This is a genomic window from Duganella levis (assembly GCF_009857605.1).
GTDB classification, from domain to species: Bacteria; Pseudomonadota; Gammaproteobacteria; order Burkholderiales; family Burkholderiaceae_D; genus Rugamonas; species Rugamonas levis.
Genome location: NZ_WWCT01000021.1, coordinates 57,672 through 148,057 on the forward strand (window position 1 = coordinate 57,672; position 90,386 = coordinate 148,057).

A 90,386-nucleotide genomic window follows, 5' to 3' on the forward strand; every position below is an offset into this window, starting at 1 on the left:
GCCTTTGTCGTTGACACTGTTGTCGTAGACATAGACCGCATCGGCGATTTCAGCCGCGCGCGGCAGCAGGGCCAGCGTCCTGTGGTAACGTTCGCGCACTTTTTCGGGTTGCACATAGTGACCGGTCGTACTGCCGGTCTCGTAACGGTATGTGACCCGCTCGACGTTTTTCTCGGGATCATCGGTGGTGATGAACGTCAAAAACAGGTGATAGCCTTGTTCCTTCAGCAAAAGCATTTCGCTGATCCGCGAAGGGTGCGACATCACCGTTTCGAACGCAAACGGCAGCCGACCTGCAATCGCGGTGGCGCGTGCTTGCATGGCCGCGCGCTGGGCAGCTTCGTCCCGCGCATTCTGGTCAGGAAATTCGCCTTCGAGGTCTTTGGCGACCTGGTCAGGGTTAATAAAGTAAGTGGGCAGCGGAACCACGCCGCGCATGGTGGCCAATCCAGTCTGTTTCAGTTCCTCTATCAGAGAAGTCTTGCCGGAGCCGTTCGGGCCGGCAAAGACGACCACCAGGGGACTTGTCGCGGACGTTTCTTGATTGTCGGCCATCGCAAAAAACGCGGCCGAAGCCGCGTTTCAAAAAGGATTGCTTATTTTCGGTTCGCCAGGCGTCGACCGGCGTAGCTCGCCAAATCAAACGTGGTGGCGGTGTTGACGTCGCGTTTCGGGGACAGCGCGGCATGCCGCTTAATCTCGGCCAAGGTTCGCTCCATATTGCCGACGATGGCTTGATCCCATTGCTTCACCGTGGCACCGAGAAACGGCGCGTCGCCCCGCAACATGGTGGGATGCTTGAATCGATTAGCTTCGCCGCGTATTTTGAGTTTCATGGCAATTCTCCTACTGCGATACCTCATTATAGACCAAAGCAGTAGCGGGTCGGTTTGAACGCTTACGCTGCCCTGATTGGCCGCAGACTCCCGACAGCGCTGCAAGCGGATTGCCCCATTGTATTCTCCAAATTCCGGCCATGGCGCCGGCCCGACATTGCCGCCGGCTAGTCACCAGCTTGTGCCCAGGTCCGCGCCCACACGCCGCTTACCTTGGTCCACCCCCATGGCCACGCAACGAACTTCCCGGCAAACCGCGCGCCCCGACGTGCCGTCGTTCGGAATGCGCATGCAGTGCCGCTAAGGTCGCTGCCCGGCATGCGGCGTTTGTCGCCTTCGAATCCTGCGCGCGCCGGTCCGGCCGCGCCGCGACCAGCTGACATGTTCGATGTATGCCCCCCCTGGCGCATGGCAAACACCGCTGTCGGCTATACGCCATGCCGCAGGCGTGTCAACCCGCGATCCAGGGATAGAAAATGAGGTAGCCAAGCCCGAACAGCAGGAAGCCCCCCACCAAGATGCCGACCATCGCCAGCGCCAACCGCATGCAGGCGTCGATGATCCAGGTACCGGACCGGGCCGCCGCCGAGAACGGCCACGCCAACACGCGCAACATCCACATCCCGATCGACGACAGGACCGCGACAGACTCCCGCACCTCGCTTAAAGCACCGGCAAAACCACCCCATACCGGTCGCATGATCACCGTTCCCTGGCTTGCCGTTCGCGCAGCGCGGCGTCCTCCCGCTCAACCGGTAACCCCATCGCCTTCTGGCACAGGTTGACCAGGCCCACTGCCAGCCCCCGGTCCGCCGCGTCGTCGGCGCTGGCCAGTATCTGCGCGACGCTGGCGTAACGTTGCAGCATCACTCCCTCACGCTGGCGGTGGGGATCGTGACGCGCCGTTCGACCCGCGCTCGCCTGCGCGGCGCCACGCGCCCGCAAATGATGCAGGCCCTGAGGAGTGCCGCGTATCGGCTGGAAGCGTTCGAGCCGGCTCGACGCAGCGGCATCGATACCGTGCGCGCGCAGTCTTTCCGCAAACCGTTCGCGCCAGCGCCGCAGATCGACTTTGCGGGGATTGAGACGCCTGCCCTCGTCGTCGGCAATCTTGACGCACAAGTGCACATGGGGATGAGGTGACGGTTCCCTGGCCGGATCGTCGAGAAAAGTGTGCAATGCCATTGCGTACTGGTGTCCCGAAAACTCGTCTTGCGCGAACTCGCGCGCCGCGCGCTGCAGCGCCTGCGCATCAGTGCCCGCCGGCATCGACAGGACAAGGTTCAGGGCCTCACGTCGCCCCGACTCGTCCGGGATCGGCGTGCCGCCGTTCTGCCAGGCGTAGCCCAGCCACCCCAGATCCTCCTTGCCCGCGTAGCGCTCGCCGTCCTGGTCTTCGAGCGGCAGTTGGCCATGGCGGGATATATAGTCGAGATGTGCGCGAATACGTCCCATGCCGCGACCGCCGCCGGAAATCCGCACCATCGCTTGCGGCGTTTTGCGCGCGATGCCGCTCAGCCGCTGGCGCACCCCGCTGGCGTCATTGGGGCGACCGTTCTGCATGAGTGCACGCACCGGACGCGTATGCACACGCCGTGTTTGCCGCTGGTTGAATCCGTCCGCATCCCACCGCAGCAAATAGGCGTCGATCTGCGCACGCTTCATGATCTGCTCCACCGCGCGGCATTGCTCGTCAGCAGCTGCGCCACGCTGTCGATATGACGCGTCAGTTGCCCATGCAGCGTTTCCAGCACGTTGTGCAATGCCGGATCGGGCGGAGGCTGGGATGCCTGCAGCGCACGCCCGATCAGTTGGAGATGGCGCGCAATCGTCAGCAGCGCCAGATTGGATTTTCCCAACTGCGCCATCTCCGCCATGCTCAGCTGCGGCTCGCCCCGCATCGCGCCACGCAGCAACGAGATGATCCAGCGCTGCTCCGACATGCCGATGCTGTGTGCGCGGGCGCGAACGAAATCCGCCTCTTCAGCGCTCAGCCCGATCTCCCGGCGGACCTTCGTTCCGGCAGTCGCCGGCGCCGCACCGGTCCCAAGCGGAGCCGACTCTTCCATCAGCTTGGCAACCACCTGCCGAAACGCGGCGCTGGGGGTGATCTGATGCGCCGCGCAATAGTCGAGCCAGCGCTGCTTGTACGCGCCCAAGTCGATGTTGATACGGTTGGGTCTGATTGTCATGGTGGCCTCGCTCGCGGCATTCCCGCACCATTTCAATCTACGCCGCCCACAGCGGAGCACTTTGATCGGCGTCAGCCTATCCTGCAATCGCGTCTATAAGCCGGTTTTCCTTGAAATTTTCAAGCGCCGACGGCGCCAACCAGTCTCGGCCATGCAACCGCAGCACGCACCAGACCGCTTCAACCGAAGCCGGCACTTATCAACACCAGCGCGTGCCGCCCGTCACCCGTAGTCCTCGCGTCGCCCCCACGCGCCCGCGTCTGCTGACACGTCGTCGCCGTCGGCTTCCGCCGCCAACTGCGCCAGCCACGCCGCCACCTCCACGCGCACCGCTTCCGGCAACGCCGCCAGCGCCACCCGCCGCTCGTGCCGCACGATCGCTTGCCCATACACTGTCGCCAGCGCCTGCAATTCCGCCGTCAGCGGCCGCCCGGGCGGCTGCGCCCGCAACTGGCGGTCGACGAAAGCTTCGAACTGCACGACGCCGATGCTGTCATGACTGCCGTGTTCCATGACCTTCCCCCTGACCTATCGTTCACATGTTGCGCGCAGCCATGCAGCCGCGCCCGGCTATCATCGCCGGACGCGGCCGGTCCACCTTGTCAATCATCAACCTCCACGTCGGTTTCTGCCCCAGCCGCAGTGCCGTCCGCCATCGGCCCGCCCAGCACCGGCGGCAGCCAACCGCTGTCGGCCAGCGCCCGCGCCGCCGCCTCGGCCGCCGCCTGCTTGCTCATGCGTTCCAGCGGCACCGCCTGCGCTGGCGAAGTAGCCTGCGCCACCACCGCCAGCAGGTGCGCCTTGGGTACGTGCGCGAAATAGGTCTGCGCGGTCGGCTGCCACCACTTGCGCATGTCCAGTCCCACCGTGCGCGCCAGCTCCGTTACCGCCGCCGGTGTGCGCTCGCCCTGCTGCACGCCGTCGATGGTGCAGGCGGTGCAGAAGGCGATGCAGTCGTCAATGGTGGTGCGCGGCTGGGCCGCCAGCCATGCCATCAGGCCGGTGCTGCCGCCGTCCTCCGGCAGCAGCGCCGCCAGCGCCGCCCGCTGCGCCTGCCAGCAGGTCCAGGCTGCGCCGTCCTCGGCCTCTGGCGGCAGCTGCGGCGGCTTGACGTCCAGCTGCACCACCCTGCCGCCGCGTTCAGCATAGAATACCTGCCGCAGCAGATGGTGGGCCAGCACCCGTAACGCCACCTCGGGCTGGCGCACCAGCTCGGCCCGCAGCGCCAGTGTGCGCTGGCCCGTCAGGGCGGCGGTCAGGCGCGCGGTGTGCGGCCCGCGTGCCCGTTGCTTGGGCTTGCCATCGGCTGCCGCGCCCGCCGCCATCTGCGGCTTGTTCTGCGGCCGGATCAGGCCGCGCAGCACGCAAGCCTTGCCCTTGTCGTCCACCGTGACCAGCGCCCCGGCCAAGGCGATGTCGGCGCGGTCCGGCCGTTGCAACGCAGCCCGCAACTGCCCCTGTTCGAGTTCGACGGCGGCCAGTTCGCGCAGCGCCGCCCCGTGGTCGTCGCCCCCGTCCGCGCTGGCATCCAGCTGGTCGCGCAGCTGTCCGGCCCGTGCTTGCAACTGCGCCAGCCGCGCGGCCTGTTCGCCGTTCGGCGTCAGCGCCTCGGTGCGCACCCGGCCATAGGCCGCCAGTTCGGCGGCGTCCACCCGGCAGCGCACGTCGATCCAGCGCCAGCCCTCCTTGCGCAACCGGACGGCCAGCCGTTCCAGCCGTTCCTGCGCCAGCCGGTCCAGCAGCGCGACGTCGTCGATATACCCCTGCTCCTGCGTGCTGAACAGGTCGCGGGTAACCAGCCCGCCTGCCTGCTGGTAAGCCTTCAGGCCGACATAGCGCGCCACCCGGTCCTGCCCCAGCGCCACGCAGTGCTGGGTCAGCAGGCGACGCAGACGCTGCGGCTGGCGTTCCCAGTCGCTCAGGCTGTCCCATGCGGCCAGCTGCGCCGCGTGGTCGTCGCTGACCGCCAGCGCCGCCATCTGCTCGTAGCTGGCGCGGTCGCGCCGGTACAGGTCAAACAGGCGCAACGCGACATTGGCCAGCTTCAGGCGCTGACGCACCGTCAGTTCGCTGACGCCGAAGGCCAACGCAATGTCGGCCACGCTGCGCCCCTGCGCCGCCAAGGCGCGCATGGCGTCGAAGATGTCGGCCGCATGCATCGGTGCACGCCCGAGGTTTTCCGCCAGACTGACCAGCACCGCCTCGTCTTCGCCCACCAGCAGATACGGCAGCTGGTAATCCTCGGGGAGGTCGCCTTCGGCGATCAGCTGGCCCACCACCTGCCAGCGGCCGTCGCCCGCCGCCACCGCCAGCAGGCCGGTCGGCACGCCGTCGCGCTGCTCGGCGTAGCACACCAGATTTTGCAGGATGCCATGGGCCCGCACCAGCGCCTTCAGTTCGCACAGGTCGCGTGGCTGCTTGCGCGTGTTGGCCGGGCTGCGCACCAGTTGTGCATGGGTGGCCGTGCCCATGGTGGCGTGGGTCAGGATCGCCTGCGATGCCGCCCGCAGCGCCTGCATCGTTTGCCGTGCTGCATCGCCGTCAGCGACGGCCGGTTGTTCCAGATCAGACATGATGATTCTCCTTGCGTGAAAGTTGACATTGAAAGGAACCCGCACTTCATCCTGCAGACAGGTTTTTGCGCTGTGCGCGGCTGATCCCGCCACGCGTCCCCCTCGCCCGACCAGGGGGGACGCGTGGCGGGATTGGCGCACAGCGCAGCCTGTGGCAGGTGCGGCGGGCTTCCCTCGGCGCCGCAGGCGCCCCAGGGCGGGACGCGGCCGGCTTCATAGCGCGAGCGGCGGCTCAAAGGCCATGCCAGCGGCTGTATCGCTGGCATGGCCTTTGAAAGCGTCCTGTCCTCACTTAAGGTCGTTAGGGTGTAGGGGCTGCGGTGTGTCGTGCGCAGCGCGGCACTCCGCCATGGTGTGCCGCTTCGGGAGGGGCGCAGCCGCTCCCGCATTGCTGCCGCGGCTTTTGCGGTGTGTCGTGCGCAGCGCGGCACTCCGCTATGGTGTGCCGCTTCGGGAGGGGCGCAGCCGCTCCCGCATTGCTGCCGTGGCCGTTGCGGTGGGTCGTGCGTAGCGCGGCACTCCGCCATAGTGTGCCGCTTCGGGAGGGGCGCAGCCGCTCCCGCACTGCTGCCGCGGCCGTTGCGGTGGGTCGTGCGTAGCGCGACGCTCCGCCGTGCTGTTTCTATCCGGGAGGGGTGCAGCCGCGCCCGGCTGGTCAGCCGTGGCCGTTGATTGTTGGGGGTGCGAGCGGAGGACTGCAGGCGGGCCGCAGGCCCGGTCCCGCAGGGACGGAGCGCAGCGACCCGGAAGGAGGCCATGCCCGCAGGGCCTCGCCCAGATCAAGGAATGCAAAACTGGTCGGCGGGTGTACTGCATTGCTAACTGGCGAGCGCAGTTCACGCCAGCGGCTCCTCATGCTTAGCCTAGACGAGATTGCCCATTGGGAGCGCGCCCCATGGCAGTTGGAAGAACGTGGTCTTTCTCAACATGATGGGCCGCGCAAACTGCAAGGAGAAAAATCTGGAAATTATGCAAGTCTCGTCACGTTGAACGGACTCGAGAATTCCCTATTTCTATTTAAGGCGCAGGGCCTTTTTCCAGTAAGGAGTTTGCCACTCCCAAGCATGTACTTCTTCGAAAATCTTCGGGAGCAGCATACGACCAATTTCGACGCTTGCGCTCAGCGGCGTCGCGGGTAGAATGTGCAGTACACCAACCCCAGCCGCATTTAGTGCATTCAAGAACGCGTTGAATTGCCGTCGAAACTCAAGGACGTGCGCCTCGCTTCGGATGATTCCCCTATTAGGCTCTTCAGCACGAAATTCCAATACCGGCATTTCAAGATTCGGCCTAGCGGCCCGACCTGAAAGACTGACCAGAACCGCGACCTCGCTAGTGAGCTTTTCGGGCACATCGAAGTGGTATTTTGGAGCTGGACAATCGGACCGAACATCCCATAGCCATCGTTCACTCGGCAAATCGAGTACCGATGCTTCCATTTTATCCCCCAGAAGCGCCCCTAATTTCATGAGCATCGGTATCGGCGCAAATGCCGCAATCGTCAAGTGCGTCGGGCCATTCTTCTCAGTCAATGCCGGGCGAATCCGCTGCTCAAAAATCGCCTGCAGTGCCGCTTCAGCGCGAGGCCAAAAATCAGCGGCGCTGTCGAGGATGTCGAAGTCTGCCCGGTCGATGTGGATGTGCGGGCTTCTGGGAGCGCGTGTGAAGCGGCTATTCTCCAGCATCGCATAGTTTATCTGACGTACATCGAATACCGGCAAATGAGTCCCGACGGGGAACGACATTAATATCGGCAGGCTGTCCATAACTCCAGTCGCGCTGTAAATCAACTCGATGCGCGCCTCCTGCTCGCGCTTCATGGCGAGCAACTGCTCCGAAGTGTATTCGCTGTTTTTCCCATTGCGGTCCACGCGTGCATGACAGTCATAGCAAGCGAGCATTAGATTGTTTGCATCATCAGCAAGCTTTTCTGATAGTCCTACCACACCGCGAGCTCCTGCCGGGCTGTCGGCGACGATGTGTGCCAGTTCGCCGATTTTAGCGGCTCGCTTCGTCAGGAAATCACGGGAGACAGGTTTATTACAGCCCCGGAATTGACATCTTCCTGCAGCGGCGATCCAGAGCGCATGCCTTGTCGCAGGTGGAATTGCTGCCCGTGCTTGGGTTCTAGCCATTCTTTTCCTCTTCTTTCAGTTCAAAAAACGCCCCATCGGTGGTCATTGCCCAGATGCGAATTCGCTCTATGCCAACGATTGGGAAGAACAGCATATCCCCGTGAAATGTGTCTTTTGCCAGCGCTTGCTTCCAATCCTGACGATCAACTCCGCTCGGCGTCGGATCTCGTTCTGGGTGCGTATGCCAGAGGCCCAGGTACGCGAGCGTACTGGCCTCTTCGGACCATCGACGTTGGGCGATTGTGCTGTGTTTTTTCGAACGGAAAAATCCGAAGCGGCTGCGGCGATCGCTCTTTTGTGGCGTGGTGACCTCGTCCACCACAACGTCGTCCGTGTCAAGAAGATGGCGCCCCAAGAGGACGCCGCCCGCCTCCGATTGACACCAAGAGCGCTGGCGAAACATTAGCATCTGTTCGACTGCCTCCTCCACAAGGATAAGGCGCCGATTGTTTGACACTCGAAAGACCAATTTCATCAGGCTGCCTTGCAGTGCTTGCATGGTCGTCCAAATGCGCGCTTCGATTGCTCGTCGCTCGGCATAGTGGTGCGTGCGGCCTTCCACCACGGTGTGGTGCGCAAATGTTGTCCGGCTGCGGCTTCGCCGTCTCCGGCCCAATACCGGTATGAAGCACCGCCCGCGCCCGACAGCGCAGGGAGAAGGTGCTCAGCGGCCATCAGCGCTGTACGGCGGGACTGGAGTGCCCCGTATGGCACGAATACGCTACCACAGCCAGTAATCGTCTTAGACACTGGCTGGTTTGGCGCAAGGAAGGCAATACGAGACTGAAGACTCGAGACTCCTTCGTCGTTCCGATAGAGGCAGTTCAGACAACCCTCACTCTGCGTCCAGGTCAGGACAGAATGTCCGCCCAGATCAAGCGGTTCTAGCCACGTGAAGAGCACCGGCAACTGCTTGGTTTTCTTACGCAGCGCGCGTGAAAATGCCTGTTCAAGTGTTGGCAGACCAAGAGCAAAAACGACGGCATCGACATCGCCAAGGTCTGCATCATGCAGCCACTCCTCTCCTCGAATAGCAAGCGGAATAACTTTGAGGCCCGGATACTGATGCTCAAGCTTAAATTGGAGTGCGCGTACTTTCGGAAGCTCAATCCAAATCGGGTCGAGGATGTGCCGAAAAACGTTATCTTCGGAGTAGTCGTCGTAATCGACAAGCGTAAGGCGCCCCACACCTGTCGCTGCAAGCGCGTCAGCGATAACAGCGCCAATGGCCCCGCAGCCGACGACAACGACATGCTTTGAGAACATCGCTGAGGAGGCGCCGCCACGCTCGCGCATATAGATAGGCGTGAGGCGCCGCATCGTCAACGGCTTGACCTGGGCGTTGAGGTCGACATCGCCATTTCGTGTTCGAAATTCAACACCGACAACCGAAACGCCGCCGGCCGCGCGCGGAACGGATACCATCAGCACTGCTTGTTTCGGATGGTTCTTGTTAGACGAAGGGCGAACCAGTCGAGTCCAAAGCGCAAGCTGGGCGGCCGACATCTTATCGCGTATTGCAACTACATAAGCAGCGGTAAGCTGTTCCGGATTCACCGGCGGTGGCGCCAGCTCCGCCATATGGATGTATAGAGCGCTCTGAGCAGCAGCGCCTTTTACATCAAAATCCCTGGGCGGCGGCACATCGCGCTCGGTGAAAAACCAATGCGGCTTCTTCCCCCTGAACTTAAGGTAGGAAGTAACTAATCGGTCTTTTCCGTCGGCGTCAAATGCACCCGATGAGCCAATCGAGTCCGGCAACCAACTCCAATAGCCCTCGACTTCATTGAAGAATTCTGCGAGGCCGCCCAGCTTGTCTGAATCCCACTTTTCAAGCAAGTCAAATGCGGCCAAAAAAGTGTGAGCGACAATGTCAGCTTGTCGATCAGGGTCTAATGACAAGCCTTGGTTGTCGCTGACGCAAACAGTGCCGAAGTACCCCACATGAGGATGCAGCCGGCCGGTTGGCATCAGTCTCACGTGAGGGAGGCGGGTAAGCGAACGGTTCAGGCATTCTATAGCCAAGTCCCAGCGCTGTGCGGCTCCTTGAACAACAACACGGAGACGCTGCTGGGGCGTGACCTCCAGGACTTCCACTTGGAGGCCACGGTCGCGACTTGCCTGCCTAACGGCTTCGAGGCAGGCATTGACCAAGACCTCATTAGTCCCATCGCCCCCCATCAGGCAGAGTTACCCGTACTGATCACAGGCGGTACCACTGCTCGAGCGGTAGCTGCCTTTTCAGGGACTACAAATTCCGCGCCGAACTGCTTGTTCAGCACCTTGCAGGCATCTTCCGGCAAGTCTTCGTCGAGGGCCTCTTCGAGAGCGTCCCGAAGAACCTCGAACTTAGCCTTCACCGTGCTCATCTGCCCTTCGCTCATCCAGCCCATGAGGTCACTGTAAGGGACAACCGGCAGCGTCACTGCAAGCCGCTGATATGTACTGCCATTGGCGCTGGCCCAATGAAATTGTGTGAGAATCGCGTTGACCCAGTTCAGCATTGCTTGAAGGTCGCCTGCCTTGCCGGACATCTCGAAGTAGGGTTGGAACCACTGCTGAGCTGCGACGGTCAGAGCGATGCTCAAGGGAGCACCGGACAAAAACTGGACTTGCCGCCAACGCTTGAGGTAACGAATGCAGCGGCGGTATTGTGCCAGCTCATCTTTGTCGGAGAACGCGGTGCAAATGAGTTCGGTGAGTTTCTTCGGGTCCGATGGCTCCCAAACCCGCTTGTCCGACGCCGAATTCTCCTTGCCCTTAGCGAGATCAAGAAAGCCATCATCGCGCTTAGTATAGACCGCCAAATCAACGTGGTACGCAATCTCGTCGCCGCGCATGTAGTTCACGGTGACACACGGACGACGGATATTTACGCTCCGGCCATGGGTGTCCAAGGCGTCCCGAATTTTTTTCTTTAGAACAACAGGATCTGGATATTTATCTCTTTTGCAATCAAAAATCAGCCCGACGTCGATATCGAAGTTGCCATCGAGCGGAATTACCCCTGTGTGCATGGAATAGCTGCCTTGATGGAAGTTCGCGAATTCCGGAACATCATCTGCGAGGTTTTTTTCGAGCGCGCGCAGCAGCGTGTCACGCTTTTCGCGCAATGTCGCCTTTTCGTCATCCTCATCGAGCTTGATTTTGAAGTGGAAATCTTCAAAGTTTTTCTGGACTGCCGGCATTATAAAAATCCTTATTTAAGAGTGAGACTCGCCGTGTGCACGTTGCACACCTGGCATGCGGATAGTTTACTTCTGGTAAGTATTAGCACTCGAGTTTGCCGAGCGCTAATCCCACAATCATACTCTTGTCTTCCGGAAGTGGCGTCATCTGACTTGACCTAGGAATAAATATTTTTCTTTTTCGTATTTTTTCTTGATTTTTTATACTGGATTTAAACACAGCCCAGAGCACAGCACGATAGTTGCCTTTACGCGAAGTAGGACAGTGCCCAACCATCAGTTCCGCTCCTTGAAACTCTGCGCCCAATCGATCACTTCTTTAGCGTTGTAGAGCGGCTGCGCCCTGCCCGTTTTTGTGGGCAGCCGGATCGCCTTGGGAAATCCCGGTAGACATGCCATCCGCTCCCGCACCACTTGGGGATCACGCTTCAGATACTGCGCAATGGTTGCGATATCCCACAGATCAATCGATAGGGGGATCGCCGGCCGAACATATACGGCCAGCGCATGTGCCAAACGGTCGACAAATTCAATATCGTTCATGACATCCTCACCTTCTAGCGCGCACAAAAATGCTTGGCCATGGAGCAGATCATGAGGTCGGCAACCCGTTTGGAACGCGATCCAGATCAACCCGGCGGCGGATAGATGCAAAAATCATCACATAAATATATGAAAAGAAATTTTTCACCTTATTCACTTCGTCGACAGCGGTGACCACATTCAGGAGAATAGGTTGGGATGCCAACCACAGAAGATTCACCGCTCCCCCGCCAGGCGTATGGCCGGAGCTGAACTGAGCGGGCCGACAGCATTACCTGCACCATTGCCTTAGCGAGCACCGTCAGCACGAAGGTGCCGACGGCAGCTAAGTTGGCCTGCTCGTTACGCAACGGCTTTCGGTAGCGCACCACGGCAGCCGTGCCCTTCCCCGCAATCCGAGCGACCCGCAGCGCCTTGAACGGCAACTGCGCCCGCCTGGTCCCAGCCGACCGGTGCACCAGGCCTGAGATGTTCGCTCAGTGCTGGCTGCTGGTTGTGGGGTGCTTTCTGCTTGTCGCCGTCCGCTCGGGGCTGGAACCACCAAACGCGATAGGCGGTACGCGGAGGCCGGGCCAACCCGTGCATGTCGCGTCGGCGATCCGCGCCCGCTTTTCGCACCCCGCCCATTGAGCGCGATAAACGATATAAAACTTGCCAGGTTGATTGCAATATGCATTTAGTTTTATTATCATATCAGCACCACGTTCTCGTGCCGACCATGAAAACCATTCCCGTAACCATCCGCGAAGTGTTGATTGCTGCAGGCGCCATAACGCGCGATGAAGTCGGCGCCCTCATTTTTGCGGGACTTACCGAGTCTGAGTCCCAATTTTTTGTGGCGCACGCACGCACCCCACCACCGCAACGCGGATTTGCCGAGGATTTGGTCTACAACCAGCTTCGGCAACGGCACCTTCGCGCAAGGATGATTGGCCTTCCTCCACGGCAGGAATAAAGCGGCCGCCAACGCCCAGTCAACCGCAGGGGCCAAGCACGCGCTGGATCGGAGTCGACGGCAAACCCTCATGCCAGCGGAGAACCGGCTAAACCGGTGCCGTGATCGCGCACCTCGTCGTTGATCTAATCAGGAATGCGCCAGCGACAGCAGATCCTGAAGGGTGTCGACATAGAAAATGGCCAACGTCTTCGGGCGCGGAACGCGGCCGCTGCATTTCGCAATCAGTCTGACCACCATGCGGCCGACGTCGGTGGGATGGAAGTTCTGAAGCCGCAGCAGCGGCTGGTCAGCGCGAGCGAAGCCGTTGGCGATCAGGCGCTCCTGCAATATCGTGCCGTAACGACTAACCAAGTATTCGTTGCGGAAGCCCCAGCGTGTATTCGCATGATGCGTCGTGGCGGCCGGCTTGTCGCGCAAGACGGCCAGTAGCGTGGCGACGCGGTGGAACATCAGGCAGCGATAGCAATTCTTGGGAGGACCAGCATTTTGGCCGGTGCTGTTCTGGCGCAGGCGCCACCCATGAATTCAAGCATCGGTCCGGCGTTTCATTGGCGATAGCCCGGCGCTGGGAGCTGCGTGCGGGAGAGGTCGTAAATCATGGTATATTTATCTTTTCTACAACGGAGGTAAAGATGTTCACGGACCCCGACCTGCGCAATGTTTCCGATCTCACTACTGGAGATTTCATCGCGTTTGAGCTATTCGACGCGGACGTCTGGCGCGCCTTCCGCATTAGCCGAACTGCGCTGGACGTACTAAGCAATGGCCGTGATCTGCCCCCGTTGCAGTCGTTTGAGCAGAATTTCGATCGCATAAAAGGAGTCGCGTTCAACGCCCATAAAGTGGGTAACGGCTACGTTGTTCTGGATTCCGACAGCTTTAAATAACCGACGCGTTAGGAAGCAAACATGCGATTCAATCTGGAGCTCGGGGCGGGAGAATATCGGCATGCGGATGTACTCTTCATCGGGCACATAGCGAAAGTCTCCCTGTGGATGGGCGATCCCATAAACTCCGTCGAAAGCCAGTACCAAATGCAATTCGGCGACGACTGGGTCGCGAAAGGTGATTTGGAAAAGGCGCATGATGCAATTCGGGTTGCAATTGCTGACGCGCTTGATCGTGGTTTCGACCCTTTTCCTGTCGAATTGCTGCCAGAACGCAGCAGCCCAAGATGGGTCGGTCGTATCCTTGATCTATCCAATCCCCAGCAGTAAATCACGCGGCCATCCCAATCCCACGCTCGTGCACGAACTTCGCCTGAATCAGCGCACCAGCCTTCGTAAGAGAGGCGCTATTACCGCGTGACCAGAATCGTTCAAACCAAGTACCCGCCCAAAAAGCAGCGGATGTCCTTGTGCATGTAGATTTGGATAAATCATCTCGCTGCGGCACAAGCCTTCCCCCAAACCTCACTGCAGCTTTTTGGAAAGCTCCTCCGCCGTCTCGTTGTAGTAGGTCTGCAGCTCATTCAAATTACGATGCCCCACCACTCTTGCCAGCTCCAGCACATTGAGCTTCTTCGCCAGACGCGTGATCGCCTCGTGGCGCGTGTCGTGGAATTTCAGGTCGTCGATCTGGCATCGCGCCTTCGCCTTGCGGAACAAGGCGTCCAGGCTCGTAGCGGTGATGTCGAACACCGCATCTCCAGCCGGCATCAGCGCGATCAAATCCAGCGCCCGAGTGGACAATGGCACATCGCGCTTGGTGCCATTCTTGGTGCGGGGTAGATGGGCCACGCGGCCTTTGAGGTCGTTGCGACGCAAGCCGCAAATCTCGCCGGCGCGCATCGCCGTCTCGATCGCGAACAGGAACGCCACCGCCACGGTACCGCTCCTGGTCGTGACAGGGCCTTCGTCAAACCCCAATGCCACGCATAGGCGGTCGATTTCGTCCTCGCTGATACGGCGGTCGCGCGGCGCGGAGCCTTTGGGCCGACGCACATCGGTGGTCGGACTCTTGACGATCCACTTCCACTCGCGCCGCGCGGTAGTGAACACGTGCGACAGCAGATTGAGTTCGCGGATGACGGAGGCCCCTTTGACCTTGTCGGTGAAGTTGGCGGCGAGCGTGCCGCGCAACCGCAGATCGCGCCACTGGCCAAGCAAGTCGGAACTCACCTCGCTCAAACGCAGGCTGCCAAGCCGCCGGCCGCCGACCACGTGGTCGGCGATCGCCGCCAGTCGGTGCCCTTCCATGCGATGCCCGCGCTTGTGGACCGAGACTTCCTTCAGGTAGCGGTGAAAGGCCTCGTCCAGCGTTTTGAGCGTATCCATCGGCGCGCTCTCGCCCTGACGGATCTGGGTTTCGCGCACGGCCGCCCAGGCGACCGCCTCCGCCTTGGTCGTAAACGTCTTGGTGTCCCGCGTGCCGCGGATAGCAACCGCTGCCCGCCAGCCCTTCGGTGTTCTGGTGAAGCTCGCCATAACTGTCGAGTTGTGTAAAACGTGTGTAAATTTTGTGTAAATCGTAGCAGGGATAATAGGCCCGAAGCGCCGTTCTGCGCTTGATTCCCCACAAACAAAAACGCCATAAACCCCTGATTTACAAGGACTTATGGCGTTCTGTGCTGTAGTACTAATTCGGGGGCTGGTGCTCCGAGCCGGAATCGAACCGGCACGCCTTGCGGCGGCAGATTTTAAGTCTGCAGTGTCTACCAATTTCACCATCGGAGCCCAAACAGCCCAATATTATGACATGAACTCTACATAACTGCCAGACAACTCTTCTAAGATAACGGCGGCTGACGGTCACGCGCCACTGGCGGCAGCCGGTACTTGACCAGGCTGACGCGCTGCGACCGGTAGATGCCGCAATGGCCGGAGAACAGATACGCCACCACGCAAGCCAGCGCCGCGTAAGGCCCGATCTGCGGACCGAATAACTCGATCGCCATAATGGTGGATGCCAGCGGCGTGTTGGCGGCGCCGGCGAACACCGCCACGAAGCCCAGTCCCGCCAGCAGCGCAAACGGCAGCTGCAACAGCGGCGCCATCGCATTGCCCAGCGTCGCGCCGATGTAGAACAGCGGCGTCACCTCGCCGCCTTTGAAACCGCTGCCCAGCGAGGCCACCGTGAACGCAAATTTGCCTAGAAAATCCCACGGCGCCACCGGCTGCTGGAACGCTTCAACAATCACCGGAATACCAAGGCCGATGTAGCGCGTGCCCAGCCACCACGCCGCCAGCGCCACAAGCGCGCCGCCAACCATCGGCCGCAGCGGCGCATAGCCGATACGACGCTTCATGAAGGCCGATGCCGCGTGTGTGGATTTGGCAAAAGCCATGCCCACCAGTCCAAACACCATACCCGCCACCATCACCGCCAACACGCTCCAGACGCCAATCGGCGCCATGGCGTTCATCGCGTAGTGGGTGTGATGCACGCCCCAGGCCATGCCCACCTGGTCGGCGACGATGGCGGCGACCATGCAAGGGAAGATCGCATCGTAACGCAGGCGGCCAATCGCCAGCACTTCCAGCCCGAAGATGGCGCCGGCCAGCGGTGTGCCGAACACCGACGCGAAACCGGCGCTGATGCCGGCCATCAGGATGACGCGCCGTTCGCTGTGGCGCAGACGGAAGATCGGCGTCAGCTGGTCGGCCAGCGTGCCGCCCATCTGCACCGCCGTGCCTTCACGCCCGACCGAGGCGCCGAACAAATGCGACACCACGGTGCCAATCAACACCAGCGGCGCCATACGCAGCGGGACGACTTTCTTGGGATCGTGGATTTCGTCGATCAGCAGGTTATTGCCGGCTTCCACACTGCTGCCCACCTTGAGATAGATCCAGCCGACCGCGAAGCCGGCCAGCGGCAGCAGCCAGATAATCCACGAATGGGTTTCACGCCAGTGCGTGGCGTAGTCCAACGCAAACAGAAAACCAGCCGACGCGGTGCCGCTTAGCACCGCAATCAGGCCGGCCAGAAAGGTCCACTTACCGATATACGGCAGCAGCAGGAGTTGTTCAGGGTAGCGAGATGGCGTCATAGAACGGTCGATACTAACAAATCCGCTGAGATGGATCAAATCTCATGTGGATAGGTCTAATACCTTATCAGCCCGCCATTGCCCGATTCGCTCGACAGGAGGACGATTTCATGATGGAAGAGCGCATAACAACACTGGAAGCAGCGTCCGACAGCAACGCCACGGCGCTTGCTGCGCTGGGGAACGAGATGAACGATCGATTCAATCGCATCGAAACCGAGTTAAGCGAACTGCGCCAGAACAAGGCTGATAACGACTCGACCTTATACCGGCTCACCAATATGCAGGACGAGATGAACCGGCGTTTCGGTGAATCCAAAGATGAATTGCAGCGACGAGCAACCGAATTACGGGAACACATCGAACGCGCCTCGATCTTGGGTCGCGAGGAAACCGAGGACTGCAAGCAGGAAATCCGCACGGAAATCGAGCGGCGTTTCACAGAGTTGCGCGGCGAAATTGAACTCCGCTTCGAGATGTTGCGAAGCGCGGAAGAGAAAGATTTCAAAGCCGCCAGTGACAACCTGTCCACCCACACAGCAATGATACGAGAGGACATTGACCGGCGATTTAACGAATTGCGACATGAGCTGGACCGGCGCTTCGCCGAACCAAGGGAAGAAACCAACCGAAGATTCGGACTCGTAGACGACCAATTCAAGCAAGTAGAAAAGCGCTTCCAAGAGGTGGATCAACGCTTTGACGAGATAGATAAGCGTTTTGACGCGGTAGACAAGCGCTTCGAAGCAGTTGACAGGCGCTTCGAACAGGTAGACAAGCGCTTTGATCGCGTGGAGGCCTCCATTGACGAGTTGCGTAAGGAACTCCAGCGCTTTATGCGCTGGGGCCTTGGCCTCCTGATGATGATCGCCGTGGCGGCAATCTCAGCGGTTGCCAAGGCCTTTCTCGGCTAGTGATGGTGATGCATATCCCCATCCCGCTTCACGTCGATCGCCTCTGAGGGTTTGGCCGGCGGTGCGCCCGGTGCGCGCGGAGCGGGCGGCAGTTCGCCCGTCCACTCGTGCGCCACGGTACCTGGCGGATGCTTGTACCAGCCCGGATCCTTGTAGTCGTTGCGCGCCAGCCCTTCCCTCACCTTCATTACCGTGAACATGCCGCCCATATCCAGGCCGCCGAACGGACCATCGCCGCTCATCATCGGCAGCGTGTTCTCCGGCAGCGGCATCTGCATGCCGCCCATCGCTGCCCCCTTGTCGCCCATCACCATATAGCCCGGCACCAGGTTATTGATCTTCTCCGCCACGCCGCTGTGATCCACGCCAATCATGGTCGGTACCGAGTGCCCCATGGCGTTCATGGTGTGATGCGATTTATGACAGTGGAACGACCAGTCGCCGGGCTCGTCGGCGATAAACTCGATCGCCCGCATCTGGCCCACCGCGATATCGGTGGTCACCTCCGGCCAGCGCGCCGCCGGACGCACCCAGCCGCCATCGGTGCCGGTCACTTCAAACGTATGGCCATGCAAATGCACCGGATGATTGGTCATCGTCAGATTGCCGACGCGGATGCGCACGCGGTCGTCCTTGCGCACCACCATCGGATCGATGCCCGGAAACGCGCGGCTGTTAAACGTCCACAGGTTAAAGTCGGTCATCGTATTGATCTTCGGCGTGTAGCTGCCCGGATCGATATCGTAAGCATTCAGCAGGAAGACAAAATCGCGGTCCACCGCATGCTGCTTCGGATCGCGCGGATGCGTCACCCAGAAGCCCATCATCCCCATCGCCATCTGCGCCATCTCGTCCGCGTGCGGGTGATACATGAAGGTGCCCGCATGCTTGGCCACAAATTCATACACAAACGTCTTCCCCGGGGGGATGCCAGGCTGCGTCAGGCCGGTCACGCCGTCCATGCCGTTCGGCAGACGCTGACCATGCCAATGCACGCTGGTGTGCTCCGGCAGCTTGTTGGTCACGAAGATACGCACCCGGTCGCCTTCCACCACCTCGATGGTCGGGCCGGGACTCTGGCCGTTATAGCCCCACAGGTTGGCCGTCATGCCGGGCGCAATCTCGCGCACCACCGGCTCGGCCACCAGATGGAACTCCTTGACGCCATCCTTCATCCGCCACGGCAGCGTCCAGCCATTCAGCGTAACGACCGGATTATATGGACGGCCGTTCGGTGGCGACAATGGCGCCTGCGTAGCGGCGGTCGATTGCACCGGTGCTTCCGGCAGCGAGGCCACTGCGGCCTTGGTCACCATGCCGGCGCCGATCAGCGCCGCGCCGGACAAGAAAGATCTGCGGTCGGTCATGGTTGTACTCCTTTATTCGTTGGCAGACGGCCGCCCAGTGCGGCCTCCAGGTTGGCTTGCGCGGTCCAGTAGTCCCGCAGCGCGCCGATGTAGCCGCTAACGGCGGTGGCCTGTTCGCGCGCATCGGCCAGCAGTTCGAAGACGCTCATCAACATGCCGTTGTAGCGCAACAGGGTTTGCTCGGAAATCTGCTTCCGCAGCGGCAGCACGCGGTCGCGGTAGTGGCGCGCCAGATCATATGAAGCGCGATAGTCCGCATAACTCTCGCGCGCCTCGCTGCGCGCCTGCACCGCCGCCTGCGCCAACTGATTGACCGACTGCATATAGGTCGCTTCCGCCCGCGCGACACGCGCCGAGCCCCAGTCGAATAGCGGAATCTCCAACGTCAGTTCATAGCCGCGCGTGGCGGTTGGGCCGTCGGTGTTGCGCACCGCACCCAGATCCAGCACATTGATGAAGCGCGTGGTGCGCGTCAGGCCCAGCGTGGATGCCGTCTGCTCGGTATCCAGTTTGGCGGCCTGGATATCCAGCCGCTCGTCGACCGCAGCCTGCTCCACGTTCGCCAGTTCGCGCGGCGCGGCCGGCAGGTCGGGCAGATGATCGGGCAAGCGGTACGCCGCCGCCTGTTCGCCACTCAAACCCAGTAAGCGCGTCAGCTTCTCGCGCGCCGCCACGGCGGCCTTTTGCGTATGCGTGACATCGGCCACCGTTTGCGCGTGATAGGCCTGTTCCCGCGCCATGTCCAGCGAACTCCAGTTGCCGGCCTTGCGCATGCGTTCCGACAGCTCGGCGCTGGCCTGCGCAGAAGCTTCGACCTGCTTGGCGTAGTCGGCGATCTGCGTCGAGGCTACGGCATCAACCCAGGCGCGGCGCGTGTCGGCAGCCACCTTCAGCGCCTCGTTCGACACCAGCAGCTTGGTTTGTTCAAAGCGCCGGCCTTCGATGCGGCTGGCCATCGGCGCGGTAATCAGCCCGACCAGGTTGAAGGTCAGCGTGCGTTCGATGCCGACCTCGCCGCCGCCATGGCTGCGTTTAAAGTCCAGCACCGGATTTTGCAGACGGCCAGCCTGCACCAGGTCCGCCTCGGCCACGCCCAGCGACCAGTAAGTGGCCTGCAGACCGCGGTTATTCAGCAGCGCGACCTGCACCGCATCGTCGGCAGACAAAGGCTGCTCCAGCTTTTTGCCGATGACGGCGGCCAGCGCGCGCGCGTCGTCTTCATTGCGCGGCAGACGGCCGGCCACGCTCGCAGGCGCGCCGGTGCGTTGTTCGCTCACGCCGGCGACCGCGCCAAAGCCGCCGTCGCCGGACAGCGATGCGCAGCCGCCCAGCAGCGCCAGCAAGCTCACGCCGCCGACGAGTTTATACAGAGAAGTCATGTCCTCTTACCTCAAGAATCGTTATGGAATACCCAGCTCGCAGACGGAGCTGTCGTGTGATCAGGCGTGCAGGCCTTGAGGGGGACGTTCAGGATGGGCCAGATCGACCGCAGGGAGGAAATCGGAATAGAAAGGAATCGCGCGCGACGCCGACGGCAATGCCGGCTCGGCCAATTCCAGCGCCAATACCGGCGCCGCAGCCGCACAGCATGCGGAGCCGCTGCACTTCATGGTGGTATGGGAGGATGAGCCGTCATGCTGATGCTGATCGGCCTTGGCCTGCGCCGCCATCATGGCCGCGTGGTCGTGCGGACCGGCAGGCATGGTCATCGACGCCTTGCCGGTGGTCGCAGGCGCGACGCACAGCAGCATCTGCGCCGAAGCGTATCCCTGATACGGGAGCGCCAGCAGCATCAGCCAAACGACGAGAGATCGGAGCAAGACAGTCATGCGGCTATGTTATCACAAGCCGCAATCGCAGGTAATCAAGCCATCAGACCATCCGCACCAGTGGATTGGCGATGATGTTGTCAATCTGGATAATCGCCTCGTCGCAGGCGGCGGCGATGGCGTCTTCCTTCATGTCGCGCACAAACTGCATGGTCGCGCCTTCAAATACCTCTTCGCCGTCGGCGTCTACGCGCGCCAGGTCGCAACTGGCCGTCCACTTGTGATCATCGGTCGGCAGCGCGGTCGGAATGATGTCCCATCCTTTGTAATGCAGCTTGTCCATGATGGCCTCCTTATTGAGTCAGAAGGCTATCACGGACCGCCTAAATCCGGCGCACGTCTTAATCCGTCTTGGCGACGCGGCCGATGTTCTCATCCATATTGGCGAGGAACCAGCTGAGCGAGGTCATGACCGCTACGTGACGCTTCAGTTCCAGTGGGCTGACCTTGTCCAGCGTATCGGCCGGCGTGTGGTGGTAGCTGAAGTAGAAGCTGGCGTCCACCAGCGGCTGGAACGATGGCACGCCCGCGCGCTCCAGCGGGCCGATGTCGGCGCCGGCAGCCTGGTCGTGGCGCTGGAACACACCCGCGCCGATCGGATCGAGCGCGGTTTTCAGCGGCGCGAAGTACTTCACCATCTGCGGCGTCACGCTGGCGATAAAGCCGAATGGACGGCCACCGCCTTCATCGGACTCGATCGCGGCGAAGTGCTTATCCAGCTTGTCCTTGTTCGCTTCAAAGTAGGCCTTGCCGCCACGGGTGCCGTTTTCCTCGTTCATCCAGGCGATCACGCGGATGGTGCGGCGCGGATGCAGGTCGAGTTTTTTCAGCGTTTCAATCACGCCCATGGCGCCTGCCACGCCGGTGCCGTCATCGTGCGCGCCGGTGGCCAGATCCCAGGAATCCAGGTGACCGGAGACGATCACCACTTCGTCGGCCTTGTCGGTGCCCGGCCAGTCGGCGATGACGTTGAAGCTGTCGGCATCCGGCAGCGTTTGCGGCGTCAGCGTCAGGTGCAGTTTCAGCGGACCGCGCGCCGACAGACGGCTCATCAGCATCGCGTCTTCCGCCGTGACGGCAGCGGCGGGAATGCGCGCACCATCGACCAGGCCCGTGGCGCCGGTGTGGGCGATACGGTAGTTGGCGCCGCCGACCGAGCGCACCAGCGCTGCCGCCGCACCCAGTTCCGCCGCCAGACGCGGACCTTGGGTGCGGATGCGCGAACCGGCGCCGTAGGCCGGACCGGCCTGGCCGCGATCAGCCATCTCCTGGTCGAAGGCGACGTCGAACAGCACGATGCTGCCCTTGACTTGCGCGCCCTTGGCCTTCAATTCCTCAAAGCTGCGCACCACGATCACCGGCGCGGTCAGACCAGCGGCCGGCGTGGCGCCCGAGCCCCCCAGGGCGGTCAGCACCACTTTTTGCGTCACGCCGTTAGGACGGCCGGCGTACTCCACTACTTCCGCCCTCTCCTCGCCACGCACCCAATGCGGCACCTTGACCGGTTGCAGCGTCACTTTCGCGCCCAGCTTGCGCATCGCAGCCGCCACCTGTTCCACCGCCGCCTGCGCGCCGACAGAGCCGGACAAACGAGGACCTACCAGGTCGGTGAGGTCGGCCAGGCGCTCGTAGGCCCAGTCGCTGTTCATGGCGCTATCGCGGATCTGGCCCAGCGTGGCCGGATCGTTGGCAGGTGCGGCGCTGGCGCCAAGGCTTAACAGGCTGCTGGCCAGGACGGTCAGCGACAGGGATTTCTGGAAGACGGATTTCATGCGGTTCCTGTAGTGGTAAAGGTTGGGTAGCAAGATCGTCTTAAACAATAACTCATCATGACGCTCTTGTCATTCATATTGATTTGCTATCGCGCTTGCTCTACCATGTACGTTCAACTGCATGAAGAAAGCGTCTATGCTCAAGGGTTCACTTTGCACCGTACGCCATCTGCTTACCACAGACCTGAACACCTTCATCGCGCTGGTCAACGACCTGCCATCACGCGGCGACTACTTTTCCACGCACTTCAAGTCGCCGGAAACCATGCGCAAGGAGTTCATGCAGAACGGCTTCGTCAACGAAGACAGCGAGCTGTTTGTCATTGAAGACGCGCTGCATCACATCATCGGCGTCATCACCCACTTCAAGAGCCGCACGCCGACCACGCGCGAAATCGGCTATCGGCTGTTCGACACCAAGCTGTCCGGACGCGGATATGTAACCGAGGCGTGCCAGTTGATGGTCGATTATCTGTTCAACGTCTACCAGTACCAGCGGCTGGAACTGCTGTCGGCGCCGGAGAACGTGGCGTCGGTGCGGGTCGCGCAAAAATGCGGCTTCCAGCCGGAAGGCACGCTGCGCCACGCCTTCTTTATTAATGGCCGCTACCAGGATGTGGTGGTGTTTAGCCTGCTGCGCCCCGAATGGGAGGCACGCCGTCTTTCCATATCTGTCTAAATGTTACAAGCCATTACCAGCGAGGCCCGTTTGTAAGCATCTGTATAAGACATGGAAATTACATTTAGGAGAGGTATAGTGGAATCACTGGCCAACGAATCATTCTGATCCGCGCCACAGCAAGGGGAATTACCATGTTGAGCAAAAAAATGATGGGTGTAGCGTTACTGGCCACTGCAGCAGTATCGTCGTCGGCCTTCGCAGGCGACCGTGATTTCAACACGGTGGCCGGTGCTGTGGTAGGCGCTGCAATCGGCAATAGCACCGGTGGCCGCGATGGCGCCATCGTCGGCGGCGTGCTTGGCGCGGCAGTGGGTAACAGCATCCGCACCAACGATGACCGCTACTATCGCGGCGGCGGCCGTGGCTATGTCGAGACCCGCGTGTACTCGCAGCCGGCCCCGGTCTACTACGAGCGTCCAGCGCCGGTGTATTACGCGCCGCCTCCACGCTACTACCAACCGCCACCACGCGTGGTGTACGTTGAACCAGCCCGCCCATACTATCGCGAATACCGCGAAGAGCGCTGGGAACACCGTCACCGCGATCGCTGGGATCGTTAATCTTTAGTCTACAAAGCCCCGATGCGTCGGGGCTTTTTTCATTCCCTCCGCTAGTTTGCTGCGACGGGGGGAAACATGACAACAGCAGACGCAATCATTGCTTTGGAACTGGGCCACTACCGGCTGCGCGAGCAGATCGGCGGATCGGCCTACGGCATCATATGGCGCGCCAGCGGGCCGCAGGCCACGCGCGACGTCGCCATCAAGTTAATCAACCAGGAGCAGATGGCGCGTGCCCTGCCCGCCCAGCGCGCGCGCTGGACCACCAGCGCCAATAACGAAATCGCCTTCCTCCAGTCGCTGGAGCCGTGGGACGAACGCCATATCGTCCGCCTGCTGGACAGCGGCTGGCACGACGGCCTGCCGGTACTGGCGCTGGAGTTGATGGGTTCTGACCTGGGCAAGCACATGGTCGCGCTCAAGGGGCGCGGCGAAACCGTGCCGCTGGCGCAGGCGCTGGGGTGGATCGCGCAGATCAATCAGGCGCTGGCCAAGGTCCACCAATACGGCTGGCGATATCTGGATCTGAAGCCGGCCAATGTGCTGCTCGATGCGCACCTCCACACCGTCAAACTGGCCGATTTCGGCACCAACCGCGAGTTGGGCAGCATGCAAGCGCACTCCTACGCCGGCACCGCCAACTGGCAGGCGCCGGAACAGTTCTTCCCGGCCGACGGCGGCGGTTACGCCACCGGTCCGCGCAGCGATTATTTTTCGCTGGGCGCGCTGCTGTACTTCCTGGTGACCAGCGGCATACCGCTGCGCTTTTGCAGCGATTGCGGGCAGGCGTATCGCGAGCATCACGTGGCCGGCGCGAATCTGCTGCGCGGTATGCATGGCGGCGAGATTCCAGCCGCGCTGCACGCCGTCGAAGAGGAACGCTTTGCCGCCGCCATCCCGTCCGACAAGCGCGATGTGGCGCTCGAGCTGCTGCGCGCCTTGCTGCACATCGATCCCGCCAAACGTCCGCGCCACGCGATCCAGATCAGCCGCATGCTGAATGCGATCCAGGGCGTAAAGCCAGCGCGCGGCGCATTCGATGCGGTCGATCCGGTGCTGGCGATGCGACGGCCTTCCGCCGTTAATGGCTGGCAAACCTTGCAGGTGGCATGATGACGGTCTCTCAAGCAGCCAGCCGCCCGACCAAACAAGCCGCAGGCCACGCGGCACGACGCCTGATGCCCCGCCAACCACTGGTGCCTCGCCTGACTGGCGCCCTGAATGTCGCGCTGTACGCCACCGCGCGCGCCGCCGCACGCAACATCGGCCTGGCGATCACGCTGTCAATACTGGCAAGCCTGTGCGGCCTGCAAGCACTGGCCTTGTTGCGCGCACCCGCCGCCTGGCTGCCCTCCGCAATCACCGTCACCCTGCCTGCCGGCGACAGCATCACCCTCGGCCAGCGCGAACTGGCAGCGCCGCAGACCGACCGCAATCACCTGTCTCTGCGCCGCGACGCCAGCGGCAGCTGGCTGCTGCGCAATCTGAGCACCAGCAATCATGTAGTACTGCTGCGCGACGGCTCCGAACAACGCATGGGCAGCGTCGCCACGCAGGACCTGCAACGCTTCCAGATCGACGGCGCCGTCTTCGACATCCGCGCCGCCAATGCAGACCAAGTCACCTTCACGCGCGACGGCCACGAATGGCGCTACGACGGCGCCACGCTGTACCGCGACGGCCGCCAGCAAGCCAACTGCCCGGAATCGCGCCTGGCATCCAAAGCGCTGGCGGCATGGAACGGCATCATGCCGCTGACGATCACCCGTCCACTCACTTTTGGCGGCAATCTGTATTGCGACAATCGCCTCGGCCTGGCGCAAGTAACGCCGGGCGCCGCGCAGATTAGCCGCATCAACGGCCGCCTGCAGCTATCGGCCGGCAATCCGGATGGCGATCGCGCGGCGGTGCTGGTCACTGGCGCCGGCAAGCAGACCGACTTGCGCAAGCAGGAAGCATCGCTGGAGGGCGTCAACGCCATCATGGTCGGCCATACGCGCTTGCAGATCACCACCAGCGGCAACCAACTGACGCTGCAACCAAGCCGCCACGTCAAACTGTTCGCCGAGCCGGAACTGAAACAACCGGAGCAAGTGAGCTGGCAATGGCAGCAGCGCGCGCTCTGGAGCAGCGGCCACGCCAACACGCTCTGGATCGGCATCGCCCTGTGCGTGGTCTGCATCGGCGTCAGCGCCGTCGCACGCCAAGCCGCCGCAGCCACCACCTGGCCGGCAAGAATCGCTGGCGGCGGCAGTCTGTTAGCGACTGTCGGCATGTTGCTGCTCGGTCTGACCGCGCTGATCGCCCAACGCGCCGGCTATGCTCCAAGCGCCGCACTCTCATTGCTGCTCGCCGCCAGCGCACTGCTGCTGTGGATCGCCCTGCCCGGCCGCCTGACACTGGCCACCGCCGCCGGCGCCGTGCTGCTGGCCGCCGGCCTGCTGGCGCAACTGGAACTGGGCCTCGGTGCACCGGAATCCTCCTGGCTGCGCTACTACCAGAAAAGCGCCGCCATGCTGGCCATCGGCGCCGGCCTTGGCGGCCTGCTGCGCCTGTGGGCACAACACCAATCCGCGCGCGGCATCCACCTGCAACAGCGCACCATCGAATGGATACTCGCACTGTTCGCCGCCGTGGCGCTGGCCGCCTTGGCCGCCCAAGTGCTGTGGGGCGACGAAACCGGCGTCTTCGATCTGCAACCAGTAGAACTGGCCAAACTGGCGCTGACCGCCCTCACCGCCCATTGCCTGGCGTTGCGCTTCCACTGGCATAGCGGCCCGCAGCGGCTGGCCGACCATGGTGCGCGCTGGCTGCAACTGATCGGCCCAGCCTTGCTGTTCCTCGCCCTGCTGGGCCTCGCGCTGGTGCAGGTGGACGACTTCTCGCCCCTGATCCTGCTACTGGTCTGGAGCACCGGCATGGGCCTGGCCTACGCCATCGCCGCCGGCAACCGCCCGCTGGCCGCAATGCTGGTCGGCGGCGCCTTGCTTGCGGTTGGCGCTGTGGTCTACCTGCGCGTGGTCGGCACCGATGACCTGATCCGCTGGGGCTTCTACGCCGACCGCTTCCTGGTCTGGCTCAACCCAGCCGAGCACCCGCACACCGGCCAACAGCTGATGCTGGGCGCCCGCGCCATCGGCGATGGCGGCTGGCTGGGTGCCGACCACTGGTTCGGCCTGCGCGCGCTGGGCCAGACCGCCGGCAGCGCGGTGCAGATCCCCGCCGTACAGGACGACTTTGCGGCATCCTTCTTCCTCAATCGCCACGGCCTGCTGGGCGGACTGCTGCTGTGGGCCGTGCAAGCCGCCTTCCTGACCGGGGTCATGCTGGCCGCCATGCAGGCCTACCGCAGCGGCGCGGCCGCGCGCCACTTCCGTCACGCCTGGCTGGGACGCTTCCGCTACTTCGCCCTGTGCGGCGGCGGCGCTTTCGTGCTGGCGCACTTCCTGCTGTCGTGGGGGACCAACCTGGCGATCTTCCCGATCATGGGGCAGCCGATGAGTTTTCTGTCGGCCGGCGGCAGCCATCTGCTGTTTTTCCTCTGCCCTCTGCTTACCTTCGTTGCGATATCTACTGAAGGAGTTTGAATCATGCCGACCTATGTTCAACACGCCGTCCTGGGGCGCATTCCGGACGTATTCAACGCCGAGGCAATCTGGCAGACGCCGGGCCTGGCGCTGTTCTCGCGCCGCCCGCTGCTGCGCGATCTGCTGGAGCGCAGCCCGCGCGAACACAAGGGCCGCGCCGCCACCCGCTGCTTCTCGCATGTGACGCTGGTGCTGCCGCAGGAAGATGTGGACGATGACTACCACCTGACCCGTGGCGCCCGCGCACGTGATCTGGCCGAGACGCTGGCGGCGCTGCATCAAAAGGATTTTGGCGATCTGCTGGGCAGTGACCAGGTGCGCTACGACGTGGTCGGCGCGACGTCGCTGGCGCCGGGCGAAATTGAGGTCAGGTTCGGGCATGCGGTGTATTTGCCGGCGCCGGATGAGAAAATTCTGTACAACGTCAGCGTGTCGCGTGACAGCGCGATATGGCATCCGGTGTGCCCGCTGTACCCGAATCAGCGTTTGGCATTGATCGGTGGCGAAGGCGCGGAAGCCAGCGCCGTTGCGCAAGGCTGGCCGTTTGGGCCTGATGCGGCGCTGTTGATTCTTAACGATGGTCCGGATGCGCCGCCAGTGGTGCAGATGCGTCCCAAAGAGGCATTCGATTGCCGCTACGATCCGCGCAGCGGCTACTACACTGTCAAATCGCTGCGCGAGCCGCAAGGCGGGCGACTGCTGGTGAAGATTGCCCGCACCTCGGCATTCCCATTGCGCCCTCGCCACCAAAGCGATACAGGTAGCGCCACGCCGGCCGTCAGTCCGGCAGTCTGGCAAAGCCGCTCCGGTGCAGGCAGCAATGCGACGGCCAGCGCGCCAGTCCGCGCCATAAGTGCTCGTGCCGCTGGCGCCATCGACCTGACCGCCGTGCCGGCCGCCAGTCATAAGCCGGCCAACCGCGCCGGCGAAAGTGACGCAACCTATGCGCCGGTCTCGCAGCAACGCGTCAGCCTCGTGGCGCTGGCCTTGCCGCGCTTGAGCCGCTACCGCGACACTGGCGCGCAAGCGCTGGAGCTGCCGTTTAATCAGTCGCTGGCCCTGTCGGTGGACGCGGAACCGGCCATCAGCCTGATGGTGGACGCGGCAGACGATTTATACGCCTGCACACCAGAAGGCCGCCAACGCATCGAAGCCCCCGCCACCTTCGCCCCGGTCGATGCGCGCGCACTGCGCCTGCTGGCCGTCGCACCGGAAATGGCGGACCGCTACCGCGCCGTGGTCTGTCTTGCCCAGCCAGTCAGCGCCGGCGTTGCTAGCGGCGTGCGCTTCACCTTCGGCCGCAACTCGCCGATGCTGGCCTCTTTGCGTCTGCTCGACTCGCCGCGTTTCCTCAAGCGCGCGGACGGCGCGGGCAACGCCAGCGCGGATCGCATCGGCCTGTCGCGCAACGCTTTCACCTTCGAAGCCACGACCAAGGGCTACACCATCGCCCGCCAGAGCGCCACGCAATCGCTGTATCACCTGGACGACAAGCTGCAATTCGTCGCCAGCATCGGCGATGCGCCTTACCAGCTGCCGCATGGTCACCACTTGGTGGCGGGCCACTATGTGCTGCGTTTCGACGCCTGAGCCATCATGGATGCCGTCAAACTCTACGCCGTTACCGCTTTTGCTGCGGGCCTGATCGTTACGCTGTTCCTGGCCGCGTACCTGACGCCGCGCGCCTGGTGGCGCCGGCCCAATGCCCGCGCGCTGCTCATCATGGTGGCCGGCGCCTGGGGCTTCGGCAGCCTGATTTTGTACGCCACGCACGGCGCAGCCAGCGCGCAAGCCAGTCCGATGATCGCCGCAACCGCGCCCACCGCCGCCACCGACGACAGCGCGGCGGAAAGCTGGCGCAGCGCCGCCGCAGGCCGTCCGTTCCTCGTCCACCGCGACCTGAACCTGCGCGCCGCGCCTGGCGTGCACGCCGCCCGCCTCGCCATCGTGCCAGCCGGCGCCGAAGCCACGCCAACCGGCATGCGCAACGGCGACTGGTGGCAAATCAAAGCCAGCGTCAATGGCCGCGAAAGCACCGGCTGGGTGAGCAGCCTGTGGCTGCGCCGGAGCGGCGAATGAGGCACACGCCACCCACCGCCGCCGCCACTTTTTCGGCTAAGCTGTGGCCTTTCGCATCCCGCGCTGCGGCGCCCGCACCGATGACACGCATCACCGACCAACTCAACTTCGGCCCCACCCTGGACGTCGCCGCCCGCAGCAGCGCCAGCATCAGCAAGCTGCAAGTGCCGGAAAACCAGGACAACCTGCTGCTCATCGATGCCGACGGCCGCGCCGTGCTGCTGCGCGACCAGACCGCGCAAACCACGCAGCTGCCCGACTGGCCGCAAGGCCATGTGCGCCTCGCGGTCCTCGACGGCATGGGCGGCCACGGACACGGACGCCAAGCCGCCGAAGCCGTCGCCACCGGCCTGCTGCGCATCCCCGCCTGCGCCACGCTGGAACAACTCAGCGCGCAGCTCGACCAACTGCATCGCAAGCTGCAAGCCCATTTCAGCCGCCCGGACGACCACGACACCTTCCGCCGTCCCGGCACCACGCTCACTCTGCTGGAAATTGCGCCCGGCCGCGAACCGATGCTGTATCACGCCGGCGACTCGCGCCTGTACGAAATCACGCCGCAAAGCGCCAACCCGCTGACGGTGGACCACGTCCCCGCCACCTCCTTCGCCATGCACGGCCTGCTGGACGAACAGGAATGGTGGCAGCAAGTGCACGGCGAACACCGCGCGCAGATCTCGCAAGCCTACATCCTCGGCAACGCCTTCACCAATCCGCAAGTCCTGGACGACGGCCTGCTGCCGCTGGATGCGTCCAACCTGCCGTCCTTCCTGCGCCACCTGGCCGACCGCCGCGCCGTGCACGTGCGCGCCGACGCCACTTACCTGCTGGCCACCGACGGTTTCTGGTCCTGCGCCCATCCGCAACCATGGATCGCCCGCTGGCCGGCGCTGATGGCGCAGCCGGCTGCCGCGCAAGCGCTGGACGCGCTGTTCAACGATTACGCCGCCAACCCGCCGCCGCAACTCCACATCGACAACCTGAGCGCCATCGTCATCCGCTTCGCACGGCCCAAAATAGTCAGCAATATTGACGAAACAGCACTACCAACGGCACCAATTCCGTCGCATTTTTGATACCCGCACAGCCAACCGCAAAAATCGGTTGCAAAGTTTGCCAAACAGAGCGAAAACCGCATAAACTTGCGGGTATCCCATCGGTCGGTTTGTCATGAAAAAATGCAGTAATGCCCAGCACCCGCATTGCACCTTCTGGGTCATGCCTGGAACGCAAACTTGTGAAGGCGGCCACGCCCAAACGGAAGCGTCCAGCTACGATCTGCTGACTGCCTTGCGCACCACCCGTCCCGCTTCGCCGGTCACGGTGCTGGATGTCGTCCCTGCATCGACCAACACCGCCGATATTCAAGCCGCCGAACCAAACTACGCCCGCCCGCATCAACGCGCGCAGGCGGTGCGTCCGCAACTGCACATCAGCGGTTTCGACCCGCGCGCCGCCGGTGGCCGCCAGACCTTGAAGATGGAACTGCGCGGCATGCCGGACCCCTGCGCGCCGCAACTGACGCTGCAACTGCAATCGGACCTGATCCCCAACGGCGCCGCGCGCCAGCATTTCGTGCGCGCGGTTGGCGGCGAATGGCGCCCGGTGTTCGTCGAGTTCTCGTCGCGCGGCAAAGAGCATGGCCAGTACCAGATCAGCATCGAGCTGCTTAGCCAGCATCCTGGCATGGCGGCGCGAAAATGGGTGTGCACCTTCGTCATCCTGGTGCCGCGCCTGGACGCCACGCTGACCGAAATCCACCGCATCTTCCTCAGCACCCACAAGAACGTGCGCGTGATGGCGGACGACGCCTCCATCGCCCGCGTGAGCGCGCAAGGCGGCGACAGCCTGGATATCGACGTCACCGCCCGCAACGCCGGCATCGCCCATCTGGACCTGAACGCGCCGGCCGGCAAAGTGGACCTGGGCTTCTCCACCATCGCGTGGGACGAAGACCTGATCGAAATCGACATGCCGCAAGCAGCGGCCGTGCATCCGCACACCACGCGCGCCGCATCGCTGGTCAACGCCGCACCGGAAGCCGGCGCGCAACGCCAGATCCGTTTGTTCGCGATGGAAGAATGCGTGATCGGCCGCTTTGAACTGGTCGATCCGGAAGCGGACGTGATGCTGACCCACTACACGGCGGACGGCCAGGACACCAATGGCCTCACGCGCCGCCTGTCGGGCCGCCATGCCGTCATCCGCCGTTCCGGCCTGGGGTTTGAAATTGAAGATGTGTCGCGCTACGGCATCCTGCTGGATGGCGTCTGGCCGGGCAAGAACAAGCCGACCGCGCTGCGTCTCGGCATGCGGATTGAATTCAGCGCCAGCATCAAGGGCATCGTCACGCTGGCGGTATCGGCCATCATGCCGCATGGCGTGATCCTGCACCGTGTCGACCATGGCGCCAATGCCGAATGCTTCTACCTGCTGGCGCCGGACGCGCATCCCGGCTATCCGGTCAAATCGTATGCCGCCGCGCCGCATGCGGCCGCGTTGCCGCTGCTGCTGCACCGCGACGGCGGTTTCTGGCACCTCGACCAGCTGACCGGCCAGGAAACCGCGCTGGCGCCGACCGTCTCGCTGGATAAACTGAGCCGCGTACCGCGCCATACCCGCTTCGCCAGCGATCCGTATCCGGAACACTGGATCATCCGCACCGGCGCCGATGACATGTACAGCACGGTGGCGGCGAACGCACTGTCCACCGCCTGATTGCAGTTTAAGCCGACGGCTTTTTCGCCGGCAGTGGAATCCAGTCCGTCTCTCCCGGCACCGGCGCGAAGCGCTGCGCTTCCCAATCCTCCGCCGCCTGCGAAATACGCTCCTTGCGCGACGAAACAAAGTTCCAGTACATGAAGCGATGACCGTCCAGCGGCTCGCCGCCAATCACCACCAGGCGCGCTTCTGATTTGGCTTTCACGCTTTGCGGACCTTCGGTGTTCAGCAGCGCCATGGTGTGCAGCTCCAGCGGTGCGCCGTCGACTTCCAGTTCACCGCTGATCGGATAGACCGCCGCTTCCGCCGGCAGGCTGTCCAGCACCAGCTCATGACCCGCTTGCAGCACCACGTCCAGATACAGCGTCTGGCTGAAGGTCTTGACCGGCGAGGTCTGGCCGAAGGCCGAGCCAATCAGCACGCGCACCTTGGCGCCGGCGATGTCCAGCTCTGGAATCTCAGCGGCCGGCGTGTGGTGGAACGCCGCTACTTCCTCTTCATGCGCCACCGGCAGCGCGGCCCACAGTTGCAGGCCATGCGTGCGGTGCGGCTTGCCGACCAAATCCTTCGGCGTGCGCTCGGAGTGCACGATGCCGCTGCCGGCCGTCATCCAGTTGATGGCGCCAGGCTCGATGCGCTGCACCGTGCCCAGGCTGTCGCGGTGATCCATCGCGCCTTCAAACAGATAGGTCACGGTGGCCAGGCCGATGTGCGGATGCGGACGCACATCATGGTCGGCATCCAGCGGCACGTCGAGCGGACCGAAATGGTCGAAGAAAATGAACGGGCCCACCGCCTGCTTGACGGCGGATGGCAGGAAGCGGCGCACCATCAGGCCGCCGCCCAGGTCTTTCTCGTGGCCCTTCAGCAGATTTGTCACGCTCATGATGTTATCCCAGTACGGTAGTGATTTCGGTGGTCACTGCGGTCATCAGCTTATGGATCGGGCATTTCTCCGCGACGGACAGCAACTCCGCGCGCTGCGCGTCGGTCAGCTCGCCGGTCAGGTGCAGCGTGGCGGTCAGGCGGTAGACGCCATGACGCTCTTCCTTGTCATCGCGTTCCATCGTCACTTCCACATTCTCCAGCGGGATGTTCTTGCGCTTGGCGTACCACACCACGGTCAGCGCCTTGCAGGCACTCAGGGATGCGTCATACAAATCATGTGGCGACGGGCCGGCGTCACTGCCGCCCTCTTCCACCGAAATATCAGTAGAGATGATGTGGTTGCGCACGTGGACGATGTGGCGCATTGGCAGGGATTGATCACGCAGGGCTTTGATCGTCATTCTATGTTCCTTGTAGGCGTTAAATCAGAACCGACAATGTACACCGAATGACGGAGTTATGCTTCTACTAAAAGGACTCATTCTGACAGCAGAATATCCAGCATGCGCTGCGGGTTCGTGACGAAATCGTGCATGATCTGGAAATGCTCGGTGTCTTCGTAATGCACGCGCTTGAGTCCCGCGTCCGAGCAGTGAAAAACGTCCGCGTCCGGGTAGGCCATCAAGATCGGCGAGTGCGTGGCGATGATGAACTGAGAATTCTCATTTGCCAGTTGATGAATGCGGCTGAGCAGCGCCAGCTGGCGTTGCGGCGACAGCGCCGCTTCCGGCTCATCCAGAATGTAAAAGCCGTTGCCGCCGAAGCGGTGCATCACCAGCGACCAGAAAGACTCGCCATGCGATTGTTCGTGTAGGGATTTTCCGCCGTAGGAGTTAATCACCGGCGGTCCGAGCGCGCCTTGGTCCAGGCGCTCAATTTCAGTCGCCAGGTTGAAGAAGCTCTCAGCCCGCAGGAAGAAGCCATCTCGCGGCTGTTTGACGCCCTTCACCAGCCGCAGATACTGATGCAGCTCCGAATGCGAGGCACGCGTATTGAAGCCGAAATTTTTGGTGCCGCCTTCCGGATTGAAGCCAAAGGCGACCGCGATCGCCTCCAGCAAAGTCGATTTTCCAGAGCCGTTTTCACCGACCAGAAAAGTCACCTTCGGATGCAGCGGCAGCGTGTTCAGATGACGGACAGCGGGCAAGGAAAACGGATAGCGGTCAAAGTCCGCAATCTCCTCCACTTTCAACCGCACCTGCGACACATACTGTCTAGAGATCATACCGCTTCCAGTCATATAATTCGGTCAAGGATAACATCACGCGTGAGGAATGAATGAGCACTGTAGACCCGCAACTGCTGGCCAGCTGGCTGTCGGCCCGTTCGATCGCGCGCGGCCTGCCGGCACCGGTGCCGGATCGCGGCGGCCTGCGCGTGGACACCGGCCAGCCGGACGAACTGCGCCGCTATGTCTTTGCCGGCGCCGATGCCGGCATCACGGAACTGGCGCGCGAGATCAACCAGCCGAAGGTATTCATCAAGATGTGCGGCCGGCCGTCGCTGCTACAGGCACGCGTCACGCCACGCTGGGAGCTGCAGCCCGACGCCTACCTGATGATCAAGGATGCAGGACGCAACCCGGTGCCATCGCTGCCCTCGGGATTCTGGATGCAGGTCGCCACCGAAGGCCACACCACCACCGCCCGCATTTTCGCCGAAGACGACACGCTGGCCGCCAGCGGCTACGCGGTGGAATATGAAGGTGTATTCGCCTTCGACCGTATCGCCACCGAGGCCCAGCACCAGCGCCAGGGGCTGGGCGCGGCGCTGATGGCGGCCCTGGGAACAGCGCAGCAGTCGCAAGCCGCCCAGCGCGTGCTGGTGGCAACGGAACAAGGTCGCGAGTTGTACACCACGCTGGGCTGGCGCGTGCTGTCGCCCTATTCCACGGTGACGCTGCCGGACGACTAGCCCGAAAGTAGCAGGCGGCCATGCCAAATATCAGTTATGCCGGATGACTCATGGCCCGCCAGCACAGCGCATGATGTAATCGTCAGATTCGCGAATAACAGAGAAAGCGCATCATGACCACTTCATCACTTCGTTCAGCACTAGCCACCGCCACCCTCGCACTGGGATCGATCACCTTCAGCGCGTACGCCGCCGCACCGCTGTCGAAGATTGCCACCCCAGGCTTTGCCCGCATCATGGTGGGAGACGTCGAAGTCACGCCACTGAGCGACGGCACCGCCGATCTGCCGATGGTCGACCTGCTGAAGAACGACAAGACCAAGACCCAGGCCGCACTGGACAAGGCACACCTGACCACACCCACCACCACCTCGACCAACGCCTTCCTGGTCAACACCGGCAGCAAGTTGATACTGGTCGATACCGGCAGCGGCGCGCTGTTCGGGCCGACGCTGGGCAAACTGGCCGACAACCTGAAAGCGTCCGGCTATCAGCCGGAGCAAGTTGACGATATCCTGATCACGCACTTCCACCCGGACCACGTCGGTGGCCTGATGGTCAATGGGAAAATCGCCTTCCCCAACGCCACCGTCCATGCCGACAAGCGCGACGCCGACTATTGGCTCAGCCAGGAGAACATGGCGCACGCACCCAAGGATTTCACCGGCTTTTTCCAGGGCGCGATGACCTCGCTCACGCCTTACATCAAGGCAGGCAAGTTCAAGCCCTTCGAGCATAACGGCGAAGTGGTGCCCGGCATCGTCTCCCTGTCCAGCTACGGCCACACGCCCGGTCACACCTCGTACATCGTCGAAAGCAAGGGCAAGAAACTGGTCATCCTTGGCGACCTGATTCACGTCGCAGCAGTGCAGTTTGACGCGCCGTCCGTCACCATCGGCTTCGACAGCGATCCGAAACAGGCTTACGCCGCGCGCACCGCAGCCTTCTCCCAGATCGCCAAAGAAAACGACCTGGTTGCAGCCGCGCACCTGCAATTCCCTGGCCTGGGCTACATCCGCGCCAACGGCAAGAGCTGGACCTGGACGCCGGCCAACTACACCGTGCGTCCCTGAGTATCGCTGAGATACGCCAGGCGGGCCGGGATCGCAATCCGCACCACCGTTTCGCCCGGCCGCGACGCCATGCTGTATTTGCCGCCTACCTGCTCGGCGCGGCGGCGCATGGCGTCCAGTCCCAGATGTCCGGGACGGCCGCCGGCGGCCAGAATATCGGCCGGAATACCGACGCCGTCGTCGCGCACTTCCAGCACCAATTCCTTCGCCGCATAGGCCAGCATCAGCGTGATCTGGTTGGCGCTGGCATGGCGGATCGCGTTGCGCAGCGCCTCGCGGCCCACCACATACAGCTCGTCCTTTACCACCAGATGCAGCGCGCGCGAAACGCTATGCTGTTCGACGCGCACCAGCAGCGTTGCGCCTTCACGTTCGATCAGCGCATCGAACAGGTCAATCAGCTCGTCGTCGCTGCCATGGCGCAGGCTTTGCACCCGCTCGCGGCCCTCGATGATGGCGTTGTTGGCGTGCTCGATCACCCGCACCAGATTGTCCCGCGTTTCAACCTGTCCTTCGATCTTCTCCACTGCATTTTCCGCATGCAGGATCACGCCGTGCATGGATTGCAGCACCGTGTCATGCAGCTCGATGGCGATGCGTTCGCGCTCGGCCACGCGCACCTGCAATCGTTCGGCCATGCGGCGCGACAGTTGGCGAATCCGATAGTGGTACAGCGCAAACGCCAGCAAGGCCAGCGCCAGCACGCAGCTGATGCGGAACCACAGGCTTTGCGCCAGCGTCGGCTCCACCGTCACCCGCAGGCTCGCCTCGTTGACACTGGGCGTGCCGTCCTCGTTGAACGCGCGCAGGCGGAACACGTAATCGCCGGCGCCAACGTTGGTGTACGAGGTCGAACGGCGGCTGCCGGCGTCCTGCCAGTGCGTGTCGACGCCTTCGAGGCGATATTCGAAGCGCACACTTTCCGGCGCGCGCAGCAGCGGCGCGGTGAAGTCGATGCGGAAATGGCCGCTGCCGGGCGGCAGCCGCAACGCGCGGTCCGCCGCATAGGTACGCTGGTCGGTGGTCACGCTTAGAATCGCCGGCTGCGGCGTGCCCCGGTTACGCTGCAACTTGGCGGTATCCAGCTGCACCACGCCGCCGGTGGCCAGCAGCCACAGATGGCGGCCGTCCGGACTCATGGCGGTAGGCCAGCGCGATTCGATCACCGCCCGCCCCGGGTAGCCGTCCAGCGCGCCGAACACCTCATAGCGCAGCGCTTGCGTCGGATCGGCGATGCTGCGCTTCCAGTCCTCGGCGCGCACATGTACCAGGCCGGCGGCGCCGTTGAGCCAACGGTCGCCGTCGCGCGTCACCACCAGGCCGGAGATATTACGCAGCACGTCCGCATCGGCGGCGCGCCACATCGTCAGCTTGCCGTCCTTGAACACACCGGTGCCGTCCGAGCCGCTGACGATAGGTTCGCCGCTCAGGAACACGCTGGTGGCCATGCCCACTTGATGAATGTCGCTGGTGGTCAGCTTGCCGTCGTCGTAAAACACCAGCGTGCCGTCGCCAGTGGCCAGCCACAGTTGGCCGACGCCGGCGGGACCGGACTGGAAGATCTTGTCCGGCAGCGTGAACGCCGACGCCGGCAGCCATTTGCCGTCACGCCAGCCGATCAGGCCGGTCTCCATGGTCGCGGTCCACAACACCTTGCCGTCATCCAGGATGCCCAGCATGCGGTGATCGCGCGGCTTGCCGTCCGGGCCAGGTGGCAGCGGGATGATCTCCTTGCCGCCCTTGCTGATGCGCTCAATCGAACGCTTGTCGCCGATGAAGACTGCGCCCTGGCGGCCATTCGCCACCAGCGTGACGGGCGGACGCGCCACCGCCTGCGGCCGGCCATTGGCGGTCAGCTGCCACAAAGTGCCGCTGCCGATGTCCGCCGCCCAGATATGACCAGCGCCGTCAGTGGACAAGCTGTATTTCAGGCCCGCCCCATCCAGGCCGCTGTTGAGCAGCCGGTTGTGCCGGAAACGGTCGATACCGCTCTCGGTCGAGATCCAGATATTGCCTTCCCGGTCTTCCAGAATATTCTTCGCTTCGCGCCCGGACAACTGCCGCACCTGGCCAAGGGTGCTGACCTGGACCACCGCGCCAGACTGCAGCGCCACACCCGTTGGCGTCACCGGCTGCACGCGGCACACCGGCGCGGCGCAGTCCAGCTGCCACAGCGCGCCATCGCTGTCGAAGACGCCGCCCCAAATGCTTTCGGCATAGGCGTAGGCCGCCGGCCGCACGCCGCCGGATTGGGCGACGAAGCGGACCGTCGCCGCATCCAGCAACTGCCACAAGCGCCCGTCCGGCGCAAACAGCAACTGGCCGCCGCCGTCCATCACCTTGACCAGGCGCTCGGCCTTGCGATCCAGCCGCCAGACTCCCTTGTCACTGGAGGCCCACAGATCGCCGCGCTGATCGAGCAGCATGCTGATGCCAGGCGCGCTATTCCACTCGGGCCCCTCGGCGACCACGCGCCAGCGCCCGTCCTTGTAATGCTGGATATTCCCGGCGATGACCCACAGGCTGCTATCGCTGTCGATCGTGATGTCGCCGATGCCATTGCGCGCCAACGGTGGCGTCGGTATGGCGTCGACCCGGCCGTCCGGGTGCAGCACCGACAAGCCTTCGGCAAAATAAGTGATGTACAAATCGCCGTTCGGCGCCGCGCGCACCAGGTTGACGCGGTCGCGGTTCAATCCCAGGCGCGATGGCAGGCGGTAGCGGCTGAAGTGGACACCGTCAAAGCGGTACAGCCCATCGGCGGTGCCGAACCACAGCCAGCCATCGGCGGTCTGCGCCATGCTGCCGATGCCCGGCGGCGCGCCGTCCGCGGCAGTCCATTGCGTGTGGCTGTAGTCGGCCAGATCCGGCCCGATGGTGGGAGTGGCCGCACCGGCCGACACTCCCCATACGCATAACGCCGCATACACGGCCCAACATAACGAGCGTACGCTTCTCATCGGGAAATCCTGAACGGGTGAACCGCTGATTATGACAGCGAACGCAGGATCTCGGGAAGATTGTTGACTTCGTAGGTTGGAATCGCTTCCGACGTATTGTCCAGACGCTCAGGATTGAACCAGCAGCTGTCGATGCCGTAGCGGTTGGCGCCGAGGATGTCGGCGTCCAGGCGGTCGCCGATGATGATCGCATCTTCCTTGGCAAACGGCCGCGCCATGCGCGCCGCGTATTCAAAGAAGCGCACATCCGGCTTGGCGTAGCCGCAGGCCTCGGAGGTCGCCACGAACGAGATATGCTCGCGCAGGCCGGACTTGGCGATGCGCTGATTCTGGATCGCTTCCACGCCGTTGGTGATGATGCCCACCTCGCCCATGCCGGCCAGCGTTGCGCACAGCTGCAAGGCGCCGTCGATCAACACCACGGTATCCGACAGCGATTCCAGATACAGGCGGCTGGCTGCCTCCGGGTCCAGTTCCAGGCCGTTCTCGGCGAAGGTCTTGCGGAAACGCTCGACCTTGAGGAAGTCCTTGGACACGGTGCCGGTTTCAAACGCGCGCCACAGCGCCAGGTTGATCGCCTGGTAGCCGAGGAAAAGCTGCGCCAGATCGCCATCCATGCCCAGCGCCTGCAAGGTGCGCGCAAACGACAGCTGCTCGGACGCCTTGAAGTCCAGCAGCGTGTCATCCAGGTCGAACAGGAAAAGCTTGTGCGTCATACCTTGCGCACGAATTCAGTTTTCAGGCTCATGGCGCCGAAGCCGTCGATCTTGCAATCGATATCGTGATCGGAATCGACCAGGCGGATGTTCTTGACCTTGGTGCCGACTTTGACGGTGCCGCCGCCGCCCTTCAGCTTCAGATCCTTGATCACGGTGACGGTGTCGCCGTCTTGCAGCACATTGCCGACCGAGTCGCGGTACACGCGCGGGCCATCTTCAGCCGCATCGGCGGCGCCGCCGGCCGGCCACTCGTGTGCGCACTCAGGGCACACCAGATTGGCGCCATCTTCGTAGGTATATTCGGAACTGCATTTAGGGCATGGTGGCAAAGCGCTCATGGATAATCCTGACTTTCAAAGTCCGGCAGTATACCTCATGCGAGCTTGCGGGCGACCCTGAAGCCGACGATATCGTTGGCCAGCACCGCTGAAAATCCATTGCGCACGGCGGAACGCAGATAGCGCGGGTTGTACAGCCACGAGCCGCCGCGCAGCACGCGCCGCACCGAGTCGCCGCCCTCTTCCCACGCGCTGCCGTCGGCCGGCGCGCCGGCGTAGTTATCGTGCACCACATCCTGCGTCCATTCCCACACATTGCCGTGCATGTCGAACAGACCCCAGGGATTGGGCTGGAACGCGCCGACCTTGTTGGTCCCTTGCAGATAAGCGCCACGCTTGCCGCCGTTGTAGGTGTAGTGGCCGTCGTAGTTGGCCTGCTCGGTGCTGATGGTGTCGCCGAAGCTGAACGCAGTCTTGGTGCCGGCGCGGCAGGCGTACTCCCACTCCGCCTCGGTCGGCAGGCGGTACACATGGCCGGTCTTCTGCGACAGCCAGCGCAGGTACTGCTGCGCATCCGTCCAGCTAACGCCCACCACCGGATGTTCGTCCGTCTGCCTGAAGCCCGGATCGCGCCAGTCGGTATCCGACTGCGACTCCCAGCCGGTGTCCTTGACGAAGCGCCGCCACTGCCCCACCGTCACCGGGAAGCGCGCCATCGCAAACGAATGCTCGATGCCGACCCAGTGCTGCGGCAGTTCGCGATCCAGCCAGTTCTTCTGCGCGCCGGCCTTGATGGCCAGCGCCTGCTCATGTTCGTGAGAGCCCATCTGGAAGCGGCCGGTCGGGATCAGCACCAGGTCCGGTCCGGCGCCGGTGCCGTCCAGGAAGCGGTCGCGCAGCACGCCATTGGCGTCGGCCACGGGCGCACTGGCGGTCATCGCCGCCACCTCCGCCGCGTGGCGCTCGGCCTGCTGCTTGCGGTGGCGCTCCTGCTCCTGGCGATACGCCACTTCCGCTTTCAGCTGCGCCACCTTGCGCTGCTGCTCCTCGCGCTCGTCGCGCGCGGCCTTGGCGTCGGCCTCGCGGCGTGCCTGCAACTGCTCGCGCAGCACCTGCTTGCGGGCCTGTGCGGCGACTTCCGCTTCGGCGCGCTGCCTGGCTTCCAGCGCGCGGCGTTGCACGTCCTGCCGCTGCTTATCTACCGCAGCGGCTTCCAGCTCCGCCTTGCGGCGCGCCGCCAGTTCGGCCACCATCGCCTTGCGCTTTTCTTCGGTCTGGCGCGCCAGTTCCGCTTGCGCCACCTGTTCTTTCTGGCGCTGCTGTTCGCGTACCGCCTGTTCGCGCGCGGCTTGCGCGGCTTTTTCGGCCAGCTCCGCTTCGCTCGGGCCGGCGGCGCGATGCAATTCCGCCAGCAGCGCGTTCACCGATTCCGGACGGCGCTCCTGCAAATACGCAAAGCCTTCCTGCAGCACTTTCCACTGACGCTCATTCAAGCCGCGCGGCGGCGATGGGTGGAAGTCGGCCGGGCGCATATCGTCAAACGGCATGCGGCCTTCCAGCAGCTGATAGATCATCACCGCCACCGCATACACATCCAGCTTGGGCGCCGGCTGGCGCTGATGCGTGCCCGCCTCCGGTGCGCGATAGCCGGCGGTGCCGGCGTTCGGCGTCTGCAAACCGAGGCTGCTGCCGGCACTGCGCGCGCGCGAAGCGATGCCGAAGTCCAGCAGCTTGACTTCACCCTTCTTGGTCAGGAAGACGTTGCCCGGCTTGATATCGCGGTGCACCAGCTTGTGCTTGTCCCACGCGTATTGCAGCGCATCGCCAATCGGCGCCAGCAGCTTGTACACCGATTCCAGCGGCAGCGGGCCTTGCTCGGCCAGATATGCATCCAGATCCTGCCCTTCCAGATACTCCATGATGATGAAGTAGCTGGACGTGGCGGGGTCTTGCGCCCACTCGTACACGCGGACGATGTGCTCATGCGCCAGCTTGCGCGCCTGCGTCGCTTCCTCGATCAGCAGCTTGGCGTGGGTGGCGCTTTGCGTCAGTTGCGGCGGCAGGATCTTCAGCGCCACCTGGTCGCTGTGGCCCAACTCCGCGTGCGTGGCGAGGTCGGTCGCCAGCCACACCTGGCCCATGCCGCCCATGCCGATCAAGCGCTCCAGCCGGTAGCGGCGGTTTTGCGGACCGATTTCCTGGCCGGTCATCAGGCCCAGTTCCGTACCCTGGCGCACCGGCATCGGTGGCGGCGCAGACGCACCAACGCCTCCCGGCGGAGCGTACTCCGCGTCCAGGATGGCGTTCTTGCGACGGTCGAACTCTTGGAGACTCAACAGACCGTCATCATGTAAGGCCCGCAGTTCGCGGATCTTGTCTCTTGCTGTTTGCATCATTACCCGAACTATACCCGTTCCCTGCTAGACGATGGGCGCGCCGCATTCGGCGCAAAATTTGTCACGCTCACGGCCTGGCGGCACCACATGGCCGTTGACGCAGCGGTGCACCACAGGCGCAACCACCGTTACAACCGGCGCGCCTGCCTGCGCCACACCGACGCCCAACTGGCTTTGCGTGGTGAGCGCACTGGCGCTGGCGGCGTTCTGGATATTCAGCAGATCGACCTGGTGGCTGCGGTCCTTATCCAGTTCCGTATCGCGGTGCGCGCGTTCTTCCTGCACCCGTTCATACGCCATGCGCGCCGCTTCCACCGGCGTGACGCCATGTTCGGCAGCCACCACATGCGACAGCGCCTGGATCTGCTCCGCCGTCATGCCGCCCTGGATTTGCAGCTTCATGATCTGCGCCACCGCCTCCGCATTGGACGGCGCGGCCACGGCGGCCAGCGCCATATCGCTCAAGCGGCCCATGGTCTCCATGCGGCGGATTTCATGGTCCTGCTCCGATTGCTGGACCGTCAGCGCCGCTGTGCGCTCCTGCTCAAACTTCTTCAACTCGCGCTGCCATGCGGCTTCGTGATCGCGTTGCTTAAGGATCTGGCGCTGCTCTTCCACCGCCAGTTCGTCCAGCATGGCCTGTTTGGCGTTGGCCTGATTCTGGCGCGCGTGAACGCCATCCGCCTCGATGGTGCGCAACAGCTTTTCGTACTGGGCGATCGAATCCGCCTGTACGCCGGAGCGCTTGAGGTCTTCGATCTTCTGGTTGATCTCCGCCACCGCCACCGCATTGGATGCGTCCTTGACGGCGTCGCCGCGCAGCAGGTCGCGCTGACGGGCCAGTGCCAGCTGGTCTTCCCACTCCTGCACCCGCTCGGCCTCGCGGCGGCGGGCAGCGTGGGCCAGCGTCATGCCCTGGATGCGGGCGGCGTGCGCTTCCGCCTCGATTTGCAGCTCATGCGCCTTCTCGTCTTTTTCGCGCTGGCGCAGCGCCGCCAGTTCGCTGCGCTTGTGCGATTCATCCTCGATCAGCAAGGCTTGCGCGATCTGGTTTTCAATCGACTGCTGTTTCAGCTGATGCGACAGGCGCTGCTGCGCCAACTGGCGCTGCTCGGCAGCGGTCTGCTGTAATACTTCCAGTTCGGTGCGCATGCGGATCTGCGCCAGCTGGCGCACATGATCCCAGTCGGCCTGTTCGCCCTGGCGATGGGATTTGTTCTTCGCCAGTTCATGCTCCAGGTCCGCCAGCACGGTACCCGCACCTTTGTCGAGAGCGACCTTGCGGGTCTTGGAATCCATCACGCGGCTGTACAGCTCCACTTCGCGCGCGCGCAAGGCTTGTACGCGCTCGGCTTCCTTGAGCGTCAGTTCGGCCTTGCTGACGCTGGCGTCCTGGCGCAGCTCGGCACGGCGGAAGTCGGAGTGCATCTTCTGCTCTTCGCGCCAGATGGCTTGCCACTCTTCGTCGTTGTAGATCTGGTCCAGCTGTTTAACGTGCTCCAACTGCACATGACGCTCATCCGCCACCAGCCACAGGGTGCCGATGCGTTCGCGGTTATGGTCGAATTTATCGTGGCGCAGCGCTGCCGTGTCCACGCCTTCCACCGCCAGGCCGTAGGTGGCAAGGCGCAGTTTGAGTGCGGCTTGCAGGCGCTCGTTCAGTTGCAGGCGCAGGTCGGCGTTGCCGGCCATTTCGCGGATCGAGCGGCTACCGACAAATTCCGCCGCCAGCTGACGCACGGAAGGTTCCAGCAGCTCTTGCAGGTTCTGGGTGCTGACCACGCCCGGAACGGTCATGAAGTGCTGCGCAAACGCCGACACGTTTTCAATGCGGATAGCGACCGTAAAGCGGGCCGATATCTTCAGGTGTTCTGCGGTATGCAGGTCGGTGAACGAAAACTCAACCGGCAGCGGCAAGGTGCGGGTGATCAGGATTTCGGCGTTCTGGTTGCGCAGCAGGTGGTTCAGGCGGGTGAAGAAGCCTTCGATTTCGTATTCGCCCTGCGGCACTTCGGTGGCTTTGTCGGCCTGCAGGATGTAGGCGCGCGTGGTGGCCGGCACCCGCAGCGTCTTGGTAAAGATGCCGGACAGCGTGCTGACGCCGAAATACACGGCCAGTTCATTGTCGCCGGGGATCCAGCGGTTATCGCGCAGCACCGGCACATTGCGCGGCGCGCCGAGCGTCAGGCCGCACTGCTTGCAGTAGCCCGACTGGTCGTCGTTTTTGTGCTCGCATCGCGGGCATTTAACGCCACCAAAACCAAACATTTGGAACATGCCAGACTCCTTCTACGATTCATCTTCCAGGCTCGCCTGCGATCTTCAGATTTTAGCAGGGCGAACGCGGTTTGCTTCTTGCGCACGGTTTAAATCATGCCAATCTTGTCGATGCAGGCCAGGCTGGCGCCTTTTTGGCGCAGCCCGGCCGCAAATCCGGGCGGCAGGTGGTCTTGCCAGTCTTTGGGCAGCAGCACGCGGTCGCCGCTGTTTACTTGATTGAATATTAATTCCAGCTTGGGTTCGCGGCCGTCTACGGTGTCGACGCGGCCGGCGTGCCAGGCGCTGGAACAACCGGTGGCGATGATGCGGCCGCGCGGGACGAACTCGCGGCCGCGCGCCAGACGGTCGGCCATCACCAGCGCCAACTGGTAGGAGCCGCCCTGGAAGCGCGGCTGGTCGAAGCGCACCACGCTGCGCCAGCGGTTCAGGCCTTTGCCGTCGAAGTGGCGGGCGGCGGTGAGGGTTTGTTTGACTTCCTGTTGGGCGGTCAGGTCCAGGCCAGGAGCGGCGATGCTATCTTCTTCTGCGGTGGCCGGCGCTTCCAGCGGGAAGACGCTGACTTCGACCCAACTGAGGGTGTCGTTGATGCCGCCGCTGTGCAGCGGGAACCATGTGCGCACGGTGGAAATGGCGGCCGATGGATCGGCATGGCCCAGCAGCGCGCCCAGATGGGTGATTTGCAGCGAGCTGTCGGCGTCGTTCGGTGCAGTGGTGCGGACCGTTCCGGTGACGCGGCCGGTGTGCCAGGCATCCGATTGGCCTTGTGCGGTGGTGATCGCGCCGGGCTTTGCGGGATGCAGGCCACGCACCATACGGTCGGCGAGGACGGCGGCCAGCTCCCAGTCGCGCTCCGTGGCGGATGGCGTGATGTCCATGCTGAGCACCACTTGGTCACGGCTATCCAGCCGCGCTTCGGTGTGACGCGCGAGGCGGACGATTTGCTGCATGTGTTCTGCGATTGCCGGCGCGTTCGGCACGGTGCATTTCACGTCAGCGCGGTTGGCGCGTGGGCGGCGGCTGGCGGTGATGGTCAGCGTGCGGCCGTCGGCCAAGGTGGCGCGGCATTCGGCATTAGTGGGAACGGCGCTGGTGGAGATGGTGGTCATAGCGATGGCTCCATGCGTTCGAGCTGCGCGATGCGGCGCAGGGACAGGCCGGTTTCCAGGTTGGTGCAGATGCGGTCTGCTTCATCCAGCAGTGATGGCCATTGCTGCGGGTCGGCCAGTTGAAGGCGGGCTAGCAGGGACCAGGCTTCGTCCAGCGCAGATTGGGCGATCATGCTTTGGGCGACGCGGCGGGCCTGGCCGGCCATAGACAGCGGCTGGTCCGGCGCGGCCCACGCCAGCGACGGCATGGTGTTGACGTTGAGCGCGGCCATGCCGAGACGCAGTAGCACGGCTTGATGCTGCTGGAAGATCGGCAGGCCGTCGGGCAAAGTGAGCAACCGCAATCCGCTGCTGAGGGCCGGCAGTTCCAGGAACAGACGACGCAACGCCCGCGCATCCTGCTCCGCCGCCAGCGCAGTCGAAGCCGCGCCGGAAGGCGGAGGGCCAGCAGCGGCGGGCGTGGCGGTGTGCAGCGTGGGCTCGATGGCGACCGGGGCGAGGTCCGACTGCGCGGCTTCAGCGGCTTGTCGGGCGCGGGTTTGGAGGATGGTCGCGTAGTCGATCTGATCGCCCAGATCAACCGGCACGCAGTCGTCCACCGTCACGCCATATCGCGTGTACATCAGCTGATTCAACCCGGCGCGGAAAGCATGCCACTCTTCGAGCGTGGTACATGGCGGCAGCTCCAGCGCCCCTTGCGCCAACTCGGCCTGCAACGCCATTTCAACGGCCGCAGAAAAATCGGCCAGCTCCAGCCGCCCCGCCGTCTCGCTATACAAATACAAATCAAACCGCTGCTGCGTTACGCGCGGATTGGCCGCATCCACCACAAACCGCAACCGCAAGCCCCACTCCGGCGCCGACGCAAACGGCATCACATCCACCGTGTACGGTCCCGGATGAAAACAGAATACCGTCTCACCCTGCTCGCAAGACACCTTGCCAGCGGCCACACGACGCGAATGGCCGCCCACATTAAACACCACCACGGTGCTATGCGACGGCGCGACATCTCCCTCGTCGAGCCGAAGCGCGATCAACGTGACGCCCAACCCGCCGGTATCGGCGGTGGACTTGCGGCGGCGGCTAAATAATCCCATCATCTACGGCGCTACCGGTTCGACGGCAAAGCCGGCTCCATATAGTTGAAAGTGTTCTGCCGGCGCGGTGGCGAATGGCCAGGCGCGCTCGCACTCGCCATCCGCATCCAGACGGCCTTGCAGCACAATCGCGCCACCGCCGTCGATCACGCGCAACTGCGGCTGATCATTCAGCAAGCGGGCCGCGAACGGCGCCTCCGCCGACAAGCTCAATATCACCTGCCAGCCGCCGTCCTGCGGCAGAAAGTGCAAGGTCCAGTGACCGTCATCGGTGACCAACGCTTCCAGCGCCTCTGCGGTCGATGCCGCGCGCAGCATGCCACGACTGCCGCTCCACACCGGATCGTTGGCGGCTTGCAGCGCTTGCGCGGCGGCGGCATAACGCTCCAGCGACAGCTGACGGAAACGGCGCAACGTCAGCGGCGAGGATGACAGAGCCTGACGCTCGTTCGGCGTCAATGCGCGCGTGCCGTTCAATGCGGCCAGCAGCGTGGCGTCGGCCAGCATCAGCCGGTCGCCCGGTACGGCGCGCGACAACAGCAAGCGCTCGCGCAGCTGCGCATCCAGATTATCTTGTGCTGAGTTCAAATCATTCTCCTTCATCGCGCCCCCGCTGCTTGCAGCCTGGCGATTGCTTCATTCCGGCGCTTGCGCAGCGTTGGCATCGAAATCTGGTCCAACGTCGCCAGCTGCTGCAAGGTTGGCAGTTCGCCGGTGGCCGGGTCCAGCCAGGCATCGGGATAAGTGTCGTCCGCTACGCCCAGCAGCTTTTGGTACACGGCCAACCGGACCGGCAGCGATTCGTCGCGCAGCATGCGCACCGTCCAGCTGCCGGATTCCTGTGCGGCCCGCGCTACTTCCAGATAGCGGAGGGGCAGGGAAAGCTCGGCGGCGCGGGCTTGTTCGGCGGCCAGTTCGGCGGCGCTGACGGCGGCCTCGCCTTCGCGCGGCTCATCGGCAGGATCGGCGTCAACATCCGCGTCAGCGTCGGCATCCGGCTCCGGCGCGGCCAGAATCTGGTCTTCCTCCGCCGGCTGACCGCTGGCTTCCGCCTGCTCGGACTCCCCCACCACACGCCAGTAGTCTTCCAGCCACAGCGCCGCCTCGCCGGCCTGGCCCTGCCAATCCTCGGCGCGGTCCATATTGGACGACAATTCCTCATAATCGCCGATTTCCGCCATCAGCGACGCGATCTTCTCGGGACTGTTCTTCAAGCTGGCGAAGCGCTTGGATTTGGTGTGCAGCGGGCCTGGCGAACCGCCGAACTGCTCCAGCGTCTCGCTCCAGCGGATGATCCACTCGGCCTTGCAGCCGCCGATGGACTTCATCTGCCGCACCTCGATCGGCGTGCCGGCTAACTGTCGGCCAAGAATAGCGCCAATCTGCGCGGCGTGCTGCTCCCACGCCGCAAACAGCCCGGAGATCTCGCGATACGCCGTGTCCAGCATGCGATAGGTGTAAATTTTATTGGGCGAACACTCGCGCCCCGTAGTGACGATGTAGTTGTCCGCATCGACCTTGTCGCGCAAGGTGGCGTACATATCGTTGACCTTCTTGCGCAGCACGCCCTCGGCGGCGGCGTCGAGCCAGAACGCGCCGCTGCGCGCATGCTCGTTCGCCATGGCGGCGACAAACGCCGTCCAGTAGGAAGGCTGCGCCTGAAGTTCGTATAGCAGGCCAAGCGATAATTCATACACGCTCTCGCCGTAGCTATTGCCCTCCGCCTCGCCGCGCACGGTGCGGGCGCTGGCGCGCAGGCATGCCGCTACCGCATCGGTATAGGCGTCGAGCAGCGTCGCGTGCTGCCCGGGGTCGAGCACCTGGTGCATCTCAATCTGCCGGAAAGCCTGCAACGAGCAGAGTCCCAACAGCTTGCGCACTTGTTCCCAGCCGTGCTCCTGATACCGGGTTCCTGGCAAGCGCATAAAGTCCTGTAATGTTGTAAATAGGGTAAATCAAAAGGCTTTTCAAGAATGCCATAAAAACGCGGTTTGCATTATCCCGTTTACAAGGCTATTTCCCCTTCTGTTCACCGTTCTGCGCGGCCAGCGTGGACAGGATGGCCGCCATCACCGGCGCCGCGTGTTCGCCGCCGGTGGCGTCGGAATGGCTGACGAAGGCCGCCATCGCCAAACGGTGCGTCTGGCCGGGCAGGCTGCCCGCTTCCAGCCAGCCGGTGAACCACACAGTGGCGGTATCGTCGCCGCTTGGCGCGGTGCCGGTTTTGCCATACAGGCCGGGACGCACGCTGGCCAGCGCCGCGCCACGGAAAGCGCCGGCGCCGGTGCCGACATCGACCACGCCTTTCATGCCGGCCTTGATGCGGTCCAGGCGGATGCCCAGTGGCGGCGCGGCGGGCGTTACGCCATCACGGCCATCCAGCGACAGCAGCATGCGCGGCTTGACTACCCTGCCCTGTCCCACTGCCGCCGAGGCCAGCGCCATTTGCAGCGGCGTGACCTGCATGCGCAGACCAATCGACATCTGGCGCAGTTCGTGGCGGGTGTGGATCGGGTCCATATGGGCTGGCGTGGATTGCAGCGCATCCCAGTTACGCCAGTTGAAATCAGCCGGCAGCAGGCCGCCATCGAGACGCTGCGCCTGCTCAAAGCCCAGCCGGTGCGCGGCGGCGACGATGGGTCGCACCGAATCCAGCGCGTCCGCATCTAGCGCTTGCAAGTCTGGCGCCCCGCCGTCCGGACGGCCGAACAGGCTGCGGTCACTCAGTTCGCCGGACCAGGCGAACCAGGTATTCAGGCTGTAGGTCAGCGCCTGCGCCAGTCCAAGGCGGCCCTCCTGCGCACGCCGGTCCAGGCTTTGTTCGCGGTAGTTGGTGATGTGCGCCAGGCGCGGATTGAGCGGATAGCTGGCGGCGTCGGTCTGGAAGCCGTAGCCTCGCTGCGCCGCCAGGCGGTTGATCGCTTGCAGCGGCATGCCGCCCAACAGCGTGTCGATTTGCGGATCGTTTTGCGCGGCCAGTTCCAGTCCTAATGCGCTGACCACCTTGAAGGTGGAGCCTGGACTTTGGTGTGCGCCACCGTCGTGCTGCAAGGCCGGTAGCCGCAATGGGCTGCGCGCAGGGCTGGTGCGGTCGAAGTCGCGCACCTCGGCCCAGTTGGCGGCGCTGACGTCGCCGGCTCCTGCGCCGGCAGCGGCGAGGATGTCGCCGGTTTCGGTATCGAGGATGACCAGGCCGGCGTGGCGGCCTTCTGGCGCGGGCTGGCTGCCGGCACAGCGGCCGGCCTCCCAACGGCCGCGATGCATGGCGACGCATTCGAGCACGCGCTGGCTGAGGGCTTGCAGCGGCAAGTCCAGCGTCAGCGTGGCGTCAACCGCGCCTTTTGGCGCGGGCAAGCGGGCCAGCATGCCGGCGATACTGTTGGCGTGTTCGGTGCTGACGCCGAGCAGCGGCGCCAAGCCTGCCTCCACCGCCGCTTCGCTCGTTGCGCCGTCGGTCCACAACATGGCGCCGTTGCGGTCTTGCAGCTGGACCGGCGATGGCGCGCTGCTGCGTGCCACGGTGTTGTCGCTTTGCGCGAGTGCTTGCCAGATCAGGCGTCCGTCGGCCACGCGCAGATGGCGGTATTTCTGGTCTTCCGGCGTATTGAAGTCCAGTGGCTGCACGTCCAGCTGAATGCTGCGGGCGCCGGCTTGCAGCGTCAGCGTGATTTGCTGGACGTCGTTGTTGCTGGCGCAGGCGCGGCCGGAGCAGGCTGGCGCGAATTGGGCGCTGGCGCCGGTGACGCCACTCCCTACGCGGCCGGCGACCAGCATGTGCAGGACTTCGCCGCCGCTGGCAGCGTGCGGCAGGTTGAGCGCGAGGTGCACTACTGGGCTGCCGCCATTGCCCTCGCCAGCCTGCGGCCAGCGGGCGACGCGCGTCCATGGTTGCCAGCCTTGCGGCAGCGTGGCGAACAGGCGCGATGCGGCGACCGGCATCTGGCCGGTGGTGGCAATCATGACCGGGGCGTTGCCGTTGGCGGCATTGCCGCCGGTGCTGGCGCTCCAGTCGGGCGTGAGGTTGGCCGGTGCCTTGACGCGCCAGGCCAGCAGACGGCGTTCGCTGTTATAGATATCGATTTGCTGGCGAACGTATGCGCCGTCAGCCTGGTAGTACAAACGCTTGAAGAGTTTTTTGGTGACGACGCCGGGTGGCACCTGCTTCCAGTTGCCCAGTTCTGCGGCGCGTTCGGTGGATGGCGCGGACTGCCATTGCGGCAGGTCGCGCGGCGCGATGTCGATGGTACCGCTGGCGGTGAGGCGGATCAGGCCCTGGGCTTGCAACGCATCGAATAGCGATTGGTCTTCCAGTTCGCCTGGGCCAGCGCTGGGCACTTGATACTGGCCGGGTGCGAAGTAGGCGCTGACGGCCGGGCCGCGCGCAGGAAAGGCGGTGACCAGCGCGGCGCTGGGGACGACGGAGGCATCGATGCCGGCACCAGCGTCGGGAGCTGTGCCGGTGCTGCCGGCCGGGCGATACATCTGCACCAGCAGTTCGCCGGCCTGCGGGCACATGGCGTTGGCGCGGCGTTCGATGCGCAAGGCGGCATTGGCGCCCCACAGCAGCCAGCCTTGCTGGCGCAGCCCGACCTGGCCATTGGCGCCCTGCTCGATCTGGCCGAAGCTGGCGTCGCTGAGCCAGCGGGCCTCGCCCTGGCGGGCATGCCAGCTGAGTTTCAACGGTTCGCTTGCCGGGTCGGTGTAGTCGGCGCGGCCGGTGCCTTCGATATCGATTTCCGGCATGGCGTCGGTAGCGCTGGCGCGGTCGGCCACCAGCAGCACGTTGCGCAGCGAGATCTGGACATTGGCCTCTTCATTGCGCGCAACCCAGCGTTTGACGTCGTCGAAGCGGTAGCCCAGGCGCAGCGGCAGCAGACGCGGATCGGTCGGACCGCGCATCTGGCTGCACAGGTCCACCCGCACTGGCGGCGCGGCCTGTAGTCCGGAGACAATCAGCAGAGCGCCGCCAGGATGCAGGCTGGCGCTGACGCCCGGCTGCTCAAGCACCGTGAAGCCGATTCCCGGCAGCACGGCTTGATAGGCGTTGGCGGCACGAATATTGGCAGCCGATTGCGGCGTGCTGGCGGTGGACGCGGCCAAATGGCGCGCATGGCCGGCGATCAGCGCACCGCCGCCCAGCATGACCACCAGGCCGGCCACCACGATCCATACCACGCGCGCCGGGATCACGCGGCGGGTAGTCGGCACCGGCGACGGCGCATGGGGCGCGGATGGCGGGCGATGCGACGACACCAGCGTGACCGACGGCCGTCCGCGCTGGCCGGCGCGCAAGTTGGCGCTGCGGCGGCGCGCGCGGCGGCGCTCTTGCCAGGCTTGCAAAATGGTACGGATGAATTGCGGCATATGCCCCTCACGCTAGTGGACGGTATCTGCTGGCACTTAGCAGAGGGGCAAGGAAAAGCGGCTATCGCGCCAAATTGCATTTCGGGCCGCAAAACCTGCGTCCCGTCGCAATCCCGGTGCGGCTTGCAGGGGCTTGGCATACAGTGACTACATCGAAACTCAATTCAACCACCCCAAGGAGAAGATCATGAATGTCCTGAAAAACTTTGAAGCCCTGTTCGTTGTCGTTGCCGCCCTGGCCTGCTCGGCTGCCTACACCTTCGAACACCCAACGGCCGATACCACCGCCACCGCTTCCGCCTCCAACATGCAAGTTGTTGTGGTCAGCGCCAAACGCCTCACGGCAGAAGAAAAACTGCAATCGCTGCTGCAAGAACGCGCCGCCACCGTGGCCGCCAACACCACCACCAGCGCGAGCAAAATTTGAACCCGCGTCACCCCTTCGCCTGTCCGCACAGCCGCGCTGCCGCGTAACAGGCGAAGCCCTTCCGGCGATACTCTGTTCGCCATCGCACAAAGCCTGCACACAGCTTTGTGTCATATGTAAAAAGTTGCATCATCCGGCACACACACTTGCCGCAGTTGATATAGTTCTTTCCAAGCGCAGTCACAGCGCAGATAACAACGGAGGACTACATCATGATCAAGCCTATTTTTGCCACTGCCATGCTTGCGCTGAGCGCTGCGGCCTTCGCACCATCTATCGCCTCCGCACAAGTCGGCGTGAGTGTCGTGATCGGCAATGCGCCACCTCCAGTACGATATGAAACCGTGCCGGCACCACGCCGCGGCTACGTCTGGGCGCCAGGTTACTGGAACTGGGACGGCCACCGCCATGCATGGGCAGGCGGCCACTGGGAACGTGAACGCGTCGGCAGCAGCTGGCGTCCAGCGACCTGGATTCGCGATGGCGGCGGCTGGCGCTTCGATCCGGGCGGCTGGTATGTCGTCAGCGGTCCATCGCGCGGCGACTACATCACCGTTGCACCGCCACCACCACGCTATGAAGTGATCCCTGCTCCGCGTCCAGGCTTTGTGTGGTCGCCAGGTTACTGGGACTGGCGCGGCAACCGTCACGAATGGATAGGCGGGAACTGGATCGCATCGCGTCCGGGCTACGTCTACTCGCAACCGCGCTGGGCACAGCGGGATGGCCACTGGTACCGCGAAGAGGCACGCTGGGAGCGCGGCCCGAACGGCGACCGCGATCACGACGGCATTCCGAACCGCTACGACCGTCACGACGGCCGCGACGACCATCGCGGTGATCACCGTGGCGACAATCGGGGACGCGGTGACCGCGACCATGACGGTGTTCCCAACCGCTATGACCGCGACCGCGATGGCGACGGCGTTCCTAACCGCTACGACAACCATCCAGACAACCGTCGCCGCGATTGATGGGCACTATGGAGTTTGACACGCTGGCCACGGCCGCCTTCAAAGGCGAGCGCGTGGCCGCGCGCCGTTTGGCGGCACGCATGCAGTTGAGTGAGGCGCAGGCCTTGTTGCAGGTGCTGACCCTGGCCGCCGGTGCGCTGGGACTGGCGCACCTTCTCGCCGAGCGCGAAGCCTTGCGCCTGCGTGATGAAGAGCGCCGCCAGTCCAGGCAAGCCGCCAGCGCGCACAAGCTGGCGGTACGCAAAGCGGGCATGCAGCCTTCTGCGGCAGCGTGGCGCGGCTGGTTTGACGGTTCGGCGCATCCGAATCCAGGCCAGATCGGCATTGGCGCCCTACTCTGCGGACCGGATGGCCAGCGCGTGGAAATCAGCCGCCGCGCGGGATATGGCAACAGCAGCGAAGCGGAATATCTGGCGCTGACGGCGTTACTGGAAGCAGCGCGCGACCATGGCGCGCATGGCCTGCTGGTCTACGGCGACAGCCAGGTCGTGGTCAACGACGTGAATCTCGGCGCAGCACGCGGCGCCAAGGGACTGGAAGAGTATCGCGCGCGTGTGGTGTCGCTGATGGCGGCGCTGGGCGAAGTCCAACTACGCTGGATTCCACGTCACCGCAACGGTGCGGCGGATCAACTGTCACAACAAGCGATACCGCGCCGGGATCAGACGCCAGACCTCATCTGGTAAGATAATATTCTTTGGTTGACCTTATTGCACAATGAAATCGCTCCTCTTTTGCACCAGCTTCATCAGCGGCAACGAAGCCTGGGAAACCCGCTATCAACGCTGGCTCGACTATTATCGAGACGTGCCGATCAATGCGGTGAAGAAGATCATGATCGACGATGGTTCGCCTTTCCTGCCGAGCGCCAGCCTCATCAAGACGATTTCGCATACCGCCCCGGTGGCGGCTGAAACAGACGCGCACCTGATTGTCCGCTTCGATAACAACCTGGGCCGCCAAAGCATCAAGGATTATCCGGGCTGGTGGCGCAGTTTTCTGCACTCGATCGAGATCGCCGACGAACTGAGCGTCGACAAAATCATCCATATCGAATCGGACGCGTTCATCCTGAGTCCGCAACTGGTCGATTTTCTGAACGAGGTGCGCGATGGCTGGCACGTCTTGTGGTCGCCGCATAACGATTTTCCGGAGACAGCCATCCAGGTGATTTGCCGCGACCAGTTCGATATTTTCCGGAACTTCAAGCAAAAAAATCCGGCACTGCGCTTCCACGATTTCGCCGAGCGTGTGTTGCCATTCACCGATGTGCACCGCGAATTCAAGGGTGACCGTTACAGCGAATTCAAGCGCAATCGCGGCATCTTCCGATCAAAGAAGTTCAATTTCCTGCCCATCTTCGAATGGGACTTCTTCAACGAGCCAGTGCCGCCGGACGCCGACTTCGCCACCCAGGGCGTGACGCGCCAGAAATTGGCGTACCGGCGCCACGGCTGAGCGGCAAGTTCATCTCAGCACTTTCAGACGGTCGGCGGCGTGACCGTTCTTCGGATCGAGTTCCAGTGATTTCTGGTAGCTGGCGATGGCGGCGGGCTTGTTGTCGAGTGCTTCATAGCCTTCGGCCAGGCTGTCGTGCAGGTTGCTGGCGTTCGGATACAGCGATACGCCGAGTTTGAAAATCTCCACCCCGGCCGCCTGTTTATCGGAGCGCAGCAGTTCGTAGCCCCAGGCGTTGAGGTCGGACTCGGACAACACGAAGGTGCCGTCGCGGCCATGCAGCGCCGTGTAGATCTCCACCGCGTGATCGAAGCCGCGCTTTGCCAGTTCGGTGGCGAAGCCGGCGCGCGTGGCCACCGGACTGGTATCGGCTGCGCGCGGTTCGTACAAGGCCATATGGCGCGGGGCGCCGTTCTGCGTCGGCGAGCGCTGTACGAAGGCCAGGCCGGCCGCGTCGTTCTTCAGATAGGCATCGACAAACGCCAGCATGTAGCGCGCGGTCCAGTAGTAGGCCTGCTCCACTTCCTCGCGGGTGTATTCCTCAAAATGCGACGGCGGCTGGAACCGCAAGGCTTCCGGCGAAAAGTCGACGTGCACCATCGGCTGCATCACCACCTGATACAGCTGCATGTGGCGCGCCGCGTTCAGCAGGCTGAATGAGCTCTCGATACCGCGCTTGTTCAGTTCCGAAATGGTGGCCAGCTTGCGCGAAATGTACAGCCACGGAATCGTCAGGCGCGACACGGGCAGCATCTTGGTCAGATCCGGCTCGCGCGTGCCATCCAGGCTGATGACGGCGGAAATGCGATTGTCGGCGGCTGCCGCAAACAGATTCGTCATGCCACCCCAGCTCCAGCCGGCCGCCGCGATATGGGCGGTATCGGCAAACGGCAGCGCATGTGCGTAAGAGACCAGGAAACTGATGTCGCGCGCCTGCGTTTCGGCGCCTTCGCGATCGACCGTCATCAGGTAGCTGCGCGTGCCCAGATTGCGGCTGACGATTACCACATAGCCATGGCTGGCCAGGTACTCGCCGACATCGGCCGCTTCGTGCGCCGCACTGCCGCCGCCTGGCGCATACACCACCACCGGATATTTACCCGCCAGCGGCGCAGCGTCGCGCACCGCCCACATGCGCTGGGCAAATTTGGCCTTGGCCTGCGTTTCGCCAATGGCCGCAACGGCCGATTTAAGTTGGTTCGCCACGAAGGCGTCCACCTCGGATTTGGCGCGGCCGAAATCAATGTCGGTCGCTTCAGTGCGGATGTAGTCGGAATAAGGAAGGCGCGTGCCGGCGTTGGACGCGGCGGGATACCAGATCAGCGTCTGCACCGGCCGGGCGCGTTCGCCGGTGAACGGCTGGCCGTTGACGACATCGTTTTTCTCGCGATAGCTGCGCGAATAATCGTATTGCTGAACGAGGCGGAAGCCGACGCCGTGCGGCCCCCGTTCAAGATTGGCAAACCCGGTTTCGGCCCGGACCAGCGGCGCCAGGGCCGCCAGTAACACCAACAGAAAATATCGCATCACACTCCCACGCACATAGCCAAAAAGGCAATGTTACGTGAAAAGTTCAGACGCTGCGAGTAATTTGTAGCTGCGGACGGGCCGGACGCGCATGCGACAGGCGCGGCGTGCCATCGACCTTGAATACGCTGACCGCATGCGCCAGCGCGGCGGCCTGCTGCTGCATCGATTCCGCCGCAGCGGCAGCCTGCTCCACCAGTGCCGCGTTCTGCTGCGTCACCGCGTCCATCGAACCGATGGCCTGATTCACCTCGTTGATGCCGGCGCTTTGTTCGCTGCTGGCGGCGGTGATTTCCGAGATCATGTCGCTGACCTTGTGCACGCTGGCGACGATTTCGTCCATCGTCACGCCGGCGTCGGCCACCAGTTTGCTGCCCTGGTTGACCTTCTCCACCGAGTCGCCGATCAGCGCTTTGATTTCCTTGGCGGCCGAAGCGGAACGCTGCGCCAGATTGCGCACTTCCGACGCCACTACCGCAAAACCACGGCCCTGTTCACCGGCGCGCGCCGCTTCCACCGCCGCATTCAGCGCCAGAATATTGGTCTGGAAGGCGATACCGTCGATCACCGCAATGATGTCGACGATCTTGCTGGACGACTGGTTGATCGAATCCATGGTGCCCACTACTTGCGCCACCACGGCGCCGCCCTTCACCGCCACCTGCGCGGCCGATGCGGCCAGCTGGTTGGCCTGACGCGCATTGTCGGCGTTGTGCTTGACGGTGGAGGTCAGTTCTTCCATCGACGACGCGGTTTCTTCCAGCGCGCCGGCCTGTTGTTCGGTGCGGCGCGACAGGTCCTGGTTGCCTTGGGCGATTTCGCTCGACGAGGTGGTGATGTGATCGGTACCGGAGCGCACTTCGGTGACGATGCCCAGCAGGCTGGCGTTCATGTCCTTCAACGCCGTCAGCAACTGGCCGGTTTCGTCCTTGGCGCTATCGTCGATGTGGCCGGTCAGGTCGCCGCTGGCGACGCGGCGCGCTGCCGCTACCGCCTCTTGCAGCGGACGGACGATACCGGTGGTCAGCAGCCAGGCACTGGTGGCGCCGAATGCCAGCACCAGTGCGGCCAATATGAACAGCAAGCGACGGCTGCTGTCGGCGATCTCTTCGATGTGAACTGCCGCCGCGTCAATCTTGGCGCGCTGCATTTTCAGCAGTTCGACGATCAATTCCTGGTACTTGGCCGTGCCAGGCTTGAAAACGTTTTCAAAAATCTTGGTTGCTTCATCCAGTTCGCCGGCGGTTTTCAGCTTGTTGATCTGGTCGCGCGACGACAGGTAGACCTTGCGCTGCTCGCCGATGCGGGTGAACAGGGCTTTTTCATCTTCATCGCTGATCAGCGTTTCGATTTTTTTCTGCAGTTCGCCGGAAGCGGCGGACGAAGCCTTGGACTCTTCGGCGAAGTAGGCGCCCAGCGACTGGTCGCTGCTGCGGGCAATCGCGGTGGTGCGGCGGATGCCGCTGTCGATCTTGCCGGACCAGTCGGAGATCATGCGTTCCTTGGCCAGCGGATTCTGCATCATTTCGCTGGTGGCCGAGGCCACGCCTTGCAGACGCCACACGCTGATGCCGGTGATCAGCACCGCAAACGCCAGGATAATCGTGAAGCCCAACGCCAGGCGTTTGCCGATACTGATATTCGCCAACATATTCATTCTTGCACCTACCTCTCAGAGTAAAACAAAAACAAAAACTACGGGATCAGCATCGGGTCATGCCCGGCGTGATGTGGCCGGCTTATGCCGCCAGCGCGGTGCTCTCGATCAGTCCCATATCGGCGCTGGACATCAGCTTGTCGATATCGACCAGAATCAGCATGCGGTCTTCGATGGTGCCGAGGCCGACGATGTGGTCGGTATTCAGGGCCGAACCGATTTCCGGCGCCGGTTTGATTTGCTCAGGCAGCAGCGTGGTCACGTCCGACACGCGATCCACCACCATGCCCACCACGCGGTGGCCGATGTTGAGAATGATGACCACGGTGAACTGGTCATAGGTCGGGGTGCCCAGGTTGAATTTGATGCGCATATCGACGATCGGCACGATGATGCCGCGCAGATTGACTACGCCCTTGACGAAGCCCGGCGCGTTGGCGATGCGGGTTGGCGTTTCGTAGCTGCGGATCTCGCTTACTTTTTGAATATCAATGCCGTACTCTTCCTGGCCCAGGGTAAAGGCCAGGTACTCGCCGGCGGTCGAGGACGTCGCGTGCAATTCGCTTACGTTAGACATGGGTTTTCCTTCTATGCGATAGTGACTATGCGCAATGTTACCGCAAGTCAAGATCAATAGCACCAAATAAATGCACGCCAGCAACAAAATAAACTTAATGCAATTTTCAGATTGACAATTCGGCTACGGTTTTCTCCTGCACAAGGCGCGCCAAGCCTGTATCATTTACACAAAATCGACGAATCAATCCGGGAGACCGATGAATAGCTTGCTTACTGGTTGGCACCCGCGCCTGGTCGCCCTGGCCGCTGCGGCACAGGGCATGGATGGCGCCCACGACACCAACCATTTGCACCGCGTCTGGCGCAACGCCAGCCTGCTGCTGAACGATTATCCCGAGGCCGACGCACTGGTGGTGCTGGCCGGTTGTTACCTCCATGACCTGGTCAACCTGCCGAAGAACCATCCCGAGCGCCATCTGGCGTCGCGCAAGGCGGCACTGCTGGCCAGCCGCCAGTTGGCCGAACTGGACTTCCCGCCAAATAAACTGGCCGGCGTCGCCCATGCCATCGAGAGCCACAGTTTTTCCGCCGGCATCCGCGCCGAGACCATCGAAGCTAAAATCGTGCAGGACGCCGACCGGCTGGATGCGCTGGGCGCGGTCGGCCTGGCGCGACTGTTCTACACCGCCGGCCGCATGGATTCGGCACTGGCGCATCCGGACGATCCGATGGCGCTGCACCGCGACCTCGATGACAAGGCGTACGCGCTCGATCATATCGACACCAAGCTGGCCACCCTGCCCGGCACCATGCAGACCGCCGCCGGCCGCCGCCTGGCCGACAACCGGCTGAATGAATTGATCGCCTTCCGCGACAGCTTTATCGCCGAATGGGCCGCCAGCCCGGCCGCGCCGTAACCAACAATCACGCATACATGACCACCACTGACACCTCGGCAGCGGCGCCGCTGCCGGTACCGGGCAAGCCGCCGGGTAACCTGAATTTTGTCCTGATCTGCGTTTTCATCGATATGCTGGGCATCGGCCTGATCGTGCCGGTGCTGCCGGTGCTGGTCGGCGAGTTCACCGGCACGCGCGACAACCAGGCTTACTGGTATGGCGTGATGAGCGCGGTGTTCGGCTTGATGCAGTTCCTGTTCATGCCGATGCTGGGCGCGATCAGCGACCGCGTTGGCCGCCGTCCGGTGCTGCTGTATTCCATGGCCGGCATGAGCATCAACTTCCTGACCACGGCCTGGGCGCCCAATCTGGCCTGTTTGTTCATTGGCCGCGTGATCGGCGGCATGTCGTCGGCCAGCATGTCGGTGGCGTCGGCCTATGCATCCGATATTTCGACACCGGACAACCGCGCCAAAAGCTTCGGCAAGATCGGTGCGGCGTTCGGTCTGGGCTTTATTTGCGGGCCGATGCTGGGCGGGCTCCTGGGCACGGTCGACCTGCATCTGCCGTTCTATGTGGCCGGCGCGCTGTCGGCCGCGAATCTGGTGTATGGCTATCTGATGGTGCCGGAATCGCTGCCGGCGGCCCGCCGCGCGCCGTTCAAGCTATCCAAGATCAATCCGCTGGCGACGCTGGCCAAGCTGGCGCGCCGCACCGACATCCGCGGCCTGGTGGTCACCTACACGCTGGTGACGCTGGCGGCGATGATGCTGCAAACCACGTGGGTGCTGTACACCACCTTCCGCTTCAACTGGACGCCGGGCCAGAATGGCGCCGCACTGTTCTGCGTCGGCCTGACGGCGGCCGTGGTGCAGGCCGGCCTGCTCGGCCTTCTGATCAAGCGCTTCGGCGAGGTGCGGCTGGCGCAACTGGGCATGGTCTCGGGCACGGTCACTTATCTGCTGTATGGCCTGGCCACACAGGGCTGGATGATGTATGTGCTGATCGTCTGTAATGTACTGTCGTTTGCGATTGGCCCGGCCCTGCAAAGCATCGTCTCCAAGCACACGCCGGCCGACGAGCAAGGCGAGTTAATGGGATCGCTGCAATCGATCAGCAGCGTGGGCGTGATCATCATGCCGCTGCTGGGTTCCGCGATCCTGGGGGAAGTCAGTCACCTGCCAGCCGGCGACTGGCGCGTCGGCAGCACCTTCTATCTGTGCGCCGCCATGCAGGCGATGGCGGTGTTGGTGGCGCAGCGCTACTTCGGCAAGCACAAGGCGGAGGAAGCATGAAGCTGCGCTTATTGTTGGCGGCGTGCGCCGTCAGCCTGACACTTGCCTCACACAGTGCCGGCGCCACCGGCTGTTCGCGCGAAATCTCGATGCCGGTATCGGCCAACGGCGCCAGCGTGATCATCGACGGCACGCATGTGAAAGGCATTTATCCGGATCTGCTGCGCAGTATCGGTCCGAAGATCGGTTGCCGCTTCGTGTTCACCGTGGTGCCGCGTGCGCGCCAGGTGGCGATGTTCAAGAACGGCACGGCGGACGTGCTGGCGCCGGCCTCGCGCACACAGGATCGCGACCAGGTGGGCACCTTCATCCCGATGATCAATCACCGGCCGATGCTGATTTCGGTGAACGCCGGCCGCGCGCCGATCAGCAGTTTGCAGGATCTGCTGGCGCGGCGCGAATTGCGCGTGGCCGTGGTGCGCGGCTTTGATTATGGCGACAAGTATTCGACGCTGCTCACCGAACTGCAAAAGCAGGGTCGCCTGTTCGTGGAGGTCGACGTGATTGCGGTGGCGCGCCTGCTGCACGCCGGCTCGGCCGACGTCACCATCATGGGACCGACGCTGATGGCCGGCGCGATCCGCCGTGAACAACGCGTGCACGGCCTACAGGAGCGGCTGAAGATGGAGACCATTCCGGAGCTGCCATGGAGCCAGAGCGGTGCTTATCTCTCCAACGCGCTCAAGCCGGAAGACCACGCCATTTTGCGCGAGGCGCTGGAGAAGGCCGGCAAATCCAATCATGTGATGGAAGGCTACCTGCACTACTTCCGTCCAGAGCTTCTGACCGACAGCGTGCGTCCGCGTTAAGGTGCTGCCAGCCGGCCAATGAATTCGCAGTAGGCCGGCTGCACCATCGCATTGGTCAGCACATCGTTATGGCCGGCGCCCGGCACCAGCAGCAGCCGTTTGGAGGATGACGGCAGCGCCGCGTACACCTGCTTCGCCAGGCGCGGCGGCGTGGTGTTATCCGCCTCCCCTTCCAGCACCAGCGCCGGTCCGGCGTAGCCCGATGCCGCCGCCACGTTGTCGATATCCTGCAATTCCGGGCTGATCTCCAGTCGCACGAACGGCCATGCATACCATGGCAGCATGGCGTTGCCCCAGTCGCGCGCGTTGGTGGTGGTCGATTCCAGTATCAGGCCACGCGCGGCGGGACGCTGCTGCGCCACGTAGGCGGCGACGAAGCTGCCGAGCGATTGCCCATGCAGCACCACCTGGCCCGGATGCCGCGTATTGGCGTCGTCGAAGATCCGCAGCGCGTCGCTCTTCAGCGTGGCGATGGTCGGCACGCCCTTGCTGCGGCCGTAGCCGCGATAGTCAAAGATAGTGACGTCAGCGCCGCATGGGGCAATCGCGCCCAGCACCTCCGCGCCGTGCTGGTCGAGATGGAAGCTGTTGCCGCCGAAGTACAGCACCGTCAGCGCGTTGCCGGGACGGGTGGCCGAGACGCCGTGCAGTTCCGCATCCGCAGCCGGCAGCGAGACTTTATCGAGCTGCCAGGCTGGTGCGCTGGCGCTGTCGAGTACGCGCGACGGCGGCGCATCGCCGGGCTTGTCGGCGCGCAGGATATTGCGCTCCCCGACCTGCATCGCACATCCGGACAAGATCAATACGATTACCGCCAGCCACGCATGCCTCATTTCCCGCTCCTGTTTTTAAATGTACAATTCAATATACAACAACAAAAACTTACTGTAAAACGATAAATTTATGAAAATCTCACTGATCCGCACTTTCCTGTGGCTGTGTGTTGCCGTGCAGGCGGCGTTTTTTGTCTTTGCGTGGACTACGTTTGCGCCGGCGATTGGCAGCATGACCATCGAGATTACGGCGGAAGGCGTCAGCACGGCGGCCAAGCTGGCGATGTCGTCGTCGCAGCGGGCGTTGGGTGCGGCGCTGGCCGCCGTGCCGCTGCTGGTGATGGGCTATGGCTTGTGGCGGCTGGACCGGCTGCTGCTGAATTTTCGCCGTCAGGATTTGTTCACGGCGCAATCGGTCGGCCACCTGCGCGCCTTTGCCGGCGCCACGCTGGCGTCAACGCTGCTGACGATTGCCGAACCGCTGGTGCGGACGCTGGCGTTCTGGTTGATGGCGGGTGGCGACCGGCATATGTCGGTGGGCGTGCGGTCGGAGCAGATCATTCTGCTGCTGGTGTGCGGACTGTTTTATCTGGTCACGCGGCTGATGCAGGAAGGCAGCCGGCTGGCGGCGGAGAACGAGGCGTTCATCTGATGGCTATTGTGATTAATCTGGACCTGATGCTGGCCAAGCGCAAGGTCAAGTCACGTGAGCTGGCGGCGTATGTGGGCATTACGGAGCAAAACCTGTCGCTGCTCAAATCCGGCAAAGTCAAAGGCATACGCTTTTCCACGCTGGAGAAAATCTGCGAACGGCTGGACTGCCAGCCAGGCGACATCCTGGAGCGCACGCCGGAGCCGGACAACGACGATGCAGCTAGTGCAGAAGTTTGAACAGCACCGCTGTCACACCGGACTGCAACAGCAACGAAGTGAACATATAGCTCACCATCTTTAACTCAAATTTGGCAAATGCCAGTTCCAGATCGTGTTTGGTCACCAACTGGCTTTCGATCAGCTGGTACAGCGCCGAGGCGAGCGCCTTGGCCTGTCTTTCTGAGAAGCCACTTTCGACTAGCGTGTCCATAAAAGCCACGGTATCAAAATTATTCGACATGTTGTTCTCCTTTTTCGGTTTAGACCGCCTTCCGCGCAAAAGAGTTCCGAACTTGACAGACCGCCACCAAACTGCAACCATACGGCCATGATTTTTTATGCCCCGCCTCACACCCGCACGTATTGGCGCCGCTCCTAGCGAGCGCGGCCACTGTACAACCATAGTGATGTGATATTTTTATCAACGCCGCCCTAGTCTGGTGGCGTTTTTGTATCCGCTCACCAGACCGGGGCAACGTAAAGGAACCCTGATGAGTCTGCCTGAACTGCCACAAACCGACGCCGCCGAAGTCTCTGCGGTCGCCACCGCACCCAAGGGTCCGCAAATCATCCTGACCGGCGATCGTCCGACCGGTCCGCTGCACCTCGGCCACTTCGTCGGCAGCCTGCGTAACCGCGTGGAATACCAGCACCAATTCAAGCAATTCATCATGCTGGCCGACTCGCAGGCGCTGACCGACAATATGGACGACACCAACAAGGTGCACCGCAACGTGGTCGAAGTGGCGCTGGACTACCTGGCAGTCGGCATCGACCCGGCCAAGTCGACCATCCTGATCCAGTCGCAGATTCCGGAACTGGCCGAGCTGACCTTCTATTACCTGAACATGGTCACTGTGGCGCGTCTGGAGCGCAATCCGACCGTCAAAACCGAAATCGCCCTGCGCGGCTTCGAGCGCGACATTCCGGCCGGCTTCCTGACCTACCCTGCTTCGCAGGCCGCCGACATCTCGGCATTCAAAGCCACGCTGGTGCCGGTCGGCGAAGACCAGATTCCGATGATCGAACAAACCAACGAAATCGTGCGCCGCTTCAACCGCATCGTCAATAAAGACATCCTGGTCGAGTGCAAGGCGCTGGTGCCGGACATCGGCCGCCTGCCTGGCATCGATGGCAAAGCCAAGATGAGTAAGTCGCTGGGCAACACCATCAACCTGGGCGCCACCGCCGCCGAGATCACCGCCGCCGTGAAAAAGGTCTACACCGACCCGCTGCACCTGCGCGTGGAAGATCCAGGCCACCTGGAAGGCAACGTCGCCTTCATCTACCTGGACGCCTTTGATCCGGAAAAAGACAAGCTGGAAGAAATGAAAGCCCACTACGTGCGCGGCGGCCTGGGCGATTCGATCGTCAAGAAACGCCTGGAAGTGGTGCTGCAGGAGATGCTGGCGCCGATCCGCGCCCGTCGCGAAGAGCTGGAAAAAGACAAGGGCTACATCATGCAGCTGCTGAAGGAAGGCACCATGCAAGCCCGCGAAGTAGCCGCCAAAACCGCCGACGAAGTCAAGGCCGCGCTCGGCCTGAGCTACTTCTGAACGCGCCGGCGCTGAACTGGCTGTGGCTGGCGTCGTTGTATGGCGCCGCCAGCGTGGCCTGTTTCATCGCTTACGCCATCGACAAATCGGCGGCCATTCACCAGCGCCGCCGCATTCCCGAACGCACGTTGCTGTTGCTGGGCCTGGGCTGCGGCTGGCCGGGCGGCCTGCTGGCGCAGCGCTGGCTGCGGCATAAGACAGTCAAGACTTCTTTCCAGGTCGCCTACTGGGGCAGCGTCGTGCTGAACGTTGCCGCCGTGGGCTGGCTTTGCACTCTCAACTAAGGAATCCAACGATGCTGCAAGGCGTGTTGTGTGGTTTGCTGGCGGGCGCCATGTGGGGCATGGTGTTTGTTGCGCCGGAGTTCCTGCGCGCGTTCACGCCGCTGGAAATGGCGTGCGGCCGCTACATCTGCTACGGACTGATCGCCGCCGCCGTGATGTCGACGCGGCTGCCGAAGCTGCTGCGCCGGCTGGACCGCAGCGACATCATCGCCATGATCAAGCATGCGCTGGCCGGCAATATCGTCTATTACATGCTGCTTGCGCTGGGCGTCAAGCTGGCCGGCGTTGCGGCGACGTCGCTGATCATCGGCGTACTGCCGATCTCGGTCACGCTGGTGGGCCACAAGGACCACGGCTCGGTGCCGCTCAAGCAGCTGACCTTGCCGCTGCTGCTGGTAGCGGCCGGCATCGCCTGCATCAATATCGATGTCTTCACGCATGATGTCGGCAATGGCCTGCCGCTGAGCAGCAAGCTGCTGGGTGTATTGTGCGCGGCCGTCGCGCTGGCGTGCTGGACCTGGTACTCCGTCGATAATGCCCGCTACCTGAAGCGCAACCCGCATTTCAGCAGCGGCGAATGGTCGGCTCTGTATGGGGTGTCCAGCGGACTGATCGCATTGGTGATTGCGCTGGTGGGCCTGGTGTTTTTCCATGGCGACGTGACCGGCGCCGGCGCGGTGGCCAGCGGGCGTGACTGGGGACTGTTCTGGATCGTCAGCGCGGTGATTGCGCTGGGGGCGTCGGCCATCGGCAACCATTTGTGGAATATCGCCAGCCGCAAGGTGCCGCTGACCCTGTCCGGCCAGTTGATTCTGTTTGAAACGCTGTTCGCGCTGCTGTACGGGTTTATCTACAAGCAGCAGCTGCCACGCGGGCTGGAGATTGCCGCCATGGTGCTGCTGATCGCGGGCGTGATGTGGTCGGTGCGCATCCATGCGCTGGACGATGCCAGCGAGGCGCATGCCGGTTAATTGTCCAGCAGACCGTTCTCGCTCAGCACGTCCTGCACCAGTTCCAGCCGCAGCACCGGATTTTCCTGTAGCAGCAGGCGCTGCTTTTCTTCCAGGTCCAGCCGCAGCAGCTCGCACCAGCGGTTGGCGACCCAGCCGGCTTCGTCCAGACGGTACGGCGGCGCCAGCGACATATTGGCGGTGGAAATCTGTTTCTTTTGCAGAGAGCGGATCAGGGCGCCGAGCGCGTTGGCCACGTCCTGCTGTTCGCTAGGAATCGGCACCACCATATCTTCGGCTACTTCTTCCACTTCGGCCATCCACAGGCCGTGCTTCAGTTGCTCAGCAGATTTAACCTGGAAGCGTGTGGTGCCGATGCAGGAAATCTGCAACAGTCCCGGTAGTGGCGCAGCCCAATCGAGGATGCGCGCCATGGTGCCGCAGGCGGACAAGGTCTCGTGCTGTTCCGGCAAACGCACCTCGCTGCCATCCAGCAGCGAGACCACACCGAACTCCTCGCCCTTGGCGATGCAGCGCTTGACCAGGTCCAGATAACGCACTTCAAACACCTGCAAGGGCAAATGCCCGTCAGGAAACAGGATGGTCTTCAGCGGAAACAATGGAATAGATGGCATTTCGCAATCATCTCACGAAATGGCTGGCCTCGGCTCATTGCCGACGGAAAATCATTCCGCCTTTCATGACAAAGCGCACCTTGCGCAGCGCGGCGATATCCTGGGTCGGATCGCCCTCCACCGCCACCAGATCGGCCAGATAGCCGGCGCTGATCTGGCCCAGCGTGGCAGACTGGTCCAGCACGGCCGCGTTGACCACCGTGGCGGCGCGCAAGGCTTCGACCGGCGTCATGCCCAGCCGCACCAGCCATTCCAGTTCACGCGCGTTGTCGCCGTGTGCAAACACGCCGACATCGCTGCCGTTGCCGATGGTGACGCCCTGCTGGCGCGCCAACGCAAAGGCGCGCGCGGCCGCCTGCATGGATGGCGTCGAAGGACCGCCACGCTGGTATTTCTGGAAGTATTCGCTGGTGGCTTCCGGCGCGGTCAGCGTGGGGAAATATGCGACGTGGCGTTCGGCCATCAGCTTGAAAGTGGCGGCGCTGCCACCATAACCGTGCTCGATGGTATCGACCCCGGCCAGTGTGGCGCGGCGCATGCCTTCGTCGGTGCTGGCGTGGGCCGCCACCTTGCGGCCGGACTCATGCGCGGTTGCCACCAGCGCGTTCAGCTCGGCCTGGGTGAACGTGGCGTGGGAACTGCCGTCGGCGCCGGTGCGGTAGTCGGCGTAGACCTTGATCCAGTCGGCGCCGCGCGCACCCTGCTCGCGCACAGCTTTGACGACTTCATCCACACCGCTGGCTTCCTGCGCGCCTTTCGGCAAATCGACATCGTCTCGATAACTGCGCGGCGACGGTCCGTAACTGCCGCTGGCGACAATCGCCCGGGTGGCGATAAATAAGCGCGGGCCGGGAATCACGCCATCATTAATCGCTTTTTTAATGGCGACATCGGCATACAGCGCGCCTTCGGTGCCGAGATCGCGCAAGGTGGTGAATCCGGCTTGTAATGTTGCGGCGGCGTGGCGGCTGGCCAACAAAGTACGGTATTCGACCGATTCCTTTAAGACCTGATCGTCCCACGAGGTTTCGTTATATGGATGCAGCAGCACGTGCGAGTGCAAATCCATTAAACCGGGGATCAGCGTGGTGTCTGGCAAGTTGATACGCTCGGCGCCGGCCGGTATTTTGATTGTTTCTATCGAACCGACTGCTGCAATCTTGCTATCGGTGATAAGCACGGCCCAATTGGCGTGCGCCGCTCCGTCACTGGTCCACACCCGCGCGGGCGTTAACAAGGTATCGGCCGCTTGTGAGACAGGCGAGAATAGCGCTATTAAGACGGAGAATAAGACGGTGAGACGGCTACGCTTCATGGAGTGCGCCCGAAAAAGAAAAAAGCTGGTACAGGGTTTATGCGATATAAACCCCTGCTACCAGCTTTTGCTGAAGAATTACTTAATCAGATAATCATCTTTGTTCTTGCCTTCCAACCATTTTGGCGCGCGGCCACGGCCGGTCCAGGTCTGACCGGTAGCGTCGTCACGGTACTTGGTCGGTACAGGAGCGCGTGGTTTCGAGACCTTGGCCTTGGCGGTAGCGCCCAGGTCAGCGATGGTCAGGCCGTAATCGCGCATGATGGTGGCGATTTGTTCTTTTGCTTTGGTAATTTCGTCCTTGCGGGCGCTCTCAGCCAGATTTTCCAGTTCAGCGATCTTGGCTTTGTATTCCTGGTAAGTCGTCATCTTATTTCCTTGTTATCGATGGGGCAGTTTTAAAAAACCACAAGTGACAATGTGTGAGATTTGATAGGCGCAATTTACCATAACTTTGCTGAGATATTCCAGATATATCCAAACAAATACCAATATAGCTATAAAAAAGGATATTTTCCACAACTGTTTGGGGAATATAAATGTCGCGTCATTCACACAGTGGCCGCAACTGTATCCCATCCGCCACCACTTTACGGATTAAATTGGCCAGCCGGCAGGTGCCGGGACCGGCTAATTCAGGATTGGCTACTACCAGTGATAAGGACAATTTACGCCGCTGGCCGACGCGTAATGGCAAAGGCTTGAGCAAGCCCTGCTCCAGTTGTTGTTTGATCTTATGCTCGGCCAGCCAGCCAAAGCCGATGCCATTACAAATCATTTCCATCCGCGTGTGCGGACTGGTAACACTCCAGCGCTGATTGGCGTTTAGCCATCCGTGATCGCGTGGATTCAAGGTGCCGGAATCGCGCACCACGATTTGCAGATTGCGGCTTAAATCATCAAGTTCCAGTTCCCGCCCCAGCACATGCAATGGATGGCAGGGATGGGCGACCGCGACAAACTCGATGTCCATCAGCGCATCACCGAGGAAGCCGGATGGGATGCGGCTGACGATGGCCATGTCGACGCGCTTTTCCACCAGCGCGTCCTCGGAGCCGGACAGCACGGTCTCCTCCAGGTTGACCTGCGTATGCCTTGCCCACGGCTCAAACTCGCGCAGCACCTTGACCAGCAGTTCGACCGGAAACAGACTATCAACCGCGATACTGACTTGCGGTTCCCAGCCGTCGGCCAGGCTGCCGGCGAGTTGTTCTAGTTGAAAAGCGTCGCCCAGCAGTTCGCGGGCTTTGTTGAGGAGCGCCTCGCCGTTGCGGGTCAGGCGCGCGCGCCGGCCGTCGATTTCCAGCAACTCAACGCCCAGCTGCTCTTGCAGCTTGGCCACCATATAGCTGACCGAGGACTGGCTGCGGTGCAACGCCTCGGCCGCCTGCGCGTAGCCGCCGCATTCCACGATGGCTTGCAGGACCTGCCACTGCTCAAGCGTACTCTTGGGTATCTTCACGAGGGCATTCCACGGCGAATAGATTCACCGTGGAATCATAGCACCTCAGAAGCGCGTTTCGACCGTCACACGCAGCGTGGTTTCGCCGTTGGCCACGGTGGTTCGGTTGAGGCTGCCGTTGCTGTCGCTGTACAGGCTTTCGGTGGTGTAGTCCTGCGCCAACAGATTGGAGACGGCGACGCGCAGATTGTTTTGCGTATCCAGCTTCCACAGCGCGTACACGTCGAGATCGCGCCGCACCGAGGTGTAGCCACCCTGTGTGCCGCTCAGGCGTGCCAGGCCGCCATTGCGGAAGCTGAAACTGCTGCCGGTGCTGAGCTGGCCATCCGGCGTCTTGTAGTCGACGCCCAGCGTGGCGCTGAGCGGCACTTGCTGGTCGAGACGGTTGTCCGGGCCAGGCACGACTTCCACCCGCGACCAGTTGCGGCTGACGCTGGCGCGCAAGTCCAGCTTGGGCGCGTGATCCATCAGCGCACTGACCGGGAATTTGGCTTCCAGCTCGATACCACGGGTCTCGGCGCGGCCGTCGTTGATGGCGTTCGACACCCAGCGCTGGTCCTGGTAGAACAAACCCTGGTGGGTGTAGTTCTCGATGCGGCGCACCGAGGCGCTGGCGCTCAGCAGACCACCCTCGCCCCAGTAATGTTCAAACGACGCATCCAGGCCCAGCGCCAGCTCCGGCTTGAGGTTGGGATTGCCGCGACGATCCGGCTCGGTCGGGCTGTTGTTGGTCGAGGTGAATTTGCGCGGAATCAGCGCGGCGGTGCTGGGCGCCTTGTAGGTGCGGGTCAGCGCCAGACGCAGCTGGTCCTTCTTGTTCGGCAACTTGATCAGCGTCTGCATCAGCGGGCTCAGCACGCTGGAGCGGTTCTGCACCGGGTCGATGCTGCCACCGTCGGCGCGGGTGTCCAGGCCTTCCCAGCGGACGCCGGTGTATATCGACCACAGCGGCGTGATGTTCCACTCATCCTGGCCGAACAGCGCCAGCCGCGTGACCTTGGCGGTAAAGCCCTCGTCGCTGTTGATCGGCGTGGCGCCCGGCAAGTCGGCGTCGCGCTGGATGCGGGTATCGTCGCGCTGCGTGACGCCGGCGTCCCAGCCCAGCGACAGCGCGTGTTCAACTGCGTCCGGCTCGCCTTCGGCCGGCTTGCCGAAGGTGAACGGTGTCGAATACTTGCCCTGGGTGCTGAAGCCTTGCTCCGAGCTATCCGAATGCACGTTACGCACCAGCGTGGCCGGGCCGCCGTTGTTACCGCCGATTTGCAGCGAATCAGCGGTATTGCGGGCGTCGCTGATGGCGGCTTTCAGATCCAGCTTGGCGCCCTCTTCCAGCTTGTGCACCCAGTTCAGGTCGGTGCGGCCGAAGCCGCTGTGATTGCTGTAAGTGCTGTCGATGCGATCATAGTCCGGGCCTGCGCCAAAGGCGGTTTCGGTGCGGCTGTGGCTGGTGCTGGCGAAGCGGTTCCAGTTCAGGAACGATTGCGAGGTCAGCGTATCGCCACCATCCAGATTCCAGTTGATGCGCGGCGACAGATTGAAGCCGTCGCCGTGGCCGGCGTCCTGCCAGGTGGAGGCGCGCGACACGTTCGGAACACCGTTGGCGTCGTTGCCGGTTTCCAGCGTCGGCGTGGTGCGGTCGTACATGAAGCGCCAGGCATTGCCGCCGAAGGAATACGAGGTGGAATCCTTCTTGTCCGACATTTGCAGGCTGATCGCGGGCGAGCTGGAGTGGCTGCTCTTGGCCTCGGTGAACTTGACTTCGTGCTGGGCCGGCTTGAGCGCCTTCTTCAGCACAATATTGATGGTGCCGGCGATCGACTGCGTGCTGAACTCGGCGCTGGCGGCGCGCAGCACTTCAATGCGCTCGATCACATCTGGCGCCAGGCTGTCGATGGCAAAGCCGGCCGGTGCGCGTTCGCCGTTGATCAGGATTTGCGTGTAGCCGGCGCCAAGGCCGCGCATGCGGATTTCGCCACCGCTGCGACCGGCCGCGCCGCCGATGGTAATGCCGGGCAAGCGCTTCAGCACATCGTTGACCGAGGTATCGCCGTACTTCTGGATTTCCTCGGCGTTGACGACGGTCTTGCTAGCGGTATCATCGCGCCGCGCATCATATTTGGCGGCGGAGCCCTTGACCTCCACCTTCTGCATCTCCTCCTGCTTGGGCTGTTCATCCTCGGCGTGGGCGGAGGCAATGCACAGGGTAAATACAGCAGCGGCGATCTGAGTCAAACGGGTAGACATAATGCGTATCGAGCAAATGTAAAGGTATCGAAATTATGCCTTGATTCAATAAAAATGTTCAGTATTTAGCAATAGAACATCCTGTTTAGCGAAATTTCATAAACAGCCATGCGGAAAAAGATAACTCCGGGGTCAGCCCGCCAATCAGGGCGCTATAATGCGCGATCGTTATTGTTATGGATCTGCCACCGTGTCCGACCGTTTAGCCGTTTTGCCGCAATACCTGCTTCCCAAGGGAGCGCTGACTAATTTCGCCGGCCGCGTCGCCGGGGCGAAGGGTGGCGCGTACACAACCCGCCTGATTCGCTGGTTTGTCGGCAAGTACAACGTCAACATGAGCGAAGCGGCCAATCCGGATATCGCCAGCTACCAGACATTCAACGAGTTCTTCACTCGCGCGCTGCGCCCAGGCGCCCGCCCGCTGGCCGAGGCCGCCTACGTCTGCCCCGTCGATGGCCGCATCAGCCAGTTCGGCGATATCGAGGACGACCAGATTTTCCAGGCCAAGGGCCACAAATTCAGCACCACCGCGCTGGTCGGCGGCGACGCCCAGCTGGCCGCGCAGTTCCAGCACGGCAGCTTCGCCAATCTGTACCTGAGCCCGCGCGACTACCACCGCATCCACATGCCGCTCGACGGCAAGCTGACCCGCATGATCTATGTGCCGGGCGAGCTGTTCTCGGTCAACCCGACCACCGCGCGCGGCATTCCCGGCCTGTTCGCCCGCAATGAGCGCGTGGTGTGCGTGTTCGACACCGCCCACGGCCCGTTCGTGATGACGCTGGTTGGCGCCACCATCGTCGGCAGCATGGCGACCGTCTGGCACGGCGTGGTCAATCCGCCGCGCTTGCCGCAAGTGACCGAATGGAAATACGACGACCAGAACATCGTGCTGAAAAAAGGCGATGAGCTGGGCCGCTTCCTGCTCGGTTCCACCGTGGTGATGCTGTTCCAGAAAGACGTGCTGAAGTTCAATCCCGCCTGGCAGCCGGCCGGCCCGGTGCAGCTGGGCGAAGAAATGGCCCAGCTGAAGTAATCACACCCCGCTCGGCGCGGCGCTGTCAAAGGCCGCCTGCAGCATATCGATGAAGACCCGGGTCTTGGCCGGCATCAGCCGCCGTCCCGGGAACACCGCCCAGCCCGTCACCTGCGGGAACGACCACTCCGGCAACACCCGCACCAGCTCCCCGCGCTGCAAATACGGCCGCGCCACCGCCTCGGTCGACGAGCCGATGCCGATACCGGTGGCCGCCATGCGCACCAGCAGTTCCGGCGAATTGGCCAGCAGCCGCACCGGCAAGTCGCGCGACCATTCAGTTTTGCCGCGCGTCAGATTCCAGCGGATCAGCCCATGCACGCGCGGCGGCAAGCTCAACAAATCATGCTTATATAAGTCATCGGGATGCTCCGGCAGACCGCGCAGATTGGTATAGCGCGGCGAGGCGTACAATGCCCACGAGCTGAACGTGATGCGGCGCGCCGCCAGCGTGGCGTCGTCCGGCAGCGTGCCCATGCGAATGGCCACGTCAAACCCTTCCGCCACCAGATCGACCCGGCGCGGGGATAAATCCAGCTCCAGCGAAATGGCCGGGTAGCGGTCCATGAACTGGGCCAGCACCGCCCCTACCGCCACATTGGCGAAGTCAGCCGGCATCGACACCCGCAGCAAACCGCTCGGCGCCACCTGCCGGTGCTGCGCCAGCGCACCGGCCGCCTCGGTCTCGTCGGCGACTTTTTGCGCATGTTCCAGCAGGCTGGCGCCGAATTCAGTCAGCACCAGCTTGCGCGTGGTGCGCTGGAGCAGCCGCTCGCCAAGTTTGCCTTCCAGCAGCGTGATGCGGCGCGAGACCGTCGATTTCGGCAGTTGCACGCGTTCCGCCGCCAGGCTGAAGCTGCCGCATTCCACAATACGGGCGAATAGCAGCAGGTCGCCAGGGTCGATTTCCATTGGATTGTTCCATCAGTGGATTAATGTTATCCATTTTAACGGCTTCCGGATGGAATTTGAAACGGTTAAAGTTACTCCATCGACGCAGCACTCAACCAAACATCAAGGAGCAACACCATGAACATCCTGCAAATTAACTCCAGCGCCCGCAGCACCGGTTCCGAATCCACCCGTCTGGCTGATGCACTGGTCGCAAAACTCAGCGCCGCCAACCCAGGCGCCGCCGTCACCCGCCGCGATCTGGCTGCCCAGCCTCACCCTGTGCTGGACGAAGTTGCCCTGCAAGCCCTGTTCACCCCGGCCGACCAGCGCAACGCCGACCAGGCCGCCCGCGTGGCGCTGGACGACGCCCTGATTGCCCAGGCACAAGCAGCGGACGTGATCGTCATCGGTGCGCCGACCTACAACTTCGGCATCACCGCGCAATTGAAAACCTGGTTCGACGCGATTGCCCGCGCCGGCGTGACCTTTAAATACGGCCCAACCGGCCCAGTCGGCCTGCTGACCGGCAAAAAAGTCTACGTCGCCCTGTCGCGTGGTGGCATTCACCGCGACGGCCCGACCGACACCCAGCTGGCACACTTGAAAATGTTCCTGAGCTTCGTCGGCCTGACCGATGTGCAGTACGTATTCGCCGAAGGTCTGGGCATGGGTCCAGAAGCTGTGGCCAAAGCACAAGCCCAGGCAGACGCAGAAATCAACGCCATCCTGGCCTAAAGAGTATTCACAATGGAGAACGCCATGACTGATCAAGTAACGCATCACGTAACTGCAGCACGCAGTGTTGAACGCATCATCCAGGGCCAGGCCGTCATGGACGGCGCGGGCGTGAAGATCAACCGTGTGCTGACTCAAACCCTGCAACGCCGCCTCGATCCGTTCCTGATGCTGGACAACTTTGGCAGCGACAAGGCCAACGATTACATCGCCGGTTTCCCAAGCCACCCGCACCGCGGCTTTGAAACCGTCACGTATATGATCGAAGGCCGCATGCGCCACAAAGACAGCGCCGGCAACGAAGGCCTGCTGACCAACGGCGGCGTGCAGTGGATGACCGCCGGCCGCGGCGTGATCCACTCGGAAATGCCGGAGCAGGAAGACGGCGTGATGGAAGGCTTCCAGCTGTGGCTGAACCTGCCTGCCAAGGACAAGATGCGCGCACCGTGGTATCGCGACTTCAACGGCGCCGACGTGCCGGTGTTTGAAACGGCCGCAGGCGCCAAGGTCAAGGTCATTGCCGGCCGCAGCCATGGGGTGGACGGCGCGGTGCAACGCGAAGTCACCGAGCCGCTGTACATTGACGTCGACCTGCCGGCCGGCGCCACGTTCGAGCAGCAGCTGCCGGAAGGCCATAACGCCTTCGTCTTTACCTACCGTGGTTCGGTGACGATCGACGGCAAGGCAGTGGCGACCGGCCGCATGGCGATTTTGGCCAATACCAAAGGCACAGATGGCGTGACCATCACCGCCGGCGAAGCCAGCCGCTTCATCCTGATCGCCGGCCAGCCGTTGAACGAGCCGATCGCGCAATACGGCCCGTTCGTGATGAACACGCAAGCCGAGCTGCACGCCGCCGTCGATGACTTCCGCGCCGGCAAACTGGGCGAAGAAGCCCAGGTGTAACAGTTACAACAGTCACCAGGCGCGGCCACCCGCGCCTGGGACTGCCGAATCTGGCCATGGCAATTACCTTAAGCGTATGCGCAAGGCCGCTTCTGGCCAGATTCCATCACCTAAAGCCAGAAGCAATTGCCTGAAATATTTCACGGATGATCTCTTCTCCCGAGCCACTTGCCATCGCAACGTGGTCGGCACGTTCGCTTATATGCCAGGTTACTGAGGGACACTTGGCAAGCATTTCCTGGACGCTTTCTATTGGAGCGTTGGCGTCGGAAGTGCTTTGATAAACGATAACTGGTGTCGACACGTGTAAATCTTGTCGTGGAAGCTCATCGAAGTAGACGATGAAGTCTCCCCAAGCGCCATGGCTAAGGTCAGCAGCTAGACCCCATTGGCGAGTCATCTCCGTCCAGGCTTCATAATCTCTCAGTGTGAATGCTTTTAATACGTCAAGGGTCGGCGGTGACGAAACAAGTTCCACAAAGATTTCAGGCATCCCCATCGACGCGAGGAGCGTACACGTAGCTACGATTTCCGGAGCGACCTTTGCCAGATTAAACGCAAACGGACCGCCGCCGCTTCCTCCCATGACATGCACAGAAGATACGCCAAAATCTCGTAAGTAATTAAGCAGCGGCATTGACACGGCATTGAACGACGGTTCGACCTCCTGGTTGTCATACCAAGGACGTGTCGGGCAAATCAACCTAATATCCATCTCTCGTGCCAGAGTATCCAGGCCTGCAAATGTATCTCCTTTCTGGGGAGTACCACCAAAAAAAACCAGGGGAATACCCGACCTGTTCCCATACTCGAAGATATTCATTTCGCTCCAGCCTACGACGCCATTTAGGAAAAGCATTTTATCTGTTGTGGTACCTAAGATCGTGGCAATTCTGTTTTCGCAGGATGCCGAGCTATCCTTAACTGCTTTGGCTCAAGATCCGGGTGGGCTTTATGAATCGGAACCATCAGTTTGATATACAACTCCGCCATGATTTTCGCCACTTCCTCCCTATATTTTAAAAATTCGGCTTCGGGACAGTTGTCCAACACTACACGGATAGATGTATTGAATTTTTCACTCGCCACATCGAGGAGGGCCAACACTTCTCGGGCAACGTCTTTTTCCATAAATATTTCCTTTATTTCGGCGCCAGCTCCGTTACCGAGAACTCTTCGTCAACGGTTTCCTTGCAGTAGCGGGTTACAATCAAATTATTGACAGGATAACACTGCTGCGAAGACCTTTTCCCACCCTGCTAAAATGCCGCCATGATCCCCATTCTGATGACATGGCTGCGCCGCCTGAGCCACCTGCTCGGCTTCGAGACGGCCGACTCCTTCCCGCCCGGCCACCCGTACGAACGCACGCGCTGGAACGGCGCCTATTTCGACATCGCCTCCGACGTCAAGCCGGACCAGATCGAAAACCGCCTGTGCGAAGCGATCAGCAACACGCCGCTGGTGTTCGGCTACATCACCAATCCGACGCCGCGCATGCAGCGGGCGCTGCTGGCGGTGCTGGAAGAGCGAATGCGCAACAATCGCGGCCGCGCCACCGAACTGGCCGCGCTGCTGGTCACCACCTACGACGAAAACTCGCTCATAACCGAAGTCATCCCCGGCCTGCGCGACGCCATTATCGCCACCCGCCACGAAGACATGGGCGCCCGCGCGCGCGCCGTCATGGCCTTCCTCAGCTCGACCCAGTCGCCATTCGACGTGATCGACATGCACTAGGCGGACACGGCCATCGTCAGCACGCTGTTGGACAAGGTCAGCACCGCCGTGCACTCGGCCGGAATCGCCACATTCTGGCTGTGGCAGGAATAAAAGTCGGTCACGCCCAGGCGAATATGGTCGATGGCGGCGCTGACGCCGTTGCTGATGGTGTACGCCCCCAGCACCAGATCCGGCGCGGTGACGAATTTCAGCGTCACATCCTGCCCGGTATTGTTAAGGAACACCGTCTTGGACGGTTTGACGGTCTTGCGCGATGGGGTCTCCGTGAAGCAAATATTCATATTCATAACACCCGGAACAGGCCAGCCGGACGCTCTGCGTGGTTGCACGCTATACCCACGCTAATGCGCTGGCCGTCATCCACCCGCAGCATCGCGCCGTCCAGCTGCTTCAGGCTGTAACCGGCGTAGTCTGCCTCCTCGTCCGCCAGCCAGCTGAGGGTGGCCAGCCCGCCCGCCATCATTGCCGCACAGCAGGCGGCGGAGCCATAGACGCCAACCTGATACTGGCGCTCGGCCGCCGAGGCCGCGTGGAACGCCTGGTTCACGCCCTCAAAATAGCGGGTGACCGGGCCGGTGATTTCGGCCGCGTCCGGATCGAAATTGACCGCGAAGTACACCGCCGAGCCTGACGGCTGGGTAATCACCGACTGCGCCATCAAATAGGCGGCCGCGCCGTCGGCACACCCTTGCGCCCGGCTGAAATAACTCAGGTGCGCGTCCGGGGTTTCCCACACCGCCCCGATCTGGATGCCGGCGTCGGTCAGCGCGCGCGCCTCGGCCAACGACAAGCTCTTGCCCGCCTGATGGGTGTAATGGCGGATGGCAAAATCGATCCCCTGTTGCTTGATTGCTATTGCGTACTGCGTCAGTTCAAACGGTGCTTTCACGCCGGTTAAAACAGTCATGGACTCTCCGTGGGGCTGTATAAAACTTCGGTAACTATTTCTTTCGAGATAATGTTAATATCCAGATGTAATGACTTTAGGCAACTTACTGCAAGATGGCCTTCTGAAAACCTTCCGGGTTCCAAGTCATTGATTTCACAGCGTTAATCGAAGAGCAAAGAAGGTTGGATTGTGAACCACAAGAGTTTCCGTTTTGGTGAATGGCGGGTTGATCCGGCCACGAATACGCTCAGTTGCGGTGTGTTAAACCGGCAACTGGAGCCGCGCGCAATGGATGTGCTGTTGTACTTATGCCGCCATCCGCATGTGGTCGTTTCGGCCGAAACGCTGCTGGATGCGTGCTGGGGCAACGTCTCACCGAGCGACAACGCCATCCATAAAATCATCACCCAGCTGCGCCGCGCGCTGGACGATTCCGCCACCGAACCGCGTTACATCGAAACCATCCGCAAGCGCGGCTACCGCCTGCTGGCCGAACTCAGCTATGACGATGAAGTCAGCCAGGGCAGCTGGCTGCACGCCTCGCCGTTCCGCGGCCTGGAAGCATTTGAAGAACAACATGCGGCCATCTTCTTCGGCCGCAAACTGAGCGTCGACCAGCTGGTGCAAGTGGTGGTGGCGCAAGCCCAAGCCGCCTGCGCAATGGTGCTGGTGTTGGGTCCGTCCGGCGCTGGCAAGACCTCGCTGGTGCAGGCCGGCCTGATCCCGGCGCTGAAAGCCGGCGCCGCCCCGGCCGAGTCGGGCATCGCCATCAGCAGCCACGTCCAGCTCGATTGTGCCGACATGGGCCAGTCCGGCCTGCTGGAAACCCTGGCCAGCGTACTGCTGGATGCCGAAATCGGCGAGCGGCTGCTGTTTGAAAACACCAGCGCCGCCGCCCTCGCCCAGCGCCTGGCCCAAGATCTGCCGGGCCTGATCGAGCAATTGCAGGCGCGCCTGCCGGCCATCCAGCTGCTGCTGTTCATCGACCGCTTTGAAGCCGTGTTCCGTTTGCCACATATCAGCGATGTTGACCGTGCCGTCTTCATCAACGTGCTGGACCAGCTGGCGCGCTCCGGCACCATGCAACTGGTGCTGGCCTGCCGCAACGACTTCTACCCGCACCTGGCGTCCTATCCGGCGCTGATGAATCTAAAACTGAGCGGCGGCCACTACGACCTGACGCCGCCCGGCAGCGCCGACATCGCCCAGATCGTCCGCCACCCGGCGCAAGTGGCGCAACTGCGCTATACCGTCGACGACAAGGGCGAGGGTCTGGACGACGTACTGTGTCACGCCGCCCGCTCCGGCCCGGACAGCCTGCCGCTGCTGCAATACTGCCTGCAAGAGCTGTACCGTCAGCGCACGCCAGATGGCGAACTGACGCATTCGGCCTTCCACGCCATGGGCGGTCTGGAAGGCGCGATCGGCGCCCGTGCCGAGCAAGTGATTTCCGCGCTGGGTGCGGCCCAGATCGCCGCCCTGCCCCATGTGCTGTCGCAACTGGTGCTGGTGGCTGAGGATGAATCGACCGTCAGTTCGCGCCGCGTGCCATGGTCGGCGCTGCGTAATGATGCCGAAAACAAGCTGGTGCAGGCGCTGGTAGACGCTCACCTGTTCGTCAGCGACCTTCAAGGCGGTGCGCCAACCTTCGGCATCGCCCACGAAGCCCTGCTGCGCCGCTGGCCGCGCGTGGTGGCGTGGATCGAAGAACACCGCCAGGCACTGCAAATCCGCAGCCGCATCAGCGCGCAAGCCAACCGCTGGCAAGACAGCGGCCGCAAGCGCGACATGCTGTTGCCGTCGGGCACCCAGACCAATCAGGCGCGCCAACTGCTGGCCACCAGCGGCTTCGGCCTCACGTCGCAAGAACAAAGATTCGTGCAAGCATCGTTGCAAAGCGAACGTCGCGCCGAGCGCATGCGGATGGCAATCATGATCGTAGTCACCAGCCTGGCACTGTTAGCCGGCGGTCTTGGCCTCGCCGCCCGCTCAGCTCAAACCCAAGCCGAAGCGCACCGGGCAGAAGCTGAAGGATTAATGGGTTATATGTTAGGCGAATTCGTCGATAAACTACGTCCCCTTGGCAAGTTGGATCTTCTCGACAGTGTTAGCAATCGCGCCTTAACTTATCTATCTGACAAAACCAAGTCCGATGATAGTGAAGCAACTCTAGCGCAGCGCGCCAAATCACTGCAATTGATTTCCGAAGTAAAAATTGCACGTGCTGATCCAGTCGGAGCTAACACAGCATTACTTGCAGGTCGCGAGATATTACTTAAGCAACTTCAACGTAACCCATCAAATATTTCCTCGCTCAAAAGTGCAGGAGAAAATGCATTCTGGCTTGGCCGCATCCATTTAGATAGTAAAGAGTGGGATCAAGCGCAACAATACTTCGAAGAATACAGCAAATTTAGCAACAGACTGGCTGTCGCAGCCCCATCCAGCATCGAAGGAATTGTGGAGCAATCATATGCTCATAATAGTTTAGGAAGCCTGGCGCTTCAGCGCGGTGATGTATCCAACGCTGCAAGGCAATTTGGTCTTTCCGTTGACCTAAAAAACCGCGCCCATCAACGCTCTCCCGAAGACAAACGGCTCACAGCAGACTTTGCAGACAGTATTTCTTGGCTTGGCACGGCTCAAATTCAGCTTGGCCAGCTCAAGAGCGCTGAGTCTCTGTTTGCCCGCGAAGTTGAACTTCTTAAGACGTTGCATGAAGACAATCCAAGTGATGTGCTTTGGTCTAAACGACTTTCATCAGCCTGGCAACATCAGGCCGATATCAAAAGAGCCTTAGGAGACACCCATAACGCGATTGAAAGCCTTGATCGTGCGCACGATTTGCTCGAAAAGATAGTTGAAAAAGATTCTAGTAACCGAGTTTGGCAGCGAAATCTATATGTTGCAAAAATGAAAATTTTCGATTTGCGGGGAAAAGAAACCAGTACACAAAGTGCACTTACGCGATTAGATCAACTAGACCAGAAACTTGCCGACCTAAGTAAGTTAGAGCCTAAAAAATTGAACTTGCAGATGATGATTGCTGGAAGTACACACTTCCGTGCGGCTATCGAACTTGCTGAAGGACGCGCCACTGATGCAGCCATCACGTTGCGCCCTGCGCTAATTGCTTTACACCAAATACATGAAACTGCACCGGCAGATAAAAGCTTACGCAACGCGTTGCTCGATGCTCTACTTCTAGATGCAGACATTAATTTCGCACAGCAGGAACCACAAACTGCAAAACGCAGTTGCGGCGAAGCAGAGCGGCTGCTCATACCTCTAATGAAGGGTAGTTCCGATCCTTATTTACTAGCTCCCTGGTTAAAAACCAACATTTGCCTAGGGCAATATGAGGCTGCATCTATAGCAAAGAAAAAACTTGAATCGATGAATTTTAAAGATCCTGCGTATCTTCAATATCTTTCCACCCACCTACTAAAGAAAGCGATCTTATGACTCAACTCGTCCCTCCAATTACTCTTCAAAATGTGCTGGTTTGGGTCAAACCAAACCCGGAAAAAGAGGGTAAATATATTGTGGTAACCGAACCGCAAGCGCCGGTGATCAAGGATCAAGATACCATTATTAATTATCAAATTGTTGACACTGCTGGTCTGCCGATTATTTTCAAAGGCATGACGGTATCCCCCAAAGATAATGGCCAGTTTAGCGAAGAAAGCATCAGTGTAGATGGTCGACTCCTTACGTTTAGCGACGTCAACACCGTTAAGATGACGCTCAACATCAAACTTCACTTCGAAGAAAAAGGTAAAGGCGAGTTCTCACACGATCCACAGGTTGAGAACGATCCAGAAATTCACTGATGACAATCTTTAGGCCTTTATAATGCCTTTCGCGTACCGGCATATTGCCGGTACCAATACACTGACATAACTGTGTGATGATTTACTCTTATCAGCAGCAATTCAAATCGATCACATACAATGGCATTAATCAGAGTATTCGACTTATCGTTACAGGCGCTGTACATGGCGATGAAACTTGCGGCGTCAAAGCAATCCAGCGCGTAATTCGAGAACTCGATAGTGGCCTGCACCTTATAAGATACGGTAGCGTTACATTTGCGCCCGTAGTGAATCCACTTGCCCATGCCAAAGGCAGGCGGAATGGTGACCGTAATCTCAATCGTAATCTATTCCCAAATCCCAATCCCAAAGACTTTGAGGACCATGTGGCCAACTGGCTATGCCCTCTTCTAGGTCAGCATGACGTGCTGCTGGATCTGCATTCGTTCAATGCGGCGAGCGAGCCGTTTGTGATGGTCGGGCCGCGCAATAATGATGGGCCGTTGGAGCCTTTCAAGCAAGAGCAGCAAGAGCGTGCGTTGGCCAAGCGGTTGGGCGTGCGCCGGTTTGTTGATGGGTGGTTGCGGACTTATTGCGATGGTGTGCAGCGGCGCCTGAGCGGTAGCAATGAGCTACAGACCGCACTGCGCTATGGCATGGGTACTACCGAATACATGCGCTCGGTCGGCGGCTATGCGCTGACGCTGGAGTGCGGCCAGCACGATGATCCGCAAGCACCTGACGTGGCGTATCGCGCCATTTTGAATACGCTGGCGTTCCTCGGCATGATTGATGCCCCTGAGCCTGAACCGGTGGCACCGGAGCAGATGGAGGCGCTCAGCATGGTCGCCGTCTACGATAAACAACACGCTGACGATACCTTCAGCCGCAACTGGTCCAGTTTCGACCCGGTTAAACAAGGCGAGGAAATCGGCCGGCGCGCCGATGGTACGCCGGTGCTGGCGGAGTTTGACGGCCGCATTCTGTTCCCGGACGCGGCCGCCGAAGCCAACAGCGAATGGTATTACCTCACCCGCCCTAACCCTGCGTTTTAAGCGTTGGAGATTTTCAGGCCGATGATGCCGCCGACAATCATGGCGATGCACGTCAGCCGCATCGTGCTGGCCGGCTCGTTCAGCATGACGATGCCGTAGATCACCGTGCCGACCGTGCCAATGCCGGTCCAGATCGCGTACGCGGTCCCCAGCGGCAAAGTGCGCAGCGCCAGGCCCAGCATGCCGACACTGCCGGCCATCGCGGCCAAGGTCAAGACGGACGGCACCAGTTTGGTAAAGCCTTCGGTGTATTTGAGACCGACCGCCCACACCACTTCCAGCAGGCCGGCCAAAATGAGAATAATCCAGGTCATGACAAACTCCTCGTTGCGGCCAGGTCGTCCAGGCCAAGTGAAACGCCGCAACGGGCGTCGTGCTTCCGGTCCAAGGCGGGGTCGTCCCCACAGAAACACAAGAGCCAGAACTATAGCATTGCCACAAAATTGGTGCCTAGCCTCTAGCCGTCAACGCCATGCGCAGGCGATAATGTTCCTTCAACATTGATAAGAACAAGGAGCCTCCATGCATTTAGCCGCCCAGATCGTCACCGCCTTGGTGGCGCTGATCCATGTGTACATCGTGCTGCTGGAAACCGTGCTGTTCAATTCGCGCGGCCGCCGGGTCTTCGGTCTCAGCAAGGAGAAGGCCGAGATCGTCCAACCGGCGATGTCCAATCAGGGCTGCTATAACGGTTTCCTGGTCGCGGCGCTGGTGGTGGGCTTGCTGCATCCAGATGCGGCGATTGCGTCGGCCTTCACCGTGTTCGGCCTGGTGTGCGTGGCGGTGGCTGGTGTGTGGGGTGGCGTGACGGTCAAGCGTTCGATCCTGCTGATTCAAACCCTGCCGGCCGTCATCGGTCTGGCCCTGCACTTCGCGGCCTGAGCATGCAGATGAAATTAAACACGGTCTTGCTGGCCGTGGCCGCTGTGGCGCTGGTGGTGACCGGCTACAAGGAGATGAACCGCAAGCCGCAAGTGCACGCCGTCAACGACGATGCGTGCACGCAGCAAGCAATCAAGGGCATCGACAACATTACCGAGCGGGCGATTCAGTCGTCCAAGTGCGCGCAGCGAGGCAAGTAGGTCTATTTACGCAGGCTCGGCAAGGTGACGACCGCTGAGGGTGCTGCCGTCGTCTCGGTTGCCGGCTTGGCGCCGGTGCCGCGCAGCGCCAGCAGCCAGCCTACGCCTTCAAACCAGAACGGCGAACCGAGCGAGGCGGCGAACGCGGTGGCGATCCAGCCGATGAGCGCGAACAGCAGCGCCATCGTGATCGGGCCGAAGCCTTTCACGCCTTCAAAGCGCGCGGATGGCCAGCCGATCGGCAGCTTTTGCACTTCCTCCGCTTGCGCCTTGGCTTGCTTGGCCTGGGCGACGCCGGATGCTGGATCGGTTGGCAGTCCCGGCGGCACGGGCGGTTTGGCGTCTTCCGCCTTTTGAATCAATTGCGTCGTCAGCGCCGCATCACTCCACAGGCGCTGCGCCAATTGCAGTGCGTCGATGTTCATCACGACCGCATACACCAGCCCCACCAGAAACAGCACGAACTGTGAGCGCCGCTTGTACCAGCCGCTGATGCGGTCCATCACCGTGTCGTACCAGATGCGCATGGCGTTTTCCAGCGCCGCCGCATCGTCCGGTCCTTCGCCCATGATGGCCAGCAGCGTTTTAGTCAGGCCTTCGTTGCCGATGCTGTTCAGCAGTGCGGCGGCGGTCTTGCCATTGCCGTATTTGGCCGTCAGCGTCGAGACGAAAGCCCGCGCAAAGATCGCCGAGGGGATGTAGGACGGCATGCGTCCCTGCTGCGCCATGCCGGTGATCAGCGGATGCCGCATCACTTCGGCCGTCAGCGATTGCGATCCCAGTTTCTCCAGCCCGAAGCCGCCGCGCAGCCGTAGCAGCCGCAGGATGGATGGCCCGATGCCGCGCAGGCGCGGCTTGGCGGCCGATTCGTGCAGCAAGGTCAGCACGCCATCCAGCAGCACTTTGGCGCGCGTCTGGAACAGCGACGCGATCGCTTCGCGCGTGGCGCTGCACAGCAGGCTCACGGCCAGAAAAGTGTAGGACAGCCCTACCGCCACATCCAGATAATGACTCGACATGTCAGCCTCGTTAGATTTACAACAACGTTCCCATAACATAAAGGATTTTTCGGCCGCCAGCACGTTTTTCTTTTATATCGTAAGATCACGATATTGAAATCGGAAAAACACGATACATATAGCCATCATGGACATCGACTCTATCCACAAAGCCCTCGCCAACCCGATGCGGCGCCAGATCCTGGCGTGGCTGAAGGAACCCGAGATATTTTTTGCCGAGCAACAGCACCCGCTGTCCTTGGGCGTCTGCGCCGGCATGATCGACCGTCGTGCCGGGCTATCGCAATCGACCATGTCGGCCCACCTGGCCGTGCTGGTCAAGGCCGGGCTGGTGACGTCGCAGCGCGTCGGCCAGTGGAATTATTTCAAACGCGATGAGGCGCTGATTCAAGCCTTCATCGATCAAATGCAACTATAGGAAACGCATCATGCCAACTCTGTTCGATCCGATCACCATCGGCGATATCACGCTGAAAAACCGTATCATCATGGCACCGCTGACCCGTTCGCGCGCCTCCGAAGGCCGCGTGCCGAACGCGCTGATGGCCAAGTATTACGAGCAACGCGCCACCGCCGGCCTGATCCTGAGCGAGGCGACCGCCGTTACGCCACACGGCGTCGGCTATGCCGATACGCCAGGCCTGTGGTCGGATGAACAGGTGGAAGGCTGGAAGCAGATCACTGCTGCCGTGCACGCCAAGGGCGGCGTGATCTTCGCCCAGCTGTGGCATGTGGGCCGCATTTCGGATCCAAGCTTCCTGAACGGTGAGCCGCCAGTGGCGCCAAGCGCGATTGCGGCCAATGGCCACGTCAGCCTGCTGCGTCCGCAACGTCCTTACCCAGTGCCGCGCGCATTGGAAACCGACGAGCTGGCCGGCATCGTGGCCGCCTACAAGAATGCGGCCGAGAACGCCAAGAAGGCTGGCTTTGACGGCGTGGAAATCCACGGCGCCAACGGCTACCTGCTGGACCAGTTCCTGCAAAGTAAAACCAATCTGCGCACCGACAACTACGGCGGTTCGGTCGAGAACCGCGCCCGTCTGATGTTGGAAGTGACCGATGCCGCGATCGCTGTGTGGGGCGCCAACCGCGTCGGCATGCACTTGGCGCCGCGCCGCGATTCGCACGACATGGGCGACGCCAACCCGGCCGAGACCTTCGGCTACGTGGCGCGCGAGCTGGGCAAGCGCAAGATCGCATTCATCTTCACCCGTGAAGCGCTGGGCGAAGACAGCCTGTCGCCGCTGATGAAGCAGGAATTCGGCGGCGTGTTCATCGCCAATGAGAAGATGGACAAGGTCGTGGCGCAGGAGCTGCTGGACAGCGGCAAGGCTGACGCCATCGCTTTCGGCAAGGATTACATCTCCAATCCGGACCTGGTGGAGCGCCTGCAAGCCAATGAGCCGCTGAACAAGTGGAATGCCGATACGTTCTACGCAGTCGGCGCCACCGGTTACACCGACTACCCTGCCCTGGCCTGATGCTTAACGCGGCTGCGTGTAAGTGACTGGCACAAACACGTAGCCGCTCTTGCCATTGGCGCGCACATGCCCCAGCCCGGGGAATGACAGGTGGGCGGCGCCGATCAGGTAGCCTTCCTTGGCAGCACCGGCAAAGGCTTCCTTGCGTTCCGAGGTCGCCACTTTGCTGTCGCTGTCGAACGAGATGCCGACGCCCGGATCGTCAAACTGCACCGCCTGCACGTGCAGCAAATCTCCCAGCAACACCAGCTTCTGCCCTTTGCTCTCCACCACATACGTAATGTGGCCCGGCGTATGGCCGCCGTTGAAGTACGATTTAATCCCCGGCACCAGCTCGCTGTTCGCCACGATAGGCTGGAACTTGCCCGCCTTGACGTAAGGGTTGATCGACACCATCGGCCCCTGGAAATTATCCTTGGCCTCGCCCGACGCCTTGTCCAGATTGGCCGGATTCAGGTAATAGTCCGCATCCAGCTTGCCGGCGCGAACGATCGCATTCGGAAACACGCGCTGTTCGTTGGACGCCAGCCCGCCCACGTGATCGCCATGCATATGGGTGATGTAGATCTCATCGACCTGCTCCGGCTTGTAGCCGGACGCCTTCAAATTGCCCAGCAGTTGTCCCAGTGTTGGACCGAACAGGCTGGCCGCGCCGGTGTCGATCAGCACCAGCTTGCTGCCGGTATTGATCAGGAAGCCATTGACCGAGGTCTGCAGCGGCACTTTCTGGAACGACTTGGCCAGCGCGGCATTGGTCTTCTCCGGCGGCTGCTTCAGCAGCTTGTCGACCGGCAGGTCCAGCGTGCCATCGTTGAGCACGGTCACCTCGAAGTCGCCCAGCGTGGTGCGATAAAAGCCCGGCGCCTGGAAGCGCGCCATCGGTGCGGCCGCCTGGACTGCCGTGGTGGCGACCAGCGCCGCAATCACGGCCAAAGGTTTCAGAATACGCGTGGACATGGCTCCCCTTGTTTTGAAAAATTGTCAGGAGCACTACAATACATCAGATCCATGCGGAGCACGATTAGAAAGTGAACGGCAGCCGCAGCGACAACTGCACATCCGGCGTATCGCGCGTCAGGCCAGCGCCGACCGCGATGTTGAGGGTACGCTTGTCGTTGATGCGGTACGAAAAGCCCAGCAGCAGCGTGCCCAGCTGGGTACGCACCGAACCCTGCACCGGCACGCCGTTCTGCTTCGTGCGCGCGATCGAGCTGTGGTCGTAGCCAAAGCTGATCAGCGCCCGCTCGTTCAAGGCCAGTCCCAGGCCGAAGTTAAAGCCCAGCACATCGCCCGGCGCCACCGTGCCGAGCGGCTCCCACTCGCCGTTCAGCACCTTGCGATTCAGGCCGCTGCGCTTGAAATTCTTCAGGTAGCTGACGCTGCCGAACAGGATGGCCGGGTCGCTGGGATACAGCCAGGTCAAACTCGGCTGCAGCGCGTAAAAACCGGAGCCGGTCGGCAGTTCCAGCGGCAGGCCGGTACCGGTGGCGTTCGGCCCGACGCAGCGCTGGCTGCAATCGGTCACCACGCTGAATGGATCGGTGCCGGTGCGCGACTTGACGCGCAGGCCGGCCACATAATACGGGCGGTCGGCGCCGCCGTCGTTCAACTGGTAGCGCAAGGCCAGCTCGGCATCGCCGACGCCGCGTCCGCTCGTCTCGAAGACGCGGTCGACGCCGGTGCCGGTGAAGATCTCGCGGCTGACGGTGGAGTCGCTGCGGTACACATACGGCACTTTCAACTCCAGTTCGGCGCGATTGCTCAGGCCGTAGCGGGCGGTCAATGCGCCGGTGCTGGTGTTGCGCTTGACCTCACGCACGTCCACCAGCCCGATCAGCAGCGCCGGAATGATGGTGTAGCCGACCAGCACCACGCGGTTGCTGGACGAGTAGCCGAATTGCAGCGACGGCTCCAGCACCAGCTTGCCGCGTGGCGTCAACACACCGGGCTGCTCGAACAGCGGCGCCACCGCCGGCGGCCGTCCATCCTCGGCGGGCGCTGTCCCTACCGGATTTTGCGCCTGTGCCGCCGCGCCGCTACACACCAAGATCGCCAGTACGCTGGCCCGCCGTTTCGCACTTGCACGCATCGCCGCTCCTCAAGTTGGTTACTTGACGACCGCTGCGCTCAAGGCATCCCGCAAACTGCTTTCGAAATTGGCTGCCTTGAGCATGGCCAGATTGCTGACGGTGGTGGAAATCGTCGTCTGGCTGCGTATCGCCTGATCGTTGACGCTGTTCTGTATCAACAGCGCCCCCAGTCCCTGCATGGCCTGCGGCGCGGCCAGGTTGCCGGCGCCGTTCTGGACCACCACGGCGCCCAGCGCATCGCTGGCCATCGCGGCTTCCGCAGCACTCAACTGTGTCATATCGGCGATGGAAAAATGGGTACTGGCTACAACACTGCCATTGATCGAAACCAAACGTTCGACACCTAGCGATACCAGCAAACCATCGCCCAGCGAAAAGCCGCCGCGCACCTGGGCCAGTTCGCCATCGTCGACGGCGTCCCAGCCGTCGGTGGCATCGGTGGCGCCGGCGCCGCCGGCCAGTAGCGCGATTACCAGGGGCAATGAGCGGATACGCATGGCCGCCTCCTTATCAGTAATTGCCGCTGCCGTTCTTGGGCAGTGTCAGGTCGGTCAAACTGCCGCGATTGATGGCGGCGTCCAGCGGCGCTTGTGGCGCAACGTGCCACTCCGCCGGCTGGTTGAAATGCGGCTGGCCGGTCCAGTTGTGGATCACGAACAGCAGCCGGTCCGGCCACATGGCGTCGAAGGCGTCGCGGCGCACCGCGCGCGTGCCGCCGGACGGATCGCCGATCAGCACGCGCTGCGGGTCCATGCCCTTGACCACGACAAAGTGCATATAGCCGTTCTCGACAATGCGGACGATGGCGGGAAAGCGCGCCTCGGCCAGCTTGTCCAGCGGCTGCCGGTAGCCATCGGCAATAAATCCGCGCTGCGCCAGGTAGCGCTTCATGTCCAGCAGCGAAAAACCTTCGCGCTGGATGGTCGGCTGGTCGCCTTGCGCGTACATGGCCGCAAACACCTGTTCCTCCGTCACCGGCGTGTCGTAGTGGTAGCTGAGCAGCGTCGCCACGGCCGCCGAGCCGCAACTGAAGTCGTGCTGCTGGCGTACCGTCGAGCGGAAACGTGCTTCCTTCAGGCTGGTCACGGGCAGCGCAAAGCCGGCGCCGCCGATGCCGGGCAGGTCCGCCGCCGCAGCGGGGCCGGCGCTCACTGCGGCCAACAACAAAATAGTCAGGGTTTTCATTGCATCTGGATGTTGATGATGGTGGCGTTCTGTATCAGCACATTGGCGCCGGAATTCTGTATCGCCACCGGCAAGCCGGAAGCGTTGCTGAAGGAACCGCTGCTGATGGCATTGGCTCCGGTGACGACGTTGACCGCCGCGTTGCCGCTGACGGCGCCGTCCAACTGCATGGCATTGTTGACCGTATCGGCGCCGCCGCGCAGCCGCGCCAGCCGCGCGGCCGGCGTCGGCATGGCGTCGAAGCCGGGCGGGTCGGCCAGCGTGACGGCCACCTCCGGCACCAGCGGCGCCAGCATGACGGCCGGCGGCGCCTCCACCTCGGTCAGCGGCCCGGCGCCGGCATGGCAACAGGCCGCGCACGCCAGCAGCATCCAAGCGTTTTTTCCTGGTATTTGCATCATGTCTCCTTCTCTCGACAACAGCGGGGCACGCCATACCGCGCGCCCCGCATCCTGCTTAGCGGCCTACCGCCAGATTGGACTGGACATTCACGCTTTGCTGCACCAGCGAGGCGATGCCGCTATTCTGCGACGCCACCATGATGCCGGCGGCCGACTGGCCGACGCTGGTCATCGTATTGGACATGTTGAAGGTGCCGGCATTGACGGCGATGCTGCCGCCCGCACCGCCAGTGCCGCCCATGCCGGCGCCGCCAGTGGCCGCGCCACCGGTGTTGGTGCCGCCGTAACTCATGAACGGCAGCGGTACGCCCACCACCGGAATGATGCCGCTCACCATGCCCATGTTGACGAAGGCGTAGGTAAAGTAAATCATGGTGATGGCGCCGGCCAGCA

At 62.2% G+C, this 90,386-nt stretch carries 93 protein-coding genes and 1 tRNA gene (1 of these 94 only partly in view); 37 read left to right on the forward strand and 57 right to left on the reverse strand.

Features of this window, described 5'->3' with window-relative positions:
* From GTP69_RS22560 to GTP69_RS22615, 12 genes are all read right to left on the reverse strand, one after another.
* Nucleotides 1–555, reverse strand: the 5' portion of a protein-coding gene (locus GTP69_RS22560) for an ATPase (protein ID WP_161056971.1). The gene continues 381 nt to the left of window position 1, outside the view; 555 of the gene's 936 nt are visible here — the first part of the coding sequence; the start codon lies at nt 553–555; its stop codon lies off the left edge, out of view.
* A gap of 41 nt (nt 556–596) precedes the next feature.
* The gene (locus tag GTP69_RS22565; RefSeq protein ID WP_161056972.1) at nt 597–836 is read right to left on the reverse strand and encodes a hypothetical protein; all 240 of its coding nucleotides are present in this window, start codon (nt 834–836) and stop codon (nt 597–599) included.
* A gap of 451 nt (nt 837–1,287) precedes the next feature.
* Entirely contained in the window at nt 1,288–1,536 is a 249-nt protein-coding gene (locus GTP69_RS22570; protein WP_161056973.1) for a hypothetical protein, read from the reverse strand.
* Between the two features lie 2 nt (nt 1,537–1,538).
* Nucleotides 1,539–2,501: a relaxase/mobilization nuclease domain-containing protein gene (locus tag GTP69_RS22575; RefSeq protein ID WP_161056974.1), complete on the reverse strand. Its 963-nt coding sequence runs from the start codon at nt 2,499–2,501 to the stop codon at nt 1,539–1,541.
* Complete coding sequence (locus GTP69_RS22580) at nt 2,498–3,028, reverse strand: hypothetical protein (protein WP_161056975.1); 531 nt, start codon at nt 3,026–3,028, stop codon at nt 2,498–2,500. Before GTP69_RS22580 ends, GTP69_RS22575 begins: the two co-directional genes overlap by 4 nt.
* A 222-nt stretch (nt 3,029–3,250) precedes the next feature.
* Complete coding sequence (locus tag GTP69_RS22585) at nt 3,251–3,508, reverse strand: DUF3717 domain-containing protein (protein WP_161056976.1); 258 nt, start codon at nt 3,506–3,508, stop codon at nt 3,251–3,253.
* 122 nt (nt 3,509–3,630) lie between these two features.
* Entirely contained in the window at nt 3,631–5,601 is a 1,971-nt protein-coding gene (locus GTP69_RS22590; RefSeq protein WP_161056977.1) for a ParB/RepB/Spo0J family partition protein, read from the reverse strand.
* A gap of 1,013 nt (nt 5,602–6,614) precedes the next feature.
* Nucleotides 6,615–7,736, reverse strand: coding sequence for an HNH endonuclease (locus tag GTP69_RS22595; RefSeq protein WP_161056978.1), 1,122 nt, complete (start codon nt 7,734–7,736; stop codon nt 6,615–6,617).
* A complete protein-coding gene (locus GTP69_RS22600) occupies nt 7,729–8,235 on the reverse strand; it encodes a Mov34/MPN/PAD-1 family protein (RefSeq protein WP_161056979.1) in 507 nt (168 codons plus the stop codon). The genes GTP69_RS22595 and GTP69_RS22600 overlap by 8 nt, the downstream gene beginning before the upstream one ends.
* Nucleotides 8,211–9,707, reverse strand: coding sequence for a ThiF family adenylyltransferase (locus tag GTP69_RS22605; RefSeq protein ID WP_161056980.1), 1,497 nt, complete (start codon nt 9,705–9,707; stop codon nt 8,211–8,213). Before GTP69_RS22605 ends, GTP69_RS22600 begins: the two co-directional genes overlap by 25 nt.
* 209 nt (nt 9,708–9,916) lie before the next feature.
* Nucleotides 9,917–10,924: a nucleotidyltransferase domain-containing protein gene (locus tag GTP69_RS22610; RefSeq protein ID WP_161056981.1), complete on the reverse strand. Its 1,008-nt coding sequence runs from the start codon at nt 10,922–10,924 to the stop codon at nt 9,917–9,919.
* Between the two features lie 276 nt (nt 10,925–11,200).
* Nucleotides 11,201–11,467: a hypothetical protein gene (locus GTP69_RS22615; protein ID WP_161056982.1), complete on the reverse strand. Its 267-nt coding sequence runs from the start codon at nt 11,465–11,467 to the stop codon at nt 11,201–11,203.
* 718 nt (nt 11,468–12,185) lie between these two features.
* Between GTP69_RS22615 and GTP69_RS22620 the strand changes: the two genes are divergently transcribed.
* Nucleotides 12,186–12,422, forward strand: coding sequence for a hypothetical protein (locus GTP69_RS22620; RefSeq protein WP_161056983.1), 237 nt, complete (start codon nt 12,186–12,188; stop codon nt 12,420–12,422).
* Between the two features lie 129 nt (nt 12,423–12,551).
* Here the strand turns inward: GTP69_RS22620 and GTP69_RS22625 are convergent, their stop codons facing one another.
* Nucleotides 12,552–12,875, reverse strand: coding sequence for a hypothetical protein (locus GTP69_RS22625; RefSeq protein ID WP_161056984.1), 324 nt, complete (start codon nt 12,873–12,875; stop codon nt 12,552–12,554).
* A 182-nt stretch (nt 12,876–13,057) separates the two neighbouring features.
* Between GTP69_RS22625 and GTP69_RS22630 the strand changes: the two genes are divergently transcribed.
* Nucleotides 13,058–13,312: a hypothetical protein gene (locus tag GTP69_RS22630; RefSeq protein ID WP_161056985.1), complete on the forward strand. Its 255-nt coding sequence runs from the start codon at nt 13,058–13,060 to the stop codon at nt 13,310–13,312.
* A gap of 21 nt (nt 13,313–13,333) precedes the next feature.
* On the forward strand, nt 13,334–13,642 hold the full coding sequence (locus tag GTP69_RS22635) for a hypothetical protein (RefSeq protein WP_161056986.1): 309 nt from the start codon (nt 13,334–13,336) through the stop codon (nt 13,640–13,642).
* A gap of 195 nt (nt 13,643–13,837) precedes the next feature.
* Here GTP69_RS22635 and GTP69_RS22640 read toward each other — a convergent pair whose 3' ends face one another.
* From GTP69_RS22640 to GTP69_RS22650, 3 genes are all read right to left on the reverse strand, one after another.
* Nucleotides 13,838–14,851 carry a site-specific integrase gene (locus GTP69_RS22640; RefSeq protein WP_161056987.1) on the reverse strand — a complete coding sequence of 338 codons (1,014 nt, stop codon included), beginning with the start codon at nt 14,849–14,851 and terminating at the stop codon, nt 13,838–13,840.
* A gap of 164 nt (nt 14,852–15,015) precedes the next feature.
* Nucleotides 15,016–15,100, reverse strand: a tRNA-Leu gene (locus GTP69_RS22645).
* Between the two features lie 53 nt (nt 15,101–15,153).
* Complete coding sequence (locus tag GTP69_RS22650; protein WP_161056988.1) at nt 15,154–16,416, reverse strand: voltage-gated chloride channel family protein; 1,263 nt, start codon at nt 16,414–16,416, stop codon at nt 15,154–15,156.
* Nucleotides 16,417–16,526: 110 nt separating this feature from the next.
* Here GTP69_RS22650 and GTP69_RS22655 point away from each other — a divergent pair, with 110 nt between their 5' ends.
* Complete coding sequence (locus tag GTP69_RS22655) at nt 16,527–17,330, forward strand: coiled-coil domain-containing protein (protein WP_161056989.1); 804 nt, start codon at nt 16,527–16,529, stop codon at nt 17,328–17,330.
* On the opposite strand, the gene GTP69_RS22660 is transcribed toward GTP69_RS22655, so the two are convergent.
* The 5 genes from GTP69_RS22660 to GTP69_RS22680 form a co-directional block, all read right to left on the reverse strand.
* Nucleotides 17,327–18,697, reverse strand: a complete 1,371-nt coding sequence (locus tag GTP69_RS22660) for a multicopper oxidase family protein (protein WP_161056990.1) — start codon at nt 18,695–18,697, stop codon at nt 17,327–17,329. The genes GTP69_RS22655 and GTP69_RS22660 overlap by 4 nt on opposite strands.
* Nucleotides 18,694–20,076, reverse strand: coding sequence for a TolC family protein (locus GTP69_RS22665; RefSeq protein WP_202424532.1), 1,383 nt, complete (start codon nt 20,074–20,076; stop codon nt 18,694–18,696). Before GTP69_RS22665 ends, GTP69_RS22660 begins: the two co-directional genes overlap by 4 nt.
* A 60-nt stretch (nt 20,077–20,136) precedes the next feature.
* Nucleotides 20,137–20,490, reverse strand: coding sequence for a hypothetical protein (locus GTP69_RS22670; protein ID WP_161056991.1), 354 nt, complete (start codon nt 20,488–20,490; stop codon nt 20,137–20,139).
* Nucleotides 20,491–20,569: 79 nt separating this feature from the next.
* On the reverse strand, nt 20,570–20,809 hold the full coding sequence (locus tag GTP69_RS22675) for a hypothetical protein (RefSeq protein ID WP_161056992.1): 240 nt from the start codon (nt 20,807–20,809) through the stop codon (nt 20,570–20,572).
* Nucleotides 20,810–20,867: 58 nt separating this feature from the next.
* Complete coding sequence (locus GTP69_RS22680) at nt 20,868–22,298, reverse strand: M20/M25/M40 family metallo-hydrolase (RefSeq protein ID WP_161056993.1); 1,431 nt, start codon at nt 22,296–22,298, stop codon at nt 20,868–20,870.
* A gap of 121 nt (nt 22,299–22,419) precedes the next feature.
* Here GTP69_RS22680 and GTP69_RS22685 point away from each other — a divergent pair, with 121 nt between their 5' ends.
* From GTP69_RS22685 to GTP69_RS22720, 8 genes are all read left to right on the forward strand, one after another.
* Nucleotides 22,420–22,977, forward strand: a complete 558-nt coding sequence (locus GTP69_RS22685) for a GNAT family N-acetyltransferase (protein WP_229261105.1) — start codon at nt 22,420–22,422, stop codon at nt 22,975–22,977.
* Between the two features lie 134 nt (nt 22,978–23,111).
* On the forward strand, nt 23,112–23,540 hold the full coding sequence (locus GTP69_RS22690; protein WP_161047376.1) for a glycine zipper domain-containing protein: 429 nt from the start codon (nt 23,112–23,114) through the stop codon (nt 23,538–23,540).
* Nucleotides 23,541–23,615: 75 nt separating this feature from the next.
* The gene (locus tag GTP69_RS22695; RefSeq protein WP_161056994.1) at nt 23,616–24,653 is read left to right on the forward strand and encodes a serine/threonine-protein kinase; all 1,038 of its coding nucleotides are present in this window, start codon (nt 23,616–23,618) and stop codon (nt 24,651–24,653) included.
* Between the two features lie 65 nt (nt 24,654–24,718).
* Nucleotides 24,719–27,127 carry an FtsW/RodA/SpoVE family cell cycle protein gene (locus GTP69_RS22700; protein WP_161056995.1) on the forward strand — a complete coding sequence of 803 codons (2,409 nt, stop codon included), beginning with the start codon at nt 24,719–24,721 and terminating at the stop codon, nt 27,125–27,127.
* 3 nt (nt 27,128–27,130) lie between these two features.
* Nucleotides 27,131–28,717, forward strand: a complete 1,587-nt coding sequence (locus GTP69_RS22705) for a hypothetical protein (protein WP_161056996.1) — start codon at nt 27,131–27,133, stop codon at nt 28,715–28,717.
* 6 nt (nt 28,718–28,723) lie between these two features.
* On the forward strand, nt 28,724–29,206 hold the full coding sequence (locus GTP69_RS22710; RefSeq protein WP_161056997.1) for an SH3 domain-containing protein: 483 nt from the start codon (nt 28,724–28,726) through the stop codon (nt 29,204–29,206).
* Nucleotides 29,203–30,282: a PP2C family protein-serine/threonine phosphatase gene (locus tag GTP69_RS22715; RefSeq protein WP_308494454.1), complete on the forward strand. Its 1,080-nt coding sequence runs from the start codon at nt 29,203–29,205 to the stop codon at nt 30,280–30,282. Before GTP69_RS22710 ends, GTP69_RS22715 begins: the two co-directional genes overlap by 4 nt.
* Nucleotides 30,283–30,424: 142 nt before the next feature.
* Nucleotides 30,425–31,924: an FHA domain-containing protein gene (locus GTP69_RS22720; RefSeq protein WP_161056998.1), complete on the forward strand. Its 1,500-nt coding sequence runs from the start codon at nt 30,425–30,427 to the stop codon at nt 31,922–31,924.
* 7 nt (nt 31,925–31,931) lie between these two features.
* On the opposite strand, the gene GTP69_RS22725 is transcribed toward GTP69_RS22720, so the two are convergent.
* The 3 genes from GTP69_RS22725 to GTP69_RS22735 form a co-directional block, all read right to left on the reverse strand.
* On the reverse strand, nt 31,932–32,813 hold the full coding sequence (locus GTP69_RS22725) for a pirin family protein (protein WP_161056999.1): 882 nt from the start codon (nt 32,811–32,813) through the stop codon (nt 31,932–31,934).
* A gap of 4 nt (nt 32,814–32,817) precedes the next feature.
* Nucleotides 32,818–33,216: an OsmC family protein gene (locus GTP69_RS22730; RefSeq protein ID WP_161057000.1), complete on the reverse strand. Its 399-nt coding sequence runs from the start codon at nt 33,214–33,216 to the stop codon at nt 32,818–32,820.
* Nucleotides 33,217–33,293: 77 nt separating this feature from the next.
* Complete coding sequence (locus tag GTP69_RS22735) at nt 33,294–34,040, reverse strand: AAA family ATPase (RefSeq protein ID WP_161057056.1); 747 nt, start codon at nt 34,038–34,040, stop codon at nt 33,294–33,296.
* A gap of 53 nt (nt 34,041–34,093) precedes the next feature.
* Between GTP69_RS22735 and GTP69_RS22740 the strand changes: the two genes are divergently transcribed.
* Together GTP69_RS22740 and GTP69_RS22745 are read left to right on the forward strand one after the other, a co-directional pair.
* Nucleotides 34,094–34,729, forward strand: coding sequence for a GNAT family N-acetyltransferase (locus GTP69_RS22740; protein WP_161057001.1), 636 nt, complete (start codon nt 34,094–34,096; stop codon nt 34,727–34,729).
* Nucleotides 34,730–34,842: 113 nt separating this feature from the next.
* Nucleotides 34,843–35,802 (forward strand): MBL fold metallo-hydrolase, encoded by a 960-nt coding sequence (locus GTP69_RS22745; protein ID WP_161057002.1) that lies wholly within the window; start codon nt 34,843–34,845, stop codon nt 35,800–35,802.
* On the opposite strand, the gene GTP69_RS22750 is transcribed toward GTP69_RS22745, so the two are convergent.
* The 10 genes from GTP69_RS22750 to GTP69_RS22795 form a co-directional block, all read right to left on the reverse strand.
* Nucleotides 35,784–38,762 (reverse strand): sensor histidine kinase, encoded by a 2,979-nt coding sequence (locus GTP69_RS22750; protein ID WP_161057003.1) that lies wholly within the window; start codon nt 38,760–38,762, stop codon nt 35,784–35,786. The two genes, GTP69_RS22745 and GTP69_RS22750, sit on opposite strands and share 19 nt — an antisense overlap.
* Nucleotides 38,763–38,791: 29 nt before the next feature.
* Entirely contained in the window at nt 38,792–39,478 is a 687-nt protein-coding gene (locus tag GTP69_RS22755; protein WP_161057004.1) for a YjjG family noncanonical pyrimidine nucleotidase, read from the reverse strand.
* Nucleotides 39,475–39,819: a zinc ribbon domain-containing protein YjdM gene (locus GTP69_RS22760; RefSeq protein ID WP_110848138.1), complete on the reverse strand. Its 345-nt coding sequence runs from the start codon at nt 39,817–39,819 to the stop codon at nt 39,475–39,477. Before GTP69_RS22760 ends, GTP69_RS22755 begins: the two co-directional genes overlap by 4 nt.
* 35 nt (nt 39,820–39,854) lie before the next feature.
* A complete protein-coding gene (locus GTP69_RS22765; protein WP_161057005.1) occupies nt 39,855–42,155 on the reverse strand; it encodes a bifunctional serine/threonine-protein kinase/formylglycine-generating enzyme family protein in 2,301 nt (766 codons plus the stop codon).
* A gap of 24 nt (nt 42,156–42,179) precedes the next feature.
* The gene (locus tag GTP69_RS22770) at nt 42,180–44,432 is read right to left on the reverse strand and encodes an SPFH domain-containing protein (RefSeq protein WP_161057006.1); all 2,253 of its coding nucleotides are present in this window, start codon (nt 44,430–44,432) and stop codon (nt 42,180–42,182) included.
* Nucleotides 44,433–44,521: 89 nt separating this feature from the next.
* Nucleotides 44,522–45,541, reverse strand: a complete 1,020-nt coding sequence (locus tag GTP69_RS22775; protein ID WP_161057007.1) for a hypothetical protein — start codon at nt 45,539–45,541, stop codon at nt 44,522–44,524.
* A complete protein-coding gene (locus GTP69_RS22780) occupies nt 45,538–46,644 on the reverse strand; it encodes a hypothetical protein (RefSeq protein WP_229261106.1) in 1,107 nt (368 codons plus the stop codon). Before GTP69_RS22780 ends, GTP69_RS22775 begins: the two co-directional genes overlap by 4 nt.
* Complete coding sequence (locus tag GTP69_RS22785) at nt 46,645–47,229, reverse strand: hypothetical protein (protein WP_308494455.1); 585 nt, start codon at nt 47,227–47,229, stop codon at nt 46,645–46,647.
* An 11-nt stretch (nt 47,230–47,240) separates the two neighbouring features.
* Nucleotides 47,241–48,566, reverse strand: a complete 1,326-nt coding sequence (locus tag GTP69_RS22790) for a hypothetical protein (protein ID WP_161057009.1) — start codon at nt 48,564–48,566, stop codon at nt 47,241–47,243.
* 88 nt (nt 48,567–48,654) lie between these two features.
* Nucleotides 48,655–52,005: a penicillin-binding transpeptidase domain-containing protein gene (locus GTP69_RS22795; RefSeq protein ID WP_161057010.1), complete on the reverse strand. Its 3,351-nt coding sequence runs from the start codon at nt 52,003–52,005 to the stop codon at nt 48,655–48,657.
* 187 nt (nt 52,006–52,192) lie between these two features.
* On the opposite strand from GTP69_RS22795, the gene GTP69_RS22800 reads away from it, so the two are divergent.
* The 4 genes from GTP69_RS22800 to GTP69_RS22820 all read left to right on the forward strand — a co-directional run bounded on the left by GTP69_RS22800 (nt 52,193) and on the right by GTP69_RS22820 (nt 54,864).
* The gene (locus GTP69_RS22800) at nt 52,193–52,432 is read left to right on the forward strand and encodes a hypothetical protein (RefSeq protein ID WP_161057011.1); all 240 of its coding nucleotides are present in this window, start codon (nt 52,193–52,195) and stop codon (nt 52,430–52,432) included.
* 212 nt (nt 52,433–52,644) lie between these two features.
* Nucleotides 52,645–53,406: a YXWGXW repeat-containing protein gene (locus tag GTP69_RS31750; protein WP_308494456.1), complete on the forward strand. Its 762-nt coding sequence runs from the start codon at nt 52,645–52,647 to the stop codon at nt 53,404–53,406.
* An 8-nt stretch (nt 53,407–53,414) separates the two neighbouring features.
* On the forward strand, nt 53,415–54,092 hold the full coding sequence (locus GTP69_RS22815; protein WP_308494457.1) for a ribonuclease HI family protein: 678 nt from the start codon (nt 53,415–53,417) through the stop codon (nt 54,090–54,092).
* Between the two features lie 31 nt (nt 54,093–54,123).
* The gene (locus tag GTP69_RS22820; protein ID WP_161057013.1) at nt 54,124–54,864 is read left to right on the forward strand and encodes a hypothetical protein; all 741 of its coding nucleotides are present in this window, start codon (nt 54,124–54,126) and stop codon (nt 54,862–54,864) included.
* Nucleotides 54,865–54,873: 9 nt separating this feature from the next.
* On the opposite strand, the gene GTP69_RS22825 is transcribed toward GTP69_RS22820, so the two are convergent.
* From GTP69_RS22825 to GTP69_RS22835, 3 genes are all read right to left on the reverse strand, one after another.
* On the reverse strand, nt 54,874–56,391 hold the full coding sequence (locus tag GTP69_RS22825) for a prolyl oligopeptidase family serine peptidase (protein ID WP_161057014.1): 1,518 nt from the start codon (nt 56,389–56,391) through the stop codon (nt 54,874–54,876).
* Between the two features lie 46 nt (nt 56,392–56,437).
* Complete coding sequence (locus GTP69_RS22830) at nt 56,438–58,048, reverse strand: methyl-accepting chemotaxis protein (RefSeq protein ID WP_161057015.1); 1,611 nt, start codon at nt 58,046–58,048, stop codon at nt 56,438–56,440.
* 82 nt (nt 58,049–58,130) lie between these two features.
* Nucleotides 58,131–58,625, reverse strand: coding sequence for a chemotaxis protein CheW (locus GTP69_RS22835; RefSeq protein WP_161057016.1), 495 nt, complete (start codon nt 58,623–58,625; stop codon nt 58,131–58,133).
* Nucleotides 58,626–58,824: 199 nt separating this feature from the next.
* Between GTP69_RS22835 and GTP69_RS22840 the strand changes: the two genes are divergently transcribed.
* From GTP69_RS22840 to GTP69_RS22850, 3 genes are read left to right on the forward strand one after another with little or no spacing between them, the layout of a single operon-like run.
* A complete protein-coding gene (locus GTP69_RS22840) occupies nt 58,825–59,484 on the forward strand; it encodes an HD domain-containing protein (protein WP_161057017.1) in 660 nt (219 codons plus the stop codon).
* Nucleotides 59,485–59,501: 17 nt separating this feature from the next.
* Nucleotides 59,502–60,761 carry a TCR/Tet family MFS transporter gene (locus GTP69_RS22845; protein WP_161057018.1) on the forward strand — a complete coding sequence of 420 codons (1,260 nt, stop codon included), beginning with the start codon at nt 59,502–59,504 and terminating at the stop codon, nt 60,759–60,761.
* Nucleotides 60,758–61,570 (forward strand): substrate-binding periplasmic protein, encoded by an 813-nt coding sequence (locus GTP69_RS22850; RefSeq protein WP_161057019.1) that lies wholly within the window; start codon nt 60,758–60,760, stop codon nt 61,568–61,570. Before GTP69_RS22845 ends, GTP69_RS22850 begins: the two co-directional genes overlap by 4 nt.
* On the opposite strand, the gene GTP69_RS22855 is transcribed toward GTP69_RS22850, so the two are convergent.
* On the reverse strand, nt 61,567–62,403 hold the full coding sequence (locus tag GTP69_RS22855) for an alpha/beta hydrolase (protein WP_161057020.1): 837 nt from the start codon (nt 62,401–62,403) through the stop codon (nt 61,567–61,569). The genes GTP69_RS22850 and GTP69_RS22855 overlap by 4 nt on opposite strands.
* Nucleotides 62,404–62,473: 70 nt before the next feature.
* On the opposite strand from GTP69_RS22855, the gene GTP69_RS22860 reads away from it, so the two are divergent.
* Together GTP69_RS22860 and GTP69_RS22865 are read left to right on the forward strand one after the other, a co-directional pair.
* Nucleotides 62,474–62,995: a DUF2975 domain-containing protein gene (locus GTP69_RS22860; protein ID WP_161057021.1), complete on the forward strand. Its 522-nt coding sequence runs from the start codon at nt 62,474–62,476 to the stop codon at nt 62,993–62,995.
* Nucleotides 62,995–63,234: a helix-turn-helix domain-containing protein gene (locus GTP69_RS22865; RefSeq protein ID WP_161057022.1), complete on the forward strand. Its 240-nt coding sequence runs from the start codon at nt 62,995–62,997 to the stop codon at nt 63,232–63,234. Before GTP69_RS22860 ends, GTP69_RS22865 begins: the two co-directional genes overlap by 1 nt.
* Here GTP69_RS22865 and GTP69_RS22870 read toward each other — a convergent pair.
* Nucleotides 63,218–63,457 carry a CCDC90 family protein gene (locus GTP69_RS22870; protein WP_161057023.1) on the reverse strand — a complete coding sequence of 80 codons (240 nt, stop codon included), beginning with the start codon at nt 63,455–63,457 and terminating at the stop codon, nt 63,218–63,220. The two genes, GTP69_RS22865 and GTP69_RS22870, sit on opposite strands and share 17 nt — an antisense overlap.
* A gap of 250 nt (nt 63,458–63,707) precedes the next feature.
* On the opposite strand from GTP69_RS22870, the gene trpS reads away from it, so the two are divergent.
* Genes trpS through GTP69_RS22885 form a run of 3 tightly spaced genes read left to right on the forward strand, consistent with a single transcriptional unit; the run spans nt 63,708 to nt 66,027 of the window.
* Nucleotides 63,708–64,772, forward strand: a complete 1,065-nt coding sequence (gene trpS, locus GTP69_RS22875) for a tryptophan--tRNA ligase (RefSeq protein WP_229261107.1) — start codon at nt 63,708–63,710, stop codon at nt 64,770–64,772.
* 53 nt (nt 64,773–64,825) lie between these two features.
* The gene (locus tag GTP69_RS22880) at nt 64,826–65,056 is read left to right on the forward strand and encodes a DUF1294 domain-containing protein (protein WP_371868072.1); all 231 of its coding nucleotides are present in this window, start codon (nt 64,826–64,828) and stop codon (nt 65,054–65,056) included.
* 11 nt (nt 65,057–65,067) lie between these two features.
* Nucleotides 65,068–66,027, forward strand: a complete 960-nt coding sequence (locus tag GTP69_RS22885; protein ID WP_161057024.1) for a DMT family transporter — start codon at nt 65,068–65,070, stop codon at nt 66,025–66,027.
* Here GTP69_RS22885 and GTP69_RS22890 read toward each other — a convergent pair.
* The 5 genes from GTP69_RS22890 to GTP69_RS22910 form a co-directional block, all read right to left on the reverse strand.
* A complete protein-coding gene (locus tag GTP69_RS22890; RefSeq protein WP_110848157.1) occupies nt 66,024–66,641 on the reverse strand; it encodes an LON peptidase substrate-binding domain-containing protein in 618 nt (205 codons plus the stop codon). The genes GTP69_RS22885 and GTP69_RS22890 overlap by 4 nt on opposite strands.
* A gap of 34 nt (nt 66,642–66,675) precedes the next feature.
* The gene (locus GTP69_RS22895) at nt 66,676–67,821 is read right to left on the reverse strand and encodes a metal-dependent hydrolase family protein (RefSeq protein ID WP_371868074.1); all 1,146 of its coding nucleotides are present in this window, start codon (nt 67,819–67,821) and stop codon (nt 66,676–66,678) included.
* Between the two features lie 213 nt (nt 67,822–68,034).
* Nucleotides 68,035–68,325, reverse strand: a complete 291-nt coding sequence (locus GTP69_RS22900; protein WP_161057026.1) for an H-NS histone family protein — start codon at nt 68,323–68,325, stop codon at nt 68,035–68,037.
* 178 nt (nt 68,326–68,503) lie between these two features.
* Nucleotides 68,504–69,418, reverse strand: coding sequence for a LysR family transcriptional regulator (locus tag GTP69_RS22905; protein WP_161057027.1), 915 nt, complete (start codon nt 69,416–69,418; stop codon nt 68,504–68,506).
* A 45-nt stretch (nt 69,419–69,463) separates the two neighbouring features.
* Nucleotides 69,464–71,662: a TonB-dependent receptor plug domain-containing protein gene (locus tag GTP69_RS22910; RefSeq protein WP_161057028.1), complete on the reverse strand. Its 2,199-nt coding sequence runs from the start codon at nt 71,660–71,662 to the stop codon at nt 69,464–69,466.
* A gap of 190 nt (nt 71,663–71,852) precedes the next feature.
* Between GTP69_RS22910 and asd the strand changes: the two genes are divergently transcribed.
* Nucleotides 71,853–72,698, forward strand: coding sequence for an archaetidylserine decarboxylase (gene asd, locus GTP69_RS22915; protein ID WP_161057029.1), 846 nt, complete (start codon nt 71,853–71,855; stop codon nt 72,696–72,698).
* Here asd and GTP69_RS22920 read toward each other — a convergent pair whose 3' ends face one another.
* Nucleotides 72,699–73,610 (reverse strand): LysR family transcriptional regulator, encoded by a 912-nt coding sequence (locus GTP69_RS22920; RefSeq protein ID WP_161057030.1) that lies wholly within the window; start codon nt 73,608–73,610, stop codon nt 72,699–72,701.
* 117 nt (nt 73,611–73,727) lie between these two features.
* Between GTP69_RS22920 and GTP69_RS22925 the strand changes: the two genes are divergently transcribed.
* Together GTP69_RS22925 and GTP69_RS22930 are read left to right on the forward strand one after the other, a co-directional pair.
* Nucleotides 73,728–74,327 carry an FMN-dependent NADH-azoreductase gene (locus tag GTP69_RS22925; RefSeq protein ID WP_161057031.1) on the forward strand — a complete coding sequence of 200 codons (600 nt, stop codon included), beginning with the start codon at nt 73,728–73,730 and terminating at the stop codon, nt 74,325–74,327.
* A 24-nt stretch (nt 74,328–74,351) separates the two neighbouring features.
* Nucleotides 74,352–75,233, forward strand: a complete 882-nt coding sequence (locus GTP69_RS22930) for a pirin family protein (protein WP_161057032.1) — start codon at nt 74,352–74,354, stop codon at nt 75,231–75,233.
* Between the two features lie 106 nt (nt 75,234–75,339).
* Here GTP69_RS22930 and GTP69_RS22935 read toward each other — a convergent pair whose 3' ends face one another.
* Together GTP69_RS22935 and GTP69_RS22940 are read right to left on the reverse strand one after the other, a co-directional pair.
* Entirely contained in the window at nt 75,340–76,056 is a 717-nt protein-coding gene (locus GTP69_RS22935) for an alpha/beta fold hydrolase (protein ID WP_161057033.1), read from the reverse strand.
* 53 nt (nt 76,057–76,109) lie between these two features.
* Nucleotides 76,110–76,364 carry a hypothetical protein gene (locus GTP69_RS22940; RefSeq protein ID WP_161057034.1) on the reverse strand — a complete coding sequence of 85 codons (255 nt, stop codon included), beginning with the start codon at nt 76,362–76,364 and terminating at the stop codon, nt 76,110–76,112.
* A 141-nt stretch (nt 76,365–76,505) separates the two neighbouring features.
* Here GTP69_RS22940 and GTP69_RS22945 point away from each other — a divergent pair, with 141 nt between their 5' ends.
* On the forward strand, nt 76,506–76,973 hold the full coding sequence (locus GTP69_RS22945; RefSeq protein WP_161057035.1) for a hypothetical protein: 468 nt from the start codon (nt 76,506–76,508) through the stop codon (nt 76,971–76,973).
* Here GTP69_RS22945 and GTP69_RS22950 read toward each other — a convergent pair.
* Nucleotides 76,970–77,257: a hypothetical protein gene (locus GTP69_RS22950; protein WP_161057036.1), complete on the reverse strand. Its 288-nt coding sequence runs from the start codon at nt 77,255–77,257 to the stop codon at nt 76,970–76,972. The two genes, GTP69_RS22945 and GTP69_RS22950, sit on opposite strands and share 4 nt — an antisense overlap.
* A gap of 2 nt (nt 77,258–77,259) precedes the next feature.
* On the reverse strand, nt 77,260–77,883 hold the full coding sequence (locus tag GTP69_RS22955) for a glycoside hydrolase domain-containing protein (protein WP_161057037.1): 624 nt from the start codon (nt 77,881–77,883) through the stop codon (nt 77,260–77,262).
* A 171-nt stretch (nt 77,884–78,054) separates the two neighbouring features.
* Between GTP69_RS22955 and GTP69_RS22960 the strand changes: the two genes are divergently transcribed.
* The 3 genes from GTP69_RS22960 (at nt 78,055) to GTP69_RS22970 (ending at nt 82,735) form a co-directional block, all read left to right on the forward strand.
* Nucleotides 78,055–81,330 (forward strand): nSTAND1 domain-containing NTPase, encoded by a 3,276-nt coding sequence (locus tag GTP69_RS22960; RefSeq protein WP_161057038.1) that lies wholly within the window; start codon nt 78,055–78,057, stop codon nt 81,328–81,330.
* Nucleotides 81,327–81,698: a DP-EP family protein gene (locus tag GTP69_RS22965; protein ID WP_161057039.1), complete on the forward strand. Its 372-nt coding sequence runs from the start codon at nt 81,327–81,329 to the stop codon at nt 81,696–81,698. Before GTP69_RS22960 ends, GTP69_RS22965 begins: the two co-directional genes overlap by 4 nt.
* A 77-nt stretch (nt 81,699–81,775) precedes the next feature.
* Nucleotides 81,776–82,735, forward strand: a complete 960-nt coding sequence (locus GTP69_RS22970) for a M14 family metallopeptidase (protein ID WP_161057040.1) — start codon at nt 81,776–81,778, stop codon at nt 82,733–82,735.
* Here the strand turns inward: GTP69_RS22970 and sugE are convergent.
* Entirely contained in the window at nt 82,732–83,049 is a 318-nt protein-coding gene (gene sugE / locus GTP69_RS22975) for a quaternary ammonium compound efflux SMR transporter SugE (RefSeq protein ID WP_161057041.1), read from the reverse strand. The genes GTP69_RS22970 and sugE overlap by 4 nt on opposite strands.
* A gap of 208 nt (nt 83,050–83,257) precedes the next feature.
* Here sugE and GTP69_RS22980 point away from each other — a divergent pair, with 208 nt between their 5' ends.
* Both GTP69_RS22980 and trbK read left to right on the forward strand, forming a co-directional pair.
* Nucleotides 83,258–83,617 (forward strand): DUF1304 domain-containing protein, encoded by a 360-nt coding sequence (locus tag GTP69_RS22980; RefSeq protein WP_161057042.1) that lies wholly within the window; start codon nt 83,258–83,260, stop codon nt 83,615–83,617.
* Between the two features lie 8 nt (nt 83,618–83,625).
* The gene (gene trbK / locus GTP69_RS22985) at nt 83,626–83,817 is read left to right on the forward strand and encodes an entry exclusion lipoprotein TrbK (protein ID WP_161057043.1); all 192 of its coding nucleotides are present in this window, start codon (nt 83,626–83,628) and stop codon (nt 83,815–83,817) included.
* A gap of 2 nt (nt 83,818–83,819) precedes the next feature.
* On the opposite strand, the gene GTP69_RS22990 is transcribed toward trbK, so the two are convergent.
* The gene (locus GTP69_RS22990) at nt 83,820–84,836 is read right to left on the reverse strand and encodes a hypothetical protein (protein WP_161057044.1); all 1,017 of its coding nucleotides are present in this window, start codon (nt 84,834–84,836) and stop codon (nt 83,820–83,822) included.
* 127 nt (nt 84,837–84,963) lie between these two features.
* Here GTP69_RS22990 and GTP69_RS22995 point away from each other — a divergent pair, with 127 nt between their 5' ends.
* Both GTP69_RS22995 and GTP69_RS23000 read left to right on the forward strand, forming a co-directional pair.
* Nucleotides 84,964–85,254, forward strand: coding sequence for an ArsR/SmtB family transcription factor (locus GTP69_RS22995; RefSeq protein WP_161057045.1), 291 nt, complete (start codon nt 84,964–84,966; stop codon nt 85,252–85,254).
* Nucleotides 85,255–85,264: 10 nt separating this feature from the next.
* On the forward strand, nt 85,265–86,317 hold the full coding sequence (locus tag GTP69_RS23000; RefSeq protein WP_161057046.1) for an alkene reductase: 1,053 nt from the start codon (nt 85,265–85,267) through the stop codon (nt 86,315–86,317).
* A 3-nt stretch (nt 86,318–86,320) separates the two neighbouring features.
* Here GTP69_RS23000 and GTP69_RS23005 read toward each other — a convergent pair whose 3' ends face one another.
* The 6 genes from GTP69_RS23005 to GTP69_RS31440 form a co-directional block, all read right to left on the reverse strand.
* Nucleotides 86,321–87,274, reverse strand: coding sequence for an MBL fold metallo-hydrolase (locus GTP69_RS23005; RefSeq protein WP_161057047.1), 954 nt, complete (start codon nt 87,272–87,274; stop codon nt 86,321–86,323).
* Between the two features lie 64 nt (nt 87,275–87,338).
* Nucleotides 87,339–88,406: an acetate kinase gene (locus tag GTP69_RS23010; protein ID WP_161057048.1), complete on the reverse strand. Its 1,068-nt coding sequence runs from the start codon at nt 88,404–88,406 to the stop codon at nt 87,339–87,341.
* 18 nt (nt 88,407–88,424) lie between these two features.
* Nucleotides 88,425–88,904 (reverse strand): hypothetical protein, encoded by a 480-nt coding sequence (locus GTP69_RS23015; protein ID WP_161057049.1) that lies wholly within the window; start codon nt 88,902–88,904, stop codon nt 88,425–88,427.
* Between the two features lie 13 nt (nt 88,905–88,917).
* Nucleotides 88,918–89,592, reverse strand: a complete 675-nt coding sequence (locus GTP69_RS23020) for a C39 family peptidase (protein WP_161057050.1) — start codon at nt 89,590–89,592, stop codon at nt 88,918–88,920.
* Entirely contained in the window at nt 89,589–89,993 is a 405-nt protein-coding gene (locus GTP69_RS23025) for a hypothetical protein (RefSeq protein WP_229261109.1), read from the reverse strand. Before GTP69_RS23025 ends, GTP69_RS23020 begins: the two co-directional genes overlap by 4 nt.
* 55 nt (nt 89,994–90,048) lie before the next feature.
* Nucleotides 90,049–90,386 (reverse strand): FtsW/RodA/SpoVE family cell cycle protein (locus GTP69_RS31440; RefSeq protein WP_229261110.1); only part of this gene is annotated, 338 nt, incomplete at its 5' end.

Bases quoted from the DNA above. Each gene is read 5' to 3' on its own strand.
- GTP69_RS22565 (WP_161056972.1), bottom strand. From the start codon at position 836: ATGAAACTCAAAATACGCGGCGAAGCTAATCGATTCAAGCATCCCACC.
- GTP69_RS22570 (WP_161056973.1), bottom strand. From the start codon at position 1,536: ATGCGACCGGTATGGGGTGGTTTTGCCGGTGCTTTAAGCGAGGTGCGG.
- GTP69_RS22575 (WP_161056974.1), bottom strand. From the start codon at position 2,501: ATGAAGCGTGCGCAGATCGACGCCTATTTGCTGCGGTGGGATGCGGAC.
- GTP69_RS22580 (WP_161056975.1), bottom strand. From the start codon at position 3,028: ATGACAATCAGACCCAACCGTATCAACATCGACTTGGGCGCGTACAAG.
- GTP69_RS22590 (WP_161056977.1), bottom strand. From the start codon at position 5,601: ATGTCTGATCTGGAACAACCGGCCGTCGCTGACGGCGATGCAGCACGG.
- GTP69_RS22595 (WP_161056978.1), bottom strand. From the start codon at position 7,736: ATGGCTAGAACCCAAGCACGGGCAGCAATTCCACCTGCGACAAGGCAT.
- GTP69_RS22600 (WP_161056979.1), bottom strand. From the start codon at position 8,235: ATGCAAGCACTGCAAGGCAGCCTGATGAAATTGGTCTTTCGAGTGTCA.
- GTP69_RS22605 (WP_161056980.1), bottom strand. From the start codon at position 9,707: ATGCCAACCGGCCGGCTGCATCCTCATGTGGGGTACTTCGGCACTGTT.
- GTP69_RS22610 (WP_161056981.1), bottom strand. From the start codon at position 10,924: ATGCCGGCAGTCCAGAAAAACTTTGAAGATTTCCACTTCAAAATCAAG.
- GTP69_RS22615 (WP_161056982.1), bottom strand. From the start codon at position 11,467: ATGAACGATATTGAATTTGTCGACCGTTTGGCACATGCGCTGGCCGTA.
- GTP69_RS22620 (WP_161056983.1), top strand. From the start codon at position 12,186: ATGAAAACCATTCCCGTAACCATCCGCGAAGTGTTGATTGCTGCAGGC.
- GTP69_RS22625 (WP_161056984.1), bottom strand. From the start codon at position 12,875: ATGTTCCACCGCGTCGCCACGCTACTGGCCGTCTTGCGCGACAAGCCG.
- GTP69_RS22630 (WP_161056985.1), top strand. From the start codon at position 13,058: ATGTTCACGGACCCCGACCTGCGCAATGTTTCCGATCTCACTACTGGA.
- GTP69_RS22635 (WP_161056986.1), top strand. From the start codon at position 13,334: ATGCGATTCAATCTGGAGCTCGGGGCGGGAGAATATCGGCATGCGGAT.
- GTP69_RS22640 (WP_161056987.1), bottom strand. From the start codon at position 14,851: ATGGCGAGCTTCACCAGAACACCGAAGGGCTGGCGGGCAGCGGTTGCT.
- GTP69_RS22650 (WP_161056988.1), bottom strand. From the start codon at position 16,416: ATGACGCCATCTCGCTACCCTGAACAACTCCTGCTGCTGCCGTATATC.
- GTP69_RS22655 (WP_161056989.1), top strand. From the start codon at position 16,527: ATGATGGAAGAGCGCATAACAACACTGGAAGCAGCGTCCGACAGCAAC.
- GTP69_RS22660 (WP_161056990.1), bottom strand. From the start codon at position 18,697: ATGACCGACCGCAGATCTTTCTTGTCCGGCGCGGCGCTGATCGGCGCC.
- GTP69_RS22665 (WP_202424532.1), bottom strand. From the start codon at position 20,076: ATGACTTCTCTGTATAAACTCGTCGGCGGCGTGAGCTTGCTGGCGCTG.
- GTP69_RS22670 (WP_161056991.1), bottom strand. From the start codon at position 20,490: ATGCTGCTGGCGCTCCCGTATCAGGGATACGCTTCGGCGCAGATGCTG.
- GTP69_RS22675 (WP_161056992.1), bottom strand. From the start codon at position 20,809: ATGGACAAGCTGCATTACAAAGGATGGGACATCATTCCGACCGCGCTG.
- GTP69_RS22680 (WP_161056993.1), bottom strand. From the start codon at position 22,298: ATGAAATCCGTCTTCCAGAAATCCCTGTCGCTGACCGTCCTGGCCAGC.
- GTP69_RS22685 (WP_229261105.1), top strand. From the start codon at position 22,420: ATGAAGAAAGCGTCTATGCTCAAGGGTTCACTTTGCACCGTACGCCAT.
- GTP69_RS22690 (WP_161047376.1), top strand. From the start codon at position 23,112: ATGTTGAGCAAAAAAATGATGGGTGTAGCGTTACTGGCCACTGCAGCA.
- GTP69_RS22695 (WP_161056994.1), top strand. From the start codon at position 23,616: ATGACAACAGCAGACGCAATCATTGCTTTGGAACTGGGCCACTACCGG.
- GTP69_RS22700 (WP_161056995.1), top strand. From the start codon at position 24,719: ATGCCCCGCCAACCACTGGTGCCTCGCCTGACTGGCGCCCTGAATGTC.
- GTP69_RS22705 (WP_161056996.1), top strand. From the start codon at position 27,131: ATGCCGACCTATGTTCAACACGCCGTCCTGGGGCGCATTCCGGACGTA.
- GTP69_RS22710 (WP_161056997.1), top strand. From the start codon at position 28,724: ATGGATGCCGTCAAACTCTACGCCGTTACCGCTTTTGCTGCGGGCCTG.
- GTP69_RS22715 (WP_308494454.1), top strand. From the start codon at position 29,203: ATGAGGCACACGCCACCCACCGCCGCCGCCACTTTTTCGGCTAAGCTG.
- GTP69_RS22720 (WP_161056998.1), top strand. From the start codon at position 30,425: ATGCCTGGAACGCAAACTTGTGAAGGCGGCCACGCCCAAACGGAAGCG.
- GTP69_RS22725 (WP_161056999.1), bottom strand. From the start codon at position 32,813: ATGAGCGTGACAAATCTGCTGAAGGGCCACGAGAAAGACCTGGGCGGC.
- GTP69_RS22730 (WP_161057000.1), bottom strand. From the start codon at position 33,216: ATGACGATCAAAGCCCTGCGTGATCAATCCCTGCCAATGCGCCACATC.
- GTP69_RS22735 (WP_161057056.1), bottom strand. From the start codon at position 34,040: ATGATCTCTAGACAGTATGTGTCGCAGGTGCGGTTGAAAGTGGAGGAG.
- GTP69_RS22740 (WP_161057001.1), top strand. From the start codon at position 34,094: ATGAGCACTGTAGACCCGCAACTGCTGGCCAGCTGGCTGTCGGCCCGT.
- GTP69_RS22745 (WP_161057002.1), top strand. From the start codon at position 34,843: ATGACCACTTCATCACTTCGTTCAGCACTAGCCACCGCCACCCTCGCA.
- GTP69_RS22750 (WP_161057003.1), bottom strand. From the start codon at position 38,762: ATGAGAAGCGTACGCTCGTTATGTTGGGCCGTGTATGCGGCGTTATGC.
- GTP69_RS22755 (WP_161057004.1), bottom strand. From the start codon at position 39,478: ATGACGCACAAGCTTTTCCTGTTCGACCTGGATGACACGCTGCTGGAC.
- GTP69_RS22760 (WP_110848138.1), bottom strand. From the start codon at position 39,819: ATGAGCGCTTTGCCACCATGCCCTAAATGCAGTTCCGAATATACCTAC.
- GTP69_RS22765 (WP_161057005.1), bottom strand. From the start codon at position 42,155: ATGATGCAAACAGCAAGAGACAAGATCCGCGAACTGCGGGCCTTACAT.
- GTP69_RS22770 (WP_161057006.1), bottom strand. From the start codon at position 44,432: ATGTTCCAAATGTTTGGTTTTGGTGGCGTTAAATGCCCGCGATGCGAG.
- GTP69_RS22775 (WP_161057007.1), bottom strand. From the start codon at position 45,541: ATGACCACCATCTCCACCAGCGCCGTTCCCACTAATGCCGAATGCCGC.
- GTP69_RS22780 (WP_229261106.1), bottom strand. From the start codon at position 46,644: ATGATGGGATTATTTAGCCGCCGCCGCAAGTCCACCGCCGATACCGGC.
- GTP69_RS22790 (WP_161057009.1), bottom strand. From the start codon at position 48,566: ATGCGCTTGCCAGGAACCCGGTATCAGGAGCACGGCTGGGAACAAGTG.
- GTP69_RS22795 (WP_161057010.1), bottom strand. From the start codon at position 52,005: ATGCCGCAATTCATCCGTACCATTTTGCAAGCCTGGCAAGAGCGCCGC.
- GTP69_RS22800 (WP_161057011.1), top strand. From the start codon at position 52,193: ATGAATGTCCTGAAAAACTTTGAAGCCCTGTTCGTTGTCGTTGCCGCC.
- GTP69_RS31750 (WP_308494456.1), top strand. From the start codon at position 52,645: ATGATCAAGCCTATTTTTGCCACTGCCATGCTTGCGCTGAGCGCTGCG.
- GTP69_RS22815 (WP_308494457.1), top strand. From the start codon at position 53,415: ATGGAGTTTGACACGCTGGCCACGGCCGCCTTCAAAGGCGAGCGCGTG.
- GTP69_RS22820 (WP_161057013.1), top strand. From the start codon at position 54,124: ATGAAATCGCTCCTCTTTTGCACCAGCTTCATCAGCGGCAACGAAGCC.
- GTP69_RS22825 (WP_161057014.1), bottom strand. From the start codon at position 56,391: ATGCGATATTTTCTGTTGGTGTTACTGGCGGCCCTGGCGCCGCTGGTC.
- GTP69_RS22830 (WP_161057015.1), bottom strand. From the start codon at position 58,048: ATGAATATGTTGGCGAATATCAGTATCGGCAAACGCCTGGCGTTGGGC.
- GTP69_RS22835 (WP_161057016.1), bottom strand. From the start codon at position 58,625: ATGTCTAACGTAAGCGAATTGCACGCGACGTCCTCGACCGCCGGCGAG.
- GTP69_RS22840 (WP_161057017.1), top strand. From the start codon at position 58,825: ATGAATAGCTTGCTTACTGGTTGGCACCCGCGCCTGGTCGCCCTGGCC.
- GTP69_RS22845 (WP_161057018.1), top strand. From the start codon at position 59,502: ATGACCACCACTGACACCTCGGCAGCGGCGCCGCTGCCGGTACCGGGC.
- GTP69_RS22850 (WP_161057019.1), top strand. From the start codon at position 60,758: ATGAAGCTGCGCTTATTGTTGGCGGCGTGCGCCGTCAGCCTGACACTT.
- GTP69_RS22855 (WP_161057020.1), bottom strand. From the start codon at position 62,403: ATGAGGCATGCGTGGCTGGCGGTAATCGTATTGATCTTGTCCGGATGT.
- GTP69_RS22860 (WP_161057021.1), top strand. From the start codon at position 62,474: ATGAAAATCTCACTGATCCGCACTTTCCTGTGGCTGTGTGTTGCCGTG.
- GTP69_RS22865 (WP_161057022.1), top strand. From the start codon at position 62,995: ATGGCTATTGTGATTAATCTGGACCTGATGCTGGCCAAGCGCAAGGTC.
- GTP69_RS22870 (WP_161057023.1), bottom strand. From the start codon at position 63,457: ATGTCGAATAATTTTGATACCGTGGCTTTTATGGACACGCTAGTCGAA.
- trpS (WP_229261107.1), top strand. From the start codon at position 63,708: ATGAGTCTGCCTGAACTGCCACAAACCGACGCCGCCGAAGTCTCTGCG.
- GTP69_RS22885 (WP_161057024.1), top strand. From the start codon at position 65,068: ATGCTGCAAGGCGTGTTGTGTGGTTTGCTGGCGGGCGCCATGTGGGGC.
- GTP69_RS22890 (WP_110848157.1), bottom strand. From the start codon at position 66,641: ATGCCATCTATTCCATTGTTTCCGCTGAAGACCATCCTGTTTCCTGAC.
- GTP69_RS22900 (WP_161057026.1), bottom strand. From the start codon at position 68,325: ATGACGACTTACCAGGAATACAAAGCCAAGATCGCTGAACTGGAAAAT.
- GTP69_RS22910 (WP_161057028.1), bottom strand. From the start codon at position 71,662: ATGTCTACCCGTTTGACTCAGATCGCCGCTGCTGTATTTACCCTGTGC.
- GTP69_RS22920 (WP_161057030.1), bottom strand. From the start codon at position 73,610: ATGGAAATCGACCCTGGCGACCTGCTGCTATTCGCCCGTATTGTGGAA.
- GTP69_RS22925 (WP_161057031.1), top strand. From the start codon at position 73,728: ATGAACATCCTGCAAATTAACTCCAGCGCCCGCAGCACCGGTTCCGAA.
- GTP69_RS22930 (WP_161057032.1), top strand. From the start codon at position 74,352: ATGACTGATCAAGTAACGCATCACGTAACTGCAGCACGCAGTGTTGAA.
- GTP69_RS22935 (WP_161057033.1), bottom strand. From the start codon at position 76,056: ATGAATATCTTCGAGTATGGGAACAGGTCGGGTATTCCCCTGGTTTTT.
- GTP69_RS22940 (WP_161057034.1), bottom strand. From the start codon at position 76,364: ATGGAAAAAGACGTTGCCCGAGAAGTGTTGGCCCTCCTCGATGTGGCG.
- GTP69_RS22945 (WP_161057035.1), top strand. From the start codon at position 76,506: ATGATCCCCATTCTGATGACATGGCTGCGCCGCCTGAGCCACCTGCTC.
- GTP69_RS22950 (WP_161057036.1), bottom strand. From the start codon at position 77,257: ATGAATATTTGCTTCACGGAGACCCCATCGCGCAAGACCGTCAAACCG.
- GTP69_RS22955 (WP_161057037.1), bottom strand. From the start codon at position 77,883: ATGACTGTTTTAACCGGCGTGAAAGCACCGTTTGAACTGACGCAGTAC.
- GTP69_RS22965 (WP_161057039.1), top strand. From the start codon at position 81,327: ATGACTCAACTCGTCCCTCCAATTACTCTTCAAAATGTGCTGGTTTGG.
- GTP69_RS22970 (WP_161057040.1), top strand. From the start codon at position 81,776: ATGATTTACTCTTATCAGCAGCAATTCAAATCGATCACATACAATGGC.
- sugE (WP_161057041.1), bottom strand. From the start codon at position 83,049: ATGACCTGGATTATTCTCATTTTGGCCGGCCTGCTGGAAGTGGTGTGG.
- GTP69_RS22980 (WP_161057042.1), top strand. From the start codon at position 83,258: ATGCATTTAGCCGCCCAGATCGTCACCGCCTTGGTGGCGCTGATCCAT.
- trbK (WP_161057043.1), top strand. From the start codon at position 83,626: ATGAAATTAAACACGGTCTTGCTGGCCGTGGCCGCTGTGGCGCTGGTG.
- GTP69_RS22990 (WP_161057044.1), bottom strand. From the start codon at position 84,836: ATGTCGAGTCATTATCTGGATGTGGCGGTAGGGCTGTCCTACACTTTT.
- GTP69_RS22995 (WP_161057045.1), top strand. From the start codon at position 84,964: ATGGACATCGACTCTATCCACAAAGCCCTCGCCAACCCGATGCGGCGC.
- GTP69_RS23000 (WP_161057046.1), top strand. From the start codon at position 85,265: ATGCCAACTCTGTTCGATCCGATCACCATCGGCGATATCACGCTGAAA.
- GTP69_RS23005 (WP_161057047.1), bottom strand. From the start codon at position 87,274: ATGTCCACGCGTATTCTGAAACCTTTGGCCGTGATTGCGGCGCTGGTC.
- GTP69_RS23010 (WP_161057048.1), bottom strand. From the start codon at position 88,406: ATGCGTGCAAGTGCGAAACGGCGGGCCAGCGTACTGGCGATCTTGGTG.
- GTP69_RS23015 (WP_161057049.1), bottom strand. From the start codon at position 88,904: ATGCGTATCCGCTCATTGCCCCTGGTAATCGCGCTACTGGCCGGCGGC.
- GTP69_RS23020 (WP_161057050.1), bottom strand. From the start codon at position 89,592: ATGAAAACCCTGACTATTTTGTTGTTGGCCGCAGTGAGCGCCGGCCCC.
- GTP69_RS23025 (WP_229261109.1), bottom strand. From the start codon at position 89,993: ATGATGCAAATACCAGGAAAAAACGCTTGGATGCTGCTGGCGTGCGCG.